This is a genomic window from Paenibacillus taiwanensis DSM 18679 (assembly GCF_000425125.1).
GTDB lineage: Bacteria > Bacillota > Bacilli > Paenibacillales > Paenibacillaceae > Paenibacillus_B > Paenibacillus_B taiwanensis.
Map to the genome: position 1 here is coordinate 734,966 of NZ_KE384307.1, position 115,343 is coordinate 850,308.

The following is a 115,343-nucleotide window of genomic DNA, read 5'->3' on the forward strand; positions in this document are numbered from 1 at the left end:
GTCGCACTCTACACGAGTGCGTGGATAGAAACACGTCGAGATGGGCTGTTGTTTTTATTTTATCTGGGGGTGTCGCACTCTACACGAGTGCGTGGATAGAAACAGTACATTAGCAGGTGACAGACGGGTATACAAAGCCGCACTCTACACGAATGTGGAAAGTAACATATAATTTATTCACTACATATCCAAATTTGAACAACAAGCGGAGGTCCAATGGGCTTCTGCTTGTTGTTTTTGGCATTCCATGCTAATGTGGGGGCGTAAATAGTGCTAAGGGGGAGTCATGTTGTGCGATACTTTCCACTGGGGGATGCTGCAATAGTTGTCGAATTCGATTCTGTGATTGGGCCAGCGTCTAATGAGAAGGTTCAATTGTTGGCTGCATATTTGGATCATCATCCGATTGTGGGGATGATCGAGTATGTCCCTGCTTTTACAACGGTGACGGTATTTTATAATCCATTCCTCATACGGTATGCAGATGCGCAAGCGAGGCTGGAAGTGGCTGTGCAGCAGGCAGAGGGGATACAACTGGAACAGACGACACGTTTAGTCCAAATTCCAGTCTGCTACGGAGGCGATTTCGGTCCTGATTTGGAGGAAGTTGCTAGACATAATCAACTGACAGCGGACGAGGTTATTCGCATCCACAGTAGCGCCGAGTATCAAGTCTATATGATCGGATTTGCGCCAGGATTTCCGTATCTTGGTGGTATGTCGGAGCGTATTGCTGCACCGAGGCGCTCGTCCCCGCGCCTGATCATTCCCGCAGGGTCAGTGGGCATTGCAGGTTTGCAAACGGGAGTTTATCCTATTGGCACACCTGGCGGTTGGCAGTTAATTGGCCGCACACCAGAGCCGTTATTTCGGCCGGATATGAGCCCGCCAACCTTGCTGCAAGCAGGTGATAAGGTTCGTTTCCAACCGATTACGGAAAAGGAATATGAGAGCTGGGAGGGGCTTGAGGCATGACGATCAGGGTACTATCACCCGGTTTGCTTACAACTGTTCAAGACTTGGGACGCGTTGGATACCAGAAGTTTGGCGTACTGGCAAGCGGGGCAATGGACACGATGGCGCTCACAGTAGCTAATTTGCTGGCGGGAAATGAGGAGGATGCGGCAGCCATCGAAATTACGCTGTTAGGACCTCAGTTGATGTTTGAGCAGGACACAGTTGTAGTCATTGCGGGTGGCAACTTGTCACCTGTAGTGGACGGTGTAGCTATTCCGCTTGGAAGGCCTGTCTATATACCAGCGGGCAGCAGACTTACATTTGGCAAGGCTGTATCTGGCTGCCGTACTTATGTTGCAGTGGCTGGCGGAATTCAGGTGCCAGACATTATGGGCAGTCGCAGCACCTATTTGCGGGCCGGTATAGGAGGATTTCATGGTCGAGCTCTACAGGCTGGGGATGTACTGGAAATAGGAGTAGCAACGCGCAGCTGGAACGTGCATTTTAAGAATATAACTAAAGTTGGGGTGCTGCCCTGGGGGGCAAGCCATGAGCTACAGCCAATCTATCGGGACCATGCTGTGCTTCGTGTGGTAAGAGGGCCAGAGTATGACTTTTTTACGGAAAAAAGCAAGCAGATGTTCTGGGAGAAGCCATTTCGTGTCACCCCTCACTCTGACCGCATGGGCTATCGTTTGGCAGATGTACCTTTGTCGTTGACAGATCCGCTTGAAATGGTATCCGCGGCAGTAGCCCTCGGCACGATTCAGGTCCCACCGGAAGGGAACCCGATCGTGCTGCTGGCAGATAGGCAGACTGCGGGTGGTTATCCGCGTATTGCCCATATCATCCGTGCAGATGTACCGTTAATTGCACAGGTCAAGCCAGGTGGTTTGGTACATTTTACAGAGGTGTCTCTTGAGGAAGCTCAGGAGTTATACATACAGCAGGAATACAGCATTCAGCAATTCAAACAGGGAATCGCAGGGAAGCTTGTCAGGAGGGATTAGGATGTACAAGGTGGATATGAACTGTGATATGGGAGAAAGTTTTGGCAGTTACCAGATAGGTGCAGACGTAGAGATATTACCGTATGTTACATCCGTGAATATTGCTTGCGGGTTTCATGCTGGTGATCCGTCCGTCATGAAACGGACAGTTTCGAATGCGCTTGCGCATGGGGCTGCGATCGGTGCACATCCGGGGTTGCCGGATCTTGCCGGATTTGGCCGTCGAAATCTGGATATAACACCGGAGGAAGCATACGACATGGTCGTGTATCAGGTTGGTGCATTGTTCGGGTTTGTGAAGGCGGCAGGAGGGAAGATGCAGCATGTGAAGCCCCACGGCGCGCTGTACAACATGGCTGCTACTAATCGTTCCCTTTCAGATGCGATTGCTCGTGCTGTCTATGACGTGAATCCGGAGCTGATTTTGTTTGGATTATCGGGCAGCGAGTTGGTACACGCCGGGCAGGAAATAGGGCTTCGTGTCGCCCATGAAGTATTTGCAGATCGGACGTATCAAGCGGATGGCTCCTTGACCCCGCGTCGGCAAGCAGATGCACTCATAACGGATACGGAACAGGCGGTACAGCAAGTAGTTCGTATGGTACAGGCTGGAGTGGTTCGCTCAGCGCAGGGACATGACATTACGATTCAGGCGGACACCGTGTGTATTCATGGAGATGGTGTCCATGCGCTTGTATTTGCCCAAACTTTACGGCAGCGACTAGAGGAGACGGGGATTGTCGTTCAATCCATTCTGTAGCGTGTGTATGACAATGAGGCTGACAGACCTCAACATCATTTTGGAGCGGGACTTCTGAGATGGAAGGACAAGTTCTGACCATTTTACTTATCAAAAGAAGTGAGAGAACTAGGGCAGGGCTGTCCTGAAAGTCAGTCTAAACTGACTTGACTACGACGCCCCCATTTTGTTGAGTGTTAAAAATAAGCACAAAACCCCGTCCTTTGTGAAACGGAAGTTACGACACCAACATTTCACATATGCGGATTTATGCTTATGAAGTAAGATCACCTGAAAAACGGTAAATTGAAACCCGGCTATGATGTGCAAATGGTGACCAAAAACCAGTTCATTTTGTTCTACAGCCCGTACCAACGCCCTACCGATACGCGCCGCTTCATTTCCCATATGAAGCGCCTGGCTGGGTCTTCTTTACCGATGCCCAAGGCGGTGATAACCGACGCAGGCTATGGCAGTGAGGGAAATTATTTGTATATGATAGGGAAAGACAAACAATCAACGGATGTGCTCCTGCCTTACGGCAGCTATAATGAAGGAGAAAACACGTCGTTACAAAAGGGACATCCGGCGTGCCTCAAACTGGACGTATGAAGGGCACGATGATCAGTTCGTGTGCCCGAATGGCCGCTACGTTCGCTTTCAGAAATACAAAACGATAAAGGAGAGCATAGAGAGCGATGATATCTTGTTGAATAGGCTGGCTTTGGTGGACAGACGATCCGTTATGTGCGATAAAAAACACTCTTTTGGTGTAGCTATCGGACAGGATATCCGCTATTGCCTCCAAACTACCACCAAGCGGGGATGAAATACGCAAATAGCGTACCTCTTGTCCGCTAAGCGGTCTAATAATCCTTACATACACTCCATAACGGATCTCTTGTCCGGTCACGTATTCCCGCCACTATCGCACCGCCATATCGATGATCCGCGTGCTCTGCACCTAAGTTGTAACGGGGTCTTTTAATGTGTGCATATCTGTTTTTGTTAAAAGGAAGCAAGGGAGGAAAACGATCTGCACATCGACATATTGTATCATTATGAAATATTTTGTTTGGTTTGAAAATGATTAGTGGAAATGTAACCGTATCGCCCTAGCTCGTTACAGATAGGCAGACGATGGATAGCGTGTGCGAGTAGAATGGACGGAAAACATTACGTTTTCCTGCCCAACTTTTTTTATTTTGGGGCTGTTCGGACAGCCCCGTTTTTTGGTTGGATATACCTGCACGAATGGGAGATGAACCGCCCCCGTATGCTAGCATGCCTGTACATAAGCCCTACTTACAGATACAAAGGACGAGGTTGGAATAGCGTCAAGAGGGATATTGCACCAATTTTTGCACATATGGGCAGGATGTTTTGTCTTCACTGTCGAATACATAATATTTATGAGAGATTTTGTAAACTTTTGGAATGTAATCACGAATTATGACATGAAATTAGCCCCAGAGAAGGGGAGATACACGAGGAGGAACTCGTGCACAATCGTTTAACAGTCACTGCTGTTGTTTGCTAGGAAGGAAGGGATGCAACGTGAGATCAATCGCTCATATACGTGCTAGTGATAAGCAGGTGCAGACGGTTGAAGAGCACTTGTTAGGTGTACGCAAGCTGGCGGAGAAATACGGAGCAAAGCTGGGCGTTAAACATGTGACAGGGTTAGCGGGCATGCTGCACGATATGGGGAAATATACAGAAGAGTTTGCAGACTACATTTTGGCAGCCGTAGCAGCCAACAATACCAGCGTCTCCAAGCCTAAGCGGGGCAGTGTTGATCATTCGACCGCAGGTGGCAAGCTGTTATATGACTTGTTTCATGGGGATAAGTCACCTTATCGGGTTCTGCTTGCGGAAATTGTGGGTAATGCCATCATCTCCCATCACTCCTACTTAAAAGACTTTCTAGGCCCTGCACTGGATTCCGACTATTTAAAGCGGGTAGTAGACAAGGAACTGAAGGAATATGAACGAAGTAAGCAGACTTTTTATGAACGAGTACATCTTGAAACAGAATTAATTGCTTATGTAGATCAGGCTGCTGTTGAATTGGAGCAGTATTTGAATAAGGGAGCGGATAACGAGCCGCTTGAGCTGCAATTGATGTTTCTGACGAAGTTTACGTTTAGTGCGCTTATTGATGCAGATCGAACGAACACACGGGGTTTTGAGATGAACTTGTCTGATGAGCCTGAGCTTGATATAACTCCACTTTTCCACACGTATTATGATCGCCTGCTAAAGAAGGTACATACGTTCCAATCCGCTACTGATGAAGCTACGCTTATTAATAAGCAGCGACACGAGATGTCAGAGCGGTGTGATCAAATGGCAGAGCAAATGCCAGGCATACGTACCTTATCTATCCCGACAGGGGGCGGCAAAACATTCGCCAGCCTCAGATATGCTTTGAAACACGCCTTCACTTTCCACAAAAAACGAATTATATATATTGTCCCTTATACGACCATTATCGAACAAAATGCAGCAGAAATTCGCAAAATAGTAGAGGATGACACCCACATTTTGGAGCATCACTCTAACGTCGTTCATGAGAGACGAGATCCAACAGAGCTACCAAGGACTGACAACGAAGATCAAGCGCTTGATGGACTTGCTATAACGGAGGAACAGAAATTAGAGCTGGTGAAGGACAATTGGGATGCGCCGATCATTTTTACGACGATGGTGCAATTTCTAAATGTATTTTTTTCCCGAAGCAGTCGCAACATTAGGCGGCTTCATAACGTGTGTGAGGCTGTTCTTATATTTGACGAGGTCCAAAAGGTGCCTACATCCTGTGTATCGTTATTTAACCTGACGTTAAATTTTTTGCAAAAATATGGCGGCTCCAGCATCGTATTGTGCACAGCAACACAGCCAGCGCTCGATTTTGTCGAGCACAAGCTGGACCTGAAGGTGAATGCAGAAATGATCCCCAACATTGACGATGTTAATAGAAAGTTTAAACGTGTGAATCTGGTCGATAAGGCGACGGGACAAACGTTTACGACAGACAAGCTCGCGCAATTCGTCCATGACACTATCCGTGACGTGAAAAGCGTGCTCATCATCTTAAATACAAAAGCTGTGGTCAAAGCGCTGTATGAGCAATTAGGTGATCACATTGTTGATGAGCAGGGCACAGTGATCCGTGTATATCATCTAAGCACATACATGTGTGCAGCGCATCGCCAAGCCGTTCTCGAACAGGTTAAACAACATTTGGCGAACAAGGAAAAGGTCATCTGTGTCAGTACACCGTTAATTGAGGCGGGTGTGGACATAAGCTTTGCGTGTGTCATCCGTTCTTTGGCTGGATTGGACTCGATTGCGCAGGCAGCTGGCCGTTGTAACCGGCATAGGGAGCAAGACATTCAACAGGTATACATCATTGACCACGCAGAAGAGAATTTAAAGCAATTGCAGGAGATTCGGATAGGGAAAGCAATTGTCAGCGTCATGCTCAAAGACATGATGTGCGATCCGAACGCGCATGGAGGTGACTTATTGTCACATGCAGCTATGAGCCGATACTTTCAAGAGTATTACACGGAGCGTGCCTCTGATCTGGACTATACCGTACCTAAGCTTGGTAAAAGCTTAACCTCACTTCTGTTTGCATACGGAAATGATACGGATGGGTACTATCAGGCTTATGTACAGCAGAAGAAGAAGCCGCAAATGGAGGATGCCATCCGTACGCTATGTTTGAAGAACAGCTACGGCACAGCCGCAGAGCATTTTAAAGTCATTGAGGACCTGACGACTCCTGTGCTCGTTCCTTATGGAAAGGGCGAAGCGATCATTGCCGAGTTAAATGGGGGCGGCACGATTGATGAACTGTCGGATTTGCTGCGCAGCGCGCAGCCCTATACGGTAAATCTGTATGAATATGATGTGCGAAAATTGGATCTAAGCGGGGGCATAAGTCGTTGTCTGGACGGAAAAGTGTTTGTGCTAAAAGAAGGGGCGTACGATGTTACGTTTGGTGTAGACGTCGAAAATGAGAGTGGAATAGAATTTTTGAATCTGTAAAATGCACAAATATAACTCGTTGCAGTAAGGCCAGCACAGGACACGAAACGTTCATAGATGATGGCGTCATCTCTATTGAACCTATATTCACATGTTCATATAATGGAAATAAAAGAAAAATAAGGAATGGAAGTGAGGCGTCATGAGGAACAGCATCGAGTTTGAGATCGTTGGTAACTATGCGCTGTTTACAGATCCATTAACGAAGCTGGGCGGCGAGAAGTTATCCTATCAGATACCGACCTATCAGGCGTTAAAAGGGATTGTGGAAAGTATTTATTGGAAGCCGACGCTGCTGTATATCATTGATGAGCTTCGGGTTATGAAGCCGATTCGAATGGAATCTAAAGGCATTAAGCCGATCGATTATGGCGGGGGCAACACACTAGCTCATTATACGTACTTGCGAGATGTTCACTACAAGTGCCGCGCGCATTTTGTGTTTAACCCTCATCGTCCTGACTTGGCTTATGATCGCAACGAACACAAACACCACAACATCTTAAAGCGCTCACTAAAAGCAGGGGGACGTAGAGACATTTTTCTAGGGACTAGGGAATGTCAAGGTTATGTGGAACCTTCTGTGTTTGATGAGGGAGAGGGCTTTTATGATAACTACGATGGCGAGATTCATTTTGGAACGATGATTCATGGCATTAACTACCCAGATGAAACGGGGAGAAATCAGATGGAGACACGGTTGTGGAATCCAGTCATGAAAAATGGGGTGGTCACGTTTATTCCGCCCGAACAATGTGTACAAGTACGTCAGCTAGCGGGCGAACCCACACCGAAGTTGTTTAATGCATCGAACGTTCAATCCGTAGATGAATTGTATGAACAAATGGCAGAGGGGGGGAATTCATGAGTTGGCTGCTGCATTTGTATGAAACGTACGAAGCTAATTTGGATCGAGTTGGTGTCATCGAGAAAAAAAAGTATAACGAGCAGGAATATACGCTGCTGCCAATCTCACATACGACGCAGACCGCTCATATTGAAGTGCTCGTAACGGAGGAGGGCGAGTTTCATTTTGCCACCGTTGTGGATAAAAGTGATGCAAGCACTTTAATTCCTTGTACAGAGGATTCAGCTAGCCGAGCGGGCTCTAAAGTTGCCCCATACCCTTTGCACGATAAGTTAAGTTATGCAGCAGGCGACTATACGGCTTACGGGGGAGAAGTAAAAAAGGAAGACCCCTTTTCAGCTTACATTCAGCAGTTGGGTGATTGGGCTTCATCCCCATATGCTCATCCCAAGGTTCAAAGTATTTACACTTATGTGCGTAAAGGCTGCTTGATTCAGGATTTAGTTCGATCAAATATACTGGCAGTGGATACGAATAACAAATTAATTGGAAAGTGGGATAAGAAGTATACAGATTTGTACAGGGAGAAGCCAGCTATATTCTCCGTATTGGCAGGGGAACAGGAAAGTGCCTTCGTTCGGTTCACGGTTTATTCGCCACAGCAGCAGTTAGCCAAAGTATGGAAAGATCAAGCCGTGTATGACTCCTTTATTCATTATTACAACGACAAGTTGGGAGATGAGCGGTTATGTTATGTAACCGGAAACCAGCTTCCAGCCACTTCAAAGCATGCCAACAAAATAAGAAATGCAGCAGACAAAGCGAAGCTTATCTCGGCAAATGATACGAGCGGGTTTACGTATCGCGGCCGCTTTAACGACAGTGCTGAAGTCGCCAGTATTAGCTATGACGTATCCCAGAAAGCGCATAATGCACTAAAGTGGCTGATTCAACGCCAAGGTAAAATCATTGACCAGCGTGTATTTCTTGTATGGACAAATGATGCACAGGAAATTCCTGCTCCAGAAGAGGACACACTGGCTGTCCTTCGCCGAAGACCTCTCGTACAGCAGCGTAAGTCCGTCACGAGTGATGTATTGGCGAGCGAGTTGGCCAAGGCACTGGGTGGGTACAAAAATGAACTGGCATCGAGCCGTTCACACGTCAATTTGCTTATTTTGGATTCGGCTACGACAGGCCGTATGGCGGTGCTTTACTATCGTCACATGGAACAGCAGCAATACTTCGAAAAGTTAATCCAATGGCATTCCACTTGTGCTTGGCTCCACCGCTATCGCAAAGATGAGGACGGCAATTATGTGGCTTTTTATGGTGCGCCTGCAACCCAAGATATCGCTTATGCAGCCTATGGCTCTAGGGTGAATGACAAAGTTGTCAAAGGATTAATGGAACGGCTGCTGCCCTGTATCGTGGACGGGCGGGCCATTCCAACAGACATTGTAAATAGTGCATTTCATCGAGCTTCTAACCCTGTATCTATGGACAAATGGGAATGGGAAAAGACGCTTAGCATCACCTGTGCTTTATTGAACAAAAAGGAGGGGTATCCGGTGGCATTAGACAAGGAACAAGATGATCGTAGTTATTTGTTTGGACGTTTATTGGCGGTTGCTGATGTATTAGAGCGGCGTGCATTAGGCTCCGACGAAGCTCGTTCCAGCAACGCGATTCGTTACATGAATTCGTTCTCGCAGCATCCAGAACGGACATGGAAGACGATACAAGCCAGCTTGCAGCCGTATCAAGCACGCTTGGGTTCAAAAGGGTATTATTTATCCGGCTTAATAGATGACATTGCATCCCGCTTTAAATTTGATGATTTTAATAACAAGCCGTTAACCGGCAAGTATTTACTGGGCTTCTATAGTCAAAGACATGATCTGTTCCAGAAGAAGGATAAGCAGGAGCAAGTAGAAGAAGCTGTGGAGTAAGTAACAGGGGGCACAGAGTAGCCGAAGAACTTGGACCTTATTGCTAACAAACCTAATTAAAGGAGATGTACACATGTCCACTTTAGATCACAAAATTGATTTTGCAGTTATTTTTACCGTAACCAAGGCAAACCCCAATGGTGATCCCCTCAATGGAAACAGACCGCGCCAAAATTATGATGGATATGGTGAAATTTCAGATGTTGCCATTAAACGCAAAATTCGAAATCGGTTGCAGGATGCAGGCGAATCGATTTTTGTCCAGTCCAATGATCGAAACACAGATGCATTTAAGAGCTTAAGAGAGCGTGCTGAAGCAAATGCTGCTTTAGCCAAGATCATGAAAGCAAAAGACGGTTCTAGCGAACAATTTGCACAGTTGGCTTGCGAGGAATGGATCGATGTACGCAGCTTTGGACAAGTGTTTGCTTTTAAAGGATCGGATAAAGGGGTTTCTGTCGGGGTACGCGGGCCTGTATCGGTACATACCGCGACAAGTGTTGCACCAATTGACATTACAAGTATGCAAATAACTAAAAGTGTAAACTCTGAGCCAGGCAAAGAGAAAGGTTCAGACACAATGGGGATGAAGCATCGAGTAGACTTTGGCGTATACGTGTTCCAGGGCAGCATCAATACACAACTTGCCGAGAAGACGGGCTTCACCTATGAGGATGCGCAAAAGATCAAGCAAGCGCTCGTTACTTTATTTGAAAATGATGCTTCCTCAGCTAGACCAGATGGAAGTATGGAAGTCGTGAAAGTGTACTGGTGGGAGCATAACTCCAAGCTAGGTCAATACTCGTCTGCGAAAGTACATCGTTCCATGCGGGTTGAAGCGATCACAGACGAGCCTAAACAATTTAAAGATTATCAAATTATGTTGACGGAGCTGGAAGGGTTGAAGGTAGAGATTATGGATGGTCAGTAACGATGAAGATCAATATTTGATGCTGTCGGGGCTCCAACATTTTCGGTTCTGCAAGCGGCAGTGGGCGTTAATCCATATTGAGCAGCAGTGGCAGGAAAATGTTAAAACGATCGAAGGACAGCATCTTCATCGAAATGCGGATAAGCCGTTTACTAGGGAAAAGCGCGGGGAAAAGCTGATAGTCCGCGCGATGTCTGTGAAATCGCACACCCTTCAAATTACGGGTACTTGTGACGTAGTGGAATTTATTCGGGACGAACGTGGTGTAGAGATTTATGGGGCAGAGGGCAAATATTTGGCCTATCCGGTTGAGTACAAGCGCGGCAAGCCTAAGAAGGACGAGTCGGATGTGCTGCAATTAGCCGCTCAAGCCGTCTGTTTGGAAGAAATGCTGTTGTGCGACATTTCAACAGGGTATTTGTATTACAATGAGATTCGGCAGCGAGTTGAAGTTCCACTCACGGCAGAGCTAAAGGAATCAGTTCGACAAATTACAGGCGAGATGCAGGATTACTATAAGCGGAGATATACACCCAAAGTAAAGACAGGGACTTTTTGTAAAAGCTGCTCGCTTCATGCCCTTTGCTTGCCAGCGCTCATGAATAAACGGTCGGTAAAGAGCTACATCGAAGGGAAGATCAAGGAATGAAACGGCTTCTAAATACGTTGTATATTACGCAGCCGGACGTGTATTTAGCGTTGGATGGCGACAATATCGTTGTCATGAAGGAAAAAGAGAAGCTGGGCCGCTATCCGCTTCATAATCTGGAAGCTGTCGTATCGTTTGGATACACAGGAGCAAGTCCAGCACTGATGGGGTATTGTGCGGAGCGGGATATTTTTATTACTTTTTTAACGACAAGCGGGCGGTTCCTGGCACGAGTTATTGGACAAAGCAAAGGGAATGTTGTGCTGCGAAAAAAGCAGTATCTTTGGTCTGAGGATGAAGTTCAATCCGCCAAGATCGCACGCAACTTTATTTTAGGCAAGATTTATAATCACAAATGGATGATAGAGCGAATGACGAGGGAACACCCGCTGCGTATTGATGTGGATCGGTTCAAAGAGGTGTCCCAACATTTATCGACCCTTATAACGGAAGTTAGAGTGTGCGAGGATTTGGAACAACTTAGAGGCTGGGAAGGGCAAGCGGCCGTTCGTTATTATAAAATATTTGGCGAGATGATTTTGCAGCAGACAGACGATTTTTATTTTCATGGTCGTTCACGCAGACCGCCTCTGGACGCTGTAAATGCGATGTTGTCACTTGCTTATACTTTATTAGCTAGAGATACGGCATCCGCGTTGGAGGCGGTAGGGCTGGATGCTTATGTCGGGTTTTTACATCGGGATCGGCCTGGTAGAGCGTCTCTTGCGTTGGATATGATGGAAGAATTGCGCGGAATATATGCAGATAAGTTTGTTCTCAGTTTGATTAATAAGAGACTTGTGAACAAGGACGATTTTTTTAAGAAAGAAAATGGGGCTGTTCTTATGACAGATGACGCCAGAAAAACATTTTTGGCGGCATGGCAGCAGCGAAAGCAAGAAAAGATGGAGCATCCCTATTTAGGCGAGAAAATAGTGTGGGGTTTAGTTCCACATGTGCAGGCGTTGTTATTAGCTCGTTATTTGCGTAATGATTTAGATGAGTACCCTCCTTTTTTATGGAAGTAGGTGGTATAATTGTTAGTGCTCATTACTTATGATGTTAAGACCACCAGCAGTGCGGGACAGCGACGCTTACGTAAGGTCTCTAAAATGTGCCAAAACTACGGTCATCGTGTCCAAAATTCGGTCTTTGAATGTAATGTGGATGCTGCTCAATTGGTTAGTTTGAAGTTACAGCTGCTAGAAATGATTGATCCGAAGGAAGATAGTCTTCGTTTTTATCAATTAGGCAACCATTATAAAAATAAGGTTGAGCATGTTGGGGTGAAGCCATCGATAGATATGGATGCGCCGTTAATTTTGTAGTGCGGATGTGAGGTGCACATGAAATCCCCGGGGGACCCGCACCAATTATTTTCTTTATTATTCCATATTTTATAATTTTTTATTGTTGGTATTTGATAGTTTTGATTGAAAATTACTTTTTATTGAGTTATTTGATCAATATAAGCGCGTGCTTAGCCACTTTTGGTCAAATTTCGCTGTCGCACTCTACACGAGTGCGTGGATAGAAACGCAACATAGAACGCTAAAGGGATTGCTACAGCAAGTCGCACTCTACACGAGTGCGTGGATAGAAACTATCTTCTAGGGGTAAACGAGGTCTTGGTATATGAGTCGCACTCTACACGAGTGCGTGGATAGAAACAGCGCTCTGGTATGCACCTTTTCAGATGCTCCAAGTCGCACTCTACACGAGTGCGTGGATAGAAACATTTGCTACTTTTGACTTAAGGAGTGGAGTGAATGTCGCACTCTACACGAGTGCGTGGATAGAAACGTTCATTGCGACCAATAGATATGGGCATCCACGTAGTCGCACTCTACACGAGTGCGTGGATAGAAACCTCGCAATTATATAATTTATTTATTTCGTGCTCGCAAGTCGCACTCTACACGAGTGCGTGGATAGAAACAACATGTCAGCAAGTTCTTTGTCAGTAGCAATAGTCGCACTCTACACGAGTGCGTGGATAGAAACACTGACGATCCACTACGTGGTCGATATCTACAATCATGTCGCACTCTACACGAGTGCGTGGATAGAAACCTCAAACTGTGTAAGTTCTTCCCAACGTATAACGTCGTCGCACTCTACACGAGTGCGTGGATAGAAACTGATTGGCAGACCTACAAAGGACCCTGAATTACGCTACAGTCGCACTCTACACGAGTGCGTAGATAGAAACAACCAGTCAGGTATAAGTGTTGCATCTTGGATATGTAGTCGTACTCTATACGGCCACAATTTTGCTTGACCAAGTCATTCCTAGTCTTACGTTTGGAGATTACCCGTCGTCAAGGAATTAAAGTGGAGGTGCACGTTTTGAAAGTACTAAAGTGTATCCATGTGATGATTATTTCAACTCTTGTTTTATGCGCAGCTACTGTTGCCTATGCATCGAATGCAGAAACAGTAGTTTTGAAGAAAGCTCCAGTTCACTTACAAATTAATGAATATAATGTTCTCTTCACAGATCCCAAACCACCGTATGTTGACAACAATAACCGTTTGATGATTCCTCTAAGAGCCATAAGTGAACTGCTTGGAGCAAAAGTGTCATATTCAAGCACAGACAAAAAAGCGTCAATTCAGATGGGAGAAAATAAACTATCAATTACCGCTGGAGCAAAAGAAATAAATATTAATGGGCCCACTAAACGAATGGACACTGTTCCTGTTGTCTATAAACAATCTTTATTTGTTCCCCTACGCATATTAATTGACCACTTCCATCTACCAGTAACTCGATTTTCAACGACAGGTATTGTCAACATCGAGAGTAAATCTTTGCTGGAATGGGACATGATGCAAGCAGTGAAAGAATCCGATATAACGCCTGAAATCTCAAATCTGAATGCATTTGCTCCTTTACATTATGATTTGAAGATCAACACAGAAAAAGGTAAGCTGCAAGAAGGTGAAATAAAAATAACATCCAAAAACATAAGTAAACATAATATTACGCAAGGCAAGGAAGACATGCACGTCATTTTCCTGTATAACAATGGCTTTGAAATGGAAATCGATCGAGATACTACAGATCATGTTAGTAACAGAGTTCGTCCTGCTTTTAAAGTCGATGAAGTATTTGAAAGAAAATTAACTTTTGATGCTCCTAACTATACTGAAAAACTAAAATATATTTTGGCGGTGGGTAGAACTTTCAAATAAGTAAAGAAGACCACTACCTTATTGATTCTAACGGGGTAGTAGTCTTTACCTATTCTAACTTTGAAAATTAGCCTTACTCAATAAACGTAAAACCAATACGTAGACATGTAAACGGAGGCAAAATGAAAACGATCTTGAAAAACTATTTACAAGAAGTATCTCAAAGAAGTCGAGCAAGGAACCTTGCAAATAGTGTTGTTAATCTTCTAGTTATAACCTTTTTTCTCACAATCGGAATTACAAAAGGATATTTAGACCATGTACTCGTCTTATCGTTAGTTATATTAGGCTGTTCCATTATTTTTGCGAAAGTGTGGATTGCGCTTTATTATGTGATCAGGAAAGCTGGTTAAACTCCAGCCTAACTGAACTGAGGTCCTTTTCCTCAGCAAAACGGCATCATGATGGAGCTGTTGTCCTCGTGGGAAGCAGACCATATCATCGTTACTCCTTCTATGAACCAACGTCTTGGGAATTTACTTCAGGTCATACAATTCGCTCAAGTTATCTGGAGTAAAATCTAGCTTCTTTCCGCCTTGATTCATAATATAAATGTGGTCAGGTGGACTATCCAGGCTTTTACCCGTAATTACCAGCTGTTTCTCTCCTTCAATTGCGTACTTTCATATATATAATCCTGAACCGATGTCCTCAAAAGAATACGAGCTGAAATCGCCCCAATTCAGTGATGCACCCTTTTCAGACAAGCTTTTTAACTCATCTAACGAGATATATTCACGTGGCCCCTCGTCCCTATTACTTTGGCATGCGGTACACATAATTAAAACGAATAGCAATGTCATTACAAACTTATAGCACTTTGCTATTGTCATTAAAACAGCCCCTCCAAATCCATATTTTTACTACAAATCAGTAGCTATGAATGAAACCTTACAAATGTAAAGCTTAATATAGAAAGTGCCGGTGATCTGGTTTTAATGTTGGTTTCACAAAAATTAATTTTCGATAATTCAAAGAAACCTATGATATATTTTCCGAGCGAGAAACGTAAAGGACTAGAGAAGGTGGGCTGTAAAGTGAAAGAGAAGCTCGAGGAACTGCGATCCCTAATGAACGGATTGTATAGAGAGGGCACGAGCTTGACCGATGCTAAGATGATAAAGCTGAGTCAACGCTTTGATGAAATTGTGACGAGCTATCATCGATCCACACAGAAACAGATGCCTACCGGATAGGTGAACGCCTAGTTGCTTTTATTTGTAATCTAAAAGCCACCCGTTAAGGTGGCTGTATCGGTTTGGAGCTATTTTAACTGTTTATTCGTTTATTATTTTGATGAGCTAAAGTAATCAATGCAACATAGAAAGGCTGCACGTTAAACTTTTTGCCAAACTCAAATCTGTAAGTTGCCGTCTGAATGTTGTTGGCCTTGTAGTATGGCGACGTAATATAATGAATCGTAATCTCGCTATCATCCAAGCCGGTTCCTGCCGACTCCATCGTAACTTCATAGATCGAATTTAAGTGAATGGAGGCAATTCTCGTTTTTTTACCGGTAACGCCTTGGTGGTCAATCAGCAATAATCTGTCATCTGTAATGATAAACGTGTCACGTACTAACCGAAAGCCCATTTCGATCTTTTCTTCCGGCATCAAATAAGGACCATACTGATTGGTCAAATCCTGAATCGAAACCTCTGAATAGTTGCCAAGTAAACCGCCTAAAATTCCCACTGTAATTCCTCCTTGATGTGTTAAATAGGTGCTGTTTTATGATTGTGATATTCATACAAATTCCCTAGATAAACCCAATCTCCTGCTTCATTCTCCAAAAAATGTACAGTGCGTCCAGAAGTGAGGAAGGCAGCTGATTAAAGCATCCTGACTTGTCCAATCCTGTATAGTTTCAGCAGTATATAGTGGGATGTTCACGTAATGTTCACAAAATAGAGACTGACGGTTGTAGAGGCATCTTAATTAAGAATGGTTGAAAACGCACACATTTCCATCCTTTTTGCTGCTGCAAACAAAATATTATATATACGCGATAAAGCATTTCTATCCCGTAGATTAGGCAGAATGCGTTCACATAACTGACAAAATCAATTATGATTTAGAATATAAAATTTAACTCCGATCACCGAAATGAGACATCACGTGGGCGCATACACTTATTAACTCGTACGTATTCCGAATGCAATGTGTAAAGGAGAGAGGACAGATGACAGCAACAAAAGGTTTGGAAGGTATTGTTGCAGCGGCTTCATCGATCAGCTCGATCATCGATGGCGTATTAACATATCGCGGATATAATATTGACGATCTGGCTGAACAGGCTACATTTGAAGAAGTCGTATATTTGTTATGGTATGGCAAGTTGCCGAATCAGGCAGAGCTTGCTGAGCTGCAATCGCAATTAAATGAGCATGCAGCGATTCCATCTGCTGTTATTGATCAACTGAAGCTGTTTCCGTCCGATGCGAACACGATGGCAGTGCTTCGTTCTGCCGTGTCTGCACTAGCCTTGTACGACGAATCGGCCAATGATATGAGCCATGAAGCGAATTTGCTGAAAGCCATTAAGCTACAGGCTCAAGTGCCGACCGTTATTGCCGCACATGCGCGCATTCGCTCTGGCCATGAACCAATCACACCTTTATTAGACCGCTCTATCGCCTACAACTTTTTGTATATGATGAGTGGGCATGAGCCTGATCAAGCTGCTGTAGCAGCTATGGACAAAGCGCTCGTCCTGCACGCGGATCATGAGTTGAACGCTTCTACATTTGCGGCTCGCGTGACGGTTGCGACGCTGTCTGACATTTATTCAGGCGTCACTTCTGCGATTGGTGCTCTTAAAGGGCCGCTGCATGGCGGTGCAAACGAGGCCGTTATGGTCATGCTGGATGAGATTGGATCGTTTGACCGTGTAGATGACTACATTCAAGCGAAGCTGGATAACAGAGAAAAGATTATGGGCTTTGGTCATCGTGTATACAAGAATGGGGATCCGCGGGCGAAACATTTGCAGAAGATGTCCGAGGAGCTTGGCAAAGCACATGGCAATCTGGAACTGTACAATATGAGTGTTCGCATTGAGGAACTGATTACAGGGCAGAAGGGCTTAAAGCCAAATGTTGATTTCTATTCGGCTTCAACCTACACGATGTTAGGCATTCCGCGTGATCTGTTTACACCAATATTTGCGATTAGCCGGATGTCCGGTTGGACTGCTCATATACTGGAGCAATATGAGAATAATCGGATTATTCGCCCGCGTGCAGAATACACGGGACCTTCCGGTCAATCTTATGTTCCAATTACTGAACGTTAATGAACTAAATTGTTATATTTTTTTTGAGAATGGTTGTCACTGTAAATGGCGGGTTGCTACAATGGAAGAGTAGCTCCCGTCACCTGTTTGTATGAATGCTGTCATAGGGGCGGCAATAACCACTAGGAGGAACGTCTATTATGTTGCAATTAGACCAATTTGCACCACCTACAGAAGGCGAGAAAATTACGATTCAAGACGGTAAGCTGCAAGTGCCTAACCATCCGATCATTCCTTTTATTGAAGGTGATGGCACGGGCCGTGACATCTGGCGCGCATCCAAGCGCGTATTGGATGCAGCTGTTGAGAAAGCGTACAATGGCGAGCGCAAGCTTGGTTGGTACGAAGTATTTGCAGGGCAGAAGGCGTTTGACAATTACAGCGAATGGCTGCCTAACGATACTTTGGAAGCAATTCGTGAATATATCGTGGCGATTAAAGGACCTTTGACAACACCAATTGGCGGCGGTATTCGCTCATTAAATGTAGCTCTTCGCCAAGAGTTGGACCTGTACACATGCTTGCGTCCGGTTCGTTATTTTGCAGGCGTACCTTCTCCAGTTAAACGTCCTGAACTTGTTGACATGGTCATTTTCCGTGAGAACACAGAGGACATTTATGCGGGTATTGAATATGCATCCGGTTCGGATGAAGTGAAGAAGCTGCTTCAATTCCTGCAACAGGAGATGGGTGTCAAGAAGATTCGTTTCCCTGAGACTTCCGGTATCGGTATTAAGCCTGTATCTTCAGAAGGATCGAAGCGTCTTGTGCGCGCTGCAATCGAGTATGCGATTGCTCACGGCCGTAAGAGTGTAACACTCGTACACAAAGGTAATATTATGAAATATACAGAAGGCGCGTTTAAGAACTGGGGCTACGAAGTAGCTGAGCAAGAGTATGCAGAGCAAACGTTCACATGGGATCAGTATGATCGTATTAAAGAAGAGCAAGGCGTTGAAGCTGCAAACAAAGCACAAGCTGATGCACTTGCGGCTGGCAAAATCTTGATCAAGGATGCGATTGCAGATATCGCACTTCAACAAGTATTAACACGCCCGACTGACTTTGATGTCATTGCAACACTTAACCTGAACGGCGACTATTTGTCCGATGCATTGGCTGCACAAGTAGGCGGTATCGGCATCGCGCCAGGGGCTAACATTAACTATTTGACTGGACATGCAATCTTTGAAGCGACACATGGAACAGCGCCTAAATATGCGGATTTGGATGTCGTTAATCCAGGTTCGGTTATTTTGTCCGGTGTTATGCTGCTTGAGCATTTGGGGTGGCAGGAAGCGGCTGATCTCATTTATAAAGGCATGGAGTCTTCGATTAACAACAAGACTGTCACTTATGACTTCGCACGTTTGATGGAAGGCGCGACAGAAGTGAAATGCTCAGCATTTGCAGACCAGATTATCAAACATATGAGCTAAGGAGCGATTACAACGATGGCAATTCGTCGCGGCAAAATTACAGTTGTTGGCGCAGGCTTTACAGGAGCGACAACAGCATTGATGATAGCGCAAAAGGAACTTGGAGATGTCGTATTGCTGGACATCCCTCAATTGGAAAACCCTACAAAAGGCAAAGCGCTTGACATGCTTGAGGCTAGTCCTGTGCAAGGCTTTGACAGTAACATTCTTGGCACTTCCAATTATGCGGATACGTTGGATTCTGACATCGTTATCATAACGGCAGGCATTGCACGCAAGCCAGGCATGAGCCGTGATGATCTTGTCAGCACAAATGCTGGCATCGTCCGTTCTGTATGCGAGAACATTAAGACATATTGCCCGAATGCTTATGTAATCATTCTGAGCAATCCAGTTGACGCGATGACATATGCGGCTTTTGAAGCTCTTGGCTTCCCTAAGAACCGTGTAATCGGTCAATCGGGTGTGCTTGATACAGCACGCTACTGTACCTTTATTGCACAGGAACTGAATGTGTCTGTTGAAGATGTACGCGGCGTAGTATTAGGCGGACATGGCGACGATATGGTTCCGCTCGTTCGTTATACGAATGTAGGCGGGGTGCCGATTGAGAAATTGATTCCACAGGATCGGATCGAAGCTATCGTTCAACGCACACGCGTGGGCGGAGGCGAGATTGTAAATCTGTTGGGCAACGGCAGCGCTTATTACGCACCGGCAGCTTCACTTGTGCAGATGACAGAAGCGATTTTGAAGGATAAGAAACGTATTCTTCCGGTTATTGCTTTGCTTGAAGGCGAATATGGCTATAACAATCTGTTTATGGGCATCTTGGCTGTAGTTGGTGGCGACGGTATTGAGAAAATTATCGATATCGAGTTAACAGCGGAGGAGAAAGCGGCATTGGACAAGTCCGCTCAATCGGTTCGTAACGTCATCCAAGTGGTGAATGGGTAAGCGATTGGTTGACATGTCGCTGAAATGAAACGAAAATGTTGCGTATGTGTGACATTTGTTATAGAGAGTCGGCTATTTTATAGTCGACTCTCTTTGTTTAAAGCGGTATATTTTAGTATAATAATGAAGATAGAGAACATATATAACATGAACATGGAGGGAATAAAGATGTGGCAACCGTTTATGCTTGTACATATTATTGGTGCGGTTCTGATGGGGTTCTATGCATTGGCACCATTCGTAGCGGGCAAGCTGAAGACCGTATCGGCAGCAGGACAAGAAGGCGTATTAACAACCATGATTACAGCTAACCGAATCGCGCAATTTATGCTTATTGTGAATTTTATTACTGGCGGTTACTTGATGAGTCAAGGCAAATACAGCTATGTGTGGATGGGAATCGTTACCTTGTTGTTCCTCGCCATAGCTGCTTTTAGCGGAATTATGGGCAAGAAGATGAAGCTTGCTTTGCAATCGGTAAAGAACAATCAATCCAACAAGGAAGCTTTGGGCCAAATTACGACGTTTAGTACGTTGATTTTTGTGATGTTTATCGTAACGGTTGTGTTGATGGTGTACAATTTTTAGCGGATAGTCATCATCATGACAAGTCACGAGGGATGGCTACAACAGCGTAGTCATCCCTTTTATTTAGAGACGGGTGCATAGGTAAGTATTGCATGGACATGGGATTATACGTGCTAGCTGCCATGTTCATTTATTCTAAACCAGACATTTCATCTAATGACATCGTAAAGCTTGGAGCTAACGTAGTCATGAAATAGTCAACCTCCTCCATCTCCAACTGCTTTATTTTCCCCTCGATTTGCTGCTTGGCTACGACAAACTCCCGGTTTCCAGAGGCAACTTCAAATGTACATTTTAAATAAGCGTCCAGTAAATCAGCAGCTTTGACGTACTTCCGCAGTTGGTGCTCTTGTGTAGGGTGAATGAGTGGGGTGTAGATGGACTTGAGTGCAGGCGGTACCATATCGACGAGGCGTTCCGCAGCCAACTGCTCAATCTCACGAAAATTAGCCAAAATGCGTGGATTGTGATGCTTGACAGGTGTCGGAATATCTCCTGTAAACACCTCCGTGGCATCGTGGAACAGGGCTATGGATACGGCTAGATTTGTGTCTACCGCTCGCTTAAATATTTCGTTGGCAATCGTGCACAGCACATGCGTAGTAAGTGCGACGTGAAAGGAATGCTCGGCTACGTTCTCTTTAGTCGTATTACGCATCAGGCTCCACCGTTCAATGTGCTTTAATCGATACATATAAGCATAAAAGTGATGATGCATAGAAGGTTCTTGATTGGCCTGATTGTGAAATTGAGCAGGTTTGCCTGTATCCATACGATATTCCTCCCTTTCTTAGTTAGATATTTAATATCCATCTATTGCTTACGGTAATATTGGGTATTAATTTTTTTTGGTACCGAGATAACGAGTTTTGTTCAGTAGGTGTGACGAACTTAGCTGCATACTCATATGAGAAATGGCGTTCTCATGCTATTATATTACTATTGGAACTTTCTTGAATACTATAAGCTAGATTACGATTCCCGATCCATCCGGTACAGACAGCTTGGAGCTAATCGACGGGAACATTGACGAGGATGAGAGGAGCATGTTCACAATGTTGCAGCACTTTGGAAAGAGCGTATACGAGCTAATTGTGGAAGCGTCTACAAATTTGCCTGGGGATGTGCGCCGTGCCATTCGTCAAGCACAAGAGCGCGAAGATGCAGCGACACGTTCAGGTTTGTCGCTCAGTACGATTGCACGTAATATCCAGATGGCGGAGCGTAACGTATCGCCAATATGCCAGGATACGGGCATGCCGACATTTATTGTGCACACACCTGTTGGGGCCAACCAAATTGTGATGAAGCGCGAGATTCAAGCTGCGGTCAAGCAGGCAACGCTGGACGGCAAGCTGCGTACCAATTCTGTTGATTCGTTAACAGGTTCGAATAGCGGTGATAACTTAGGTCCCGGAACGCCAGTCATTCACTTTGAACAGTGGGAACGAGACGATATTGAAGTAAAGTTGATTTTAAAGGGCGGCGGCTGTGAGAATAAGAACATTCAGTACAGCCTTCCGGCAGAAATAGAAGGTTTGGGCAAGGCAGGACGCAATCTGGACGGCATTCGTAAATGTATTATGCATGCGGTCTATCAAGCACAGGGGCAAGGCTGCAGTGCGGGCTTTATCGGCGTCGGAATTGGCGGTGATCGTACAACAGGATATGAGCTTGCCAAGCACCAGTTGTTCCGCAAGACAGAAGACCGTAATCCGATTCCGGAGCTGGACCAATTGGAACAGTATGTCATGGAGAAGGCGAATGAGCTTGGGATCGGAACGATGGGCTTTGGCGGAGAGGTTACTCTGCTGGGCTGCAAGATTGGTGTTATGAATCGACTGCCAGCAAGTTTCTTTGTCTCGGTTGCTTATAATTGCTGGGCTTATCGGCGTCAAGGGATACTTATGGATGGCTCGACTGGCGAGCTGAAAGAATGGTTGTACGAGCGCGGCTCTCATATTCAAATGGACCCGCATCCAGAGGCTGCTGTCACGACTGATCCTGCGGCAGCATCAGATACAGGCAGCAGACAGGTTGTGCTCACAACACCGATCTCGGAAGAAACGATTCGTTCCCTACGTGTGGGTGATGTGGTTATTATTAACGGGGAGATGCATACGGGACGCGATGCATTGCATGGCTACTTAATCGATCATGATTGTCCGGTGGACATGAATGGAGCCGTCATCTATCATTGCGGGCCGGTCATGTTAAAGGATGAAGCAGGCTGGCATGTTAAGGCTGCTGGTCCTACAACGAGTATTCGGGAAGAGCCGTATCAAGGTGATATTATGAAGAAATTTGGCATTCGTGCTGTCATCGGCAAAGGCGGAATGGGGGCCAAGACGTTAGCTGCACTACAGGAGCATGGAGGCGTGTACCTGAATGCAATCGGCGGTGCGGCTCAATATTATGCGGAATGTATTAAGAACGTAAATGGTGTGGACTTTATGGAATTTGGCATTCCGGAAGCGATGTGGCATCTGGATGTAGAAGGCTTTGCGGCGATTGTGACGATGGATTCACACGGGAACAGCCTCCATGCAGAAGTAGACAAGAGCTCCTTGGAGAAGCTGAGCCAATTTAAAGATACGGTCTTTAAGTGATGAACCGGATCATAGGCTTGCAGATCAATTCATGGTTTGAACGTTATATGTTTATGTTAATTCCCCTCAGTCTCGTACTGGGGGTTCTTTGCGATCAAATCCTGCTTCCATATGTGGCAGGGGTTCCGTGGCTGTTTGGTTTTGTTACCTTTGTGATGGGGCTAGGCTGTGGGATAAAGGATATGACACAGGCTTGGCAGCGGCCTGCGGTCTTCCTGACGGTGCTGGTGTCGTCCCATTTGATTGCGCCTGCCATCGCTTACAGCATCGGCGCCATTTTATTTGGCCCGACTTCTCCGATCAGTATCGGCATGGTGCTGTTTACCCTTATTCCGCTTGGTGTCTCCTCTGTCCTGTGGGTAGATATTGCCCGTGGTGCTGTAGGATTAATGTTGGCGCTTGTAGTGATCGATTCGCTGCTTAGTCCTGTTCTAGTCCCAAGTATGCTGCTGTTATTGTATGGAGAGAGTGTAGCTATCGATACGTGGGGGATGTTAAAAGATTTGCTGCTGATTTTGGTGCTTCCTATTGTCGTTGGTGTGATCATTCATAGCAAAACTAACGGTCGGGCAAAGCCTGTGCTTGCGCCCGTACTGCTGCCGTTGTCAAAATTGGCTTTTGTTGGTGTCGTTAGTTTAAATGCAGCTGCAATCGGGCCTTACGTTCGTCAATTGAATGTTGACTCATTAATCGTTATATTGGTTATTGTCCTATTGGTGGCAGGTTGTTATGTCATTGGCTTTATGTCAGGCAATCTGTTCAAGAAAGATCGTCTTGTAATGTGTACAACGTTAGGCTTTGCAACCGGCATGCGAAACGTCTCGCTCGGCCTTGTATTAGCGATGCAATACTTTGGCCCCGATACAGCAGTGGTGGTCGTGCTGTCGATTCTCATCCAACAGCCTGCCGCAACTTTGTTTTATACCATTTTACAAAAGCTTCATATGATTCACACTAGTCAAACAGAACCGACATCGGTACCATAAACAAGAGTAGACGCAATGTGCAAAAGAGTAAAGCAGCATAGACAACGCCGTGACAAGAAGTGGAGAGATGGAGTATGGCACGTTTTCGATCAAGGTTAACGCTTATATTCGTATTACTAATCGGGGTATCTGTATTAGCGGCGGGTATTTATATGGCTTCCTCCTTTAAGAGCAATCATATTTCGCAGCTAGAGCAAAATATGTCCCGGGAAATTATGCTTATTGAGCAGACGCTGCAATGGCGGAATGAGCCAACATCAGCATCAGCTATGGCATTTTACACGGACTGGTCCAAAAAACTCCAAGATACAACGGGCGCAAGGGTGACGTTCGTTACGTTAGACGGTACAGTAGTTGGGGATTCGATCTCGGAAGTTAGCCAGATGGATAACCATTTGGATCGAGAAGAGATCAAGAGCGCTCGTGAGTCGGGCTTAGGTTCTGTCATCAGGTACAGCGATACGATTAAGCAGAACATGCTGTATGTGGCGGCCCCGATTCATGATAGCAAGTTTGAAGGTTATGTGCGCTTGGCCATGAGCTTGCAGGAGGTAGAACAAAGTGTCAGGGAGCTATGGGCTTATTTGGGTATGGGGTTGTTGGTGCTGTTTCTAGTTGCTACGCTAGTCAGTTATCGAATCGCCTATAATTTGACACGCCCAATTGAGAACATGACACGAGTGGCACATCAGATTGCGCACATGGATTATAAAGCGAGAGCACAAACGACCGGCACGGACGAGATCGGCCAGCTAGGGTACGCCATTAATGCTATGGCTGACAGCTTACAGTTGCAGATGGCACAAATTCGGGAAAATGAAGGCAGACTCCGCACGGTGATGGAGCATATGATTAACGCGATCGTGATGATCGATGATCAAGGGGAGATCGTGCTTATTAACCGGAAAGCCGAGCAAATGCTTGGAATAAAGAACAAGGCAAGCCTCGGGAAGAAGTTTGAAGAAGTGCGTGTACCTTATGAGCTTGCCGAGATGACACAAGAAGTCATCGAACGGAAGCTGCTCGTGCATGATGAGCTGACGATCTATTACCCAGAGGAGCGTTTGCTGGACGTAAATGTGGTGCCTGTCTATTATTCAGAGCAGGAGTGGGCTGGGGTGCTGATCATGCTGCAAGATGTATCCGACATCCGCAGACTGGAGCGTATGCGCAGTGAATTTGTGGCCAATGTGTCTCATGAATTAAAAACACCAATTGCGGCCGTTAAAGGATTTGCAGAGACGTTAATGAATGGGGCGTTAAATGATCCTGAAATTGCGCAGTCGTTTTTGCAAATCATTCATGATGAGAGTGAGCGGCTGAACAGACTTATAGGTGATATTTTGGAACTGTCGAAGATCGAGTCCAAGCGTGTGCCGCTTCAATTTTCACCAGTGCATATGCCAAGCTTTATGCAGCAGGCAGTGGAGATGCTGTCAAAAGAGGCGGACAAAAAGCATATTCAAGTTTCATTGCAAGTTGACGAGGATATGTACATTGAAGCTGATGAGGATCGGCTCCGCCAAATTGTTCTGAATTTATTATCTAATGCCATTAACTATACGTCAGATGGAGGTCAGGCTAAAGTAGTTGCCGCTCCGCTTGATGTAAATGAAGATGGCGATTATGAACGGATACAATTAACGATATCGGATACGGGAATAGGTATACCTAAGAAGGACCTGCCGCGAATATTTGAACGGTTTTACCGTGTGGATAAAGCCAGATCCAGAGGTTCCGGGGGAACAGGGCTTGGTTTGTCTATCGTTAAGCATTTGGTGGACTCTCACCACGGTACGATTAAAGTAGAAAGTGAGATTGGAGTAGGCACAACATTTACGATTGAACTGCCGGTTCTGCAAGATCATCATACTGACATTCGTTAACATTTCTTTAAAAAATCATGGTTGAACTCATCCTGTTATGTTACGATATGGATGCAGATAGATACTGGTTGGATTTCAGATGCTGTAAATCGGACATTCTGGAGGAGAGTATGTCAGAACTTAAAGTGTTAGTTGTTGAGGACGAGCCTACGTTAGCACGCTTGTTATCTTATAATTTAACGTTGGAAGGCTACGAGACGACCGTTGTCGATCATGGCTCGCAAGGGCTTCAGACAGCGCTCCATCGCAAGTTTGACCTCATCATTTTAGATATTATGCTGCCAGGTATGAACGGATTTGAAGTGCTGTCCAAGCTTCGCCAAGCGGGGATTCGAACGCCGGTTATTATTTTGACAGCACGTAATGCGGAAGAAGAAGTGGTGCAGGGATTAAAGTATGGCGCGGATGATTATATTACGAAGCCATTTGGTGTAGCGGAACTGCTGGCACGGGTAGGTGCAGTTCTGCGGCGAACTTCTGCTGATGCAGGAGAGTTGGCCATTGAGGGAGATTCAGATGAGAAAGTGATAGCGGTCGGGGATCTTCGTATTTATCCAGAGAAGTATGAAGTCACGCTGCTGCATGAGCAGATTCCGCTCCGTCCGAAGGAATTCGAGGTGCTGTTGTATTTGGTTCAAAGGCCAGGTACCGTTATTACGCGGGATGACTTGATGAATGCAGTATGGGGCTTCGATTACATCGGAGGGCAGCGCACCGTAGATGTTCACGTTAGCTCTTTACGGAAGAAGCTGGAGATGAATCAGCAGTCTGTACAGATTGATTCCATTCGGGGAGTCGGCTATAAGCTGGTCGTGCAGAAGAAGCAACTCAAATAGAATTAGGCCAATTCCAGCACAGGATAAAGAAGACCTCGCGATTTAGTCGCGAGGTCTTCTGTTATTCTTGAACCCACAGGGGACACGCTATGCGTAAGAACAGTACATTCCATCATGTAAAGTGACACGACAACGAAGCACGTTGTGGTTAAGATTCTGATACGTCAGCTTTGGCGCCCCACACAAACACAGCAGCTATGGACATTACGACAATAAGAAGTGGAGCATAGAAAATTAAAAATTGTTGCATAATCGTTAATCCTCCTTTGGCTTGTTTAAGCTTTTGTGGCACCTGAGTTGCCCTGTCCGCCTTTTCCGCCCTTGTCATTTTTAATGCCCTTAACGTAATTGGCATCAAACAAAAACAGCCGCATGAGCAGGAATAGGGAAGGAATCAGGATGAGCAAACCTAATACAAACACGGTAATCAGGGCAGTAGCCATCGCTGGATTTGTAAAGTTGTCATGAATCGTTAAGTACGGATAAAGCAGGTAAGGAAGATGAGCTTTTCCATAGCCGAACCAGGCAAATCCAAATTGCAGCATAACGGCTACAAAAGCGATACCATAATGCCGACGCCGCCATACCAACCATACGGCAGCCAGAAAGAACAGGAATGACATCACAAACATCCAACCGTTATTTACCATATTGTTAAAATGCTGCTCGTTATGTCCCTTTATAGAATAGAAAACAAACAAGCTGGCCAGTATTGTAGGAAGCGACCAGAACAGCGCATATTTACGTACTACTTGTAGCGCGGGCTCATCTTGCGCTTTCGCAGCATAATACGTCAAGAACATAGCAGAGATGTAAAGTACACTAACGATAGCTAACAGAATAACTGAATACGGATACACATGGGTAAACAATTTACCAAATTCAAAGCTAACTTTCCCGCCTTGCTCCGTAATATAGCCGCCTTCCGAGATCGCGAGTACGGTGGATAAAGCCGCAGGAATAAGCAAGCCGCTTGCACCGTACAAAAATTGATAAATACGGTTATCGCGCGAACCATACGTGCTAAATGCATAGTAGGAGCCGCGAATAGCTAGCAGTATAGTAGCCAGACTTCCCGGAATAAGTAGGGCTGTCCCATAATAATATGCTGCATCGGGGAAGAAGCCGACTAGCCCAACGATAAAGAAAATAAGAAATACGTTAGTCACCTCCCAAACAGGAGATAAATATCTTTCAATGATGCGGTGAATAATGTGACGTTTGCCGCTAATCGTACTGTAGTAGCTAAAAAAGCCGGCTCCAAAGTCGATTGAAGCTACAAGCAAATAACCAAACAAGAAGATCCACAAAATCGTAATGCCTAGTAATTCATAGCTCATCACTTATGTCCTCCCTCAATGCCGCGAGCGATAATCTCGTCCTCAGCAGGGTTATGCTTAAACATCTTGATGAGTACCTTTACGCACGTAAAGGTGAGCAGCGCGTACAATAGGGCAAACATCCACAGCATCGTATCCACGTGAGCAGACGTTGTAGCGCCTTCGGCGACCGTCATGTATCCTCTAATAATCCAAGGCTGACGTCCCACCTCAGCGAACATCCAACCAGATTCAATTGCCATGATAGCAAGTGGAGCTCCTAATACGACTCCCCAGAGCAAAAGTCGGCTGACTGGCTTGCCTGTCTTACGGCTGCGGCGGTGCGCGATGACGTACGCGAGCGAGATGACGGTCAAATAAATACCGATGAACACCATCATATCAAAGAAATAATGGCTTGCTCTAAGGGGTGGTCGCAGGTGCTCAGGCACTTCATTTAACCCTTTAACAACGGTATCCGGGGTTCCTCCGGCCAATATGCTTAAAGCAAACGGGATTTTAATTGCAAATTTAACTTCATTCTCGTCTGTTAATATTCCACCTAATATAAGCTCAGCTTTATCTGAAGTTTCAAAATGCCATTCTGCGGCCGCGAGTTTTTCCGGTTGATATTCATGCAAAAATTTGCCGGACAAATCACCTATTGCTGCTGATGCGAGGGCAAAAACGAGTGCCGCTGTCATCGTCAGCTTGAGTGCTTTCTTATAATAGATGTGTTTGCGGCCGCGAATCATCGCAAAAGCTGCGATCGCTCCAAGGCAGAATGCAGATGTCACATATGCGGTCACGAGCACATGGCTGACCTTTGTTGGCATTGCCGGATTAAACATAGCAAGGAGCGGTTGAATGTTTTCCATTTTACCGTCAACCCAATCAAAGCCTTGCGGTGTGTTCATAAAGGCATTGACGGTCGTAATAAAGAAAGCAGATGCAGAAGAGCCGATTGCCACTGGAATCAAGAGCATAAAATGCACCATTCGGTTTTTGAATCGATCCCACGTGTATAAATAAATACCGAGGAAAATGGCTTCCACAAAGAAAGCGAACGTTTCCAGAAACAGGGGCAGTGCAATGGCTTGTCCGCCTACACGCATAAAGTTAGGCCATAAGAGGCTTAACTGTAAGCCGATCGCGGTGCCGGTCACAACACCGACGGCTACAGTGACTGTAAAGCCGCGTGCCCAGCGCCGTGCCATTAACAAGTAATACGTATCATTACGTTTAATGCCAATCCATTCCGCCAAGGCGATCATCAGGGGAACACCAACGCCGATGGTAGCATAAATGATGTGAACAAAAAGGGTAAGTCCGGTAAGAATTCGGCTAAAAATAACCGGGTCGTAAGTAGCCATCATTATGTATCTACTCCTCCATCCTAATCTCTGTGTCTAAATTGTGAATAACTTCACTTAATCAGTCAAACAAATGGGTGTCGTTAGAAGAAACGACGTATGAATGCCAAGAGCATAATGATTCCGACGATAAAGCTCACCGTAATCAGTATTTTCTCTTGCTTCTGGATACGCTTTGCATGCTGAGCCGGATCCATAATGCACACCTTCCTTCAATCTATTTCTATGCTGTGATCTTTTGGATATGTCTATGATCAACATCACAGCTCTGTATTAGTGTACGTGAAAAGTGTGATGATTTTCACAACAATTGTGAAAAGGGATTGAACAAGCTGTGTCTAAAGTTTGACGCTAGTAAATTGTTATTATATTTTCCATAAATAAATGATGTTTCCATTCAAGACCGAGCCGAGGGAGGGTAACGAGTCTAATTTTATATTTTACAAAGATTTTACAAAAGTAGGCTAACGTATTTACATTAGGGTGCTACATTAGGACTTAAGACACTTGATTATGGAATTGATAGAGATGGAGTGGTGGGTCTTGACAGTATTGTTAAACCGTTCACAACAGGAAGCAAGAAAAGCAATGGATGTTCAAACGACAAGCTCTACGAAGCAGACGAAGTCCCCCATTGTACAGAATGGGACTAACGTAGAACGCAATCGAATCGACTATGAAGGTCTTGTTCAATGGACACCTTCTATATGGAGCAGCGCAAGTGTAATGGAAGCGGAGCATATATTTAATGCGGATACAGGACTACGCTGCTTAGTTGTTATCGATAGGGAAAACAGGCCAGTTGGACTTGTGATGCGCGATCGTTTCTATGAAGTGATGGGTAGAAGATTCTCACCTGCCTTGCTCCATGATAAGCCCATCTCCAGATTAATGGACAAGGACGGATTGTTTGTAGAACATGGTACCGATACCTCCGAGCTCTTGGATTTAGTAGCTGCACGCCCCGAAGAACGGATGTATGACAGCATTGTACTTACGAAGCAGGGACAACTGGCGGGGGTGATCGGTCCCAAGTCAATAACTGCTCTCTCCAAAATGATACGTGAGAAGCATGCGCAGCAAGAGCAATTGACCGTAAAATCGACGGTGACCTCCTTAACGGTCATTCGACAAGAGGCGGAGCATGTACGCGTCTCTGCATCAGATGGCTTACAGCATGCGGCGGAAATGATAGAGGAGACACTGATAGGGAAATCAGTGCTTGATAAGGTGACAAGTTCACTTCAACTTGTTGCTAAGCAAGCAGAGGAGCAAAAGCGGCAGACGGAAGAATTGACGGAGCACGCCGCGGCAGTAGCCGATTCTGTAGGCATTATTAGAGGTTGGTCGGATACGTGCCATATGCTGGCGCTAAATGCTTCTATTGAAGCAGCACGCGCAGGGGAACACGGCCGTGGCTTTGAAGTCGTAGCTACGGAAGTGCGCAAGTTGGCTGTACTTACGAAATCGGCGACAGATCAAATTGAAGCAACACTGTTGCAGATGGGGCGCTCGCTGGCAGCCACCGTACAAGCTAGTGAGGCATCGGCAGCGGAGACAACACATACGGTTGCAGGCTTGAAGACGGCATTGTCACAGTTCGAACGATTGTTCCGTATGATCGCTGACAATCGCGAAAGCCTTGTGCAAGTAGACGACTATGCTGCACGAATGTCGTTGAAAGCGGAGGAAGCACAACAACGTTTATCATCGTTGTCTGAAAATGATTGAATTTTTACATTGCGTTAACATATATGCCAAACAGTCTTAACACTTGGACGATAAACTATGAATTGTAAGCAAGCAACAAGAACAATTACTAGCAATAGTAGAAACAATTCAGAAGGGGTGGATTTACTTGAAGAAGTGGGGAAAACAAATCATGCTGTTGACATTAATTACAGTGATCGCTGTAGTGATGTCCGCATGCGGAAGCAGTGCTAAGAAGGAAGAAGCAGGATCTGGGAACAATGCAGGAGCAGAAAGTACAGCTCAATTGTCCGGAACGATTGACATAGACGGATCAAGCACAGTGTACCCGATGACAGAGGCTGTAGCAGAGGAGTTCGGCAAGGAGCATAAAGACGTTCGAGTGTCCGTAGGTACAGCCGGTACAGGTGGCGGATTTAAACGCTTTGCCAAGGGCGAGACAGCAATTAGCAATGCGTCGCGTCCGATTAAGGACAAGGAAGCTGAAGAGGCTAAGAAAAATGGCATCGAGTTCTTGGAATTAACAGTGGCGTATGACGGTTTGACGGTTGTGGTGAACAAGGAGAACACGTTTGTGGATAAGTTGTCCACGGATGAGCTGAAGAAAATTTACGAACCGAATTCCAAAGTGAAAACATGGGCTGACGTTCGTGCAGGCTGGCCTGCGGAAGAGATCAAATTGTATTCTCCTGGTGCTGATCACGGTACGTTTGATTATTTCACTGAAGAAATTAACGGTGAGTCCAAAGCGATGCGCAACGATGGTCAAATTACGTTTGCTGCTGACACAAATGCAATCGTACAAGGTGTAACGGGTGACAAAAACTCACTTGGATACTTCGGGTTCTCCTTCTATGAAGAGAATAAAGCGAACTTGAAGCTTGTTCCGATTGACAACGGCAAAGCAACAGTAGAGCCTAACATGGAATCGATTAAAGATGGCAGCTATGCTCCATTATCCCGTCCTTTGCTGATCTATGTGAGCAAGAAGCATTTGGAGAAGCCAGAAGTTAAAGCTTTCGTTGAATATTACTTGCAGACAGCAGGCAGTGTAGCAGCAGAAGCGGGTTACGTAGCACTTCCGCAAGAAAAATATGATGAGCAGTTGAAACAGCTGGGCCAATAATAAGCAGAACGAGCGCTTAAATAGGTCCAATCCCATCAGCATCATACAACAGGTATGGAAATGTGATGTCTCCACGATGCAGCCAAATAGGGACATCACATTTTCATTGAGATATTGTTAACGAATTGTAAAAGATGCAAAGTGAGGTTACCCATTATGCAAGTAAACGTTTCGAAGCCAGAAACGAAGATGTCCTTTACGAATAAGCAAATGAATGTAGCTGACAAAGTGGTGCCCATTCTTTTGTTTTTATGTGCGGCTGTTTCCATTTTAACGACGATTGGAATTGTATACACGCTGTTCTCGGAGACGATCTCGTTTTTTAAAAGTGTTCCGATCTTTGATTTCATATTTGGTGGAAAGTGGAGTCCGCTCATCGAACCGAAGTCATTTGGCATTTGGCCCTTGTTAAGCGGAACGTTCTTAATTACGCTGATTGCGATATTAGTTGCCGTTCCCATCGGACTCGCCAGCGCCATTTATTTAAGTGAATACGCGCCGGAGCGTGTCCGCAAAATCGTCAAGCCTGTACTTGAAGTACTTGCTGGTGTACCAACTATCGTATACGGCTACTTTGCGCTTACGTTTGTTACACCGCTGTTAAAATCGATTTTTCCAGATATGAGCGTGTTTAATGCACTTAGTGCAGGCTTGGTTGTCGGTATTATGATTATTCCGATGGTCTCATCACTTAGTGAGGATGCGATGTCCGCAGTGCCTAAAAGCTTGCGTCACGGAGCGTATGCCCTCGGTGCAACGCGCTTTGAAGTCGCCTTAAAGATCGTCGTACCCGCAGCTTTCTCGGGGATCGTCTCGTCTGCTGTATTGGCGTTCTCACGTGCGATTGGCGAAACGATGATCGTCTCAGTTGCAGCGGGTTCGACTCCGAACTTGACACTTAATCCGCTGGAAAGCATCCAGACGATGACAGCTTACATTGTGCAAGTAAGCTTGGGTGATACGCCGCACGGCTCAGTGGAGTATGGAACGATCTTTGCCGTCGGGTTGACGTTGTTTATCATTACATTTTTGTTGAACATCCTGGCGCTGTATGTGGCAAGACGTTTCAGGGAGGAGTACTAATTCATGACGATGTTTCAGGATGCGAACCGCAAGCAAATCAGCAACCGCCGCAAAACCGACCTTGTCCTTCATCTGCTGTTTATTGTTGCGACATCGATCGGTATCGTAGCCTTGATGGCCCTATTAATTAGTATTATGATGGATGGTCTGTCCCGATTGAACTGGGATTTGTTTACAAATTATCCTTCGCGTCTCGCCTCAAAAGCAGGGATGAAGTCAGCGGTGGTGGGATCTATTTATATGGTGCTTATTATGGCACCGATCTCGTTCATACTCGGCGTAGGAGCAGCGATCTATCTGGAAGAGTACGCCAAGAAGAATGCCATCACACGCTTTATCCAATTAAATATAAGCACGTTGGCAGGCGTGCCGTCGATCGTATACGGCATTTTGGGCTTGACGATCTTTGTGCGTGGCATGGCGCTCGAAAGAAGTCTATTGTCCGGCTCTCTCACGATGACGCTGCTCGTGCTGCCGATTATTATCGTATCTGCCCAAGAGGCGATACGAGCCGTACCAAGAGCCCGGCGCGATGCGTCGTTCGCCCTTGGTGCTACCAAATGGCAGACGGTTGCACGTTCTGTGCTTCCGTCCTCGATTTCAGGCATTTTAACTGGCGTTATTCTTGCCTTGTCCCGTGCGATCGGGGAGACAGCTCCGCTTGTGATGATTGGCGCCTTGACGTTTGTAGCTTTCTTGCCAGAAAGTATTATGGATCAGTTTACTGTAATGCCGATCCAGATTTTTAACTGGGTATCGAGACCGCAAGTCGCATTCCACGAGTTGGCAGCGGCAGGAATCATCGTCTTGCTGGCGATGCTTATCCTGATGAATATATCAGCTATTATTCTTCGCAATAAATATCAGAAAAATGTGTAAGGAGACGAGCGCATGAGCACAGCGACAGCATTAAAGACTCTCATTAATATTAAAGATTTGGATCTGTATTATGGTACCTACCACGCGCTGAAGAAAGTATCGATGACGATTCCAGAAAAGGCGGTTACTGCTTTTATCGGACCTTCTGGCTGTGGTAAATCAACGCTTCTCCGTACACTTAACCGTATGAATGACATGATTATTGGCACACGTATCGAAGGCAAAGTGGAAATTGGCGGTACGAATATTTACAGCAACGAGGTTGATGTGGAGACATTGCGGAAAAAGGTCGGCATGGTATTTCAACAGCCGAATCCGTTTCCGAAGTCCATTTATGACAACATTGCATATGGACCGAGATTGCATGGTATTCGCAGCAAAGCAAAGCTTGACGAGATCGTAGAGCAAAGCTTAAAGCAGGCCGTATTGTGGGAAGAAGTGAAAGATTATTTAAAACGTTCCGCATTCAGCCTTTCAGGTGGTCAGCAGCAGCGTCTTTGTATTGCACGTGCATTAGCGGTTAATCCTGACATTTTGCTGATGGATGAAGCAACGTCTGCATTGGACCCGATTTCTACCTTGAAAATTGAGGAACTGGTACAAGAATTAAAGCATCGTTATACGATCGTGATGGTTACGCATAACATGCATCAAGCGGCACGTGTGTCTGACCAGACCGTATTTTTCTTAAACGGTGAAGTGGTGGAGTTTGATCAGACTGAAACGTTGTTCTCGAACCCAAGCGATAAACGGACGGAAGATTACATTACAGGCCGATTTGGTTAAGGGATCGTGAAAGACTTAAATAGACAATATGTATACACGATAGGTAGAGGTAAGAGGCATAGGCAACAGGATACATCAATAAAGATGGAAATAGACTACATTTCGGCTAGCGAGGAGAGTAGGAAGAACCGATGATTAAGCGCAAAGAATTTGACTTAGGACTGGAAGAACTGAGCCAGTTATTAGTGGATATGGGTCGTCATGTTGAGCGAGCGCTATCTGAATCTATAGCGGCGTTAAAAACTCAAGATGTGGAGCGTGCCAAAAAGATTATTGCGGAAGATGTAGATCTGAATGGCATGGAAACTAAGATTTTGGATCTTGGTTCCAGACTTATTTTGACCCAGCAACCGGTAGCCAAGGACCTGCGCCGTATTTTGGTGGCCTTCCGGATCTCAAACGATTTGGAGCGGATGGGCGATTTGTCGATCGATGTAGCCAAAGTTGTCGTTCGAATGAATGGTCAAGCGCTTATTAAGCCGCTGATCGATATTCCACGTATGGCGGAGATCGTACAGCTGATGATTAACGAATCCACGCAAGCTTATGTGGAAGAGAATGTGGACTTGGCTTATAAAATGGCGAAGGAAGATGACAACGTAGATCAGCTGTACAGTCAGATTTTCCGGGAGCTGCTGACTTATGTGGCGGAAAATCCGCAAAATGCTTCGCAAGCGATGTCGTTGCTGTTTGTAGGTCGTTATATTGAACGAATTGCGGATCATGCGACGAATATCGGTGAAAGTATTGTGTATTTGGTCACCAACGAAAGACCCGATTTGAACAACTAAGCCTGCCCTTTAACGAGCCGAATGGATTTGATCCATTCGGCTATTTTTATCTGAATGTTAGACATGGCGATGAATAAAGCGAATAAAGCTTCGAATAAAGCTAAGTTTCTATTTTGTGGGTCGAAGTGACACGATAACATTTATAAATAAAATGTAAATAGGGTATGCCGTAATGTAGAGCAGCACTAATAATCCAGTCCCTGGGAGTGGTGTGTCGTTTTGGTCTGTAATCGGATATACATGAGCAACAATTTTAATGAATAAAATAAAAAATGGAAGCCATAAAATGGACAGTGCGTATTTAATCTTTTTTTCAAAAAACAAACGACGAGTAAAGTGGTAACATATAATTGTAGTAACTATAATAATTACAATATTTATCCAACTAATCGTTTTCCCTACATCACCAAGATTAAAATATTTCTCTATCCGATATTGATTCATTATTAGTTCAACCTGCAAAAAAAGGGACAGAGCATAAATGAAACTTATACCGCTTAATTTTAATAATAACAACTTAAATCCTCCTTCTATACTCGTTTTTCTTTCTAAAATCAAATTTGAGTCTATTATATCGTACACTTTCAGCCCGCAATTTCCATAACAGGGCCGCGCTATGATATCATGAAGTACAAGAGATTGGATTGAGGTGCGATTATGGAAAAATGGATTATTATTGACGGAAACAGTATTGCGAATCGGGCGTTTTATGCAATGCCGCCGCTTACTAATTCGCAAGGATTACATACAAACGCTGTATACGGCTTTACGACGATGCTGCTGAAGCTGCTGGAAGAGGAGCAGCCAACGCATATCGTAGTCGCTTTTGATGCAGGCAAAATTACGTTCCGTCATGGCGATTACAAAGATTATAAAGGCGGCCGTTCCAAGACCCCGTCGGAACTTTCAGAGCAGTTCCCTTTAATGAAGGAATTGATGGAAGCGATGGGCATTGCTCAATTCGAGCTGAGCGGATATGAAGCGGACGATATTATCGGTACGCTCACACGTATGGCAGACGAAGAGCAGAAGCAGATGATGGTCGTAAGCGGAGACAAGGACATGCTTCAGCTGGCTTCAGAATATGTTACGGTTGTGCTTACCCGTAAAGGGGTTACGGAAATCGAGAAGTATGATCCTGCTGCGATCGAAGAGAAGTATCAGCTAAAGCCGTTGCAAATCATCGATTTAAAAGGCTTGATGGGAGATAGCTCCGACAATATTCCAGGTGTTCCAGGTGTGGGCGAGAAAACAGCACTAAAGCTGCTGCATCAATATGGCAGCGTAGAAAGTGTGTTGGAGCATGTTGGGGAATTAAAAGGCAAGATGAAGGAAAATATCGAGAATCACGCGGATGATGCTCGGATGAGCAAACAGTTGGCTACGATTTATCGTGAAGTTCCAATTGAGCTGGAACGTGAGAAAATGGCATTTGAAGGCATTCCTGCGGCAACGGCTTTGCCGATGCTGCGCAAGCTGGAGTTCAAGTCCATTCTTGAACGGGTTGAAAAGCTGGCGGCGAAGCAAAGTGGTGAGGAAGTGAGCGAGGAGCCTGTAATCGAGTTGGCGCTCGAGACGATCCTCGTGACACTGGAAAATATGCCGGAACTAACGTCTGCCTTAAAGCAAGGGGATGTAGATACACTTGTGCTAGAAGCCCACGGCGACAATCCTCATTATGCTAACTTTTTTGGTCTGACTTTTGGCTCGAAAGAACGTTATTGGCACATGTCTAAGGAGATGCTTCTGTCGGAGGATGCCGCGCCAGTACGGGCTTGGCTGGCAGACGCTGATCAGCCTAAGTACGGGTTTGATCTGCACCGTACCGAATTGGTGCTGCATTGGCTTGGTATTGTACTGGCAGGAGCAGCGTTTGACGTGCAGTTGGCCGCTTATGTACTAGATCCAAGCGATGCTGCTGCGACGGTACAGTCTACAGCCATGAAGTATGAGCTGACAGTTGTGCAAGCGGATGAAGAGGTGTACGGCAAAGGTGCCAAGTTCAAAGTGCCTGCGGATGAGTTGGTGGCGCAGCATGCGGCGCGCAAAGTTTATTTGATCCGTGAATTGGTGCCTCTGATGGAGCAGGATTTGCAAAAATATGAGATGAGCAAGCTGTATTATGAGCTTGAGCTTCCGCTGTCGTCCATTCTTGCGCAGATGGAGAAAACGGGCATTAAAGTAAACAAGTCCAGTCTGGAGAAGCTGGGTGAGCAGTTTACTGCTGAGATTGAGAAGACGATGACACGGATTTATGAGCTGGCTGGGATCGAATTTAATATTGGTTCCCCGAAGCAGCTTGGCGAAGTTTTATTTGACAAGCTTGGACTGCCTGTCATTAAGAAGACCAAGACGGGTTATTCCACAGATGCGGAAGTGTTGGAGAAGCTGGAACCTTATCACGCTGTCATTCCGTTAATTTTGCATTATCGCCAGATGACAAAGCTTCAATCCACTTATATTGAAGGGCTGCTAAAAGAAGTGCGCCCAGATACAGGTCGTGTCCATACGTATTACCGCCAGACGATTGCAGCGACAGGGCGTCTAAGCTCCCAGTTTCCCAATTTGCAAAACATTCCGATTCGTCTGGAAGAAGGCCGTCAAATCCGCCAAGCATTTGTCCCTTCAGAAGCAAACTGGAGCATCGTAGCGGCTGACTATTCGCAGATTGAATTGCGTGTACTCGCCCATATTTCTGGTGACGAGAAGCTGAAGGAAGCGTTTATTCAGGATATGGACATTCATACGAAGACGGCTATGGATGTGTTTGGCGTGCAGGCAGAAGACGTAGATGCGAATATGCGTCGCTCCGCTAAAGCGGTCAACTTTGGTATCGTGTATGGAATTAGTGACTATGGATTATCTCAAAATTTGAACATTACACGTAAGGATGCAGCGAAGTTTATTGAACAGTATTTTGCTGTGTTCCAAGGTGTGCGTCAATATATGGAAGATATTGTGAAAATGGCCCGTCAGGATGGATATGTAAAAACGATGCTGGAACGCCGCCGTTATTTGCCAGAGATTAATGCCTCCAACTTTAACTTGCGTTCATTTGCGGAGCGGACGGCGATGAACACTCCTATACAAGGAACGGCTGCTGACATTATTAAGCTAGCTATGGTGAAGATGGACGAGCGCTTGCGCAAGCTTCAGTTAAAGAGCCGCATGCTGCTGCAAGTACATGATGAATTGGTGTTTGAAGTGCCTGCCGACGAGGTAGATGTGATGAAGAAGCTGGTGCCGGAAGTGATGGAGCAAGCAATTGAATTAATAGTGCCGCTTAAGGCGGATGTTAGCGTAGGGACCAACTGGTACGAGTCCAAATAACACTAAATTCAACCAGCGTGCCCTCTACTGTACGCTATACGGTATAATAGACAACATGAGGTGATTGATATGCCAGAATTACCAGAAGTAGAGACGGTTAAACGTACGTTAAATGCATTAGTTGCAAACAAAACTATAAAACAGGTGACGGTAACGCTGCCTCGAATTATACAACGGCCTTTAGAAATAGAAGCGTTCTGTGCTGCGTTATCGGGTCATACGATACAAGAAGTAGGCAGACGCGGCAAGTTTTTGCTCATCCATTTGGATGGGCTAGTGTTGGTGTCTCATCTGCGTATGGAAGGGCGATATGGTGTGTATGCCTCGGATGAGCCTGTTGAGAAGCACACACATGTCATTTTTCACTTCGAAGATGGGACCGAGCTTCGTTATAAGGACGTCAGACAGTTCGGCACGATGCATCTGTTCAAGCCAGGTGACGAGATGAAGCTGCCGCCCTTGCATAAGCTTGGGATCGAGCCGCTAGGTTCTCAATTTAATGCGAACGTGCTTGGTGAAGCATTGCGCAGACGTCGGAGCTTTATTAAGCCGGTGCTGCTGAATCAGCATGTTGTTGTTGGATTGGGAAACATTTATGTAGATGAAGCCCTGTTCCGCGCTAACATTCATCCACTTACAGCAGCAGATTCGCTAACGGATGAGCAAGTTCAGCGGTTGCACGACGCTATTTTGGTCACATTGCGGGATGCGGTAGAAGCGGGTGGCTCCTCCATTAAGTCATATGTAAATGGACAAGGGGAGATGGGCATGTTCCAACATCAGCTTCAAGTATACGGGCGTGAGGGAGAGCCTTGTGTCACTTGTGGCCACATCATTGAAAAGTCGGTCGTTGGCGGTCGGGGCACACATACGTGTTCCCGCTGTCAGCCGCGTCCATAATACGTCCATAGTGAGTCCGTAAGTCGTCAAAATGAGTGGAAAGTAAATTAAGCCGCAATACGATTGCGGAGTATGATTGAATCGTAATCGTTACGGTTATTTGATCAGGCACCACTAATGTTCCGAATACCAGCATGACAGACAGCACGGTATGCACCTATATCCGCTCCAGCCCATATGATAGGGTACAACAATCTACAGCCTGCATGTACTCGAATCAGGCAAGGAGCAGGAGGGAATAAGGTTGCTCGTTCATGCTGCATCTTTAATTGTATTGGCGTTTGCCCTAAGTTTAGATAGCTTTGGGGTAGGGATGACTTACGGGATTAGAAAGCTGCGAATTCCGTGGTTGTCGATCGTAATTATTTCTATATGCTCGGGACTCATTATACTGCTGTCGATGCAGGTCGGTTCCGCTATCATTCACTGGTTCTCTGATACAGTAGCACGATGGATTGGTTCGCTTATTTTGATCGCGATAGGATGTTTCTCTGTTATACAACTTGTCCGCTCTCAGCCTGCTGAAATAGGTTCTGAGGGGTTTCATGACAACGTGGTGACGGTTAAAGAGCGCAGTTCAGATGTGACCTTGTCGAGCACTGGCGAGTTAAATCATTCCAGACCCGTCGTTGAGCTACAGTTACGAAGGTTAGGCATCATTATTCAAATATTGCGAACACCGCAGGCGGCAGATATTGATCGTTCGGGCACCATTAGTGCGGCTGAGGCGGCATGGCTTGGCGTAGCGTTATCTTTGGATGCGTTCGGAGCTGGTATCGGTGCTGCACTGCTCGGCTTTGCTCCGATTTTGACTGCGATAGTGATTGCGTTGTTCAGTGGCAGCTTTTTGTTGTTTGGGATTCGGCTTGGCACAAAGTTTGCCGAGTGGAGTTGGATTCGGAAGCTCTCGTTTCTGCCGGGATGTTTACTGATCATTATGGGAATTATGAAACTGTTTTAGAGATTGCTCTTCAAAGCGGAAATGAGGTGAAAGCATGAACATTGGGCTTACGGGAGGGATCGCTTCCGGAAAAAGCACGGTATCTGCCATGTTGGTAGATAAAGGTGCGCGTCTTGTTGATGCTGACCGAATTGCCAGGGAGATTGTGCTTCCTGGCAGTCCGGTGCTGGCACAGATCGCGGAGCGCTTCGGTCACGAAATGCTGCTGCAAGACGGGGCGTTGGATCGCAAGCGACTTGGGGCGGTTGTGTTCGGAGATGAGGCGGAACGGAAGGCGCTAGAGGGGATCACACATCCAGCTATACGTCAGCGCATGCTGGAACAGATGCGCAGCTACGAACAGGAACAGCCGGACAAGCTGGTAGTGGTAGACGTGCCCCTTATTTATGAATCCAGGATGGAGAGTTTATTTGAAGCGGTGATGGTGGTATACGTTCCCCATCAAGTTCAGTTGGAGCGTTTGATGAAGAGAGACAGCCTTTCACCGGAACAGGCCAAGCTTAGGCTGGCAGCGCAGATGGATATTGAAGAGAAACGATTACGAGCAGATTATGTCATCTATAACGATCAAGGACTTGAGCATACAGCACACCAAATTCATGAATTTCTTAGTCACAAGGGCTTATTATGAATAAACTTATGCGTATACTACGAAAAAAGAGTGTGCTGCTTGTGTTGTTCCTTGGTTTTATGTTTGTGCTTTTTGTTCAATCTCAGTGGCTCGGACGTTGGATGTATCCCATTCATTTTGAGGATTCGATTCGTGAACATGCTGCAAAGCAGGATTTGGACCCGCTGTTGGTTGCCGCCATTATCCGGGTTGAAACAAATTATGAGGTTGGAAGGGAATCGCGTAAAGGTGCGATTGGTATGATGCAACTGATGCCAACTACAGCGGATTGGGCGATGAAACAAATGAAGCTGCGCAAATTGTGGACGATAGATGAATTGCGGCGAGAGGCAGATCCGAACATTCAGATTGGCACTTGGTATTTAAGGTCGCTAATTAAACAGTATGACAACAATACCGTTGCTGCGGTTGCAGCGTACAATGCAGGACCTGGAAATGTGAGTGAATGGCTGCGGTCAAATAAGTGGGACGGAACACTTGAATCCGCTAAGCAGCAAATTCCTTTTAACGAAACAAAGTTGTACGTGCAGCGTGTATTCCATTATTATGAGAAGTATAAACGTGTGTATGGAGCTTGACATTTGACACGATAGCAGCGGATCAAGCGGATCATAAGTGAAGAAGCGTCGGACAAGCAGACGATGCTGCTCGATACGACGCCTCAACGGATCATTATTTGTATTGACCTGCAAGTTGTTGTTCTGCGATTTGGACAAGACGCTTCGTGATGTATCCACCGATGGAACCAGTGTCACGAGTCGCCATGTTACCGTAGTACCCGTCTTGCGGGATCGCAATACCGAGTTCTTGTGCGATTTCGAATTTCATTTGCTCGAGTGCACCAGTTGCTTGTGGCACTACTAAGTTGTTGCTGGAACGGTTGCTTTGGCTCATGTTTGTTCACCTCCTTGCGGTTGGTAATTGTATTGTGCGCAAAGTTGCGAATATCATTACACATAACCATTGGGATTTTTTTGAAAAAGATAAAGAAGAGGGGGGAATGCCGATGAAATGCCCTTATTGTGATCACTTTGGAACTAAGGTGCTGGATTCGAGGCCAGCCAATGACAACAAATCGATCCGTCGCAGGCGTGAGTGTGAATTGTGCAGCCGTCGTTTTACAACCTTTGAGATGGTTGAAGAAACACCGCTGATCGTCATAAAGAAAGATGGAAGCCGTGAGGAGTTTAGTCGCGAGAAGTTGCTGCGGGGACTGATTCGCGCTTGCGAGAAGCGTCCTGTATCGGTGGAGCGATTAGAGACAATCGTATCGGAAGTGGAAAAACAGCTTCGTACAACAGCTCATGCAGAAGTTGAAAGTCGTGATATCGGTGAATTGGTTATGGAACAATTGTACCCAGTGGATGAGGTGGCGTACGTTCGTTTTGCCTCTGTCTACCGTCAATTTAAGGACATTAACATGTTTATGAAAGAGCTTAATACGTTGTTGTCCAAGGATAATCTGAGTGATATTTCGAACAACAGTTAATTATGTGGCTGTCAGGCGACTCGATGGAATATCTAATCTGCCTTTTGATTAAACGTTAGAACATCAGCTACAAACTGATAAACGTAATAGCGGCAAGAGAGGGCTATATAATAGCCATTCTTTGCCGCTTTCTCCTTTTAGGAGGCAAGGCTTGTCACCCCACAATTTTTAATGCAGCAGACGTCGGAGCTTTTGTTCTGACGTTTTTTTGTGTTGTTCACAAAATGTTCACGATTAATGACTCTTGTTAGTCATTTCAATGATAAATATCACATTTACAATAAATATACTCGACAATATTCGCCATATCTAAATATGAAAAATTCTAGGGAGGAAACAAAACATGCGTAAAAAACTACTTTCCATTTTGATTGCTTCTGTCGTTGCAGCTACAATGGCAATTCCGGCAATGGCACATGACGGTTGGTCACAGACTCATGCGCCAATCGTAGGTGCTGGCGAAGTGGCTTATGTGGATCTACAGCTCGGCAATCATTCAAACCATCATGCAAGCTATCGGATTGAAGGAAAATGGAGTACCGATACGACTAAAGTGTTTGCAACGACACCAGCAGGCAAAAAAGTTGATATTACTTCCACTTTGTATTACACAGGTGAAATTACGGATACAGAAAATCCTGGTATGAATAACGGTTACATTGCTTCGTTGAAGAGTGCTACCCCAGGTGCTTATATTATTTCGGCTGAGGGAGACAGTATATTTAAGAACGGCGAAGTGGCTTCCCGTACGTTGCGCAGTGCGAAATCATTTGTAGCGATTAGTGATCTGCCTACTTTACAACGTGTTGCGCAGTTAAAGGGGTTTAATAAGCAAGTAACAACGGATCGCGCGGAGTTTGTTCCGCAATTTAATCCGGCTGCCATTACACCGGATCAGCAAGTTAAAGTACAATTGCTTTTGAAGGGCAAACCGTTGGCGGACACGGACGTATCCTTGATTCGCCGCAGTAATTCGGAAGCACAAGCGCTAAAGACAGATGCAAACGGTATTGTTACCTTTAAAACAGGTCCAGCAGATGCTTATCTGCTTCGTGCGAAGCCTGCTACCCAAGAGAAGGAAGAAGGACAATACAGCAGCGTTAATTATGAAGCTACGATGACATATACGGTTCAAAATGGCACTTTTAAAGTTGCTGCGGAAAAAGTAAATCCAAAGCCTGCCGTATATGTAAACGGTAAAGTGCTTGATGATAAAGCTGTAACGGTTAAAAATGGGACAACGATGGTTGACGCTGCGATTATCCAAGCACAAGTGGGCGCTTATGATGCTAAAGGCGAAGTATCTTTGCGGGCTGCTGTGGACAAGACGGGTGCTGTGCTTGAGTTCTTCCCTGCGGTAGGCGGAACACGTGCAGCAATCCACGTTTATACGAAGTAAGGCAGCTATATGCGAAAATGGCTAAATAAAGGAGTGGCAGCGATCATCATTTGTATGATGATCGTTTGCTTGCTTCCAATCCCAGCGGCACAAGCACATGCTTATGTCGCTAATTCTTATCCGAAGCAGGAAGAGGAGCTTACTACCGCGCCTGATCATCTTCATGTAACCTTTACAGAAGATATCGATACGAAGCTCAGCAGCGTCTCGATTGTGGATGAGAAAGGGAATGTGGTGTCTGCCAAGCAAAGCGCAGCGGGGGATCGCACGCTTATGCTGACAGGTTTTAAGTTGGCGGATGGTGTCTACACGGTCAAATGGCAGTCGTTATCCGTAGATACGCATGTGACGGAAGACTCATTTCGGTTTGCGGTTGGCGTGAAGCTGAAAAAGACAGGGCCATCTGAAACGGTTTCGTTGGATGACGAACCGGCGGCAGGGTCTGGAGCCTCAGGCAACTCAAAGCCAGATAAGCCTAAAGAGCCTATGAAGAAGCCAGAACAAAAGCCTGGCTCAGGAACAAATAAACCAACTACGCCTAATGGGGCTGGCAAGGAGCAAAAGCCATCTAGTTCAAGCTCGGAGGCGACAGGTGGGAAGCCGGTACAGTCTAAACCAGCTGCAACAACTGCGGAGCAGGGAAGCAATAGCACTAAGGCTGCGAACAATATAGATAACAAGAAAGCAGAACCCTCGGACAACACCAAAGAGGGTTTGACTGGCAGCGGCTCGAAGCCCGCAGGTAATGTAGAGGCAGGTTCTGAAACAGGGGATTCAGCGGAGCAATCGAAGTCCACTTCAAGTCAGGACTCGTCTGCTCAGCTTGATTCAAATGAAGCGTCGAAAGAGATGACTGCTAAGCCTGATGGTAATGGTGATCGTTCTCCAGCTTCAGAGGAGAGCTCCGGAACAATATCGACGTCGGATGCTTTAACTTCAAACTCTTCTGCATCCAAAGGTGATGGCAAGGAGGCTGCTGCCAATCAAGCTACTGGTTTAGGCGATCAAGCTACAACAAAGGAACCACTTGAGCATGTGCACGATGAGACCGCCCATCAGCACAATAATGCAACTGGAAGTGGGGCAGGTTTCAAGGGAGGGACCGCATTTCTGCGGATCGTAGACATCCTTGCAATCGTGCTGCTAGGTGCTCTGTTTTTGTTCAGGGATTGGATATTCATTCCTGTTGAAACTCGTGTATATGCAGCGGATCGTTGGTTTAGCTCATGGCTGTATACTTTGGTAGCTGCTGTACTGGCGATTAGCGGAGCGTTAAGATTGTATGACATCGGCAGACAACTAAGCGGGATCGGTACAGCAGAAGCGATGGGACATTTGCTCAGTACGACGATGCTCGGATGGATGACACTAGCACGCATCGGCTTGGCACTGCTCATTGCTATCTCGATGGCATTAAAGTTGGAGCAGGGAGCATGGCGAGCTGTACGCCTTGTGGTTTACATTGCTCTAGCCTTAACGTTCCCACTTACTGGACATGCTTACTCGCCAGAAAGCGGATTATCATTGATGGTGTGGATGCATGTGCTGCACATTATAGTAACCGCTGTGTGGTGTGGAGGTCTTATTGGTTTGCTGCTCGTCAGCATAAAGCCGGCGGACACAGAGCGTGGCGCCTTCTTGCAGCGTTGGAATGGGATGCTGCTGCGTTTCGCGAGATTGGCCCTGCCGATGATGGTGGCTGCGGGCATCTCAGGTGTTGCGTTGGCGCTCAATAAGATTGCCAGCTGGCAAGGGCTGCTGCACAGCACTTATGGTACGATGGTGATCGCCAAAGTGATGCTGTTCACGCTTGTGCTAGTTCTGGCCGCGTATCATCGTTACGCGCTAATGCCGAAGCTTTCCAGTGCAGCTTCAAATCAGGAGCTGGCGGAGAGCAGTTGGAGCGGCCTCGTCAGTGGCATTCGATTAGAGCTGTTTTTGGCGCTCTTGTTATTTCTTGCAGCAGGGCTCTTGTCCAGCAGCCCGCCGCCAATAGGGTGATCAGCTAGAAGCTGAAGACCCGTTGGTGATGTCGCGTGTATTCGACTTAGCATGGGCGATGAAACGCTGTGTTCTTGCTCCGATGTATACACATGTTACAGCAAAATGTGTGTGGTCGCGAATAGTGTTGATCTTTACAAGTTGTAGCCAAAGCCTTCCTTTCCACACCATCGTGGGAGGGAAGGTTTTTGTATTTTATTACAGACATATGATTGTGAAACAGAATTGAAGTATTTACGTATGTTAATATATATATAAAATTAGAAAACAAACTTTAACTTCGGGGTGGTTTCATATGATAGCAGACATAACACTAACCCAGTTCCAGGAGCATTTACGGCCGAATGAATCTCTTATTAAGCTTTTTCCTTGTACGTTAGCGCATACGACTGTTCATCCTGGCATGTTAGCCATAACAAATGATAGACTCCTATACTTGGGGAGAAGCTCGCTCACCAAGAAGACGTATACGGTAATCGATCAGTATCCATTTGAACATATTACTTATGTAACCGTGAATCGGATACCTTTTTATGCGAGGCTTATGTTTACTTGTAGGGATGAGTCGTATATATTTTATCAATTTCTGAATGGGGATATACAAGAGCTCGCTGATCTCATTAAGAGTAAAATCAGGTGACGCAATATGGTGCATGTGTGGCGGTACAGCTAGCTATTAAATTGATGCGGAGCTTTGCGTGGCATCGGGCTTTAGTAGAAAGCGTGTCGTATACTCTGCTCATGAGGATAGAGTTAGTAGGCTCCAGAACATGAAGGAGTCTTCGCAAGTGTGTGCACCTACGGTCTGTATGATAGCTTGGAGTTAAAAGAGTGGATATCGTTTTGTAGGTAAGCAGAATATGAAAACAATTGTTGCAATGCTGTTTTCATATATGCTATACTATTTAAGTCGATTGTAACACAGTTTACAATTACAGCACGGGAAGACCTTGGTACACGTGGATTTAGTAGGATGATTTATCGTCTAACGTAACATAAATTACACGGGGCCTTAGCTCAGCTGGGAGAGCGCATCGCTGGCAGCTCCGAAAGGGAAAACGCATAAATTTTGCTGTTTTCGCTAGTTGTTACGTAGGTTTTGACGTTGGATTTCATCGCAGATATGCACACTACCAACTTACCGATATGTACATAAACCCGACTCGCATCCGTAATACACGGAAGGGAGTTTTTTTTGTGTCTATAAGCGAGAAACGTAAGGGAAAATCGACTAAAAATGTGCGAACGTCGATGCGATTACAGTACTCACTCGACTATCTGTTTGACTATTACTATCAAGCGAAAGTTTCGGTAGGACGAGCGAAGAGTACCTTGAAGACGTACCAAGAAAACTATCAGTATTTTTGCGAATACTTAGAAACGCGAGGACTTGAGCGTGATGTTCGAAACGTAACAACGGAACTAGGTCGCGAGTATATTATATGGCTTCGTAATGAGAAAAAAAGGTTCAGCAATAAGTGTAATGTACCCGAACATGTCAAAACAGTTGGATTACTCCCCAAGTCAATAAATACACGAATTAAGAATATGAAGACGATGTTTAAATTTTTGTTTGAAGAAGGAAAAATTAATTCTGATCCATTAGCTCCAGTAAAATGCGTTGAGGATCTCGGATAGGAAATCAACGTTCTTGAGGTTGATTCCTTGAAACTATTACTAGAATCTCCAAACCAACGGAAATATTGTGATTTTCGTGATTATGTGGTGCTGAATTTACTAATTGATGCTATGTTGCGAATAGACGAAGCGTTGACTCTTCGGAAGGGGGACGTAGACTTTAAGACAGGTGCGGTCACTATCCGAAAAGAAATCGCTAAGAGTCGAAAGCCACGAATTGTGCCGATTACTAAACGAACACAGAAACTGCTACAGGAGTTGCTAAGAGAAACACAAGAGTTTGACAGTGATTACGTATTTCTTAGTAACTATGGCGAGCGACTGACCCCAAACAACTTCAGGCAGAGGCTTAAAAAGTACGCGGAAAAAGCAAATATTGATCCTGCGACTATCTGGCCGCATCTGCTTCGTCACACTGGAGCAACGTTGTTTTTGGAGGAAGGCGGATCTGAACGGCACTTACAAATAATTCTTGGACACGCAGACGGAAGAATGACTGCACATTATACCCACCTGTCCGATAAATCCGTCAAAAAGAATCATGAAGAATTTTCAGCACTTAATACAATAGTCGGATCTAGTAGTAAACCAAGAAAAATACTTCGTTAACTTAAAGACGTCGGTCCTTGTGGATCGGCGTTATTTTTTTAATGTCTCCTAAATTATGAGTTAACGACTTAAATATATATTAAAAGGAGACGAAAGTATTCGATAAACTCGTATAAGTCGAGTCGCAAACGGCGTACTCGTCACATTCGGATTGACCGCAGACATAGGTGTGGAGATGTAGCATGCGTTATGTATGTCTATTTATTGATGGCGTGGCTTTCCCCTTGTGTCCGCGATGTTTAAATTCTCGAATCTCTGATTATGCTGTTAATATCTTAGATTAGGGAGGGGATTATCATTAATGATTATCGCAAGCGAAGAGTATACTACGTTGAGGAGAAGGAAGATTTGAGCAACGTAACAATCTATCAGGCTGTGGATAAATTTCTTAGAAACAAACGAACTAAGAACTTAGATAAAAAAACGGTGGATTATTACAAACAAACACTAGGTGCATTTGTGAAATTCTTAGAAGAAATTGATGTCACTTTGCCAGGTGATATTATTACAGAGGATATTCAGGAATTTATCGAATTAAGAAAGAAAAAGGGAAATAAAGCACCTACCATAAATAAATATTTACGTGCTATTGAAGCGTTTCTTAGGTATTTGCAGCTTAAAGAAGCTATTGGTGATAATCCGGTCACAGAATTTGGAAGATTACAAGAAACTAAAAGGATAATCAGAACACTCGATGAAAAAATGATTATGGAAATATTTGGTGTGATTAATCAAGAATCCTTTGTTGGAGAAAGAAATTTCTTATTTATTTTGCTTTTGCTTGACACGGGGGTTAGATTAAATGAGGCTCTAGAGATAAAACTCACTGATATACTGTGGAATCAACGTAATATTTTTATATCAGGGAAGTACAACAAGGAGAGAGTTGTTCCATTCAGTGATACATTGGCAAGATATTTGGACAATTACTTAGAACGAAGAGGTACTTTAGAGCACGATTATGTTTTTGTCAATATTGAAGGAGATCAATTAAAGAGAAGAACCATTCAGGATTCTGTTTTGGATTACGCAAATGCCGCGAGTATAAAAGGAGTACGCATTTCACCACATACGTTCCGCCATACGTTCGCGAAGATGTACTTAATTCGTGGCGGAAACGTGTTCTCATTGCAAAAGATACTCGGACACTCATCCATCGAGATGGTTCGAGTTTACGTCGAAATGTTCTCGAATGAAATTGCGGAACAACACAATAAATATACACCACTAAACAATTTTCAATTATAAAGCCTACCTATGGATATAAAGACTACGTGGAAGTACGTACAGCTTAGTGAAGAGAATATAATTGATCAACACAAGCGGTTTAGTCCGTTGATTCACGTGGTGAAACGAAAGTTTTAACATGTGGATAACTTGTAGATAGGAGTCATGGTTTATTCGGAAGATGTTGCATAATAAGATTGCGTAATACAATTACGTAATTAGGAGATAGCTAGGGGCGATTGTGTTGGGTGTGTACGAGTCATTTACATTAATGTTTGCGTTTGGGACTTTCATTCTGATGTTTTTGGGGTTTATTGTAACACTGATTTTATGTCATTAGCGTACCAGGACAGTAAAGGCAGCCCAAAATCTTGGCGGATCGTGGGGCTGCCGGCTCAGAAGAATAATTAAATTATCTCCTAGCAAGGGACGTCATTCACAGTGACGTCCTTTTTCTATTTCATAGTTCTCTAAAATGGGAAAGTAAAGAAGTTTTGATTTCTTATCCGCAAGTGTCTTAATTTATCTTTTGTCATTTTCGACAATAAACTTTTTGAATAACTTGGCTTTCTCTTCAGTAATTTTTCCTTCTTCAGTCCACTTTTTTATTGATTTCTCAGTGAAATTGGGCTCAGATATTTGTATCTGTCTAATGCAACTCATGTATGTTTCCTGACAAAATATATCTGCCTGAGTTAAAGATTCAAACACATCAAAATCTCTATTATCATTGTGTCTTTCTTTATATAGCGTGATAGCCTTTTGCAATGTACCACTCGTTGTATTTGATCTTTCATAATTAAACCAGTTTTCCGCACAAATGAATTTTTCGAGTTTCTTTTTCTCATTAAATTGATAAATTGCAAGTAAAAGTCCGAAAAGGCCTACGATTAGTCCTCCCCAACTTAAAAGATTATCAGTCATAAACAATCCCTCCTAAAATATATGCTAGAAGTATAATAAGTACGTATTATCGTCAAATCACCGCATATTAACAGTCCTAGATTAATTTATACCTTCGCGGAGTAAGACGACTAATTTCACGGTAATATCGCTTATAGAGCACCTTTATAAGAGCCCACATGAGGATGATTCTACGATGGGTTTCTTCTAATATTAAAGTTGATCTCTCTTAGACTTAACAAACTCTTTAAAGCGTGCTATCTCTTCTAATTCCTCCATGCTCCAATCCTCGTCGTCACGATTCACATGAACATCTTCGCCAATTAACTGATAAATTTTCACGTTCAATGCATTGGCTATTGCGAGAAGAGTTTCTATAGAGGGGCTATATCGATCTCTTTCGATATCAGCGATATATGATCGTGAAAGATCGGTCACTTCCGCTAGTTCTGACTGTGTTAATCCTCTTTTCTTTCGAATGGTTTTTATGTTTGCACCAAATTTCATTATTAACACCTCGAATTTGTATTGTATATCCGACTATTTCTCATAAGTATACCCACTATGCTAAGCGATAACAATGCTTGAAATGACGTAAATACAAGTAAAAATGAGATAAATGGCGTGAATTCTAGATTTTATCTGGTTAATTCTTGAATTTGCTTTAAAAAGAGCAAATGTGCAACATTGCAATAATGACGTAAATACTGTACATTTAATTTAATAAAAGACGTAAATACACTACATTTTACGGAGGGATTATCGATATGACGACTATCGCATTGAATCAACGCTTCACCCGCTTACTCACGCAAGCCCAACGAGCACGCACGATTCTTACGACTATAGCCAAAATGAATAAAGTTGTTCGTGAAGAGGCGGAATGGCACTTATCTCGCATCAACGCATCTCTCGTACTTCTATGGGAAGAACCGAGCATGACTTCAATCCGTTTCCTGCGCAACGATATCCGACGATCATTTCGGTATGTGACAAGAACGCGAAGACTCGACCGTAAGCATACGCCGACATCTGTTCCAACGTCTACGCGAACGAGGTGCAGCCGGACATTCGAAATCGGTTACTGTCTCAGCCATCGAACAGGAAATTTCGAAGTTACATACGCCAATCTTGCGGTGTCGCCGTATGACCGCCCCAGGTTAACGACAGTAATCATCTTGCCACGCGCATTCCACCGTATTGTTCCAGAAGTGCATGAGCGTTCCATTGCGGGGTGCGTCGAAATCAATTACGCGCAAATGGTCAAACTCGGATTCTTCATAGAGCAGGTGAGCATTGCATGAAACGCGCAATCATTGAACTGGATCTCGGATATCAAATTGTTCATCTAAACGGATTTCTCGTCACTGAGGATTATCTTGTCGCTATAGATGATGATGTCATGTGGATGTACCATGTGTGTGAGAAGGAAGGTACGAACGTTTACGTCAGCACGAAAGCCGGATTATGGCTCGGTGAGCTAAAACGAAAAGAAGCCGATACACAAGCGCTTATATCGCGTGTACTCGACTTCATGAAGAACTTATCATTTTACGATTTCATTCGTTACCATCACGACTGGTCTATCGATTATAACTTCGAGTTCGTCGAAGCAGTGAGTTAGACCCTGTGCAAAATTTTGCACAGGGTTCCCCGATGAACCTTTCGTGCGCGCCAACGCACTACGGGGAGGGGAGTTCGTAATACCTTTTGCCAATGCTGGCAAGAAGTCCGTACTGTAACCGACGCCCTAAGTTCAACTTAGGCAGTGCTTCGCACGCCAATCGGAGACGGATCGCCGTGCGGATAGTTTCGATGCCCTAAGTCTAGGGCTTCGGGGTCGAGTAGCGTCTATTGCTTAATAATGGGTCGATGTAAGAGTCAAAGGTCTCATGCAAGGTGAAGGAGACTCGTACTCAAATCGGAGGACGTCCTCCGTTTTATTGAATGACATGTTGACATGTCAAACGCAAGAAGAACCACGCCGTCGGTTCGCGCCAACGTTCCGGCGGCAATAACTTCGAAAATCACTCGGTCGTGGGCGCGGCAACGCCCGAACGGAATCGACCGATTCACATAGATTCGCAATCATCGGCGGCAAACGTTCGATTGCTCGCGATTGGTAGCGGCAACTGCCGATCGTACTCGGATACTTTGGTCGGAGGGTATAAGCGACCTTCCGACTATTTCCAATTATATGCGAATACACGTTCGGTGTAAAGGCAAAAATAAATTTAGAAAACCTATTGATTCTCTAAAATCGACATGATAGAATGAAATTTGGGAGCTCAATTTTCGGATAGGGTTAACCTATTATATTAACCATCTCACAGTGTTTATTATAAGGGGTTTTAATCATTCCGTCAATAGGCTGTTCAAAATAATTCTTCATGAGAGGGTGTTTTATTATGGCTATTACTAACGTGAAAATGAAGCTTAATTCTAATTATAATCCGATTGTAAGAGCAGACCTATCACCCGGACAACCTCGATACAGGTGACGAGGATATCAAAGAGTATCACAGGGCGATTGCTTCGTGATTAGACGCCCAACTCGGTATTTCTCGTTGGTACTATTAATATAGAGTTCCACCGCGAGCTAAAAGAGCCGTACCTATACGTTAGTCGTCGGAAAGATTACGCGAAAAAGCGGACACTTTCTAATAGGGGAATGTCCGTATTTTGCGGATGGTTACGTATTAACGGCGTATCTCGTAGAGCTGATAAGCTCATCGAGGATACCAGGTCAAAGGCGTAATCGGCTTCGCCGAGCCTTCGCGTCTATCGACGCTCGCCACCAATGTACTATTAATAGATTTCCTCGTGGATGTAATTCCTTCGCGAAGAATGGCATGTGGAATACTCTTGCCCGCGTAGGTAAGCGAAGCGCACCGGCGCGGGACGGAGAAGTGGTCTTCTTCGACGTCACACCCATCGTTCTATCATTCGATGTGGTCGCGTTCAGCTAATAGCTGTTCGTTATCACTGCCGTTGATAGGGCGTAATTTAGCACATCATGCGTGCTAGAATTCGAAAAAAACCGCGTAGTGGTGCGGGTTTTCGGCGTTCGTCCTTAAAAGAAAAGTATGCGGATTCTATCGGTAATAAACGTAGCGTTGTCCAAGCTAACTTCAAACAAACGGAGGTTCTCAGATGGAGAAAATGACGGTCATTGATTCTATTATGGGTTCGGGTAAAACCTCATGGGCGATACAGCATATCAACGATTCCCCCGCGGAGAAGAGATTCATTTTCATTACGCCGTTCCTTGACGAGATAGCCCGCGTAATTGATTCGGTGTCGAGCCGCAAGTTCGTCCAGCCCGATAATGATAACGCAGAGGGACGGAAGATGTATGATTTGAAGCAGCTCGTTCGAAGTGGTGCGGACATATGTGCATCACATAGTTTATTCCGGACTGCTGACGACGAACTTATCGAGTTACTAACCGAAGCTAAGTATACGCTAATTCTGGACGAAACAATGGACGTTATCGAACGCGTGAACATTAAGAAACACGACATCGAGGCGCTTGTTAGTTCCGAGTACATACAAATTGAAGGAAATCGCGTTGTTTGGATATTCGATGAGTATTCAAGCTTACGGTTCAGGGATATCAAGGAACTAGCACAGGCGGGCAATTTATTCGTTTATCGCGATACGTTCATGGTATGGACGTTTCCTCCACGGATTTTCTCAACGTTCGATGAAGTGTACACCATGACATATATGTTCGAAGGGCAGCTACAACGATACTACTTCGATTTATACGGGATTGAGTACGAATACAAATCCGTAACAAAAGATGCGGCAGGAAATTATGAGCTATGCGAATACGATACCGCGAAAGAGAATCGAAGTGACCTCCTTCAATTGATCGAATTACACGAGGGTAAGTTGAATGATGTCGCGAAATCGAGTACCGCGTTAAGTACGAGTTGGCTGGGTAAGGCAAGCGGGGGCGTTATTACTCAACTCAACCGAAACTTATATACGTTCCTACGTAATCACTGTAAAGCCAAAGCCAATGAAATTATCTGGACTACCTTAAAGGATTATCAACACTCGCTACAAGGTCGAGGGTTCGCAAATAGCTTCTTAGCGTGTAATGCACGAGCAACGAACGACTACGCCGATAGATGGGCGTTAGCTTACCTATACAACCGGTACATGAATCCTCAGGAGCGAGCATTCTTCGAAGAAAACGGAGTAACCGTAAATCAAAACGCTCTCGCGGTGTCTGACTTACTTCAATGGGTGTGGCGTTCACGAATTCGTAGGGGCGAGCCTATAAAGCTATACCTACCGTCGAGCCGTATGCGTTCACTACTACTGGCGTGGAGTAAATACGAGATATAGGAGGGCGTCGATGAGAGAACCAGGCGAAGGCGCAGTTGAGTATGTTAAGGAGCAGATTGCCGGATTATCTCAGGAACATGCGCGAAAAGTAATACGAGAATTGCTTAGTTCACAACCAGACGATCCGCAAGTTAAGAAGTGTGCGTACTGCGGGTATTTATTTCGCGATAAAACTAGACCTAAGAACACCAAAGTGTGCGGCCCCTCATGTAAGACACCTGTCAAGACAAGTCAAAGGCGAGTCCAGAGAGCTAAAGTTGAGATTAGGCCAAAAAAGCCACCACAATACTACTACTGGCATGATTATCCTTTCTGGATTTCAGAAAAAGCAATGTTAAGTCGGACAGGTAGTTATGAAAGGGCGTTTGATTCTGACAAGCTTCAACGCATATCCTCAGATAGAGATCGTAAAAATCGATTGGGCGGAAGTAAGAAGGTAATTAGAAAGGTAGAGTACTAGTTAGCTGGCGACAAATTCCTATGTATGAGATAAGAACTCGGGCGCGCGGCGTTCTTATTTCTCGAAGGTGTCTTGTTCATACAAGATGCCTTTTTTTGTTTGTCCATATGTCTAAAAATCAGCACAGGAGGAGGTGTCACCATGCGTATGAGTCCGGAAACTTTCCGAACCATTCGGGTTATGTACGGGCTAACTCAACAGGAATACGCGGACTTACTAGGGTGTTCGGTTTCGTTGGTATCAAAGATAGAAAAAGGCCATCGGAACCTGACGTATGACATCCGGTTCAAAGTTCTCGATTCATTCCCGTTGACGAAAGATGTTCTCGCGCGCATCTCAACGTTACAAATGGAACTTAACGAAGGGGTGTCAATTTTATAAGTCTGCAAAAGCAAATACAGAGACTAGCGCGTGGGCAGTGCGCGAACTTTGCTGGTTTGGATCGTTGCCTAATCGAAATAGACGGTAAATTAACATGTCGATTCTTTCGCGGGGGCAGTATTCCCGAGGACGTTCGATGTCGGTATTTTGAAACGAGCGTACTTCCTACGGAGCCGTTGTTGGAATCGCGTTATTGGGGCGGTGGTCAGTCGGCTCAATCGGATAGTTGTTCGAAGTGCAAACGCCTATTTGTCCGCAAATCCAATCGTCAGAATTATTGTATCGCGTGTAGAAGCGATGTACGGCGGAAACAGATCCGCGAAGCCGTTAGGACAACGAGATTACACAAGAAAATGTAATACGTTAGAACGATAATTAGGCGCGTACAGCTAATTTTAGCGGGGAAATAGGCGACTTACTACTAACAAGGATGAAATACCTTGGTCTACATAAAAACGCGTCCTAATGGATTACATTGCGAATCGAGGGAGGCGGTAGAATGCACGTCGTGTTCAAGGTTCCTGACCGGAACGATCCTGTTAGAAAACATATAATCGCGAAGGTCACGCTCGATAACGGTGAAACACGAGTCTTTACCTTTGGGCGAGACATTGATTTGCGTTATACGCGGCGATATGTCATTCCTTCGCTGTTACGTAAAGGAGGTGATTTATATGCTACGAAACATCAAGCAAGAATTAAGTCCTGCGATCAAACTGTTTCTAAAAGTCGCAGGTTATAACCCTATTAAGCACTTTAAACACAAATGGTGAGGGAGGATTGACATGGAACAAACCAGTACAGAGACGCCAATGGAACAAACAGAACCAGTAACATACACCCAGGAATCTGTTGAAGCCCTGCAAGCTGATTGGACGCGGGAGCGCGGGGAGTTGGAGGCTGCATTAAGTGAAGCAAAGAAAACGATGGGAACTCAAAAAATACATTACGAATTTGTTGCGGCTGCGAAAGAGAGAGGCTTTTCTGAGCCAGCAAAGCTGCTCGATATTATAAACTTGTCAGCTATTACATTAGATGATGATGGACAAGTAAGTGGACTGTCAGAATTGTTTGACGTGCTTATGCTTACCAAAAAAAGCGCTCAACCGCGTACAATCGGAGGTCCTGTTGACCCGCAAAGTAGAACAGACCCAAAAGAGGCGCAACTGAAGGAAGCAGCAGAGCGTGCCCGAAGCGGCAACCCGAGTGACATGGCAGCATACGCAAAACTAAAAAGAGCCTTTGGAGGGAAATAATCTATGACAACAATTTTTTCTAATGACTTGGTAGGTAAAAAGGAAAGCGTGGTTGATGAGATTCTTTTATTGAACCCTTATCAAACACCAATGATTAATCTGCTTGGGTTTTCTAACCCGGTGACTTCAACTACGCATACATGGTATGAGGATGAAATGTTCGCGACTAAATCGAAGGTTTCTGCTGCGGTAGCAGATAAAACATCGACCGCTATTAAAGTGGCGGAAACTGAACCATTCCGCGACGGTTCAATTGTACAAGTAGGCGAGGAGCATCTTCTCGTTACTACCATTGATGAAGCGTCAAAAACACTGACTGTTGTGCGCGGTTATGGCGGAACGACCGCTGCCCCAATTGTGAAGGACGCTGAGATTGAGTTCTTATTCGTACGCGGAGAAGAAGGTGCCGATGCCCGTAACTCACGATACAAGGCTCGTACCAAAGTCCAGAACATGACGCAGATTTTTGATGACAGTGTAAGAGTGACGGATACAGCGGGGGCCATTGCGCAGTATGGAATCCAAAACGAATATGACTACGAGAAGTCAAAAAAACAGCTTGAGCTTGCGCTTCAATTAGAAAAGGCGCTTATCAGCGGGCTTCATTTCGATGATGGGAATCACCGACAGATGCGAGGTATTCGAAACTTCATTCAAACAAACGTTCTGGATGCACAGGGAGCAAGCGTGCATTATGACATGATCAATGGCATATCACAGAAAATTTATAATACAGGTGGGTTCTCTGGTGGCGGTCATTACGCACTTATCGTACCGTCCAAGCAAAAAGTAGTAATGAGTAGTTTTAATAGCGTCAATGTTCGGATCGTCCAATCCGAGACAAAGCGCGGTCATGTAGTAGACCACATCGTAAATGACTTCGGTACATTCCCGATTATCATGAACGATAACTTGAGGTCAGACGAGTTACTATTCATCGATGCGAACCGTGCGTTTATTCGACCGCTGACCGGACGCGAGTTCCATCACAAACACCTCGGCATAAAAGGCGACAAGACGGAAGGTATTCTTGTAGGAGAGTATACGCTTGAATTCCGACAAGAGAAAGCGCACGCTCGAATCAAGGGTTTGGCCTAATCGAATAATACATGCGCTCCGAAAGGGGCGCTTATTTCATTTTGGGGAGTTGGGTAAATGAGTAGTGTTGTTGTGATTCAAACTTATGATCGACTCTGGATCGGTGCCGATAGTGCGATATCAGGTACTGTGGACGGGAATATCTACAGACTGCACGAGTTAGGTCAGAAGCTATTTATTGTTGATGATATGGTCATCTTTTGTTCTGGAACGATGAGACTGGCTTATAAAGTTATGCAGGAATTTATGGAGCTTCCCGTGAGATCATTAGATATTCTTCAAAAGTTGGCTACTGACAGTTTACGGGATTATCTAATTCAACACCCTGATCAAAACAGTGACGACAAGTTTCATCTTGGAATCATGATAGGGAGAATCGAGGATGGACGTACCGTTGTTTATAGCATCGCGGCGGAAGATGGTTACCAATTAAAAGTGCGCGTCCTAAACGATGTGATGGACTTCGCGGTCTGGACTGGTGGTATCCGATGCAATGAAGCGAACCAAAAGGCATTTTCCACCTTTACAAGCACGTTGAATATAGTCGATACATATCAGCAAACTTTCGACCATACTTCCTATGAAGGCATTGGTGGTCATTTAACTGTCTACCAAATGGATAATGAGGGAATCAACGAAATTATGCGCACACCAATTAAAGAGAAGCTAACAATGAAAAGACTACACGTTCCGGTGGATGATATCTTTGTCGGGGGGAAGAAGATTGAGCAGCATCTAGTTATGGCGGAAACAGTGATCGGCCAGCTCGGTAGTTTCGTGACTATGGAGATCGGTAAGGATAATGACATCACAAAGATAAATACAAACGGAATCAGCGCAGGACACGCGGAGTACAACTCGGCACCCTTCCGCGTGGACATGAAAGGAAACGTCATTGCACGAAGCATAAAGTTAACCGGACAGATCGATGATTCCGTTATGAACGCGTCGGAGATTAACGCGGGGACGATTCGAGGTTCACGTATTGAGGGTGCATCTATCATAGGCGGGAGCATTACGTCAGGAACGGACATTAATGTGACGCGGGATGTCCGAGTGGGTAACAACATCATACTCGGTGGAACAAACGAGTTGGTCGCGAAGAGCGTCGACTTTACCGGTGCTGGCGCAGTGTACTCCGATTACTTATTAAAGCGGATGCATATGTATGGTCGAAATGGGATTTTATTGGACGGAGGTTCAAGAAGTGCTTATGTTGGCAGTTTCGATGAACATAATAGAATCGCGACAGCATCTGAAATAAATGCATTACAGCAGCAAATTAGTGATCTAAGAGCCATGCTTGGTAATAAAGCTGATAAAGGCCATACTCATAAGCTTACACTTCAATCCCACAACCACGGTAATCCACAGAATCAGAATGCTGGCGGTGGTACATTCGAAGTAGTTTAGTATTGAATAGGACACGGGATTGCAACTTATTCTATTTATCGCGTCTCCTTTAACTGGTATATTTTATATAAATACTAATAGAGGGAGACGTTGATATGAAGAAATTAGTTGCGATCTCGTTATGTTCGTTAGTTCTTGTCGCTGGATCGGTTGCTTATGCGACGGGCGGCTCGTTGATCGGTAAGAAAGTAGATAAAACAGTATCCGTTGTAGTAAACGGTCAGAAGGCAAAAACCGAAGCGGTTATCATAGACGGGGTTACATATGCACCAGTAAGGACGGTCGGAGAAATGACCGGTTCAACAGTAAAATACGAGGGAGGCGTCGTTAAGGTGGATAGTAAAAAAGAAATGATAATACCTGAAACAACTGGTCAACTTAACTCTCTTAATCAAAGAATTGATCAAGCAAAGCGTGAAATAGATGGAAATAATGCAACAATTGCGACCGCTAATGAAATGCTTGGTAAATACAAAGCTCACTATGAAAAAGAAAAGCTGTTCGAAAGCACGGGAATTAAGTACGAGGACAGCGAGGATTATAAGCGCGGTTTAGCAGAAATAGAAAAATCTAAAGGTGCAATTGAGAGGGTAGGCAAGGAACTCGCGGACTTAGAGCGTCAAAAATCCGAATTGACCGCGAAATAATAACATACGAATCGGAAGCTTGCGAGATCAAATCGTGGGCTTCTTTTCGTTTTTAAGAGACGAAAGGCGGATGCGTTATATGAAAACAAAGCCATTAATCGAGTGTACGCTGGACATGTCGAAGCCAGCCGCAGAGTTGAACGAATTGATTACGGTGGTTTGCAATATGCTGCCGAGTATGAAACACGAGATACTTCGCGAGTTGGATATCGAGGTAGGACGGATGTTGGCGGAGGCAGGAGAATAGAAAGAAATCAACGAGACGCAACCGCTCATTCCCGAGTGGTTGCGTCTTTATTTTTAACAGGGGTGATTGAATGGCATGGATGCACGCAGGAAGTGAACCAACGGAAAGTATATCGGAGAGCTGCGAGCGGTTACGGCAAGAGATTCGCGACTGGCGGGTAAGTGTCGGTAAGTCACCGGAGCCACCCGATAACGAGAAGTTTTTAGGAGTACCACTATCATCTGTGTTGGTATCGCGAATACAGCCGTTTAAAGCTATCGCGGTTAAGTATGCGTCGATCATTGCGCAGGGAGTTGTCGTTCCGATTAACACCGCGGAACTCGATGAGTACCGCAAATACTTCCGTTTACTGTGTCACTCGAAAGGGCTGTTCTGCGGACTGGTTGGTACGGGAGGACTCGGTGTCCTTCGTATAATGGACGACATTAACAACGCGATAGAAGAAGGAGCCGCTGATCGACTGAACCTTACGGATAGCATGCGACAGCTTCATTTCTGCATAGAGCTGCTGAATCACGACTCAGGGTTTGATTATTACGATCACCGTTCAGATGTAAGTGGGCATGAACAGAGGGCAGTAATTACGAAAGAGATAGAGCGATTAGAAGCCGATCCAGCCGCGCAGCAATCGGAGATAGACGCGGCATGGGCATATTATATAGAGATGGGGGAAGCAGATGAGTAGACATCGTAAAGCATTAGAAGCACAACTAACGCCACAACAACGTAGAGCAGCGCAACTAACCGTAGATAACGAGTGGGCGGAACTACTAACCGAGGATGGTAAGAAGCGACCGCAACAAGATATAGCGGATGATCTCGGAATTGCCCGCTCAACTCTTTACGAGTGGAAGGCGATGGAGGCATTCGTTGATTACATTAACTACCTCGCGGATAAGCAACTCGAATCAATGCGGAGTGAGGTTAACGTTGCTATCATGAAGTCCATTCGTGGAGGAGCTAACGGTATACCAAGCGTTAAGGCGCTCGAACTATACATGCGTAGATGGGGACTGTTAACTGATCGTTCAGTTGTCGAAGATAAACGCGAGGCTACCGAGTCAAGACGTAAGACTGACGAAGAGATTCGCAGTGATATCGACGCGCTTAACGACCTAGTAAACGGTGCGAAATCGTAATAATTGGTTGGACAAATTCGGACACAAACGAGCTGTCTAACGGTTAAATAACGTCAATTTATCTGCTGGTAGCTCCTGCCGGACGCGTACGTGAAATCTCGGGGGTCTATTATACGGATAGGCCCTCGATTTTGTGTATAATCGATGAATAAACGATGTATATTCGGATATCGCCGTGTATATCAATACTCGTTCAAGGTTCGTTAATTGCGAAAATCGCGCAGTGATGCGGGTTACGGGCGATAGGTGCCCGATTAGATATCTTCATAAAAGTAGACTTTTGTGTAAGAGTCTACGCGTTAATGCGGTGAAGTTTGAAGTCCCCAAGGCCACTCCTTCGGTCCCACTCAACAGCTCACCACTAAAAACGCGTAGCAAAATTAAACTCGATGGTTAAATTTCAAAATGTGAGTGTCCGACAAGATAAAACATTGCGTACGTGCTTGCGGAGGCATATGTCGATGGCAAACGTAACGGGGATTGATTTATATGTAATAGAAACTAAAGCTGATTAGTAAAATTAGATAAAACTCAGAATTAGAGGTGAGAACGTTGTGCAATGATATTATTGAGTTATTAATTCCAGGTTCCTTACCAAATGTTATTGTTAGAAATAAAATAACGAAGGAACTGGTTGTGCTTTTTTCAGTACATCATAGAGAAGATGTAATTTTATTAGGACCTATTACTAAACGTGATACTAAAGAATGGTTAGAAAAATGTTGGACAGTAAATAAAAAAGCACTGATTAATGAGTACGAAACCTTATGACTAGATATTTCCAATCAGATTGGTTTATGATACGATCTCAATAGACATAGAATTCATGGAGTGTGATTTTATGAAAATTGATTGGTTGAATATTACAAACATAGGTGGAATTCGTAATCTACAGTTGTCTTTTAATCCTGGCTTAAATCTTATTTGTGGAATGAATGGTGTAGGAAAAACCACGGTTTTAGAGTGTATTGTGAATTCTTTTTCACATAACCTTTCAGGAAATGTAAAGAGAAATTCTAAATCTGAGTATGGTGAGTGGGAGATCTCTCTTGATGGAAAAATATTAAAGCCAAATGTTAAGAAGTTCAGCCCACTTGAGAATGAACATTTACCATACAATTTTGTGATGGACTGTAAAAGCGTAATCTATATAAAGGAAAAAAGGGCCATTGATTACAAAAAGATATCAATAACAGGTGATGATATTCTAAATGAACAGTCATATTCTTATCAGCTTATTGGAGGATTAACTCAAGATTCCATAAAAACATGGTTCATGAACAGAATTTCACTAATTCACGAAGGACATTTCTCGGAAGCCGAGATTTTTAATTTAGCTATCGCTAAGGGAATATTTAATTTGTTGGATGAAGACGTAAAGTATTCTCATTTGGCTCACGACTCTCTGGATATTATGTTAGAAACATCGCGGGGGAATGTTTACCTTGAGTATCTTTCCTCTGGATTTAAATCAGCTCTATTTATCTTGTTGGGAATAATTAAACAAATAGAGTTTAATTTTAAGGAACCTAATATTAAAGTAACGGATTTTGAGGGTATCATTGTAATAGATGAAGTAGATGCTCACTTACATCCAAGATGGCAAGGAGTTTTAGTCCAAGTAATAAAAGATACCTTTAAAAGTGCTCAAATAATTGCAACGACACACAGCCCACACATGATACAAGAAGCAGAAGCAGATGAAATAATCGCGCTTACGTTGGACGAGTCTTGTAATGTAACTAAGTTAGATTTGCAAAAATCTGAATATGGGTTTAAAGGATGGACAATAGAGGAAATTTTAGAGGATATTATGGGTATGAAAGAGACAAGATCAAATAAATACCTTGAAACAAAAAAACATTTTGAAGAAGCTTTAGAGAAAGGGAATATTTTACAAGCTAGAGAAACGTATGAGGTGTTATTAAAAATGTTACATCACAGAAGCCCAATGAGGAAAATCTATGAGTTACAACTCGGGACACTTGGTGAATAATATGATAAAAATACAACGAACCCCATGTCCGATTAAACTAACTGAAGAAGTAAAATTGAATCTGACACAAGAGTATGAAACAACCGGAAAGAACGTTTGGAACAAAGAATATATTAAAGTTGCACTATTTAAAATGAGCAATGGAAAGTGCATTTTCTGTGAATGTAAGCTTAATGAAGAAAGTAAGTATATGGAGGTTGAACACTTTTATCCTAAACATGAATATCCATTAGAAGTGGTGGATTGGAATAATCTACTCCCAATTTGTAAGAGATGTAATGTAAATAAAGGTGGCCACGATACAAAAAAAGAACCGATCATTAATCCAACAATAGATGATCCAAAAAAACATTTACACATGAGTAATTATAGATACATTGGAAAAGATAGACTGGGAAAAGATACGATTGATTTATTATGTCTTAATGAATTTGACCAACTAATCGCCCCTAGAGTTCAGATAGGCAATCAGGTTTTAGTGATCATTGAAAAAATACATTCAGACTTGTTGAAGTTAGGGGAACTAGAAGAGGCGTCAGGTATGGAGATACGTAAAATTATTAATAGATTAAGAAATTTACTCAATTCCTGTCTACCAGATAAAGTTTACAGCACAACTTGCTCGTACGCTCTATTAACTGACACTCACTATAATGAGATTAAAAATATTTTGACAAGAGCGAAAAAATGGGATGATTCACTCGATGGGATTGAAATTTCAGTCTTTGAGCACTCACTAATAAATAAATTTGAGGCACATGGTGCGGTTTCTTCATTGTAACAATTTTAAATATCTGGTAAAACGCCCACTTTCGGAGACTATCCGTCGGTGGGCGCTTTTCTTGTTTTGAACATCGTTAATTCGCGGTCATAATACATTGATTCTCCGGATTCATTCCGTATTTTAACGGACCGTGACGAATACTTCTCGACGATCCCCGCATCACAAAAGCAATACACTCCTGCGCTATCCTCTTGCCATACTTCGACGATGACTTGCGCCATTGCAACAATGGGATATCCTTCAAATGATTTAGGACTACGTACTTTATTGGTCGTCGCACTAGTGTACACAGTCGGTGGGATCGACGTAGGGGACGATTGTGAGGGTTGAATAACGATGAGTTGAGGACGGAGCGTTTAACATACGATGCACACTCGTAGTCTCTCAGCGTGACTAGAATATACTAATCGCAGATAACAGAAATGCGCTCTTGCAGATATGCGCAGCCGTGTGGTATAATACTAAAGCGGTCAACGAGACGGTGCTCGTACACATATCGCGGAAGACCTTGGTACACGTGGATTTAGTAGGATGATTTATCGTCTAACGTAACATAAATTACACGGGGCCTTAGCTCAGCTGGGAGAGCGCATCGCTGGCAGCGATGAGGTCAGGGGTTCGATCCCCCTAGGCTCCACCATTACTATTTGATTTTAATATGGGTTCTTAGCTCAGTTGGTAGAGCAGTTGACTCTTAATCATCAGGTCGAGGGTTCGAGCCCCTCAGAACCCACCAGTTACGTAAACTACAACGGCGAATAGGCCGTTTTTTTGTTTTATTTGTACCTCTCTCCTCACGTGAGAATGACGGTTTTTTTATGATTTTTTACAATAAATGTCGGCTGAGCCGCCCATACCTGTCGATATTCCAATACCAAAACAAAGGCGAATGCTCACTCGGCTAGGAATGAGATATTCGCCTCTATTCGATGTTATTCATTGTATTATATAACAGGATATCTTACGTACTTAATGGCTTCTTATTCAAAGGGAAGCCATTTGCTGTTGTTTTGATCCTTGCCTAATAAGGGTGCTCCGTTAACTTAGCTCTGTACGACCGCGCCGGAAGCTGACCTCAGCTTTACCTGTATGCAGCTGCCACATGTGCCAAAATACAAATGGAACCATGAGCACAAAGTTAGCGATACCCCAGTAGGTCATAACATCTGCATTATACCAAGAGGAAGCATCCATTAGTGTTGGGAACAGGTTCACGAAGCAGGCACGTAGAAGCAAATGTGCTGCTAACGTATACACCCGAGCAGTTATGTATAGTTCTGGACGGCGTTTAATAATTGGATATAGCTCGGCCGCGAGCAGGATACACAATGAGCTTGCAAAGAACTTTGGACTTTCGGCATATACAAAGGCCGCATTCCAAGTGGTATACATAAAGTTCCAGCCGATGGTCGTATACACAATAAGATCGCCATGCTTTTGATTAGATATTTTCCAATACTTAGGTGCAAATGGGATCGTTATACATAATAATAGACCCGTCAGTGCGTTAAATGTATTTCCCATCGTAAAGTCTTTAATTGTAGCTTCCATAATATTAAGGAAAAGAACGCCGTATACAAACCATAACACCCAGTCTTTTTGCAGCGCACTCCAAAATCGACCTTCTCGTTTCTCATAGTTCGCAATACGGATAAATCCTACAAAAATAGTTGGAAGAATTACACTTAAAATTTTGGCCCAACGAAACCATCCTTCTACTCCCCCCATGAGCCATAACGGGAATGTAAGTAAAGAAGCAATCCAGAACCAATGAGCAAACTTATAATGTTTGCGCATGACTCCGACAATTACAAGAAGTAATACGATATAACCGATCATACTAATGCTGTACTGCCACACAGGGATATTCATGGTGTACCCTCCTTATGATGTTGGATGCGTGTTTGCTGTGTACCTTGCTGCGTTGCAATTAGGTATGAAATTTGTAACAATAAAAACATAACAACTGTTCGGTTTTATTGTATAAATTCATAACTTGTATTGTCTGTGCTATTTTGCACACACAAAGCCTTAATTACGGGGTACCTTTTTATATAGAGGGCTAAAAGAGCTTCTTTTGATCGGCACGATGTATAAAGGGCCAATAGAACATAGATGAAATGACTAGGTTGGGGGAGGAAACAATGATTGAAAAGAGGAAATTACGTATTTTGAATGCGACCAATCGTGTCATCTCTCAAGTTGGCATTGCAGGTACAACGATGCGAAAAATTGCTGATGAGGCGGGGCTGAGCACCGGGGCATTGTATCATCATTATAAAAGCAAAGAAGAAATTTTGTACGATGCTATGGATCGTAGTCTTTCTGTATCTACTCGTATGGCAGAGGAGACAAAGCAAGGGAAATATAGCCGTACCGAAGCAATTGAGCAAATTGAGAGGGATTTGAAAAAAAGATTTAACAAAACGGATGAAAATCGCATTCAGTTTTATCTTGCACAAGAGGCGATGCTTGGTAACGAAGATATATCGCTTAAGTTTAAGGAGAAATACCAAAGTTGGATCGGACATGTAGAGGATTTACTGCAACGTATATATGAAACAGAGCCAACTCGACATAATAAAGCTTTGGCGTCTTTGCTGATAGGGTCAATCGATGGTATCGTAATGCAGATGCTGCTAGGTGCGAACACGGTTGACATGGATGAAATAGGCGAAGTGTATCACCAGCTTCTGGTTAAAGGAATTCCGGCGTTGCTGGAGCAATGGTCCGAGTAAAATAAAAACGTTCGCACGATAAACGTGAATGTACGGTATACACAACAGAGCGCTGCGGCTTGGGTGAGATATCCGTAAATCCCACCAACGGAAGTTGCTTCGACTGGCGATAAAGATGTCGGCATTCTTATCATTCAACTGCTGCTTGGTTTTTGCGGATGCTAATGGTTGGGGACTTGAATTTCAAGGCAGCTGCAAAACATCGTACATGGCTGATACAAAGTGCATTTGTACGGTAAAAGTTATAACCATTACTTTTATCCCGATTGCATGCAACGTGTATCTTTAATTTTCCACTGTTATCGATTTACATGTCTTATGAAGCTTTTAAGTGTCATTCAGTACTGGATAAGGGCGCAAGAATTAGGACGAGTGTAGACAGTTTTGACTCTCTGTGTGTGCAGAGGGTTTTTATTTTTTCCAGAAAGGGGAGATAATTTAAGGGATAAAGGTCCAGTTGGAGCATGGGCATCTTCCTACTTTGTCAGTAAAAAAATTTAGAAGGGCATTCGGTGGCTGTTTGATGCTTGCTCATCTGCCTTTCATATCGTTCCGCGTGCACGATAACATTCCGTAAGGATAGCGGATGGCGTATAATTAGAACTGATAGGACATGCGAGAAACTTATCTGGTAAATTTCGGTTCTCTTTTTACTGAGCCGCCATTTACGTTCGAATATAAACTTAAATCAAAGAGGTGATCGCAATGATCATTATGATCATCAAATTAACACTTGCTTTGTTGTTTGGTCTGCTTATTGGACTTGATCGGCAAATGAAACAGAAGCAGTTGGGAATGCGCCCGAGTATGGTCATTTGTATTGCCAGTTGTTTGTTAACAATCGTATCCATTGAAGCATTCAGTAAATTTGGCGGTGAAAATCATCCGAATATGGATCCGATGCGTCTTGCTGCTCAAATCGTAAGCGGTGTTGGCTTTATTGGAGCCGGTGTTATTTTAAGAAGAAGCAATGAGGTTATTTCCGGGCTGACATCCGCAGCACTTATCTGGTCGGCTTCGGCATTAGGTATCGCCATTGGGGCCGGATTCTATAAGGAAGCGATCTGTGGAATAGTTCTGTTGATTGCAGCTGTCAATCTGATTCCTGGTCTAATGAAACTACTCGGGTGGGAAAGGTTGAATCGATACGATGTGTCGCTTAAGGTAGTTGTGGAATCGAACTCTCGCATGACCGAGCTAATCAGACATATTCAACGAAATCCCGCACCCGCACCTGCATCTGAGGACAGAAAGTCGACCGAGAAGGCCGAGTTTAAAATTAGACATTTTAAAATTAAGGATCTCGACAGCAACCGGCAGCGTATGGATCTGCTGTTGTCTGTGCCCAATCATTATTATTTGTCGGAGATTTACTATTACATTAAGGAATTTGATCATGTCCTTAGTGTAGAAGCGGAGCAGCTTTAAAGCATTTCACCGAACTATGCGAATTTGCAGGCATTCATTCCTCTTGGTTTCACCCATACATATGAGCTGAGCCACGCCCTTATTGGCGTGGTGCTGCTGTATAGTAGAGAGTTACTAAAGCGAGCCGATAGCTTCCGCGACACGGAATAATTCTGCATGCGACTAATATGCCGTATAGATTGCTTAACGGTATTTAGCAGCTGCATAGTGCAACAACTGCAAAGTGCAACGGTTGCTGTTGTTGCAACGTTTGTCAGAAATAGGCGGACCGACGTTCCGCTATTTCTTGTTATACGCTCCTGCCCGCTTGTAGGCGGACAGGAGATGCGTTATCTTCCATCAAAGCAGCACGCGCTAGCTGCAAATTAGTGAATAGCGGACTCCATGTCCGCTAGTTACGCCACAACGGGCTGTAAAGCGTAAATAACGGACTCTATGTCCGCGAATATTGGCCAAATCATCGCATTGGCAGCCAACCATCTGTTTGCGCACAAACTAAACTAATGCGTACGAGGCAGTATGTACTATTTTTTACACACTACATCAAGTCACGATCTCAGCTGGTAGCTTCGAGCTCGCTGTTGTCCGCTTGCAATGTCTAATATTTGCAATTGAACAAGTCTCCGGAGTATCCGTCTAGTGTGACGGTCGCTTACTCTGAGATGATTAGCCAGCTCCACTGGTGTTATGGGCCGTAACAAACGGCGTGCAAATCGGACTGTTTCAGCTTCGATCCAGGATAAGGAGGACTGTACATCAAACGTAATAAACTTCCCGATAAAGGAGAGTACGAGTTGTTGACACTGTTTGGGCTCATCCATGATAGAAAGATAGGCAATCGGCAAAAATGTCCACCCATCTAGCGCCAACAAACAATGCCGTCGGCATAAATCTTTAAATCGCCGTACATCCAGATCGCGGGCATGTGGCCCATATCCTTGAATTTCAATCCCTCCTTTTGCGCCAGCGGGCATATAGGCTAGATCCAGATAACGATAGCCATTATTGAAATCACGAACCTCCCACTCTGGATACAGATGATTCATATTGCCCACTACAGGGAACCATACCAATCGCAGAAACTCTACTGTCCCATGACCAAGGCCTTTGCTAAGCAACTCTTTTCTTCTAACGTTGTTTTCCTGATCCAGATGTTCCTGTAACCACGCTTTGTAATGCTGTTCAAATCTTGACATTGTATCCAACCACCTTTCTCCTAAAAAAGTTACTCAAATGACTAGTCCAGCCTCAGTCAAACAGCAAAAATAGAGCCGCGCCGAGGTCACTGTCCCGTCGAACAGCAACAGCAGAGCCGCGCCGAGGTCACTGTCCCGTCGAACAGCAACAGCGGAGCCGCGCCGAGGTCACTGCGCCGTCGAACAGCAACAGCGGAGCCGCGCCAAGTCAATTGCCCCGTCAAACAACAAAAGCCACCTCCGTACAGTTGCCCCTGACAACCTAATGTCAGCATGGCTATTGTACAGAAGTGGCGTGTTCTTCACGACCTCTATATGGTCATTATATCGAGTATGCTGTAGCTGAACAATATAAGACTTCCTAATAAGAAAAGGACAGATTGTTCCCGAAAAGGGATGTCCCGAGGAGCGGGTCTCTAAATGAAAATAAGTATAGCTGAATGTTTCAACGTTAGTGCAGTAGTTTCTTCCTAAAAAGGACTGATTGTCTCCCAGTTTGTTAGTTGTACTTTTTGACTACATTTGAGAAGACAAAAGGCTAGCGATTCAGTGGTCAAGTTATGAAAAACAGCTTTATAATTAAAAGTTATGAATGGTTCAAAAAGTCTTATAGGCCAATATCGATAAATAGCATTGAACCTTTGAAGAGACTGCGATAGTATAAGTGAAGATAAAACAAAGTAATATGGTCGGATTTAAAGAGATTGATGTGGGGTGGATATGGTGCATCTTCAAGTGACAAATAGTCCGTTTACAAATGAGCAAGCAGAGCTACTCAATAAGCTGCTTCCAACTTTATCGGAGGCCCAGTTACATTGGCTTGGGGGATATTTAGCTTTTTATCGTGTGAATCAAATGAGCAATACGACTGCGTTGCCGACGACAAATGAAGTACAGGTGCAGCCTGCGGCGGCAGTTGTTCCCCAAGGTCCGCGTGAAGCTACGATTCTGTTTGGCTCCCAAACTGGTAACTCACAGCGTCTAGCAGGAAGACTGGCGAACGTGCTGAAAGAGCAAGGATTCGAGATTACATTGTCTGCTATGAATCAGTACAAAACAAACAATCTGAAAAAAGCAGGTTACCTGTTTGTAATCGTCAGCACACATGGTGAGGGAGATCCGCCAGATAATGCATTAACTTTTTACGAATTTTTGCATAGCAAGCGTGCCCCTAAGCTAGATGACACGAAATTTTCCGTCCTTGCGCTTGGGGATACCTCGTATGAGTTTTTCTGCAAGACAGGACAGGACTTTGACAGCAAGCTTGCGGAGCTTGGTGCATCACGCATCGTAGACCGTGTAGATTGTGACGTAGATTTTGAGGATGCTGCTTCAGGCTGGTTAGGAGCCATAAGTGATGCAGTAACCGTCGCCACTGTATCAGCGATAGGAGGCACGGCAGCTACAGCTAGCGCAGCAACATTAGGAACCACCGTAAGCGCAGGAACCGCAGGAGCCACAGCATTCGCGTCATCGACTGCCCCATCGGGTGTGACGTCACAAGCTGCATTTGCTGCCGGTGATTCCGCATTTTCACGAACGAATCCTTTTAAAGCGGAAGTGCTCGATAATGTGAACTTAAACGGTAGAGGCTCAGACCGCGAAACACGTCATCTGGAGCTGTCGCTAGAAGGTTCAGGTTTAACGTATGCGCCTGGTGATGCGGTTGGTGTATACGCGCAAAATGACCCGATTTTAGTAGATGAAGTCATCTCCATTATGAAATGGAATCCCGAAGAGAAGGTCATTACAGGTAAAAATGGCGAAGTTTCTACATTGTACGATGCACTTCTTTATCATTATGAAATTACCGTGTTAACGAAGCCACTGCTAGAAAAAGCAGCTGCCTACTCTAGCAACGAGAAACTGGCTGAACTCGTGACACCGGCTCATAAAGAGGAACTGAAGGCGTATATGAACGGCCGCGATCTGCTTGATCTGCTGCGGGATTACGCACCGTGGACGCTGGCTCCAACTGATGTTGGGACGTTGCTTCGCAAGCTGCCGCCGCGCTTATACTCTATTGCGAGCAGCCTTGACGCCCATCCAGAGGAAGTTCATCTGACGATTCGCAAAGTGGAGTACGAAGCACATGGGCGCAACCGCAAAGGAGTTTGCTCAGGCCATATTGCCGAGCACCTTAAACCAGGTGATCATCTTCCTATTTTTATTCAGCATAATCCAAACTTCAAGCTGCCGATTCATCTGGATACGCCAATTATTATGGTGGGCCCGGGCACGGGTGTGGCGCCGTTCCGGTCTTTTTTGGAGGAGCGAGAGGAGCTTGGTGCAGCAGGGAAAACGTGGCTTTTCTATGGGGATAGACACTTTGTGACAGACTTCCTGTATCAGACCGAATGGCAGCGTATGCTGAAGGAAGGTATATTAACGAAGCTGGATGTAGCATTCTCACGGGATACGGAAGAAAAGGTATATGTACAGCAGCGGATGCTGGAAAATGGTAAAGAGATGTACGCGTGGCTGCAAGACGGCGCATATGTGTATGTTTGCGGAGATGAAAAGCATATGGCACATGACGTACAGGCCGCTTTGCTTGCCATTATCGAGCAGCATGGAGGCAAATCCAAAGAAGCGGCGCAACAGTATTTGTCCGAGCTGCAAGAACAAGGGCGTTATCAGCGTGACGTATATTAAGAACCCACGACCTGCGAGAACTAACGTACCTGCATATAGGATAAGCATCCCTTTTATAGATATGTACAGATGAACTGACCATGGGGGTAAAGGAGCTAACGGCAATGGCAAACAAATATAAGGTAGAGCCAATCGGCGGACCACCAAGTGACGTAGAGGAACTAAAAAAGGAGAGCAACTATTTACGAGGCTCGTTGACTGAATCACTCTCCAATCGGATCACTGGCGGCTTGCCGGAGTTGGACAATCGACTGCTTAAATTCCACGGCAGTTATATGCAGGATGATCGCGACTACCGCAACGAGCGGCAGAAGCAGAAGCTAGAGCCGTATTTTCAGTTTATGCTTCGTGTAGTTACACCAGGAGGTGTATCTACACCGGCACAATGGCTCGTTATGGATGAATTGGCTGATAAATACGGCACGGGCAGTATCCGTTTGACAACACGGCAAGCATTTCAGCTGCATGGTGTATTAAAATGGAATTTGAAAAAAACGATCCAAGAAATCAATGAAGCGCTGCTCACTACGCTTGCTGCTTGTGGTGACGTCAGCCGTAACGTCATGTGCAATCCGAACCCTTACCAATCGGACATTCACAGCGAGATTTATTACTGGGCGCAGCAGTTAACTTCCCATTTGGCTCCTAAAACACCTGCTTACCATGAAATTTGGCTGGACGAGGAGAAGATTGTAGATAGCCTGGAAACTAACGATGAAGCCGTTGAGGTAGAACCGATTTACGGGCCTGTCTACTTGCCGCGAAAGTTTAAGATCGGTATTGCGGTGCCTCCCTCCAATGACGTCGACATTTATTCACAGGATCTAGGGTTTATCGCCATTGTGGAAGACGGTAAGCTGGTTGGCTTTAACGTTAGTGTTGGCGGTGGCATGGGCATGACACATGGTGATACGGCTACGTATCCGCAGCTTGCCCGCGTTATTGGCTTTGTCACGGCTGATCGCATTTTGGAGCTGGCAGAGAAGGTCGTTACGATCCAACGTGATTATGGTAATCGCTCTGTGCGGAAAAATGCACGCTTCAAATATACGATTGATCGGCACGGTCTGGACTGGTTTGTGAGCGAATTGCATGATCGATTAGGCTGGGAGCTGGCACCTGCCCGCACGTTTAAGTTTGATCATACAGGGGACCGCTACGGCTGGATTAAAGGCAAAGACAATCGATGGAACTTGACGCTGTACATTCAAAGCGGCCGTATCGTAGATACTGAAGGTTACAAGCTTAGAACGGCGTTGCGTGAAATTGCCAAAATACACACCGGCGATTTCCGGCTGACAGCGAATCAGAACTTGGTTATTGCGAACGTAACTAGTCAGAAAAAGACAGCAATTGTGGCTTTATTGAAGGAGTATAGTATTACAGAGGGCGCTCAATATTCAGCGCTGCGTCGAAGCTCGTTATCCTGTGTAGCACTGCCGACTTGCGGTTTGGCAATGGCAGAGGCAGAGCGTTATTTACCATCGCTAATCGATAAGCTAGAGCCGATCCTTGAGCAAGCAGGTTTGCGTGATGAAGAGATTAACATTCGTATGACAGGCTGTCCGAATGGCTGCGCGCGCCCTGCTTTAGGAGAGATTGCCTTTATCGGCAAATCGCCTGGCAAGTATAACATGTATATGGGAGCAGGCTTCTCCGGTGATCGTATGAGCAAGTTATATCGGGAAAATATCGGAGAAGATGAAATCGTTGATACGTTAAAACCGATCATTAATCATTATGCGGCTGAGCGCAGCCAAGGCGAGCACTTTGGCGACTTTGTCATCCGTGCCGGCTATGTAAAACCGGTAACGGACGGCACAAATTTTCACGATGCTTAATTCAGCTTTACCCGAAATGGCGGTGCAGGAGTTGTTCCTGTGCCGCCATTTTGCGGTGTTTGTAGAGTTCACAGCTTCAACACTTAACTTTAATTGCCTGTGAGAATGATTATCAACTATAATGAGGAGACATGTTAAATGACATAAGTAGAGTAGGACTAGGTGATGATTTTGATCGGGGTGAACATAAAGGTATGCAATTAAATGATCACATCGTGCTTTGGAATCATGTGTTTATAAAAGTAATGGATGTACGTCACGAGACTTTGTCTAGAGATAAAGAATTACGAAATTATCGGCTGCCGACCAGTGCATTTTTGTATTCCATACGTGGAAATGCCCAGATTTGGCTGGACCAGCTCGTGCACAACGTATCACGATTTCATGTGCTGCACGGTGGAAAGGGGATGTGCTTAAACATCGTCGTGGAGGATGAGCTCGAATATTATATCGTTCTGTATAAGGCAATTCTTGCTTTGCCCACCACAAGGGACATTCAACAACTGCTGGAGAGTGAAAATCCATTTCAAAGCCAATATGCTTTTGCACCACATCAACCATTATCCTTATATGATAAAGTAGAGCTGTTAGAGCAACAATGGCGTCAGTCAACGGGATTGGGGAACATTCATGTTAAAGCTTTGCTCTATCAGTTTGTGTACGAGTTATTAGCACAGCTTCATTCTCAAGGGATTCAGCCCCTTAAGCCGGACTTAATGGCGCAAGCAGCTGCTTACATGCGCGAGCACTACAGTCAGCCCCTTACATTGGAGTCCATTGCAGAACAATTGGGATGCAGTGCAGGCCACCTGTCCCGAACGTTTAAGAAACATATGCATACGAGCCCGATCCATTTTCTCGGTCAAGTTCGCGCCGAAAGAACGATGCAACTGCTAATGCAAACAGATGCGACATTGCAGGAAATTGCGGAGTGGGTAGGTTATCCGGATGCGCATTCATTAAGCCGCAGTTTCAAAAAGTACATCGGATTATCTCCCGTTCGTTATAAAAAAGAACGTTTGAAACAGCCTTGGAATCAAGATTTGCCCATGACCCTGCTAACATCTGCCGTTCAACAGAAGCCGTCTCGACTTTATAATGATATTGATTATCAATATCATTATAGTACGAGAGGAGATATACACATGCAAGGCAGAATTAGAGTAACGGCAATGACGGTGATGCTCTGCTTATCGTTGCTGCTGACAGCATGTTCAGCACAAGTCAATCCAACAGGAGGCACGCAAGCGGAAGCGAACCAAACGACGGCTCCTGCTGCTAGTGAGAAGTCAAATGGTGATGGACAAGCTGGCGTGCAAGCCAAAACAAGAACGATTTCGACGCTAAAAGGGGATGTGGAAATACCAGCAGAACCAAAGCGGGTAGTTTCGGATCAGTATATGGGTCATTTGTTAAAGCTGGGTGTTATTCCTGTCGGCGTTAGAAGCTTTATGCTTAGTGAGGCATGGATAGAGAAAGCGGGCATTTCCAAAGATATCATTGCAGGAATTGAGGATCTGGGCGGTTTTCCCATGAATTTAGAAAAATTAACGTATTTGGAGCCTGACTTAATTATAGGTTCGATAGAAAAAAATATTGAGGATTACCAGAAGATTGGGAAGACGGTGTTCCTTCCTTATTGGGAAGGTCTTTCTACGGCTGGACCGTTAGAGAAATTCCGCCGAATCAGTGAAATTTTCGGAAAAGAACAACAAGCTGAGCAGTGGATAATGGAATACAAGCAAAATGTAGAAACAGCCAAAAAGAAAATTGCGGGGATTATAAAGGAAGGTGAAACGGTTTCTATCGTACAAGTAGCTAACAAAAATTTGTACGTATTAGCGGCGGAGGGCGGCAACTATGGTAGTTCAACCATCTATGAGATGCTGGGGCTCCCCCCTACGAAAAAAGCGTTAGAAATGAAAGAAGGTTTTGAGAGCATATCACTGGAAGTGCTGCCAGAGTATACAGGCGATCATATATTTGTATATGGTTCCCATGATGAGGGGGCGAACGAGGTGTTAAATAGCGGTATATGGAAGGGGATTCCTGCCGTGAAGAAGGGCAACATCTATATGTACGGTTCATTTGACGATAAAGGCGATGAATTTGTAATGGAAGATCCTTATTCGCTTGAGCTTCAGTTGGATTCGATTGTAAACTTATTGTTAGCTAAAAAGAAATAACGACAAGTCATTCAAAACACGTCCCGTTTGAGGCGTGTTTTTGTCATATAAGTAAACACCTTGTGCAACCGGAGTTTCAGCATGTAGACGTCTTGGTTTATGGGAACCGCAAAGGATAAAATCAAGTGATTTTGGACAAAAGAGTGCAGACGGATGAGCAACCCTACATATTTGTGCACAGGATGTCGGACGATACATCACATCTTTTGATATCCTTATTTTTGAAAGGAGGTCATAACTTGAATTTGTTAGCACAGATGAACGGAGCGCTGCATTATATTGAAGCAAATTTAACTAGTACAATTGACATGAAAGAAGTGGCCAAACATGCCCAGTGCTCGGAATACCATTTTACGCGTATGTTTTCCTACTTGGCCGGAATTACACTATCCGAGTACATTCGACGGAGGCGGCTGACGTTGGCAGCATTAGAATTATACAACAGCAAGATTAGAGTTGTTGATATCGCTATTAAGTATGGTTATGGCTCAGCAGATTCTTTTGCGCGGGCGTTTTATGGCATTCATGGGATAACCCCATCAGAGGCTAGACAAAGCGGCCATTCGCTAAAGGCATATCCGCGGATGACGTTCCAATTATCGATTAGGGGAGGACATGAAATGGATTATCGTATTGAAGAGAAAGAGGCTTTTCGTATTGTTGGCCTCATGAAAAGAGTGCCGTTAATTTACGAGGGGGTGAACCCAGACATTGCAGCTATGTGGGGCAGCTTAAAAGAGCAGCAAATTGAACAATTAAAACAGCTATCTAATCAAATACCGACAGGGCTGATCAGCGCGTCCGTTAACTTTGAGGAAGGTCGGTTGGAGCACGGAGAACTGGATCATTATATCGGCGTTGCAACAACGAAGGAGTGTCCTGCGGGTTATGCTGCGCTAGAGGTTTCTGCGAGTACATGGGCTGTATTTACAGCAGTTGGGCCTTTCCCTCAGCGACTGCAAGAGGTTTGGGGGCGTATTTATTCCGAATGGTTCCCTTCATCTCATTATGAGATAGCAGTTGGCCCAGAGATGTTATGGAACGAGCATAAGGATGTTGCATCACCTGCTTTTAAAAGTGAGATTTGGATTCCAGTTGTGAAAAAGAAAAGTCTGACAAGTCACATGGAGCCATTAACGTAAATTTGGTACGGAATATCCTAAGGTATTCTCATGAAGGCCGCCTATACTAACGAAAGCACCTATGTGCATGTACTTAGTAAGGGCGGCCTGCGTACAATTTTTCACGTCAAACGTTTGTAGGATACGATGAACATATGATTTGACCATTACATTCAAGTAGCCAGATGGGAAGACATTGGACAAGTTCTTATTAAGTTGAAATGAATCATTCTGCAACTTTATGCTATAAACGTAAGCAGTACGAAAATGGTATTTGTCACCCCATGTACGATAATCCCAGGAATGACGGACTGGGTCTTCTCATACGTCCATGCGAAGATGAGGCCTGCTGCAAGGTTGAGGGCAAGTGTGTTGTAGGTCGGAATATGCGCTATCATAAAAATGAATGAACTCAAAAATAAAGCCCATCCTCGTCCAAAACGTGTCCTGCACCAGCGATAGAGGAAGCCACGATATAACAATTCCTCATAGATAGGTGAGAGGATGCCCGCGGACAGTATGCCTAGGAGGAGGGTGTACACCGACAGGTGGCTCTGAATACTTTCTGTCTTGCTATTTTCATAACTTCCCCCGAACAAGGACATGACAAATAAAATCAAAACGCTGACCACAAGGACAATAACGGACCAGAAGGCGATATGCATGCTATATTGAAGTGGGAATGAACGGATACCTATCTCGCACCAGCCTAATCGGTTTGGCAGCAGAGTAATTAGATAGACGCTAAATGTAAATACAACTCCCATTACAAGTCCCGTACTAATTCCTGAATAGAAAGTATTGTTGAATATTTCAGTCAACCAGTTGTGAAGTCGGCTTTCAATAAGCCAAGGAACGAGTCCGAATATAAGGACTAGAATAGTAACTAGCTCTTTATAGGACCAAGGATCTGTGCGTGGCCAGGTGATTTCATTTGTCGTGTGCATCGTTTTTGAAGTGCTAGGTGTTGCATTCATTAGGTTGCCCCCTATAAGATTTAATACAGTTAGCTTATAGGGTGACGTAACGTTACCTGCAAGAAGTTTTTGATTAATCCATCACGATGTACGGATACACGGAAGGAGAAGACAATTGTGAAATACTGGACGACTGGACAAGCCGCTGCCGAACTAGGGTTATCCGTCCGAACAATTCGATATTATGATCAAATTCATTTGGTTACTCCGAGCTTTAAAGAAGCAGGGGGAAGACGATTATATTCAGAAGCAGATATGCTCCGCATGGAAAAGATTTCGCTGTTAAAATCACTTTCCTTGCCGCTTAGTGACATTGAAAGTCTGTTGGATGAATTGTCAATACGTCAAATTCTTGAAGCCCATCAGAAATGGCTGGAGAGTAAAATGAGCGACTTACAACAAAGTATGCATAATACGACATCATTGCTTCACCTCCATGAGTTGGAAGGGGCAATTTGTTGGGACACACTTTTGCCGCTTGTTAAAAGTGACCAGCCTGGGCCTAAGCAGTGGCAAACTTATTTTAATGAGCAGGAGCTTGAAGTACTGAACGCGCGCCTTCCTAAGCTCGAAAGTAACGACGAGGTTACTCGAGGATGGGTCGCTCTAATTACTCGGATAGAGGACTGTATTCGTAGTGGAGCCCTCCCGCAGTCTTCGGAGGGGAAAGCGATTGCGGAAGAGGTTGATCGTCTGTCTGAGCTAACATTTGCAGGTGACACGGCATTAATGAATAAATTTTGGGAAATACGTAAAGAGCCTGCTTCTGCTGCACAAGGGCTCGTTCCTGTTCGTCAAGAAGTTATTCAATTTATAGAGGAGTGTCTAACGCCTTTGGAAGGAGTGAATAACCGTGATGAAGCTTAAAGATATCGGTAAGTTTGATACAGTGCCTGAGCTTGCCCAGCATATTTATGAGGGCAATATAGAAGCATTATGCAGCGCTTTGGCCGCGGGCTGGGACATAGAGCAGGGCATCGAACTAAGCCGGCATGTCACGTGCAGCCCGTTGGACATTGCTATTGTTGCTGAACAGTTGGGAGTAGTGAAGCTGCTCTGTGAGCATGGGGCGAATCTAAATGCAGCTGGCAGACCGGCTTTTTTAACAGCTGTACGCTATTGTGGGGCCGATATCGTTCGATACGTTGCAGCAAATGGCGCCAGGCTGGATGCGGTTAACAACGTCAAGTCGGGTGCTTACGAGCAGGCCTATTATGGGAACAAAACGAATATTCCGCTTATTATGGAGTTGGGCCTGGATATAACGAAACATGGCGGAAAAACGTTACGAAATGCGGTGGATAAGCATGATTTAAAAACGGTCGCATACTTGCTGGAGCATGGTGTAGACATCAATTTTAACGAGCCTGATATGGTGTATCCTTATAGAGCTACTCCATTAACAGTCGCTGCTAGAAGTGGCAATCTTAAAATGGTAAAGTATCTTGTGGAACGCGGCGCTGATGTCACTTTGGCGGAAAAGGATGGCGAACGGGCGTATACGATTGCAGTAAGTAGTAAATATACGGAAATGGCTAATTATTTGAAAGCGATCGAGCCGCCTGAATTTCATCAGTTGGAAAACAAGCTGTATGCATTAAAAAGCTATAAACTGCCGAAAGATATAATGGCTTTCCTCTGTGGCGACCAACTGCGTCTCGAATTAACGGCCAACGAGTATGGTATGAACTATGTTGAGTTTTTCTCGCTGACGGATGTAATTGAGATGAAGGTAGGCCGGCAAAAGCTGCTGCGGCTGTCTTCTGTAGTGGATAATTACGGGGACATTTTAATCGTCTGGAATCCCAAGCAAAAATGTATCGGGTATTATGATGTTGAGCATCAGGTATATGCAGATGTATGCAGTTTCGCGGAGTTTCTGCTACAGCCTGAAGTTCATTTAGCCCAAATTATAGAAGCTGAATTAAATGGATAACAGCGAATGATCACTATACATAAAATGAGCAGAGCAGGTACCTTATACGAAAGGTTCACTGCTCTGCTCATTTTGATTTCACGTGATGTTATTGATGTTTCCTGATTGTTCGTTGGGCACGGGTGACAATACGCTGCGTTTCTTTTGTGGAGGATTGTTCCAGCCAAACGCCACACGTCTTAAGCACCCAATCGGGGTTCGTTTTGCTGGCATCATTTAACCAATTACTTACTGAGTCCTGTACATATTTAGCGTTATCGGACTTCACTTGAACAAGAAGGGGCAGTGCAAGGGCAGGATTGTCTTTTAATTGCTGAATGTGTTTGGCCCATACGCCTTGAGGTCGGATGCACTCTATCGCAAATCTTCTAATGTTAACGTCAACGTCACACACCCAGCTCTCAAATAGGTGCAGCGCTTGTGTTAATTCCTTTGTAACGGATTCTCTAACAGCCATCCACGCAATTTCTCGCACACCAAAGTGGAGATCAGCTGCAAATGGGCGTATGGCGGTTAATTTTTGAGAAAGAGATAATTGGTCATCAAGACCAACGATATAAGCGGCCCAGCATCTGACACTGTCCGAATGATGATGGGCTAAGGTATCGAACAGTTGGCTGCGCTCCTGATGAGGGAGCAGAAGCAGCAGTTGAAGCCATCCCTTTGCTATGGCGGGAATGATTTGCATCATCTTCTTGTTCTGTAGCAGGTGCAGTTCTGACATAACTACGTCAATATGCTGCATTAGATCGAGTTCAGCGATGATATGTTGAAGCAGCAAAGTATGATCAATTGCCAGCCATTCGGTCAAATTAACAGTCTGTAGTTGTCCTGTTTGCAGCAGTTGCTGGACTTCACTGGGGATGTCCTTCACTTTTTGGGCACCTTTTCTGTGCAGCAGATGATCAGGAATAGGCATGTACTTCTCTCCTCTTGGATGACGTCATGAAAGTTCGGCAGGTGGAATCCTGTTGTAGCGAACCGTGTATAGAATACGCTAAGTTCACTCCGGAAAGATGTAATCCAGCTTACAACTGTACAAATAAGAGGCGAAAGTACTAGTTTGGCAGCGCACAATCTGAACACTAGGTAATCAATTTGACGCTCGCTCCATCCTTTTTACCGATGAATAGAGATGCTTTTGAATCCTGTCTTAATCATTTCTTGTTCGGAAAGCTCCCGTAAGGTGGCTGATACCGCTTCTCTTGATGCTCCTACCAAGTGAGCTATTTCCTGATGGGTAATAGGCACATTAATGAGATCATAATCTCCGTCACGCACTACACCGAATTGATTAGATAGCTTGGCTAGCACATGCAGGATCTTATCTTGCAGGTTGCCGAGCGCTAATTGTTGTGCTAGATGGCTCATGTGGATGAGCCGCTCGCTTAATACTTGCATCAGATTCATCATGAATTGAGGATGATGCAGTAGAAAGCTCTCAAATCTATCTTTATCCATCAAACAAATGTGGCACTCCTCAACGGTTTCGATGTACATGTCACGTGTACCTAAGGAGATGCCCGCCATTTCACCAAATACATTGCCCTCGTTAAGGATGTCCAAAGTAAATTGCTTGCCCTCACTATTCAGCTTGTACAAGCGTACTTGTCCTTTTTTGATAAAGTAAAGACCTTCAGCAAATGTAGCTGGTGTTTGAATAAACGTGTTTTTTGGAATGACAGTTATGGAAGTTAACTGTTCCATCTCAATGAGATCTGGAATGGAAAGGGAACGAAGAAGATTAAATTGAGACAAATACTGAATGTTATCCATAATTCCTCCTGATCAAAGCCGTTGGCATAGGGAACATCTATTAATGACTACTATATCAGAGTTATTTTATGACGCACAAAAAATTGTGCGGATCGTGATATTAAGGGGAAATGGCAATTTTATTTGTTGACAAAATAATTTTAGTGCCATATAATTGCAAATAATTTAACATCCAAATGTTAGGATTAGAAATAGTAGGAATAGGTTGACTTTCCAGAGAGCCGTTGGTTGGTGTGAAACGGTAACGTCTTTTATTCCGAACTCGTCTATGAACAGCTGCCTGAATATGTAGGGTATGCCGGAGTTCCACCGTTACAGGGATAGATGGTGTTGGCCATCGAAGGAGATCATTTCTTTAGGAAATGAATTAGAGTGGTACCGCGGGTTCAACCCCGTCTCTATACGTAGAGACGGGGTTTTTTTGTTGGTCGAATTCCGGGTTTGACCAGCCCCGCTTCACATATATATTTAAAATAAGGCTTAGGAGGAGATGCAGATGAACCGCAAAATTATCGTATTAGACACTACTTTGCGTGACGGAGAGCAAGTTCCAGGCGCTAAATTAAATGTACATCAAAAAATAGAGATGGCTCAGCAGCTAAAGCGGCTGCATGTAGATATTATTGAAGCGGGCTTTCCTGCTTCTTCAGCAGGAGATTTTCAGGCGGTGCAGCAAATTGTGCGCAGTGTCGGCGACAGCGTATCGATCACCGCCTTGGCACGCGCAGTTAAAAGTGATATCGACGCTGTTTATGAGAGTATTAAGCTGGCGCAAGATCCACTCATTCATATTGTGCTGGGCACCTCAAACATCCATGTGGAGAAGAAATTTAATCGCTCCAAGGAAGCGGTTATGCAATTAGGCGTTGACGCGGTCAAGTACGCGAAAACTTTATTGCCTCATGTGCAATACTCGACGGAAGATGCGTCGCGATCAGACTTCGAATATTTGTGGAGCACCATTGAAGCGGTCGTCAAAGCGGGAGCTACCATGATCAACGTGCCTGATACGGTAGGATATGCAGTACCAGAGGAGTTTGGTGAGCTGATTCGCCGAATTAACGAACGTCTCAAAAATATGGATGAAAGTGTCATCCTTAGTGTGCATTGTCACAACGACTTGGGAATGGCAACCTCCAATACGTTAAGCGCCATTAAAAATGGCGCCGACAAAATCGAATGTACGATTAACGGCCTCGGGGAACGAGCAGGAAATGCCTCGCTAGAAGAGGTTGTAATGGGACTTAAAGTGCGGGAGAACTTTTACCATTGTTATACCAACATCCAGACGCAGGAACTTCTCCGAACTTCGAAGCTTGTTACGTATTTGACAGGATTGGATGTACAGGTAAATAAGGCGATAACAGGGGAGAATGCATTTGCCCATTCCTCCGGTATCCATCAGGATGGATTATTAAAGGATAAACAAGTGTACGAGATTATGTCCCCTGAAGACGTGGGGGCAGATAGTATGGAGCTAATTTTGACAGCTCGCTCGGGCCGACACGCTTTCAAAAATGCTGTTGAAAAGATGGGGTTTGATGTCAGTGATGAAACTGATTTTGAAGCGTTGTTTACTAAATTTTTAACATTGGCGGATGCCAAAAAAGAAGTGTACGATCACGATGTGTTCTACCTGGTTACTAACCATCGCACAGCAGATGAAGGCAGCAAGCAACTGTATGAGTTGGCTTCATTTCAGGTGGTCAGTAACGACTTATATCCGACTGCAACGGTCAAGCTGAAGAAGGGGGCCGACACAGTTAAAGGCAGCGCGGTAGGAGATGGTCCTATTGATGCCCTTTACAGTGTAATGAAGACGCTGGTTGGCTTGGATGTACAGCTGAAGGATTACAAAATTAACAGCTTGTCGCGCGGAAAAGAGGCGATCGGCCGTGTGAACATACGCATTCAATATCAGGATAAGACCTATTCGGGACGTGCGATGGATATGGATATTTTAAAAGCAAGCGCCAATGCGTTTTTGAACGCGATTAACGCCATTTTGTTGGATGCGGATGTAGTTCAAGAGGAGTAGTCAATAACAACGTAGAGATGGGATGCTGAGCTGTCAGATTCCATCTCTATGACTTTTTAATAAACCCAATATAGTAAATGCATCACTTGATATATTATTCCAATATTTTGGTTACATAGCAGCAGTTTCTACGTTATAATAAAAGTAAATAATTCCATTTTTACTAGAATGTCGGTTGCGATATCTAGTTGGAATGGTCTATTTAGTTGCCAAACAAGGAGATATGCTGATGAAGTTGTTAAAAGGCCAGAAGATAGATATTACAAAGGGCAGAAACATACGTAATCTTAGTTTACGCTTCGGCTGGGCCATAAAAGATACGGCTATGAGTGTTGATGCTGCTGCTTTTATCTTGAATGCTCAGGGACGTTGTGTTCAGGATGAACATTTCATTTTTTATGGTCATGTGGAATCTCCTAATGGAGAAGTAAGACACTCTACGGCTGATGGGCCAGAGAAGGAAGTTGTACATATTGCATTTAGCAAGCTGTCAGAAAGTGCTGCGCGTATTGCTTTTACATTGACGATTTATGAAGGAGAACAGCAGGGACATGATATGAGTGCTGTTTCCGATATGTACGTTCAGCTTACAGATGCGGACAGCGGCGAGGTATTATGTCAGTATACATATGGGATGGATTTGACACGCGAAACTGCGATTGTGGTAGGTGAACTCTACAGATATAATGATGAATGGAAGTTCAATGCTATAGGCAGCGGCTTCTACGGGGGCTTGGCTGCTTTGTGTACTCACTTTGGGCTTGAGATCGAAGAGAGAATTAGTGAGGTAGCGGCCGCAGTGGAGGAGAAGGTAATCGCGCCCATTGATTTGCGAAAGCAAAAGGTAAACTATACGCTGGAGAAGAAGAAACTTCAAGGTGTGGTGGCCAGAGTAGGCATCGTACTTGATATTTCTGGATCGATGCGGAAGCTATATATGAACGGCACTGTGCAAGAAGTAGTGGAACGTATTTTAGCAGTAGCCTGCTTATTTGATGACAATGCCACATTAGATGTGTGGGTATACGACTCGTTGTATAGTCGATTACCTTCTGTAACTGAACAGGATATTGCAGGTTATGTGGATCGACATATACTACACAACAGCAAGATCAATAAATTTGGCGCGAACAATGAGCCGCCAGTCATGCGCGATGTCATTCATAAGTATACAGAAGAAGAGGAGTCCGCAACGCCTGTATTTATTATATTTATCAATGATGGCGGTGTGGTAAAGTCAATCAAGAAAGTAATTACAACAGCTTCGGTTCAGCCTATATTCTGGCAATTTGTAGGGATTGGACATTCAGACTTTGAGGTACTGAAGAAGCTAGATACGATGGAAGGTAGAGTTGTGGATAATGCCAACTTTATTCATGTTCATGATATTGGAGCGATTTCCGATGAATCGTTGTATGATCAATTGTTGAATGAATTTCCAGTGTGGCTAAAGGCAGCCAAAGAGAAGCGAATCATAAGGGAATCTTATTAATGAAATGGATCTTGTTATACCACTCGAACCACCTACGGTGAAATATACCGTCAGCGTGGTTCTTTTGTTATCCCGTTAGTTGTGCCATGATCAAGAAGGGGAGGCGAAGTGATGTTTCAGCAATTCAAGCCAAAGGCAGGTCACTCTATGGCGGTACAATTAAAGGAATACATTCAACAATTTATTATAAAAGGAGTCCTCCAAGCGGGGCAGAAGCTTCCCTCGACCCGTGAACTTAGCATATTGCTGGGCTTGAGCCGGAATACGGTTATTTTGGCTTATCAAGGCTTGGAAGAGGACGGTTTCGTTTATGTTAGGCGAGGAAATGGAAGCTATGTTTCGGCCTACTCGAGGCCGGCAGCGAATTGCCCAAAGCGTACAGATTGGAAAAGACGTGTAAATGACCATGCACGTATGGCAGACTCCTTGGACATTATGAAGCAAGGGATGCAGATGGCTGAACCAGGTATGATTCGGTTTACGAGCATTGCTCCTGATGAGAAGTTATTTGACGTGGACCATGTGAAGCGTGCATTTCTCGATCGAATGGCCATCGAGGGCAGCACACTGTTGAACTATGGATATGCCAAAGGATATAAACCTTTAATTGACTATCTATTTCACTATATGGGAAATAAAGGTGTTAATCTCGAAGGCAAAGATATGTTGATTACGAACGGCTTTACAGAAGGGTTGGATATCGTATTGTCGGCGCTAAAGCAGGATAATAGCGCGGTGTTGTGTGAGAATCCGACACATCATACCGCCATTAAACAGTTCAAGCTGCAGCGATATGATATTACTGGCATATCAATGGAGCGCGACGGCATTCATCTTCAGGAGTTGGAGCGTGCTGTGCAGGAGCAGGCATACGACTGTGCTTATGTAGTACCTTCATATCATAACCCGACTGGCATTGTGATGTCTCCCGATAAACGATTAAAGCTGCTGCAGATAATGGCGCATTATAATATTCCGATTATTGAAGATGGTTTTAATGAGGAACTGCGTTATTCCGGTGCCCATGTATCTCCCTTAATGGCAACTGCGGGCCGAGGCAATAATGTTATTTACTTGGGTAGCTTCTCTAAAGTTCTTTTTCCAGGACTGCGTGTAGGGTGGGTGCTTGGCGATAAAGAGTTAATCTATTATTTGGAGAGCATTAAGCGGGCGCGGAGTATCCATACTTCGACCTTGGATCAGTCCCTTTTATATCAATACTTGCATAATGGGAACATGGAGAAATATGTGAAGCGGGCGCGAGCTGTATACAGACGAAAATATGAATGGACGAAGCAATGCTGCGAAACCTATATCCCTTATGCAAAGTTATCCGGAGACGGTGGACTTCATCTTTTTGTACAATTCGACTCTGCTTTTGATACGAGGGTATTACTTGAGGCTTGCGCTCGTCAAGGCGTGTTGTTTACGCCAGGCGATTTATTTTATACGAACGGCTTGGGTCAACATGCAATGAGGATTGGCTTCTCCAGATTGACAGTAGAAGAGATTAGTCAGGGAATTCGAATTATCGGCGACACAGCTAAACATATTATGGGATTGTAAGGTGGTGCAAGGATGAAAGTGGGCGTCATTATGGGCGGAGATTCGTCGGAGCGAGAGGTATCCATCCGGACAGGACAGGAAATGCTTTCTCACTTAGATCGAAATAAATATGAAGTTGTTCCAATTGAAATATCGAATCAGCATGAGCTTATAGATCGGGTAAAAGGGATTGATATGGCATTACTTGCTCTGCATGGTCCGTATGGAGAGGACGGAACAGTACAGGGCGCATTGGAGTCGATGGGCATTCCATATACGGGCAGCGGGGTGCTGTCCAGCAGTATATGTATGGATAAAGACGTCGCAAAGAGACTACTGCAAAGCGAAGGGATTAGGACAACGGAATGGCGATGTTGGAGCAGTATAGAAGAATATGACCCAGAAGTGCTAGAGATATTAGGACTTCCGCTAATCGTAAAGCCCAATTGCGGCGGTTCAAGTGTTGGCGCAGAACTGGTTCGCAGTCGTGAACAATTGTATGGGGCTGTGCAAAACGCTTTTCAATGGGACAGCACGGTTATGCTTGAAGAGTATATTAGTGGTCAAGAGATAACGTGTTCTTTGTTAAACGGCGAGATGCTTCCGATCATCGGCATTAGATCGTTACAATCGGATTGGTTTGATTATCGCTGCAAGTATGACGATGGTGGGGCGGAAGAGCAAGTTATACAGCTGCCTGCTGAGGTTAAACGAAACGTTACGCAAGCAGCGATTGCCTGTTACCGTATCATGAAATGCAGTGTGTATGCACGTGTTGACATGATACTAAGGGACGGTGTGCCTTATGTTTTGGAGGTGAATACACTGCCAGGCATGACAACGAACAGCCTGCTGCCCAAAAGCGCTTTTGCTGCCGGCCTAACGTTTAGTCAGTTGCTGGATCGGATCATTGAACAGTCTTGGTCAGCACGGGCACATATTAGATCAAGTAATAAGACTGTTTAATGATGCATTGGCTGTGCCGGAGAAGAATCGTAAAGCGATCTGCGCCCGGGAACAGCACATGATCAATATACAAGCACCTCCGCAACCACGCGATTTTTTGTGGGAGCAGAGGTGCTTGATTTGTTGTACGGGTATTTACGGTGATACGATTTTTTTTAGCTGTGGCTTGCCATTATTTTAGCGTCCACAGCGCAGGTACGTTTGGTGGCTCCCAGCCAACGAGAGAGAGGTGCGGCTGACGAGCCTCATAGGTTTTGCCGTTGTAAGACACGAGGTCACCCAGTGCGTACGACGTATTTGCGGCCCACGGGGTGACACTTGGTCCGCTGCTAGTAGTTACACTGACTGCATTACTGTCAGGAGACAGGTTGCCAGCGGCATCCATTGCGCGTGCTGTAAAGGTATAAGCTGTACTAGCCGTCAAGCCAGTAACGGTATATGTGAGAGTTGTTCCGTTAGTGGTCGCGACCAATGTGGAGCCGTTGTAGAGCTTGTAACCAGTTACGCCAACGTTATCGGTGGCCGCACCCCAACTTAGCTTGACAGTTGCGGCAGTAACATTTGTTGCTACTAAATTCAACGGAGATGTAGGTGGCACATTGTCAGGCGGTAATGCAAGTGTTGTAAAGGTAACTGTTGGGCTTGCCGTAGAGCTGTTACCAGCAGCGTCAATTGCGCGGACAGATAAGGTGTAAGGTGTGTTTGGTGTTAATCCGGTGAGGTTGTAAGTTAGATCCGTTCCGTTCGTTGTTGTTGCTAACAAGGTTGAGCCGCTATAAATTTTGTATCCGGTGACGCCTACGTTATCGGTCGAAGCCCCCCAAGATACGGTTGCGCTAGTAGCAGCAACGTTTGTAACCGCCAAGTTTGTCGGAACGGTTGGCACAGTAGTATCTACAGGCGATCCACCGCCAAAGTCAACGTCAATCACGTTATAGAAAGCATTAGCTGTGTCCGCAATTTCCCATACAGCCAATATTACTTGATATCCTGTACGACTAGGCACGTTACAAGTATCGGAGTAGGAATGCGGAGGCTGCTTGCCCTTATAGTTCACGTTGCAGAACGGCGTAAGATCGAATGCAGCTCGGCTTAACGGAGCGTTTGCATTCCAATCCTGCTTGGTGATGTAGTACTTCCAGCTCGTCGTGGCGTGATTGGCCTCGATAGTCCAGTGGAACGTCGTCGTTCCAGGCGTAATGTTAACCTTGCTCCAGCGGGTAGCGGACTGCTGATCAAGCTCGGGGAATGCGCCTGATGCGCTGGCAATCTTACCGTCTGCTGGTCCCGCAGCAGGAAAGCCTTTATAAGCTTCAAGGCTTTGCGGTTCGTAAATAATAAAGCCGCAGTTTTTGTTAATGCCACGAGCGCATAGGTCTGCACGGCTGCTAGGTGAATCTATGTAGCCATGAGCAAAAGCTTTCCCTGCAAACAAAGCCATTACGACAGTAAGGATGAAGGCTATGCCAACTGCGAACACCAGCTTTACAAGTAATGCATGATAAGTACGTTGAGATACGAGCATCATATTCCTCCTTTAATGGTTAAAGCGGATATCGATTCGACGCAGACAAGTAAGTGCAGACAACCTGCTTAACGGTGCGCCTCCCTTCATTTCAGCTTCCCAAATCAATCGTTATAACCTCCCTGCATAAAAAAGTATGTATATAAACTCAGGCTGAGCTTATATCGGCTTAAAGTGAACGCTCAGAACGTCAAACTACTCCAAAGAGAAGAGGCGAGCCTTTTTTCATTTTTAAATTTATTTTGAGTTTAAAATATATAGACTAAAAATATTTTGTGCAGGAGCAGATGAAATCCATATAGGGAGAGCAGTAGTGGGGAGGTATTAACAAAAAAGAGAAATGCAGGTAAAAACTGCATTTCTCTTCGAAGGGGATCGAACATTCATTTCATTTTACTTTACGCTTGCTTTGTATTTATCCAAATACTCTTTTGCTTTAGCAGGATCTGCTTTTAGCTCATTGCCTGTAGTAACGAGCGGGCTTACGGTAGAGACAGCTTTAAACTTATTATTGTTATAGAATTGCAAGAATTCGTCTTGATTAATAGAATATAGAACAGCTTTTCTTAAATCCTCGTTTTTTGCAATGTCGCGTTTACCCGTATTAAACAACAAGTAAGACACGGCATTACTTGGCAACGTTTGAAGAGCTAGCTTGGAGTCGCCTTTTACAAGATCAAACTTCGTTTCAGGTACGCCGTAATAAACATGAATTTCGCCACTGCGCAGCGCGGACAACGCACTGTCGGTATCCTTTATGAAGCGAAGCTTGATGTTTGTAATTTTCGGTTCGTGAGCTGTCCCTTTCATGTAGCCAGGATTTTTAATGAATACAGCTTCATAATCATTTTTGTACGATAAAATGTAAGGTCCGCTTGCATACAAAGTGTTATTGTATTTGTTTCCTTCGGTTACTGTATTTTGATCGCCATAAGGGATATCTTTGTTGACATCAAATTTAGCTACGTCATACGTATTGATGCTCTCGACTTGCTTTTTGGATACGATGCCTCCCGATTGGTGAGCAAGATAATTCAGCACTTGCGGGAATGGCGCAGTTGTCGTCAACTTAATGACTTGATATTTACCGTCTTTGCTGCTAGCTTTGGTCTTGTCTGCGACAAGCTCTTTAATAGGGGTTTCAAGTCCTTTTTCCAATCCGGCTTTGATCGTTTCAGTGCTTCCAGACTGCTTAATTGCTTCTAGTGATTTGAGGTCTGTGATAGCCTCAACGTTTTTAATATGTTCGTGCAAGCTGTACGTACGGTGGTCAGGCACTGAATTTTTGTCTTTAGCACGATTAAGTGAGAAGATCACATCATCTGCTCCGACACGCTCTTTCGTATCTACTGCAGCTTTGTTTGTCACTTTTGCAAAATGAATATCATCTCTTAATACAAAGTAGTATTCGGAGTTGCCTTCTGCAATGGAATGATTGTAAGACAGGGAGCCGTCGGTCGTAATCTTGTCATCGTCAGTCAAGTTTAACAGGCGAACGTACATATTTGTATTTATCATGTTGATGGAACCGTCATTGCCTTTGATTGGATCAAGTGAAGTCAACACGGGATTTGCTTGTGTCAACAGCAACGGATCGGTCGTACGTTTGGACTTGTCTTTGAAGTCAATATTTTCCCACACCAGGGAACGTGATTTCGACAGGCGCACAGAATCTTTGTCCAGCACTTCTTGATTAAGGCCTTGTGATTTTAATGAACTGTATAAAGGTGCGATATACGCTTTATCAAATACGAGCTTTTGTTCTAATTGCTTGTACGTGTCTACAAATTGCTCTGGTGTTTGTGTGGATGCTTGATCAATCAACGTGTCGAGCTCGGGATCAGCTATGATGCTGTAGTCTCCGCCCGTCTTAAACAATGATCTTACAGCATAATCCGGATTTCCAGTTACGGTAGTCCAGCTAGTGAGGGACACGTCATAGTTGCCTGCCTCTTCTTGTGCTTTGTAGCTGCCGTAATCAGGCTGAATGTTTAACTTGACGTTAAACCCGTTTTTGGTTAACTGATCTCGAATGATGTTAAGGTCAGATTCGCCAGTGCTCATGCCAAGCAGTTCAATCGTAACGGCACTTTTGTTGTTTGCATCCTGTGAAGGAGGGTTTTCGACGACATCTTTCTTGGTGTTAACCTGGCATCCGCTCATGACGACCGCAAAGGCGATTAATAATAGGAACCATGGACTTTTTTTCATAGTGTTGAACCTCCTGTGTTATAAATAATTTAACATATTTGGATATGGATAGCTGTGTTGCACGGCCGCCACAATGTTAATCCAGTTTAGGGTCAAGTGCGTCCCGCAAGCCGTCCCCAAGGAAGTTAAAGGACAAGACTAGCATAATGATGGCTAGACCCGGATAGATGGCCAGGTAGGAGTGAGACTCCAAATAAGCACTGCCAATCTTCAAAATGTTGCCCCATTCCGGTATTTGCGGTTCAACGCCTAGTCCTAGGAAGCTCAAGCTGCTAGTTGAAATAACAGCTGCACCGATTGTTAAGGTAGACTTGACAATCATAGGAGCTAGCGAGTTAGGCACGATATGTTTAAAAATGATTGACCAGTTGCTAGAGCCAAATGCACGCGCTGCCTCGACAAACTCATACGTAGACACAAGCATAACGTTAGCACGCATCGTTCGTGCATAAGAGGGGATCGCCCCAATACTAAGTGCCAGAATCAAATTTACGGTATTGGCACCAAAGGCTGCGATGATAGCAATCGCAAGCAAAATGCCAGGAATGGCGTATAAAATGTCCAGTAGACGCATAATGATGTTGTCTGTTCGACGTCCGTAATAACCTGCCAATGCGCCGAGTACACCACCTATAACGACTGGAATGGCGGTGGATAGTAGACCAACAACCAAGGAGATGCGAGCACCGAAAATAATACGCGAAAACAAGCATCTGCCAAAATTGTCTGTGCCAAAAGGATAAGCCAAGCTAGGCTGCTGTAATATAGCACCATAGTTGTTATCAATGGCAAGTGCATAATCAAATGTTAAATAACTGCATATAGAGATGGAGAACAAAAACACGATAAAAAATAAGCCAATCATCGAGGTTGTACTCCGTGTTAATCGTTCGAGCACCGTTTCCCACTTGCTAGTAGATAGATAGTTTGCTTTCCGAAGCTTGGCGAGCAGCGTCAGGGCTAGCAGCAGCGCAAACAAGTTGCCTGTAATCGATGTTAGTATAAGTATATAGGCGATAACACGCATACGTGGATGAGCACGCTCGCTGCTTACATACTTGGCGACGATCATAAGGGTGATCAAGTAAAAAACGGCCAAAATGACTAGTACAAACATCGCAGGCAAAAATGTATCCGTCACATAAGGCTTAAATAAATTGAGGCCTGATGCAGCGATAATGAATAGCTGCGTGAGCAGCATGTACACGGCTAACGTGTACTCAGCGCTTTTATGGCGCTTGATAAGCCCGAAAGCTGCGGTCGCGATAAACACGTTGCCAGTTGCGATGCTGAACAACTGAATATAGCCAAGTGCTCGGGTTTTTCCCCGAATGTGGCCAAATCGTATAAGGTCACGCCGAATCAAGAGGACAACCATAAACTGAATGACCGTAAACAAGGCGTATACGACAAAACCGATAAATACGTAAGGCTTACTGATTTGCTCGGTAAGGCTATAGCTGTTCAACAGCAATAAGATGGACAGCACCAGGGATACAATCCAAGCCAGGTTGGCCTGGCTATATTCAGGTGATGTCTTTAATCGATAGCTCAACTCTTGGGTGTGAATTTGCTTCTTTGTCATATCGACACCTGCTTTAGTATTGTTTCATCTTGGACCGGATACGAGGGTCGAAGAAGGCATAAAGAATGTCTATCACAACATTAATGAGTGATATCGTAATCGCAGTATAAATGACGCCGCCCATAATACTCGGAATATCGGGAATAAACTGCTTGTCCACAATATAACTACCGATACCGCTAATGTTAAACACCTTCTCTGTCACAGCAGATCCTCCCAGCATGCCTCCAAACTGAAGGCCAATAACTGTAATGATCGGAATAAGCGCATTACCAACGGCGTGTTTACGCAAAATTTGGCGTTTGCTAAGCCCTTTTGCTTTAGCCGTGATGATGTAATCTTCATTAATGACTTCGAGTGTTGAAGATCGTGTCATTCTAGCAACGGCGGCTGTTAAGCCTGTACCAAGAACAATCGTTGGCATAATCATCGACAGCCAGTTTTGCGGATTGTAAGTGGCAGGCAGCCAGTGCAGCTTGATAGAAAAATTAAGAATAAAAACAAGCCCTTGCCAAAAGCTGGGTATCGATAACCCGAGAAGTGCGATAAACATAAAGGTATAATCATAAATCGAATTAGGCTTGACCGCCGATATAATGCCGATAGGCAAGGCGATGATGATTGCCATTAATAGCGAGATCAAGGTTAGCGTAAGTGTGACAGGAAATTTACCAGCAATGGCTGTAGTTACTTCTTCATTGCCGGCAAATGATTTGCCGAGATCAAACGTTGCAATTCCTTTCAGAGTATTCCCTAGCTGAACGAGGTAGGGCTGATCTAAACCGTATAACCGGTTAAAAGATTCAATTTGTTCTGTCGTTGCCGTTTCTCCTAAAATGTTAGCTGCCGGATTCATCGGAGAAATATAGAGAATCGAGAACACAAGGAATGCGACACCAAATATAACAAATACACTCATCAACAGCCGCTCTACTATATATTTGAGATAAGGGCTGCTAAATATTAGAATCAAGGCGTACATGAAGGCTCCAGGTACAAACGATATCGCAACAAAAAGCGGACTCTCGAGCAGGTGTTGAAACGCTGCTCCATAAGTGAGTCTTTGTTGGCTGCGCTGCCGCAACTGTGTCATCGTCTGCTCATGTGCTTCGGCTTGGAGCTGCGCTGCTGCAATAGCTGCAACTTGCCGTTCAAGCACCTGCGGCTCCATTTGCTCCTGAAAAAACCGATGCTTCCGTATTTGCTGGTCCCGAATATCTTCTATAAGTCTGTCGTAATACCCTGAGGCAAGCAACGCTTGCTTAGTTTGATCTAAAGCAAGAGCATAGGGATCGTTTTTGCGTTCACGCCAGTAATATAAATATACGAATATGTGAACAGGTGCTCCTAGCAGTAGGACAAGCACTCTGTATGTCGGATTCAGCATCATTTTGCCGTATGCAGCGGCAAGCTTTTGGAGTAAGCCCCACCGGGGCGTTGATGCGGATACTTCCATGATCGTTCCCCCTCTCTCTATTTTTTAATTTGCATAATCCCGATCGATATAGTAGATTTTATTTTAGAGTTCGTAAAAAGTCAATGCTTATTCATACGATGGTTTATTAATATATGCAGGTGGGTGATCTTCAGTGGAAAAGACAGAAACGGTGGAGACGATATTAGAGGTTAACAATTTGAGCGTCTCTTTTCAGACTCGTGATCGGGAAGTCCAAGCCGTAAAAGGGGTTAGCTTTCAATTAAAAAGAGGAGAGACGTTAGGTATCGTAGGCGAATCTGGAAGTGGTAAAAGTGTAACTGCGCGTACAATTATGAGGTTGCTGCCATCGCCGCCTTCTTATGTGAAGTCGGGTGAAATTACATTTCTTGGACAGAACCTAGCCTATTTGACAGATAAACAAATGGAAGCAATTCGGGGTCGGGACATCGGAATGATCTTTCAGGATCCAATGACTTCCTTAAACCCGACGATGAAGATCGGCCGCCAGATTGCAGAAAGTTTGATCAAGCATCAGAAGTTATCTAAAAAAGAAGCGCGTCAACAAGCAGTAGAGATGTTGAAATTGGTAGGCATTCCGAACAGTGAGGCGCGATATGATCAATATCCGCATGAGTTCTCAGGCGGGATGAGACAGCGGGTAATGATAGCGATCGCACTTGCCTGCCGCCCAGCACTGCTTATTGCTGATGAGCCGACTACAGCGCTAGATGTGACGATCCAAGCACAGATTTTGAATCAAATGAAGCTGATTCAGCAGCAAATCGGTACTTCTATTATTTTAATTACGCACGATCTGGGTGTTGTGGCAGGTATGTGTGATCGTGTAGCGGTTATGAAAGACGGTGTAATCGTAGAAACAGGGACAACGGAGGACATTTTTTCGAATCCACAGCATCCATATACGTTAAAGCTGTTAAATGCGCTGCCACGTCTACATGAGCAGAAGAAACCGAAGCCTGCGCCGCTTATTTCCCCGGCAGCTGCTGACGATCGACCGTTGCTGGAAGTCAGATCACTGAAGCGGCACTTTGATATGGGAAAAGGAAACGTGCTGAAAGCGGTCAACAATATTAGTTTCCATATTCATGCTGGCGAGACATTAGGTATTGTTGGGGAATCCGGGAGTGGGAAGTCAACGACAGGCCGCACTATTTTGCGTCTGCATGAGCCAACAGGAGGAGACGTGCTTTACAAAGGAATCTCGATTAACCGCTTGACGTTATCAGAGATGAAGGTGATGCGTCGGAATATGCAGATGATTTTCCAAGATCCGTATGCATCGCTTAATCCTCGCTTCAGAGTGCTCGATATAATCGGTGAAGCGCTTGATGTCCATAAGCTGGTCGCAACTCCTCAGCAGCGTCAGAAGCGTGTGGAGGAACTGCTTGACATGGTCGGATTAGATTCAGCTATGGCCATGCGTTATCCGCACGAATTTTCAGGAGGACAGCGGCAGCGGATCGGGATAGCACGCGCACTGGCGGTGGAGCCGGAATTTATCGTGTGTGACGAGCCGCTATCAGCGCTTGACGTATCTATACAGTCACAGATCGTGAAACTGTTGGAAGAGCTGCAGCACCGTCTGGGGCTAACTTATATGTTTATTGCACACGACTTATCGATGGTGAAGCATATTAGTGATCGCGTTGCGGTTATGTATCGTGGCAAAATTGTGGAGCTTGCGGAATGTGAGGAATTGTACAGCAATCCACAGCACGATTACACCAAGTCGCTGCTTGCGGCAATTCCGATTCCAGATCCTAAAATTGAAGCCCAAAAAAAGCTCAAGGTGACGGAAGAATTGGCGGGGGAAGACAAGTATAACGTAGACAACTCTGAACTTGTGGAAGTTTCACAGGGGCATTGGGTTGCGATATCGTCTTAATCGCAGTAAAAATGAAAATGCCGGATCAAGCAGCTGGATATATCCAACCTGATGATCCGGCATTTCAATTGTTCTCTCAAAGGGTTATTGATGACCCTCTGCAATCGCTTTGTAAGCGGCTAAATCGGTGTATACTTCTACTTTCAGCGGGTTCCGTTTATGTTTCGTAATTTTGTAAATGTGGTAAACAAAAACGGCAATGTTAGCGATCAGGGAGATCGAGCTTACGACCCATAGAGCCGTTTCACTGTGCGAAGATTGCACGGCGAACATCGAATCTCCGACAAACATAGGGAACGACATCGTAAACATCATCCAAATGGCCAACGTATGCGCCCGATGCTGTAACCACGCACCTTTTTTCATAAAGAAAGCAGGAATCGTACAGGAAATTAGCAAGGCAGCACCTGCATAGAAGGAGTGGTCCGACACACAGTTATACACATAGGCAAAGTTCCACAAATCATACGCAATAATCCAGAACCAGAGTTGATCAGGCCACAGCATATCTTTATGTTTGTCTTTACTAATCACAATGCCCATCCAGCCCGAGATCGTAATGATATTCAAAATCCCTGCAATACCATTCATAATGTTCCAAGGACCGCCAATCATCATAACACCATCGATCATGCCGTTTAAGCCCGATACTTGGAAGTCACGAATGACAGCTTCCATAATGTTGATCGCCAGAATAACAGGCGGGAACATTAACAAGTATTTATTGTCGCTCCAGCCTTTTACATAACGAAGTGCCATAAAGCCAAGACATCCCGCTAACGCGGAGTACACTTTCACCCAATGGAACCATGTCCCTGTACTGGAACCTTCACCAGCAGTTGTTGGCCAAACAGCGACAGTAAGCACTATTGGCAGGAACAAGAACAAGGTTAAGGCAATCCACTTGTTTAAGCGAGCTAACTCATTTACAAAAATTAAGCCACCCAACACGACAAGCCACATTAGTGCGGAATACCACGGTATGGATTCAAATAAAAACATATGTAACCCTCCCCTAGAATGTTAGTATGTATCGTTCTATACCTTGAATATATACAAGCGTTTTAGTTGCGGCAAATCCGGAATGAGCTTGATACATCAACGTTTTAAGAGATTTATTTGAAGATTGGTTTACACTGTTGTTTGTGTTCTGATCAGAAGGAGACAGCTTAGGGCACGAGGCATTTGTTAAACATTATTGACGTTATCGATAACCTAGTGTCTGAAGTAAGCTGCTGCAGCTAGTGAGCGTATGACCTGCGGAGAAACGAAGGCGGAAATAGTGTAAACTTAACTTGAAAGTAAAAAAAGATGCAATATAGGTGGGTAACCTTGCTATAAAGCGCATTTTGCATCATTTATGTTGTTTAATTTGTCATTAAAATTAAAAAACCCGAGTCCAATAAAGACTCAGGTTAATGCACCACGTTTACCTATAAAGTTAGAAAAAACGATTAACGAGATATTTTGCGTAGATGATACAATTTTCTAGTGTAGGAAAATTCATAATTTCCCCTGCAAAGTATATATGCTGCTTGCCTTGCAACTGATCCAGTTGATCATAAAAGCCTGCACGTAAAGCGGCTGAATCGACATGTGGAAAATGCTCCCATTGTTTGATCATATAGAGGCGTATTTGAGTTCCGCCTAGCTTGCGCAGTTCTTCCTCAACGGTTTCACGCATTTGCTGATCGGTCATTTCTTCATTTTCCATCACATATACCGTAATGAGATCCGTATTTTCTTCATCTGTCCAGCGGTAGTACCAAGCCATCATATGCCCTTTGCGATCAGACGACATATTGTCTGGTATATAACCAGATAGCTCTGGAATGCCCTCAACTCTATAGGCATATACGCGAAAGCGTTCATATGTAACCTTCTCCATCAGCTGCTGCTCTGCGGGCGACAAAGACAGCAAATGACGAGCATGATACAAAGATGAGGTATAAATAACGTGATCAAAGTAAAACGTTCCTTGATTCGTGTCCACGCGAACCCGTCCATCAGAGCCTAATTCCATGTACTGTACCGAACAGGTGAGACGCAAGTCGTCAATTCGGTCTGCCATTCGTTTAATGAGTGCATTTGCACCTTGCGGCCATGTGATCATATGTGTAATTTCAATAAACGATAATAAATTTTCAAAGCTTAAAAATTTGAGCACATAAGCAGCAGGCACTTCATCAACGCTGCCAAAACCAAATGTACTAAAGTAGTGCATATAAACTTGTTGTATGACAGTCAGATCGTGTGCTGCACACCAGTCAGCAAACGGCTGGCATAATTCCTCTGGCAGCCGCAGAAACCCAGGCTCTTTTAAGCATTCGTATTGACGAAGCACATCTGGCAGCCGCTTGAATTGTTCTGTAAAAGCTTCGATTTGGTGCAACGGAATTTGTGACGTTTTACAGCCATGCTGGTTAAAAAAGCCTCGTTCCAACAGCGGCCCTTTGTCGGTCAGTCCATACTCCGCCATCAGCTCTTGGGTATGTTTGTAAGAAGGTAGGCCGATAAGTGTTCCCATTTCATATGTTTTTGATTTATACTCAATAGAGTGACATTTACCGCCTACACGATCTTCTTGTTCTAAGATGGTTATACGGGCATAGCCTTTTTTGGCTAATTCATGGGCAATAGTCATACCAGATATGCCTGCTCCGATAATTGCAATTTCTTGGTTGTAGGTTGCACTTGCCATTACTTGTTATCTCCTTGTAAACAGCCATAGAGGAAACAGATCTTGCTGATTGTTATACTCCAGAACTACATCCGATGGTATTTTCCCCTGATTGGGCCCATCTGTAATCGGTCTGCTGAAGTTGTACTTATTCATATACTCCGCTAACCGCTTCTCCAGTACTTCGAAGGAATCAATTTTATGATCAGTCCACGTATGCGCATAGAATTCTTGTGTCAGAACGGTCAGAAATTGATCTAATGGCAGGAACACTTCCTTATTGCCAGCTGTTACTGCGATTTGCTGAATGTTATACTTATGGAGTAGCTCCGTGTACTTATGGGTACCCATCTCCCAGTTCGTTGTAAATTCCAGACTTTTATTCGTCACTAAGTGTTCAATTCTAAAATGAAAGGTTTTGATCAACGGAATTACTTTAAATTGCATAAAATCGATAATATGAATGGTGTCCTTACGATTGTACAGCTTGACTAGTGCCAATCGAGAGTAGACATCATAGATCACATATTGGTATACTCTTCCTATCTTAGGGAATTCGCCCATGTACGTGATACTTTGAAGACACATATATCCTGGATGTGCATGGGATGATTGTGTCATCTTAAAGTCCAATGTCTGCGGCTTATACTGACGACGCTTAGGAGCTGATGCTCCCTTACTTCGTTTTTTTTGTCTAACTTCTTCGGCATAAGCTTCTCGATCTTTCCTCTTGCTTAACCTGTTGCGTCGCAGCACATTGTATATACCTGATTCTCCAACATTAATTCCCTCATCCTGCAATTCATAACTTATCCGTTTAGGTCCATCCTCAGGGAACTTCGCAGCATGCTGCAAAATACGCTTCTCCGTACGCTTATCCACCTGATTGGGCATAATCGGGCTTCGCCTTGTCTTCTCAACAAGTCCCTCCATCCCGTGAGCTTTATAAGCGTTATACCATTGATAATAAATGGTGCGGGAAATACCAAACTCCTTACAGGTTTTGGCTACGTTTTTATTTGTAATGCCGTGCATAATAATTTGATATTTGTGCTTTTCATTCATCTCTATTAACCCCTTATTAGGATCAGCAGCATGTAATGCAATCGTCTCTATCTAATGATACTGTGTTCGGCGGTTAATTGGACAGGATATTATTGGCGCTCATGGAGAGGAATTGATCTTCCCTCTACTTGATCGTTCTTTCCTGTGTGACTTCTTGCATGTATTTGTACATTGTCATGTTGGTCATCAAGAAGTATAAAGGAAGTAGAGCATTCGTTTTGGTCCGGGGCATGTTTAAATATTTAATTTATGAGAAGGAGCCTTACGATGGATAAACCACAAGCGATACTACGTGACGATATTCAGTTTCCTAGCAGTTCTTTCCCACTGCTTACGACGTCTACAGAAGGGGTAAGTCCAGGATTTCAGCGCTTGCATTGGCATCATGCATTAGAACTTAATTATATTCGCGAGGGGACCGGATTTTATGTTATCAATGGCCTGAAAATTCAATTTCAGGCAGGGGACCTGATCTTGATTAATTCCGATGATTTGCACCGTGCCTTTGAGATGGACAATCTCATTATGGATATTATTATGTTTGATCCTTCTATACTAGCGGTTGATCTTCGGTATGATCCGGAGTTGATGCGTCCTTTTCGCGAAATGGGTACGTCTTTTGCCAATCTCATAGGTAGAGATCATCCAGCTGCTGAAGATTTGCAGATGTTATTTATTAGGATGATGGAAGAGGGGCGAAGAGAGGACATCTCTTATGTCACTATGATCAGAAGCGACCTCACCCGGTTTCTAGCACTTGTAAACCGGCGCTTACAGCTCAAGGATCATAAATATTCACCTATGAAACACCGTGGCATGCATGTGCTGAAAGAAGTGATTCATATGATGGAAATGAATCTCACCTACAATTGGACGCTGCAACAATTGGCTGAGCAGGCACATCTCAGCCCGTCGCGATTTAGTGCGCTGTTTCAACAGGTGGTCGGGACATCACCACTAAATTATTTGATTCAATTGCGACTAACACGTGCCGTCCATCTATTAGAGTCATCAGATGAGAAGATTATCGATATCGCAGAACAGTGTGGATTTCGTAATTTATCAAACTTTAATAGGCTGTTCAAACATCATATCGGTACGTCGCCAAGTGATGTTCGGAGTCAAATAACTATTTAATTGAACGAAAGTCAGTAATATTGTATTAGTCCTTACTCGTTTAGTAGTAGTGATAAGGTGGAAATGAGTGTATCTTTAAAGGTGTAAGCGTTAACCGATATTCATGCCATGCAACGGGAACGCCCAACTTTGAGTTATAGGAGAGGTATGGATGAGCATCTACTTAGGTGTAGACGCCGGAGGAAGCAAGACCCACGCCGTCCTCGCAGATAGGTACGGCAACGTGCTCGGCAAAGGCCTTGCGGGTAACGGCAATCATCAAGTAAACCGTAATGTGGCGGCTAACAATATTCGAGCAGCATGTGACGCAGCTCTTCAGGAAGCTGGTATAACCAAGGAACAAGTGTCTTATGCCTATTTTGGTCTGGCAGGAGCAGACCGAGAGCCAGATTATGAAATATTGCGGCCGATGATCGCAGATTTGGAATTTGCGAATTATCAGATTACGTGTGACACGATGATTGGCATGCGTGCTGGTACGAACAAGTCCTACGGAGCGGCAATTATATGCGGCACAGGCTTTAATGCCGCAGCGCGTAATCGGAACGGTGAAGAATTGCAGTATGGTGGCTTCGGTTTTATGTATGGAGACAGCTACGGAGCGGGCTCGAGCCTTGCTATGCTGGCGTTTCGTGCTGTCATTAGAGCTTGGGATGGCAGAGGACCTGCCACGATACTTACAGAACTTGTGCTGGAGCATATGGGATACAGCACCGTTGATGAATTATATGAGGCTGTCCTCTATGGCAGACGCTCCATTCCGCTTGATCTGGTGAAGACGATGTTTATAGCGGCTCAGCAAGGAGACCCACTGGCGATCGAAATTTTGGATCGTGAGGGCGCAGAACTCGGCAATGCGGTTTGTACGTTTATCCGACGTTTAAACATGACAGAAGATACGTTTGATATCGTCTACATCGGCAGTGTGTTAAACAAGGGAGCCAGTTCACACTTGTCGGATGCCATTGAGCGCGTCGTTGCGGAGCAAGCACCACACGCTCGCTGTGTACGATTAACGACGGACCCGGTAGTCGGTTCCTTAATGAGTGCGATGGAAATGGACGGTATGACCATTACCCCGGAGACAGAAGCAAAGCTAAAGGCTTTTACATTCTAATAACGTACATTACGTGGAGGCGATAAGCATGACGCAACAATCCGGACTTAAAATTGCAGTGATCGGCGGCGGTTCCTCTTACACGCCAGAAATCGTTGAAGGTTTCATTCGCAACTATGACAAGATGCCTGTGCGTGAATTGTGGCTAGTCGATATTGAGCAAGGAAAGCACAAGCTGGATATCGTGGGCAACTTGGCCAAACGTATGGTTCAGCAGTCAGGACTGCCAATTGAAGTTCATCTGACGCTGGATCGCAGAGCGGCAATTAAAGATGCGGACTTTGTATCGACACAAATTCGTGTCGGACTGCTTGAAGCACGCAAGCGTGATGAGCACATTCCGATTACCCACGGCGTGATCGGTCAAGAGACGACTGGCCCGGGCGGCATGATGAAAGCGCTGCGCACCATTCCTGTCATACTTGATATTTGTCGGGATATCGAGGAGTTGGCTCCTAACGCCTGGATGCTTAACTTTACGAATCCGGCGGGTATCGTCACTGAAGCTGTAACGAAGCACAGCAAAGTGAAGTCAATCGGCCTTTGTAACTCTCCAGTTAACGTGCAGAAATTTCTGGCGGAGCAATACGGTGTGAGTGAGCAAGAGGTGCTGCCTGAATTTGTTGGCATCAATCATTTGCACTGGGTCACTTCGGCAGTCGTAAAGGGCGAGGAGAAGCTGCCTGAATTGCTGGAAGGCGGCGTTACGTATACCGCTAAAAATGTACCTACAACAGGCTGGGATCAAAGATTTTTGCAGTCGTTAGGTGCGATTCCAACGTACTATTTAAAATATTTCTATATGACAGATATGATGTTTGACGAAATGAAGGAAGCGATGGACAAAAACGGCACACGTGCCGATGTCGTTAGCCGCGTTGAGACTGAGTTGTTTGAGCTATATAAGGATGAAAATCTAAAGGAAAAGCCGAAGCAGTTGGAACAGCGTGGTGGCGCTTACTACTCGGAAGCAGCCGTTAACTTGATGACGTCGATTTACAGCGATCGTCGCGACATACAGACACTTAACGTTGCAAACGGCAACATTTACGATTTCCTTCCGCAAGATGCTAGTATCGAAGTGAACTGCGTCGTTACTGCGCAAGGGCCGACAGCGCTCCCGCCGAAGCGGGTTCCAGATCATATTAAAGGTTTGCTGCATGCGGTCAAAGTATATGAACAGCTTACGATTGAAGCGGCTGTAACCGGTGATCGTGGCATTGCACTGCAAGCTATGGTGCATCATCCATTGGTGCCATCCGTAGCAGTTGCAGAGAAATTGTTAGACGAGATGTTGGAAGCCAATAAAGCTTACTTGCCTAACTTTTTTAAATAAGAGACGTCTATAACAGACTTTATACTCTATAGATGTGTGACTAGCTGTATCCACATTTATCACTTAGTGCACGCTTAAAGCCTCTATTTCAGATTCGCTGGCGAAACCCGCTGACGAAGAAGAAAATAGAGGCTTTTTGTGTCGTTCGTGTTGCAGGTGCCGTGCCATATTGGACAAGATCGCATACGATACCATATCTCGCTAAAAAGGAGGACCGAGATATGAAACAGACGATATTAAATAGTGTATGTGGAGCCTTCGGTGTTGTCATCACCTTTATGTTCGGGGAGTGGAGCCAATTGTTGACTTTATTTTTGATCACGATATCGATCGACTACATTTCCGGCATTGTCGCTTCATTAAAGTCAGGTAGAGGGCTAAACAGCCTCATTGGTTACTGGGGACTAGCGAAGAAGGGGCTAATGCTGCTTATTATCACATTAGCACATCACATGGATGTAGTATTTGCTACAACTTGGGTGATGAATGGTGCGATCTCCTTTTACATGGCGAACGAATTGATTAGCATTACAGAAAACTATGGACGCATCGGACTTCCGCTCCCAGATGCGGTCAAGCGAGTCATCGCTACGCTTAAGCAGGATTCAACGGACAAAAGCGACAAGTAAGCCGAGCGCTGAAAGCGGACAAATGGCCAACTTGTCAATTGAAAAAAGGTGATTACGTATATTCGTTTCCGGCTTTAAGTCCAGTTTGCATGGACAAGTTTGACGTTTGCCACCTGGCTCACATTGAACGGCGTTAAACTTCAAGGGGATAAACCTTGCCATAACCGGGACTTCATATAGATGCGGAATGACAAGCATAGGTACTGCCGTCTTGTCATTTCTTTTTGAATGGAAGTAAATAAGGGAGGAGCCCTGCTTTACATAGGATTGTAAACGTAATTTGGTTGAAATGACATCGACATCTGAGAAGTGCTTGTTTACATAGACAACAGTTTCGAGTATTTAAGTTGTCCCGTTTGTCTAAAATTGAATAACAGCAGTCAGTTTTACTATGCGCGAGTTCCCCCTCTGCCCTCTCGGATTTTACAGCTACGATGATTAACCAAACATGTAAAAAAATAATACTGCACATCGATTATCCCTTCTTGATCTGATGTTGGATTATTGCGGGGAAGAACAAATTACACCAATAGACGACGCACTGCTGTAGCACGTTCATTAATCTGTCACAAAAGAAAATTTTGGAGCTGTTTTTTATAAGTTTAGGTTGTAGGAATTAGGAAACATTTTGTAATATTATAGGTGATAAATGTAATTGACAAAGGGGCGTATGACAGTTATGCAGAAATGGGCAATGTTTGTGTTATTCAGCATTGCGTGCCTGTTGGCCGCTGGATTGATGCTGTTTAATATGCCGAAGCCGCCTGTTGAGGAAGCGGCACCGGAAGGCATGACTCTTGTTAAACTGCAAGCCACCAGCGACTTTAAGTTCGATAAGCCAGAGTACGAAGTTAAGGTCGGTGAGAAAGTCCGCCTGAAGCTTGTGAACAAGTCCGGGGTACATGGCGCGGCAATTGATGAGCTTAAGATTGACTTAAAAGATGGCGCAATGGAGAAAGACGTTACATTTGACAAGCCAGGCAAATATAAGATTCATTGTTCAATTATGTGCGGGGCGGGTCATGATACAATGGTATCTTACTTAGTAGTGAAATAAGTTCATCTGATAGCAGGAAGAGGGCTTTCATACGGAAGGCCCTTTTTTAGTTGCCCTATAGGAAACGGTCCAAGTATGCTTCATAATAGAAGCATACATCTTGTGAAGGAGGTTCAGTCAATGTATTATGTCGACCGAGAACAGATTGAGAATCGATTGAATCAAATTGGTGTCCTGATGGACGCTGCTCAATATTTGAAACAGCACTGGGACGGCTCTGTTGTAAATCATCTCGCTCAAGAGCGTGCACTTCATCTCGCCATTGAAATCGTGACGGATGTAGGAAGTCTGCTTATCGATGGCTTTATTATGCGCGATGCGAGCAGCTACGAGGATATTATCGACATTATCGCGCAAGAGGGTGTGCTGAATGAAGAGGTACATATGGGTATGCGCGAGCTTGTCCAATTACGGAAGCCGCTAGTTCAATCGTATACGGATTGGGAACGTACAGGGCTGCACCCAACTGTTCAGCAACTTACGGGACTAATGCCGCAATTTGCAGCCTTGGTAAGGGCATATTTGGAGCGCGAGCTTGTGTAACACAGGGTTGGCGGTAGCAGTGCCGCGATTTACAAGCGGTTGAAGATACGTTACAATGACGGTACTATTTTGTATATAAAAAGGTGAATGCAATTGAAACGAGCAGAACGTAAACCGTCAACACGCGGATTGCTGCTCACTTTGCTGAAGACTAACGGACCCATGTCAGCTGCACAGCTTGCAGAACGCCTTGGCTTAACTGAGATGGGGGTTCGACGGCATTTATATCAATTGGTTGATGACCAAGTGCTAGAAACAAAACAGGTTCGTCAGCCGATGGGCAGGCCGTTGCAGCTGTACCGACTGTCAGCAGAAGGGGATGAGCGTTTCCCGAAGCAGTATCACCAGCTCGTTCTTGATCTGTTGAATGAGATGGAGTCTTGGGGAACTGGAGCAGATGGTGGAGTCGGCAAGCTATTTACAGGCAGACAGCGTACGTTGCTTCGCAAATACGAGCCGAGAATGGAAGCTAAGAGCTTGGACGAGCGTGTATTGGAGCTCGGTTCTATTCAGGACTCGAATGGATACATGGTGGAGACTGAACAATTAGAAGACGGCAGCTGGCTGCTGCATGAATACAATTGTCCGATTGCGCAAGTAGCGGATCGATATGAAGAGCCTTGCGCCTGTGAGTTAGCTTTGTTCCGTGAGCTGCTGCAAACTGATGTGGAACGGATCGAGTGTTTGGCTAAGCAAGGTAAGCGTTGTACGTACCGTATTCAGAAGCATGCAGAAGAGTAGCAATTCCATAGCGTGAGCATTAAAAGACCGGGAGATCCGGTCTTTTTTTGCATTTTGCGGAAAAGGTATTGAAATAAAATTTTATATTAAATATAATAAAACCGTAATTAAATTTCATTTATGCTGCATATACATGATTCAAATTTAAAAAACGAGAGTAGACTTCATTTGATTAGGGGGAGATGATCGTGAACGTTATTCCATTGGAAGCCACATGGATCTCTCAGATAGGTGAACTATGGAATCAGGAGCTTGGGGATCGGTTTCCGCTGCGTGAGGCGCTGCTGCGGCAGAACAGCTTTCAAGATAAGAACGTGTATAATCCTGCATCTTGGCTTGCGCACGATGATGACGGTACGTTAATCGGCTTTGTCATTGCGAAAAAGTGGCAGGAATTAGAGCGGGAGATGCAGCTAGGCGAAGGCGCGGGATGGATTCAAGCTATTGTCGTGCGATCAGAGGCGAGAGGGCAAGGAATCGGCAGCCGGTTGTTGTCCTTGGCGGAAGAAGCATTACGAAAGTCGGGGGTACGGTTAGTCTATATGGGACGCGACCCGTGGCATTATTTTCCGGGAGTTCCGAAAGCGCTGTCATCCAGTCGGGAGTGGTGTGAACATAAAGGCTATGAGCAGTTGTATGAAGTGTTTGATTTACTTGCCACGCGAGAAGCGGATAACACGATGGACTCACCTCGTTTTGAAGGCGCTTACGTCAGGCTGCTGGAACAGGAAGACCAAGCTGAAATGCTTCGTTTTTTTCGTAGATGCTTCCCAGGCAGGTGGTATTATGAGGCGTTACATTACTGGGAGCGTGGCGGAACGGGCAGAGAATTTATGGCGTTATTTGCAGATCAGGAGATGATCGGCTTCTGTCGGGTCAACGATGAGCATGCCCCCCTAATTGCCCAGAATACGTATTGGGCGCCCCTTTTTGCAGAGCCACTTGGCGGCATTGGGCCTTTGGGAGTAGATGACCGTTATCGGGGGAGAGGGTATGGACTTGGGTTAGTTCAAGCCGGCATGAAGGAGCTTGAGGCTCGCGGAATGAAGCATCTCATTATTGATTGGACGGAGTTGGTAGATTTCTATGCGAAGTTAGGATTTCGGAAGTGGAAAGGCTACGATTTAATGAAAAAGGAGCTGTTGTAATTAGGCAGTTCGCGGCCTAAGTGAAATACACAGAGAGACGTTAAGTTTCGCTGCTGTAACGCTGCGTTATAAGTATAAACTGAAATTTTGTATCCATATATTAAGTAAATTAGTGAAATTAAATATCATTTTTATGGGGGTATTCACATGACACAATTACGAAAAATGTTGCTTCTGACCGTCACGTTAATATTAGCCTGCTCCGTCATATTGGCAGGGTGCGGTTCAAGTTCGGAAACAAGTACAGGTAAGGATAGCGGCAAGGTGGAAATATCTTGGCTTGTCACCTCTAATCCGGCTAAACAACCTTGGTATGAACAAACCGTGAAAGACTTTGAAGCGACGCATCCAAACATTAAAGTCAAATTGATGACATTTCCATATGCACAAATCGATCAGAAGATCCAGACGATGATCTCCGGCAAAAACATGGCGGATGTGTGGTCTGCCAACTGGAGCGAGGCAGGGTTTGCCACATTTAATCAACTGGGCGTATTGCTGGATATGACACCTTACATGGAGAAAGAGCCTGATGTGGTCAAAGGGATTAACCCACGCTTGTTAGATATTTATAAGGTGGATGGAAAAACATATGGGATGCCGATGTTAAACTATGGAACGTTTTTGTTCTACAACAAAGATTTGTTAGATCAGGCAGGTGTAGCCTATCCGACAACAGATTGGGAGGACACTTCTTGGAACTGGGATCGGATGGTCGAGTACGGGCTGAAGCTGACGGATAAGGGCAAGCAGCAGTACGGTTTGCTTTATGATGAAACGGCGAACAAACGAGCATGGTTGTTTGGTGGAGACTTCTTTAGTGAAGACGCTTACAAGACGGGTAAAATGGGGGAGCCACAGCTTCTGAACAATCCGAAAAATGCGGAAGCGATCCAAAAAAATGCCGAGCTTGTTTTAAAGCATAAAATTTCGCCTAACCCGTCTCAGACAGAGGCGATGACCCAACTGGGCAATCCGTTTATGACCGGAAAAGTTGCCATGATGATTAGCGGCGGTTGGGGTTTCCAGAACTTTAAAAAAGCAGAATTCCGCTGGGGTGCGGCAGCACTGCCTAATATAGAAGGTCGCCAGATCCCGCTGTATGTAGATCCGTGGAACATATATAAGCATACGAAACATCCAGAGGAAGCTTGGACGTTTGTAAAATACTTGATGGACCCGAAAGGCGCTGCCAAGGCATATGCCGAGAATACAGGTGCAACACCTGTTTTTGACGAACTGTTGACCAATTGGTATGCAGATACGGCTAAAGCGATGGACATGAAGCCAGAACAAGTAAAGCAATTAAACGAAGGTGTCGTGAAGTATGGGCGTGAGTCCGATAACCATCTGATCGCCAAGTTTGACAGCATTTTGAAGACAACCAATCAGACGATGAGTGCGGTGTACAACGGCACAAAAAGTGTTGAAGATGGTCTTAAAGATATAGACAAAAACTTGCGTTCATTAAATTTGGAGTGAGGGCTGCCCGCCGCTTCTTTGATCTTTGCACATATTGTAAGACGAATCGGGCTAATTGGCAGGCTACGGATGAGTCCGCTGTCTTATCTAAGATGAGGTGAATTCTATTGCATACCCAACAACAAGCGGCGTCTGAAAATAGCTCGATGATGACTGGCCGCAAGACAAAGATGAAAGTTCACCCTGAGCGTAAAAAGGAAGAACGAGCCTTCTGGATATTCGCTTCACCGTGGATTATCGGTTTTATTTTATTTACGGGAGGACCGATGGTCGCTTCCTTATGGCTCAGCTTTACAAATTATGATGTAGTTAGCTCGCCAAGATTTACAGGCTTGGATAACTTTATTTCCTTGTTCCAGGACACTTTGTTCTTTAAGTCGCTAAGTGTAACGACTTATTACGTGGTGCTGGCTGTGCCGTTTACGATCGTCTTATCGCTGCTGCTGGCCGTGCTTCTGAATCAGAAAATTAAAGGGCTGTTTATATTTAGGACGTTGTTTTATGCGCCTTCAATCGTATCAGGGGTATCGATTGCGTTTTTGTGGTCGTGGCTGCTGAATCCGGACTTTGGTTTTGTCAACAATGTATTACACGAATGGTTCGGATTAGCTGGCCTAGGTTGGTTTACCGATGCGAAGCTGGTTGTGCCTTCGATGGTGCTGATGCAGCTAACGAGTTTAGGGGGCACGATGGTTATTTTTCTAGCTAGTTTGCAATCGCTGCCCAAAGATTTGTACGAAGCGGCAGATATAGATGGCGCGGGCAGCTTTCGCAAATTTTTTAACATTACGATGCCTCTAATTTCGCCTGTTATTTTATTTAATACGATTATGGCTATTATTTCATCGTTCCAAATTTTCACACAAGCTTACGTCATTACGAAAGGTGGACCGGAGTGGAATTCCTATTTTTACGTCTACTACTTATTTGACACGGCATTCTCGCAATTCCGCATGGGATACGCATCTGCACAGGCATGGATTTTATTTTTACTTATTTTTGCATTGACGATGCTGTCGCTAACGCTGTCCAAACGATATGTCCACTACGAATATACGAGCCGAAAATAAGGAGGGCAGCTAATGAAGCCGAAACGATATGTTCATGGGGAGCTGTCCCTGACGCAAAAAGCGGTAATATACGGCGTGTTGTTTTTGTTTATAGGATTATTTTTATTCCCGATTTTTTGGATGGCCTCCACTTCTTTAAAGACACTGGGACAAGTGTTTCAATTGCCGATGGTCTGGGTTCCTAGTGCACCGCAATGGAGCAATTACGTCGAAGTGTTCCGAGTTTCGCCGTTTGGGACTTATATGTGGAATACGATTTGGTATACAGGTATTACTGTATTTGCAACGGTGCTAACGTCTGCTTTTGTTGCTTTTGCCTTTGCACGCTTGCGAGCTCGCGGCAGCAAGCTGATGTTCGGACTTGTGCTTAGCACGATGATGCTGCCGCCACAAGTCGTGATGATTCCACAATACTTATTGTTTAACAAGTTAGGGTGGGTGGATTCTTATTTGCCGCTTGTCGTCCCTGCGTTTACCGCGAGCGCATTTCTCATCTTCCTGCTGCGCCAGTTTTATATGGGCATATCGCATGAGTTGGATGAAGCGGTGAAGATTGACGGCGGCAGCTACTTTACGATGTTTTTCCGTGTTATTTTGCCATTGTCATTACCAGCACTTGCTACAGGTGCCATTTTGGAGTTTATGTACCGTTGGAATGATTTAATGGGGCCGCTGATTTATTTGAATAGTACGGAGCATTATCCATTGTCGCTTGGACTGGCGAATTTTACAGCCTCCTATGGCTCGACCCCTTGGCAATTGCTTATGGCAGCTTCCATTATTGCGGTGACACCGCCGCTCTTGTTGTTCTTTTTTGCGCAGAAGCACTTTATACGGGGGATTGTCATTTCAGGTTCCAAAGGCTAAGGAAAGTGTAAGGTTCCTGCTGCTGATGTTTTCAGAGGAGGTAAACGGAGAAATGGGTCTAAAATTAGGCGTGGAGGTATTTTTACAACAGTATGCTGAATTGTATCGAGGAAAGCGTATCGGACTAGTTACGAATTTGACTGGGGTTAACTATAGGCTGATCCCTACGATTGATCTGTTTCATAAACATGAGCACCTTCACCTAACAGCTCTATACGGACCTGAACACGGGATCAGGGGGGATGCCAAGGAAGGAGAAGCGGTCAGTTCCTCCATTGATAATGTGACGGGCTTGCCTGTGTATAGTTTGTATGGAGAAACACGCAAGCCAACTCCAGAAATGCTGCGTGATATTGAGGTGATCTTTTTTGATCTGCAAGATATCGGTTCTCGTTATTATACTTATATTTACACGATGGCATATGTAATGGAAGCCTGTGGGGAGTTAGGCATTCCGTTTGTGGTGCTGGATCGTCCCAATCCGATTAACGGGACTATAAGGGAAGGGAATCTCGTTGCGGAGGCGTGCAGATCGTTTGTAGGCCTATATCCGATTCCGGTCCGGCATGGTTTGACGATTGGTGAATTGGCCCAACTGTTTGTGCATCAATTTGGTGTACGGTGCGAACTAACCGTAATCCCGATGCAGGGGTGGTACCGACATATGCATTTTGACGAGACAGGGTTGTTGTGGGTTCCGCCCTCCCCGAATGCAAGCGGGCTTGATATGGCCCTGCTTTATCCAGGCACGTGTCTGATGGAGGGAACAAACCTGTCTGAAGGACGTGGCACGGCTAAACCGTTTGAGATGGTGGGTGCACCTTTTATAGACGGCTACAACTTGGCGAGAGTGCTGAATGAACGGCGGATGCCAGGTGTCATTGCCCGCCCAGTCTCGTTTGTGCCTACCTATCAAAAATATAACGGAGAGCGATGTGAAGGTGTTCAGCTCCATGTGACGGATCGCAAAGTGCTGCGTGCATTTGTAGTCGGATTGCAGCTTCTGGAAACTGTGGCGGCGATGTATCCACAATCGTTTTGCTACAAGGAAATGGAACATTTTCATCAATTGGCGGGTGATCGCGAGCTGAAGAAGCAGATTCAACAGGGAACGGCTGTTACTTATGCAGAACGTTACGAATCCGATTTAGACGCATTCAGTAAGGATTCCAACGCCTATTTATTATATAGCTAGCGCTTGGGGAAGTTGTTAGTTCCGTTGATACGTTAAAGTTGAAGCGCCAAATAAGAGAGGGGATTGTGTCATGGCCATTTTAGCGATTGATGGAGGTGGGACCAAGACACTTGGTGTGCTCGTGCGGCGAGATGGCACTGTGTTGTCTGCTGTGCAATGTGGGCCATCGAATATAAATGGCGACTGTGTTCGTGCATTTCAGGTTTTGACAGACGTTGTATCTAGTCTTTGTGATGTGGCAAAGCAATGTGGTGAACGGGTAGAGGTGTTGTTTGCAGGCTTGGCAGGTATCGAGCAAGGAAATAACCGAGAGCAAGTGACAATTCATCTCCAGCAGTTCTGTCAACAGGGCCTGTTGCCGAGGGAAGCCAATATCGTAGTCGATAATGATGCGGTGACTGCTCTGTATTCCGGCACGTTAGGAGGACCGGGGATCGTACAAATTGCAGGCACTGGCTCGATTACTTATGGTGTACATGCGAATGGAAGGAGAGAAAGAGTGGGGGGCTGGGGATACATTATCGGTGATGCAGGCAGTGGTTATGCGATTGGTAGGGCGGGGTTAGCTGCTGTCTTTCGAGCTTGGGATGGGCTAGCTGCACCAACGGTGCTCATGCCTATGCTGCAACAATGTTACGGGCTGCATACCATAACGGACTTGATCCCGATGATCTATACCGAGAGTGCTCGCCAACAAGTAGCTGCGGTGGCTCCACTTGTGCTGGAAGCGGCTGATGTGGGTGATAAAGCTGCGCTCGAGATCGTTAAGGAGGCTGCCCAGGATATGGGGCAGGCGATTACAGCGTTGTATAAAAAAGGAGATGGCGGCCCCTCACCTTTGTTAAGCGAGTCGGGTGAGCTGAACGTGCCGAACAAGCCGAACGATACCATACAAGTTGTACTGACGGGTGGTGTGTTCCAGCGAGCGGCCTTGCTGCTGCCTACCATCAAGGACATATGCAGCGCTGCGGGCATGCCTGCGCAATTTCATGTCCCTGATTGCCCACCAGTAGCAGGAGCTGTATTTGCTGGCTTGCGCTGCTTGAACATTCCTCTTCCTGCTCAACTATGTTCGTGGATAAGTGAGCAATTGGCAGCAATGACCGTACAGCGAGTGTAAGTACAACAAAGTGGACGCGAATGCAGCAAGCCATACAGGTTGGACAGTAGCAAATTTATGTAAAACAGCGTCAGCAGAACAATAATTTAATGGGCGTGTAACAACGGATTATCGACAGTGTGATGATTGTGCAGTAATAAGTAACAGGTTCAGAAATATACAGCGGATAGGTTGTGAGGATATGGATACGAACATTTCGGCTTTATTAACGGAACAGCGCAATCCACGTACGATGACTATCGACCAAATGAGTACACATGATATCGTCAGCGTGATTCATCAAGAAGATCGTTCAGTTATGGAGGCGGTCTATCGTGTGCTACCTCGTGTGGAAGAAGCAGTAGACTCTGTGTACGCATCTCTTAAAAAGGGGGGCCGCTTGTTTTACGTTGGTGCTGGCACAAGCGGTCGCTTAGGTTTTGTAGATGCCGCAGAATGCCCCCCGACATACAGTACACCGCCAGAACTGATTCAGGCGGTGATCGCAGGCGGCAGCGGGGCGGTATTTGCCGCGGTGGAAGGGGCAGAGGATAACGAGGCCCAAGGGGCAGCTGACCTACAGGAGCGCGGCTTAAACGCAGCGGATGTGGTCATTGGCATCGCAGCTAGCGGCCGAACCCCCTACGTAGTTGGAGCTATGCAATACGCGCAAGATCGAGGTGCTGCCACCGTATCGCTGACGTGTAATGACAGCTCAGCGATCAGCCGCTTTGCTGACGTTAAAATTGAAGTGCTGGTAGGGCCTGAAGTCGTAACAGGTTC

General features: G+C 44.8%; 107 protein-coding genes, 2 tRNA genes, 1 pseudogene, 1 CRISPR repeat array and 1 other annotated feature (1 of these 112 cut by a window edge). Of the genes and pseudogenes, 87 read left to right on the top strand and 23 right to left on the bottom strand.

Features of this window, described 5'->3' with window-relative positions; all coding sequences use genetic code 11:
- The first annotated feature begins 291 nt into the window (after window positions 1-291).
- The 4 genes from pxpB to H509_RS0117310 all read left to right on the top strand — a co-directional run bounded on the left by pxpB (window position 292) and on the right by H509_RS0117310 (window position 3,318).
- Window positions 292-975 carry a 5-oxoprolinase subunit PxpB gene (gene pxpB, locus H509_RS0117295; protein WP_028546192.1) on the top strand — a complete coding sequence of 228 codons (684 nt, stop codon included), beginning with the start codon at window positions 292-294 and terminating at the stop codon, window positions 973-975.
- On the top strand, window positions 972-1,967 hold the full coding sequence (locus tag H509_RS0117300) for a 5-oxoprolinase subunit C family protein (RefSeq protein ID WP_028546193.1): 996 nt from the start codon (window positions 972-974) through the stop codon (window positions 1,965-1,967). The genes pxpB and H509_RS0117300 overlap by 4 nt, the downstream gene beginning before the upstream one ends.
- A gap of 1 nt (window position 1,968) precedes the next feature.
- Window positions 1,969-2,727 carry a LamB/YcsF family protein gene (locus H509_RS0117305; protein ID WP_028546194.1) on the top strand — a complete coding sequence of 253 codons (759 nt, stop codon included), beginning with the start codon at window positions 1,969-1,971 and terminating at the stop codon, window positions 2,725-2,727.
- Between the two features lie 285 nt (window positions 2,728-3,012).
- Window positions 3,013-3,318 carry a hypothetical protein gene (locus H509_RS0117310; protein ID WP_169450935.1) on the top strand — a complete coding sequence of 102 codons (306 nt, stop codon included), beginning with the start codon at window positions 3,013-3,015 and terminating at the stop codon, window positions 3,316-3,318.
- Here the strand turns inward: H509_RS0117310 and H509_RS0117315 are convergent.
- Window positions 3,302-3,619: a hypothetical protein gene (locus tag H509_RS0117315; RefSeq protein WP_157277779.1), complete on the bottom strand. Its 318-nt coding sequence runs from the start codon at window positions 3,617-3,619 to the stop codon at window positions 3,302-3,304. The genes H509_RS0117310 and H509_RS0117315 overlap by 17 nt on opposite strands.
- Window positions 3,620-4,263: 644 nt before the next feature.
- On the opposite strand from H509_RS0117315, the gene H509_RS0117320 reads away from it, so the two are divergent.
- From H509_RS0117320 to H509_RS25750, 9 genes are all read left to right on the top strand, one after another.
- Window positions 4,264-6,765, top strand: coding sequence for a CRISPR-associated helicase/endonuclease Cas3 (locus H509_RS0117320; protein WP_028546197.1), 2,502 nt, complete (start codon window positions 4,264-4,266; stop codon window positions 6,763-6,765).
- Between the two features lie 142 nt (window positions 6,766-6,907).
- On the top strand, window positions 6,908-7,633 hold the full coding sequence (cas5c, locus tag H509_RS0117325) for a type I-C CRISPR-associated protein Cas5c (RefSeq protein ID WP_028546198.1): 726 nt from the start codon (window positions 6,908-6,910) through the stop codon (window positions 7,631-7,633).
- A complete protein-coding gene (gene cas8c / locus H509_RS0117330; protein WP_028546199.1) occupies window positions 7,630-9,525 on the top strand; it encodes a type I-C CRISPR-associated protein Cas8c/Csd1 in 1,896 nt (631 codons plus the stop codon). Before cas5c ends, cas8c begins: the two co-directional genes overlap by 4 nt.
- Window positions 9,526-9,598: 73 nt before the next feature.
- Entirely contained in the window at window positions 9,599-10,456 is an 858-nt protein-coding gene (gene cas7c, locus H509_RS0117335) for a type I-C CRISPR-associated protein Cas7/Csd2 (protein ID WP_028546200.1), read from the top strand.
- On the top strand, window positions 10,446-11,105 hold the full coding sequence (gene cas4, locus H509_RS0117340; RefSeq protein ID WP_028546201.1) for a CRISPR-associated protein Cas4: 660 nt from the start codon (window positions 10,446-10,448) through the stop codon (window positions 11,103-11,105). The genes cas7c and cas4 overlap by 11 nt, the downstream gene beginning before the upstream one ends.
- Window positions 11,102-12,133, top strand: a complete 1,032-nt coding sequence (cas1c, locus tag H509_RS0117345; RefSeq protein ID WP_028546202.1) for a type I-C CRISPR-associated endonuclease Cas1c — start codon at window positions 11,102-11,104, stop codon at window positions 12,131-12,133. The genes cas4 and cas1c overlap by 4 nt, the downstream gene beginning before the upstream one ends.
- Window positions 12,134-12,142: 9 nt before the next feature.
- The gene (cas2, locus tag H509_RS0117350; protein ID WP_028546203.1) at window positions 12,143-12,433 is read left to right on the top strand and encodes a CRISPR-associated endonuclease Cas2; all 291 of its coding nucleotides are present in this window, start codon (window positions 12,143-12,145) and stop codon (window positions 12,431-12,433) included.
- A gap of 178 nt (window positions 12,434-12,611) precedes the next feature.
- A CRISPR array of direct repeats spans window positions 12,612-13,317; the repeat unit is 32 nt; unit sequence GTCGCACTCTACACGAGTGCGTGGATAGAAAC.
- Window positions 13,318-13,454: 137 nt separating this feature from the next.
- Entirely contained in the window at window positions 13,455-14,303 is an 849-nt protein-coding gene (locus tag H509_RS25745) for a stalk domain-containing protein (RefSeq protein ID WP_051287303.1), read from the top strand.
- Between the two features lie 1,037 nt (window positions 14,304-15,340).
- Window positions 15,341-15,499: an aspartyl-phosphate phosphatase Spo0E family protein gene (locus H509_RS25750; RefSeq protein ID WP_211234345.1), complete on the top strand. Its 159-nt coding sequence runs from the start codon at window positions 15,341-15,343 to the stop codon at window positions 15,497-15,499.
- Window positions 15,500-15,572: 73 nt separating this feature from the next.
- Here H509_RS25750 and H509_RS0117375 read toward each other — a convergent pair whose 3' ends face one another.
- Window positions 15,573-15,998, bottom strand: a complete 426-nt coding sequence (locus tag H509_RS0117375) for a PH domain-containing protein (RefSeq protein WP_028546206.1) — start codon at window positions 15,996-15,998, stop codon at window positions 15,573-15,575.
- Window positions 15,999-16,485: 487 nt separating this feature from the next.
- Here H509_RS0117375 and citZ point away from each other — a divergent pair, with 487 nt between their 5' ends.
- The 4 genes from citZ to H509_RS0117395 all read left to right on the top strand — a co-directional run bounded on the left by citZ (window position 16,486) and on the right by H509_RS0117395 (window position 20,582).
- Window positions 16,486-17,598, top strand: a complete 1,113-nt coding sequence (gene citZ, locus H509_RS0117380; RefSeq protein WP_028546207.1) for a citrate synthase — start codon at window positions 16,486-16,488, stop codon at window positions 17,596-17,598.
- Window positions 17,599-17,738: 140 nt separating this feature from the next.
- Window positions 17,739-19,037 carry an NADP-dependent isocitrate dehydrogenase gene (gene icd, locus H509_RS0117385; protein WP_028546208.1) on the top strand — a complete coding sequence of 433 codons (1,299 nt, stop codon included), beginning with the start codon at window positions 17,739-17,741 and terminating at the stop codon, window positions 19,035-19,037.
- A 15-nt stretch (window positions 19,038-19,052) separates the two neighbouring features.
- Window positions 19,053-19,994, top strand: a complete 942-nt coding sequence (gene mdh / locus H509_RS0117390; protein ID WP_028546209.1) for a malate dehydrogenase — start codon at window positions 19,053-19,055, stop codon at window positions 19,992-19,994.
- A 168-nt stretch (window positions 19,995-20,162) separates the two neighbouring features.
- Entirely contained in the window at window positions 20,163-20,582 is a 420-nt protein-coding gene (locus H509_RS0117395) for a hypothetical protein (RefSeq protein WP_028546210.1), read from the top strand.
- 130 nt (window positions 20,583-20,712) lie between these two features.
- Here the strand turns inward: H509_RS0117395 and yfbR are convergent, their stop codons facing one another.
- On the bottom strand, window positions 20,713-21,300 hold the full coding sequence (yfbR, locus tag H509_RS0117400; RefSeq protein WP_028546211.1) for a 5'-deoxynucleotidase: 588 nt from the start codon (window positions 21,298-21,300) through the stop codon (window positions 20,713-20,715).
- A gap of 337 nt (window positions 21,301-21,637) precedes the next feature.
- Here yfbR and H509_RS0117405 point away from each other — a divergent pair, with 337 nt between their 5' ends.
- The 4 genes from H509_RS0117405 to H509_RS0117420 all read left to right on the top strand — a co-directional run bounded on the left by H509_RS0117405 (window position 21,638) and on the right by H509_RS0117420 (window position 26,899).
- The gene (locus H509_RS0117405) at window positions 21,638-23,191 is read left to right on the top strand and encodes a fumarate hydratase (RefSeq protein ID WP_281169756.1); all 1,554 of its coding nucleotides are present in this window, start codon (window positions 21,638-21,640) and stop codon (window positions 23,189-23,191) included.
- Window positions 23,191-24,177: a bile acid:sodium symporter family protein gene (locus tag H509_RS25755; protein WP_051287305.1), complete on the top strand. Its 987-nt coding sequence runs from the start codon at window positions 23,191-23,193 to the stop codon at window positions 24,175-24,177. Before H509_RS0117405 ends, H509_RS25755 begins: the two co-directional genes overlap by 1 nt.
- A gap of 74 nt (window positions 24,178-24,251) precedes the next feature.
- Window positions 24,252-26,063, top strand: coding sequence for a two-component system histidine kinase PnpS (gene pnpS / locus H509_RS0117415; protein ID WP_028546213.1), 1,812 nt, complete (start codon window positions 24,252-24,254; stop codon window positions 26,061-26,063).
- A gap of 110 nt (window positions 26,064-26,173) precedes the next feature.
- Entirely contained in the window at window positions 26,174-26,899 is a 726-nt protein-coding gene (locus H509_RS0117420) for a response regulator transcription factor (protein WP_028546214.1), read from the top strand.
- A 148-nt stretch (window positions 26,900-27,047) separates the two neighbouring features.
- On the opposite strand, the gene cydS is transcribed toward H509_RS0117420, so the two are convergent.
- From cydS to H509_RS0117435, 3 genes are read right to left on the bottom strand one after another with little or no spacing between them, the layout of a single operon-like run.
- On the bottom strand, window positions 27,048-27,149 hold the full coding sequence (gene cydS / locus H509_RS28800; RefSeq protein WP_425414241.1) for a cytochrome bd oxidase small subunit CydS family protein: 102 nt from the start codon (window positions 27,147-27,149) through the stop codon (window positions 27,048-27,050).
- Between the two features lie 25 nt (window positions 27,150-27,174).
- Window positions 27,175-28,239: a cytochrome d ubiquinol oxidase subunit II gene (locus H509_RS0117430; protein ID WP_028546215.1), complete on the bottom strand. Its 1,065-nt coding sequence runs from the start codon at window positions 28,237-28,239 to the stop codon at window positions 27,175-27,177.
- On the bottom strand, window positions 28,239-29,591 hold the full coding sequence (locus H509_RS0117435; protein WP_028546216.1) for a cytochrome ubiquinol oxidase subunit I: 1,353 nt from the start codon (window positions 29,589-29,591) through the stop codon (window positions 28,239-28,241). The genes H509_RS0117430 and H509_RS0117435 overlap by 1 nt, the downstream gene beginning before the upstream one ends.
- 513 nt (window positions 29,592-30,104) lie before the next feature.
- Between H509_RS0117435 and H509_RS0117445 the strand changes: the two genes are divergently transcribed.
- The 6 genes from H509_RS0117445 (at window position 30,105) to phoU (ending at window position 35,966) form a co-directional block, all read left to right on the top strand.
- The gene (locus tag H509_RS0117445; protein ID WP_245596126.1) at window positions 30,105-31,322 is read left to right on the top strand and encodes a methyl-accepting chemotaxis protein; all 1,218 of its coding nucleotides are present in this window, start codon (window positions 30,105-30,107) and stop codon (window positions 31,320-31,322) included.
- Window positions 31,323-31,449: 127 nt separating this feature from the next.
- Entirely contained in the window at window positions 31,450-32,427 is a 978-nt protein-coding gene (locus H509_RS0117450; protein ID WP_211234346.1) for a PstS family phosphate ABC transporter substrate-binding protein, read from the top strand.
- Window positions 32,428-32,616: 189 nt separating this feature from the next.
- Window positions 32,617-33,510, top strand: a complete 894-nt coding sequence (gene pstC / locus H509_RS0117455; RefSeq protein WP_425414247.1) for a phosphate ABC transporter permease subunit PstC — start codon at window positions 32,617-32,619, stop codon at window positions 33,508-33,510.
- A gap of 3 nt (window positions 33,511-33,513) precedes the next feature.
- Window positions 33,514-34,389, top strand: a complete 876-nt coding sequence (gene pstA / locus H509_RS0117460; RefSeq protein WP_028546220.1) for a phosphate ABC transporter permease PstA — start codon at window positions 33,514-33,516, stop codon at window positions 34,387-34,389.
- 12 nt (window positions 34,390-34,401) lie between these two features.
- Window positions 34,402-35,175: a phosphate ABC transporter ATP-binding protein PstB gene (gene pstB, locus H509_RS0117465; RefSeq protein ID WP_028546221.1), complete on the top strand. Its 774-nt coding sequence runs from the start codon at window positions 34,402-34,404 to the stop codon at window positions 35,173-35,175.
- 131 nt (window positions 35,176-35,306) lie between these two features.
- On the top strand, window positions 35,307-35,966 hold the full coding sequence (gene phoU / locus H509_RS0117470) for a phosphate signaling complex protein PhoU (RefSeq protein WP_028546222.1): 660 nt from the start codon (window positions 35,307-35,309) through the stop codon (window positions 35,964-35,966).
- 108 nt (window positions 35,967-36,074) lie between these two features.
- Here the strand turns inward: phoU and H509_RS0117475 are convergent, their stop codons facing one another.
- The gene (locus H509_RS0117475) at window positions 36,075-36,482 is read right to left on the bottom strand and encodes a hypothetical protein (RefSeq protein ID WP_036697689.1); all 408 of its coding nucleotides are present in this window, start codon (window positions 36,480-36,482) and stop codon (window positions 36,075-36,077) included.
- Window positions 36,483-36,623: 141 nt separating this feature from the next.
- On the opposite strand from H509_RS0117475, the gene polA reads away from it, so the two are divergent.
- The 5 genes from polA to H509_RS0117500 all read left to right on the top strand — a co-directional run bounded on the left by polA (window position 36,624) and on the right by H509_RS0117500 (window position 42,366).
- On the top strand, window positions 36,624-39,296 hold the full coding sequence (gene polA, locus H509_RS0117480; protein WP_028546224.1) for a DNA polymerase I: 2,673 nt from the start codon (window positions 36,624-36,626) through the stop codon (window positions 39,294-39,296).
- Between the two features lie 69 nt (window positions 39,297-39,365).
- Window positions 39,366-40,196 carry a DNA-formamidopyrimidine glycosylase gene (gene mutM, locus H509_RS0117485; RefSeq protein ID WP_028546225.1) on the top strand — a complete coding sequence of 277 codons (831 nt, stop codon included), beginning with the start codon at window positions 39,366-39,368 and terminating at the stop codon, window positions 40,194-40,196.
- A gap of 244 nt (window positions 40,197-40,440) precedes the next feature.
- Window positions 40,441-41,157 carry a sporulation membrane protein YtaF gene (gene ytaF / locus H509_RS0117490; protein ID WP_028546226.1) on the top strand — a complete coding sequence of 239 codons (717 nt, stop codon included), beginning with the start codon at window positions 40,441-40,443 and terminating at the stop codon, window positions 41,155-41,157.
- A 34-nt stretch (window positions 41,158-41,191) separates the two neighbouring features.
- Complete coding sequence (gene coaE / locus H509_RS0117495) at window positions 41,192-41,788, top strand: dephospho-CoA kinase (RefSeq protein ID WP_028546227.1); 597 nt, start codon at window positions 41,192-41,194, stop codon at window positions 41,786-41,788.
- Between the two features lie 8 nt (window positions 41,789-41,796).
- Window positions 41,797-42,366 (top strand): lytic transglycosylase domain-containing protein, encoded by a 570-nt coding sequence (locus H509_RS0117500; protein WP_245596128.1) that lies wholly within the window; start codon window positions 41,797-41,799, stop codon window positions 42,364-42,366.
- A gap of 94 nt (window positions 42,367-42,460) precedes the next feature.
- Here the strand turns inward: H509_RS0117500 and H509_RS0117505 are convergent, their stop codons facing one another.
- Window positions 42,461-42,682, bottom strand: coding sequence for an alpha/beta-type small acid-soluble spore protein (locus tag H509_RS0117505; protein WP_028546229.1), 222 nt, complete (start codon window positions 42,680-42,682; stop codon window positions 42,461-42,463).
- Window positions 42,683-42,794: 112 nt separating this feature from the next.
- Here H509_RS0117505 and nrdR point away from each other — a divergent pair, with 112 nt between their 5' ends.
- The 8 genes from nrdR (at window position 42,795) to H509_RS28805 (ending at window position 50,491) form a co-directional block, all read left to right on the top strand.
- Window positions 42,795-43,277, top strand: a complete 483-nt coding sequence (gene nrdR / locus H509_RS0117510) for a transcriptional regulator NrdR (protein WP_028546230.1) — start codon at window positions 42,795-42,797, stop codon at window positions 43,275-43,277.
- Between the two features lie 343 nt (window positions 43,278-43,620).
- The gene (locus H509_RS0117515; RefSeq protein WP_028546231.1) at window positions 43,621-44,676 is read left to right on the top strand and encodes a DUF4198 domain-containing protein; all 1,056 of its coding nucleotides are present in this window, start codon (window positions 43,621-43,623) and stop codon (window positions 44,674-44,676) included.
- A gap of 9 nt (window positions 44,677-44,685) precedes the next feature.
- Window positions 44,686-46,677 carry a copper resistance protein CopC gene (locus H509_RS0117520; RefSeq protein WP_084159249.1) on the top strand — a complete coding sequence of 664 codons (1,992 nt, stop codon included), beginning with the start codon at window positions 44,686-44,688 and terminating at the stop codon, window positions 46,675-46,677.
- 295 nt (window positions 46,678-46,972) lie between these two features.
- Window positions 46,973-47,317 (top strand): PH domain-containing protein, encoded by a 345-nt coding sequence (locus H509_RS0117525; protein ID WP_028546233.1) that lies wholly within the window; start codon window positions 46,973-46,975, stop codon window positions 47,315-47,317.
- Window positions 47,318-47,874: 557 nt separating this feature from the next.
- Window positions 47,875-48,315: a phage integrase SAM-like domain-containing protein gene (locus H509_RS28445; RefSeq protein ID WP_245596129.1), complete on the top strand. Its 441-nt coding sequence runs from the start codon at window positions 47,875-47,877 to the stop codon at window positions 48,313-48,315.
- A 3-nt stretch (window positions 48,316-48,318) separates the two neighbouring features.
- Window positions 48,319-48,924, top strand: coding sequence for a tyrosine-type recombinase/integrase (locus H509_RS28450; RefSeq protein ID WP_281169757.1), 606 nt, complete (start codon window positions 48,319-48,321; stop codon window positions 48,922-48,924).
- Window positions 48,925-49,272: 348 nt separating this feature from the next.
- Window positions 49,273-50,172, top strand: coding sequence for a tyrosine-type recombinase/integrase (locus H509_RS0117535; protein WP_028546234.1), 900 nt, complete (start codon window positions 49,273-49,275; stop codon window positions 50,170-50,172).
- A gap of 229 nt (window positions 50,173-50,401) precedes the next feature.
- Window positions 50,402-50,491: a putative holin-like toxin gene (locus tag H509_RS28805; protein WP_425414248.1), complete on the top strand. Its 90-nt coding sequence runs from the start codon at window positions 50,402-50,404 to the stop codon at window positions 50,489-50,491.
- A 182-nt stretch (window positions 50,492-50,673) separates the two neighbouring features.
- On the opposite strand, the gene H509_RS0117540 is transcribed toward H509_RS28805, so the two are convergent.
- Together H509_RS0117540 and H509_RS25765 are read right to left on the bottom strand one after the other, a co-directional pair.
- Window positions 50,674-51,075 carry a hypothetical protein gene (locus H509_RS0117540; protein ID WP_028546235.1) on the bottom strand — a complete coding sequence of 134 codons (402 nt, stop codon included), beginning with the start codon at window positions 51,073-51,075 and terminating at the stop codon, window positions 50,674-50,676.
- Window positions 51,076-51,267: 192 nt separating this feature from the next.
- Window positions 51,268-51,561 (bottom strand): helix-turn-helix domain-containing protein, encoded by a 294-nt coding sequence (locus tag H509_RS25765; protein WP_036698025.1) that lies wholly within the window; start codon window positions 51,559-51,561, stop codon window positions 51,268-51,270.
- 260 nt (window positions 51,562-51,821) lie between these two features.
- Between H509_RS25765 and H509_RS0117550 the strand changes: the two genes are divergently transcribed.
- From H509_RS0117550 to H509_RS0117625, 17 genes are all read left to right on the top strand, one after another.
- Window positions 51,822-52,358 carry a hypothetical protein gene (locus H509_RS0117550; RefSeq protein WP_028546236.1) on the top strand — a complete coding sequence of 179 codons (537 nt, stop codon included), beginning with the start codon at window positions 51,822-51,824 and terminating at the stop codon, window positions 52,356-52,358.
- On the top strand, window positions 52,355-52,678 hold the full coding sequence (locus H509_RS0117555) for a hypothetical protein (RefSeq protein WP_028546237.1): 324 nt from the start codon (window positions 52,355-52,357) through the stop codon (window positions 52,676-52,678). Before H509_RS0117550 ends, H509_RS0117555 begins: the two co-directional genes overlap by 4 nt.
- A 413-nt stretch (window positions 52,679-53,091) precedes the next feature.
- Window positions 53,092-53,274, top strand: a complete 183-nt coding sequence (locus H509_RS28025; protein WP_169450939.1) for a hypothetical protein — start codon at window positions 53,092-53,094, stop codon at window positions 53,272-53,274.
- A gap of 933 nt (window positions 53,275-54,207) precedes the next feature.
- The gene (locus tag H509_RS0117560; protein ID WP_028546238.1) at window positions 54,208-55,413 is read left to right on the top strand and encodes a hypothetical protein; all 1,206 of its coding nucleotides are present in this window, start codon (window positions 54,208-54,210) and stop codon (window positions 55,411-55,413) included.
- A 10-nt stretch (window positions 55,414-55,423) separates the two neighbouring features.
- Window positions 55,424-55,873, top strand: a complete 450-nt coding sequence (locus H509_RS0117565) for a hypothetical protein (RefSeq protein ID WP_028546239.1) — start codon at window positions 55,424-55,426, stop codon at window positions 55,871-55,873.
- Between the two features lie 141 nt (window positions 55,874-56,014).
- On the top strand, window positions 56,015-56,254 hold the full coding sequence (locus tag H509_RS0117570) for a helix-turn-helix domain-containing protein (protein WP_051287307.1): 240 nt from the start codon (window positions 56,015-56,017) through the stop codon (window positions 56,252-56,254).
- Window positions 56,255-56,401: 147 nt separating this feature from the next.
- Window positions 56,402-56,629, top strand: coding sequence for a hypothetical protein (locus H509_RS28455; RefSeq protein WP_245596132.1), 228 nt, complete (start codon window positions 56,402-56,404; stop codon window positions 56,627-56,629).
- Between the two features lie 410 nt (window positions 56,630-57,039).
- Window positions 57,040-57,510, top strand: coding sequence for a hypothetical protein (locus H509_RS0117580; RefSeq protein ID WP_028546241.1), 471 nt, complete (start codon window positions 57,040-57,042; stop codon window positions 57,508-57,510).
- A gap of 3 nt (window positions 57,511-57,513) precedes the next feature.
- Entirely contained in the window at window positions 57,514-58,608 is a 1,095-nt protein-coding gene (locus tag H509_RS0117585) for an SU10 major capsid protein (RefSeq protein ID WP_028546242.1), read from the top strand.
- 57 nt (window positions 58,609-58,665) lie between these two features.
- A complete protein-coding gene (locus H509_RS0117590; protein ID WP_028546243.1) occupies window positions 58,666-60,021 on the top strand; it encodes a hypothetical protein in 1,356 nt (451 codons plus the stop codon).
- A gap of 95 nt (window positions 60,022-60,116) precedes the next feature.
- Window positions 60,117-60,668, top strand: coding sequence for a stalk domain-containing protein (locus H509_RS0117595; RefSeq protein WP_028546244.1), 552 nt, complete (start codon window positions 60,117-60,119; stop codon window positions 60,666-60,668).
- A gap of 79 nt (window positions 60,669-60,747) precedes the next feature.
- Window positions 60,748-60,915, top strand: a complete 168-nt coding sequence (locus H509_RS27760; protein ID WP_169450941.1) for a hypothetical protein — start codon at window positions 60,748-60,750, stop codon at window positions 60,913-60,915.
- 70 nt (window positions 60,916-60,985) lie between these two features.
- Window positions 60,986-61,600, top strand: coding sequence for a hypothetical protein (locus H509_RS0117605; RefSeq protein ID WP_028546245.1), 615 nt, complete (start codon window positions 60,986-60,988; stop codon window positions 61,598-61,600).
- The gene (locus H509_RS0117610) at window positions 61,593-62,054 is read left to right on the top strand and encodes a phBC6A51 family helix-turn-helix protein (RefSeq protein ID WP_028546246.1); all 462 of its coding nucleotides are present in this window, start codon (window positions 61,593-61,595) and stop codon (window positions 62,052-62,054) included. Before H509_RS0117605 ends, H509_RS0117610 begins: the two co-directional genes overlap by 8 nt.
- Before the next feature lie 552 nt (window positions 62,055-62,606).
- Window positions 62,607-62,825 (top strand): hypothetical protein, encoded by a 219-nt coding sequence (locus H509_RS0117615; protein ID WP_028546247.1) that lies wholly within the window; start codon window positions 62,607-62,609, stop codon window positions 62,823-62,825.
- A gap of 70 nt (window positions 62,826-62,895) precedes the next feature.
- On the top strand, window positions 62,896-64,050 hold the full coding sequence (locus H509_RS0117620) for an AAA family ATPase (protein ID WP_028546248.1): 1,155 nt from the start codon (window positions 62,896-62,898) through the stop codon (window positions 64,048-64,050).
- The gene (locus tag H509_RS0117625) at window positions 64,019-64,831 is read left to right on the top strand and encodes an HNH endonuclease family protein (RefSeq protein WP_157277785.1); all 813 of its coding nucleotides are present in this window, start codon (window positions 64,019-64,021) and stop codon (window positions 64,829-64,831) included. Before H509_RS0117620 ends, H509_RS0117625 begins: the two co-directional genes overlap by 32 nt.
- A 38-nt stretch (window positions 64,832-64,869) precedes the next feature.
- On the opposite strand, the gene H509_RS28030 is transcribed toward H509_RS0117625, so the two are convergent.
- Complete coding sequence (locus tag H509_RS28030) at window positions 64,870-65,124, bottom strand: hypothetical protein (protein ID WP_245596134.1); 255 nt, start codon at window positions 65,122-65,124, stop codon at window positions 64,870-64,872.
- Window positions 65,125-65,398: 274 nt separating this feature from the next.
- Between H509_RS28030 and H509_RS0117630 the strand changes: the two genes are divergently transcribed.
- Both H509_RS0117630 and H509_RS0117635 read left to right on the top strand, forming a co-directional pair.
- Window positions 65,399-65,474: transfer RNA gene (locus H509_RS0117630), tRNA-Ala, on the top strand.
- Window positions 65,475-65,494: 20 nt separating this feature from the next.
- A tRNA-Lys gene (locus H509_RS0117635) sits at window positions 65,495-65,570 on the top strand.
- A 302-nt stretch (window positions 65,571-65,872) separates the two neighbouring features.
- On the opposite strand, the gene H509_RS0117640 is transcribed toward H509_RS0117635, so the two are convergent.
- Entirely contained in the window at window positions 65,873-66,706 is an 834-nt protein-coding gene (locus H509_RS0117640; RefSeq protein ID WP_036697695.1) for a hypothetical protein, read from the bottom strand.
- 272 nt (window positions 66,707-66,978) lie between these two features.
- Here H509_RS0117640 and H509_RS0117645 point away from each other — a divergent pair, with 272 nt between their 5' ends.
- Window positions 66,979-67,572 carry a TetR/AcrR family transcriptional regulator gene (locus H509_RS0117645; protein ID WP_028546251.1) on the top strand — a complete coding sequence of 198 codons (594 nt, stop codon included), beginning with the start codon at window positions 66,979-66,981 and terminating at the stop codon, window positions 67,570-67,572.
- Window positions 67,573-68,277: 705 nt separating this feature from the next.
- Window positions 68,278-69,000 carry an MgtC/SapB family protein gene (locus tag H509_RS0117650; RefSeq protein ID WP_028546252.1) on the top strand — a complete coding sequence of 241 codons (723 nt, stop codon included), beginning with the start codon at window positions 68,278-68,280 and terminating at the stop codon, window positions 68,998-69,000.
- Window positions 69,001-69,548: 548 nt separating this feature from the next.
- Here H509_RS0117650 and H509_RS0117655 read toward each other — a convergent pair.
- The gene (locus tag H509_RS0117655; RefSeq protein ID WP_028546253.1) at window positions 69,549-70,196 is read right to left on the bottom strand and encodes a hypothetical protein; all 648 of its coding nucleotides are present in this window, start codon (window positions 70,194-70,196) and stop codon (window positions 69,549-69,551) included.
- 723 nt (window positions 70,197-70,919) lie between these two features.
- On the opposite strand from H509_RS0117655, the gene H509_RS0117660 reads away from it, so the two are divergent.
- From H509_RS0117660 to H509_RS0117675, 4 genes are all read left to right on the top strand, one after another.
- Entirely contained in the window at window positions 70,920-72,851 is a 1,932-nt protein-coding gene (locus H509_RS0117660; protein ID WP_028546254.1) for an assimilatory sulfite reductase (NADPH) flavoprotein subunit, read from the top strand.
- 104 nt (window positions 72,852-72,955) lie between these two features.
- A complete protein-coding gene (gene cysI / locus H509_RS0117665) occupies window positions 72,956-74,692 on the top strand; it encodes an assimilatory sulfite reductase (NADPH) hemoprotein subunit (protein WP_028546255.1) in 1,737 nt (578 codons plus the stop codon).
- Window positions 74,693-74,823: 131 nt separating this feature from the next.
- Window positions 74,824-76,878, top strand: coding sequence for an ABC transporter substrate-binding protein (locus tag H509_RS0117670; protein ID WP_342663661.1), 2,055 nt, complete (start codon window positions 74,824-74,826; stop codon window positions 76,876-76,878).
- 239 nt (window positions 76,879-77,117) lie between these two features.
- On the top strand, window positions 77,118-78,020 hold the full coding sequence (locus H509_RS0117675; RefSeq protein ID WP_028546257.1) for an AraC family transcriptional regulator: 903 nt from the start codon (window positions 77,118-77,120) through the stop codon (window positions 78,018-78,020).
- A gap of 218 nt (window positions 78,021-78,238) precedes the next feature.
- Here H509_RS0117675 and H509_RS0117680 read toward each other — a convergent pair whose 3' ends face one another.
- Window positions 78,239-78,976, bottom strand: a complete 738-nt coding sequence (locus H509_RS0117680) for a CPBP family intramembrane glutamic endopeptidase (protein WP_245596135.1) — start codon at window positions 78,974-78,976, stop codon at window positions 78,239-78,241.
- Between the two features lie 117 nt (window positions 78,977-79,093).
- Between H509_RS0117680 and H509_RS0117685 the strand changes: the two genes are divergently transcribed.
- Both H509_RS0117685 and H509_RS0117690 read left to right on the top strand, forming a co-directional pair.
- Complete coding sequence (locus H509_RS0117685) at window positions 79,094-79,843, top strand: MerR family transcriptional regulator (protein WP_028546259.1); 750 nt, start codon at window positions 79,094-79,096, stop codon at window positions 79,841-79,843.
- On the top strand, window positions 79,830-80,912 hold the full coding sequence (locus tag H509_RS0117690; protein WP_028546260.1) for an ankyrin repeat domain-containing protein: 1,083 nt from the start codon (window positions 79,830-79,832) through the stop codon (window positions 80,910-80,912). Before H509_RS0117685 ends, H509_RS0117690 begins: the two co-directional genes overlap by 14 nt.
- 88 nt (window positions 80,913-81,000) lie before the next feature.
- On the opposite strand, the gene H509_RS0117695 is transcribed toward H509_RS0117690, so the two are convergent.
- Window positions 81,001-81,831, bottom strand: coding sequence for a DNA alkylation repair protein (locus tag H509_RS0117695; protein ID WP_245596137.1), 831 nt, complete (start codon window positions 81,829-81,831; stop codon window positions 81,001-81,003).
- Window positions 81,832-82,031: 200 nt separating this feature from the next.
- The gene (locus tag H509_RS0117700; protein WP_028546262.1) at window positions 82,032-82,688 is read right to left on the bottom strand and encodes a Crp/Fnr family transcriptional regulator; all 657 of its coding nucleotides are present in this window, start codon (window positions 82,686-82,688) and stop codon (window positions 82,032-82,034) included.
- Window positions 82,689-82,860: 172 nt separating this feature from the next.
- Window positions 82,861-83,091: a binding site (T-box leader), on the top strand.
- Window positions 83,092-83,184: 93 nt separating this feature from the next.
- Between H509_RS0117700 and H509_RS0117705 the strand changes: the two genes are divergently transcribed.
- From H509_RS0117705 to H509_RS0117720, 5 genes and pseudogenes are all read left to right on the top strand, one after another.
- Complete coding sequence (locus tag H509_RS0117705; protein ID WP_028546263.1) at window positions 83,185-84,726, top strand: 2-isopropylmalate synthase; 1,542 nt, start codon at window positions 83,185-83,187, stop codon at window positions 84,724-84,726.
- 229 nt (window positions 84,727-84,955) lie between these two features.
- Window positions 84,956-85,423: pseudogene (locus H509_RS28460) on the top strand (TerD family protein); the annotation flags it as partial.
- 117 nt (window positions 85,424-85,540) lie between these two features.
- A complete protein-coding gene (locus H509_RS28465; RefSeq protein WP_028546264.1) occupies window positions 85,541-86,218 on the top strand; it encodes a vWA domain-containing protein in 678 nt (225 codons plus the stop codon).
- Between the two features lie 111 nt (window positions 86,219-86,329).
- Window positions 86,330-87,784 (top strand): MocR-like pyridoxine biosynthesis transcription factor PdxR, encoded by a 1,455-nt coding sequence (gene pdxR, locus H509_RS0117715; protein ID WP_028546265.1) that lies wholly within the window; start codon window positions 86,330-86,332, stop codon window positions 87,782-87,784.
- A gap of 12 nt (window positions 87,785-87,796) precedes the next feature.
- A complete protein-coding gene (locus H509_RS0117720; protein ID WP_028546266.1) occupies window positions 87,797-88,729 on the top strand; it encodes a D-alanine--D-alanine ligase in 933 nt (310 codons plus the stop codon).
- A gap of 172 nt (window positions 88,730-88,901) precedes the next feature.
- Here H509_RS0117720 and H509_RS0117725 read toward each other — a convergent pair whose 3' ends face one another.
- From H509_RS0117725 to H509_RS0117740, 4 genes are all read right to left on the bottom strand, one after another.
- A complete protein-coding gene (locus H509_RS0117725; RefSeq protein ID WP_028546267.1) occupies window positions 88,902-90,254 on the bottom strand; it encodes a lytic polysaccharide monooxygenase in 1,353 nt (450 codons plus the stop codon).
- A gap of 393 nt (window positions 90,255-90,647) precedes the next feature.
- Window positions 90,648-92,465 carry an ABC transporter substrate-binding protein gene (locus tag H509_RS0117730; protein ID WP_028546268.1) on the bottom strand — a complete coding sequence of 606 codons (1,818 nt, stop codon included), beginning with the start codon at window positions 92,463-92,465 and terminating at the stop codon, window positions 90,648-90,650.
- 76 nt (window positions 92,466-92,541) lie between these two features.
- The gene (locus tag H509_RS0117735) at window positions 92,542-94,050 is read right to left on the bottom strand and encodes an ABC transporter permease (protein WP_028546269.1); all 1,509 of its coding nucleotides are present in this window, start codon (window positions 94,048-94,050) and stop codon (window positions 92,542-92,544) included.
- A gap of 13 nt (window positions 94,051-94,063) precedes the next feature.
- Complete coding sequence (locus tag H509_RS0117740; protein WP_028546270.1) at window positions 94,064-95,506, bottom strand: ABC transporter permease; 1,443 nt, start codon at window positions 95,504-95,506, stop codon at window positions 94,064-94,066.
- 151 nt (window positions 95,507-95,657) lie between these two features.
- On the opposite strand from H509_RS0117740, the gene H509_RS0117745 reads away from it, so the two are divergent.
- Complete coding sequence (locus H509_RS0117745; RefSeq protein ID WP_028546271.1) at window positions 95,658-97,394, top strand: ABC transporter ATP-binding protein; 1,737 nt, start codon at window positions 95,658-95,660, stop codon at window positions 97,392-97,394.
- A gap of 84 nt (window positions 97,395-97,478) precedes the next feature.
- Here H509_RS0117745 and H509_RS0117750 read toward each other — a convergent pair whose 3' ends face one another.
- From H509_RS0117750 to H509_RS0117760, 3 genes are all read right to left on the bottom strand, one after another.
- Entirely contained in the window at window positions 97,479-98,396 is a 918-nt protein-coding gene (locus tag H509_RS0117750; protein WP_028546272.1) for a DUF5692 family protein, read from the bottom strand.
- Window positions 98,397-98,835: 439 nt separating this feature from the next.
- A complete protein-coding gene (locus H509_RS0117755) occupies window positions 98,836-100,095 on the bottom strand; it encodes a protoporphyrinogen/coproporphyrinogen oxidase (RefSeq protein WP_028546273.1) in 1,260 nt (419 codons plus the stop codon).
- A gap of 6 nt (window positions 100,096-100,101) precedes the next feature.
- The gene (locus H509_RS0117760; RefSeq protein ID WP_028546274.1) at window positions 100,102-101,139 is read right to left on the bottom strand and encodes a helix-turn-helix domain-containing protein; all 1,038 of its coding nucleotides are present in this window, start codon (window positions 101,137-101,139) and stop codon (window positions 100,102-100,104) included.
- Between the two features lie 267 nt (window positions 101,140-101,406).
- Here H509_RS0117760 and H509_RS0117765 point away from each other — a divergent pair, with 267 nt between their 5' ends.
- The 14 genes from H509_RS0117765 to murQ all read left to right on the top strand — a co-directional run.
- Window positions 101,407-102,276 (top strand): AraC family transcriptional regulator, encoded by an 870-nt coding sequence (locus tag H509_RS0117765; RefSeq protein ID WP_036697703.1) that lies wholly within the window; start codon window positions 101,407-101,409, stop codon window positions 102,274-102,276.
- A gap of 151 nt (window positions 102,277-102,427) precedes the next feature.
- Window positions 102,428-103,393: an N-acetylglucosamine kinase gene (locus tag H509_RS0117770; protein ID WP_028546276.1), complete on the top strand. Its 966-nt coding sequence runs from the start codon at window positions 102,428-102,430 to the stop codon at window positions 103,391-103,393.
- 28 nt (window positions 103,394-103,421) lie between these two features.
- Window positions 103,422-104,729, top strand: a complete 1,308-nt coding sequence (locus tag H509_RS0117775; protein ID WP_028546277.1) for a 6-phospho-beta-glucosidase — start codon at window positions 103,422-103,424, stop codon at window positions 104,727-104,729.
- A gap of 221 nt (window positions 104,730-104,950) precedes the next feature.
- A complete protein-coding gene (locus H509_RS0117780) occupies window positions 104,951-105,358 on the top strand; it encodes a phage holin family protein (RefSeq protein ID WP_028546278.1) in 408 nt (135 codons plus the stop codon).
- A 679-nt stretch (window positions 105,359-106,037) separates the two neighbouring features.
- The gene (locus H509_RS0117785) at window positions 106,038-106,415 is read left to right on the top strand and encodes a cupredoxin domain-containing protein (RefSeq protein WP_028546279.1); all 378 of its coding nucleotides are present in this window, start codon (window positions 106,038-106,040) and stop codon (window positions 106,413-106,415) included.
- 120 nt (window positions 106,416-106,535) lie between these two features.
- Window positions 106,536-106,958 carry a DUF86 domain-containing protein gene (locus H509_RS0117790; protein WP_028546280.1) on the top strand — a complete coding sequence of 141 codons (423 nt, stop codon included), beginning with the start codon at window positions 106,536-106,538 and terminating at the stop codon, window positions 106,956-106,958.
- Window positions 106,959-107,045: 87 nt separating this feature from the next.
- Complete coding sequence (locus H509_RS0117795; RefSeq protein WP_036697706.1) at window positions 107,046-107,699, top strand: helix-turn-helix transcriptional regulator; 654 nt, start codon at window positions 107,046-107,048, stop codon at window positions 107,697-107,699.
- Window positions 107,700-107,881: 182 nt separating this feature from the next.
- Window positions 107,882-108,847 (top strand): GNAT family N-acetyltransferase, encoded by a 966-nt coding sequence (locus H509_RS0117800; RefSeq protein WP_028546282.1) that lies wholly within the window; start codon window positions 107,882-107,884, stop codon window positions 108,845-108,847.
- Between the two features lie 147 nt (window positions 108,848-108,994).
- The gene (locus H509_RS0117805; protein WP_028546283.1) at window positions 108,995-110,329 is read left to right on the top strand and encodes an ABC transporter substrate-binding protein; all 1,335 of its coding nucleotides are present in this window, start codon (window positions 108,995-108,997) and stop codon (window positions 110,327-110,329) included.
- Between the two features lie 107 nt (window positions 110,330-110,436).
- On the top strand, window positions 110,437-111,399 hold the full coding sequence (locus H509_RS0117810; protein WP_342663662.1) for a carbohydrate ABC transporter permease: 963 nt from the start codon (window positions 110,437-110,439) through the stop codon (window positions 111,397-111,399).
- A gap of 12 nt (window positions 111,400-111,411) precedes the next feature.
- Window positions 111,412-112,266 (top strand): carbohydrate ABC transporter permease, encoded by an 855-nt coding sequence (locus H509_RS0117815; protein WP_028546285.1) that lies wholly within the window; start codon window positions 111,412-111,414, stop codon window positions 112,264-112,266.
- Between the two features lie 52 nt (window positions 112,267-112,318).
- Window positions 112,319-113,461, top strand: coding sequence for an exo-beta-N-acetylmuramidase NamZ family protein (locus H509_RS0117820; RefSeq protein WP_036697709.1), 1,143 nt, complete (start codon window positions 112,319-112,321; stop codon window positions 113,459-113,461).
- A gap of 70 nt (window positions 113,462-113,531) precedes the next feature.
- On the top strand, window positions 113,532-114,581 hold the full coding sequence (locus H509_RS0117825) for an N-acetylglucosamine kinase (RefSeq protein WP_028546287.1): 1,050 nt from the start codon (window positions 113,532-113,534) through the stop codon (window positions 114,579-114,581).
- A 181-nt stretch (window positions 114,582-114,762) separates the two neighbouring features.
- Window positions 114,763-115,343, top strand: partial view of an N-acetylmuramic acid 6-phosphate etherase gene (gene murQ, locus H509_RS0117830; protein ID WP_028546288.1) — the 5' portion only. Its footprint extends 322 nt past the window's final position; only the first 581 of its 903 coding nucleotides appear in the window; its start codon is at window positions 114,763-114,765; its stop codon lies off the right edge, out of view.

Bases quoted from the DNA above. Each gene is read 5' to 3' on its own strand.
- H509_RS0117300 (WP_028546193.1), top strand. From the start codon at position 972: ATGACGATCAGGGTACTATCACCCGGTTTGCTTACAACTGTTCAAGAC.
- H509_RS0117305 (WP_028546194.1), top strand. From the start codon at position 1,969: ATGTACAAGGTGGATATGAACTGTGATATGGGAGAAAGTTTTGGCAGT.
- cas5c (WP_028546198.1), top strand. From the start codon at position 6,908: ATGAGGAACAGCATCGAGTTTGAGATCGTTGGTAACTATGCGCTGTTT.
- cas8c (WP_028546199.1), top strand. From the start codon at position 7,630: ATGAGTTGGCTGCTGCATTTGTATGAAACGTACGAAGCTAATTTGGAT.
- cas7c (WP_028546200.1), top strand. From the start codon at position 9,599: ATGTCCACTTTAGATCACAAAATTGATTTTGCAGTTATTTTTACCGTA.
- cas4 (WP_028546201.1), top strand. From the start codon at position 10,446: ATGGTCAGTAACGATGAAGATCAATATTTGATGCTGTCGGGGCTCCAA.
- cas1c (WP_028546202.1), top strand. From the start codon at position 11,102: ATGAAACGGCTTCTAAATACGTTGTATATTACGCAGCCGGACGTGTAT.
- citZ (WP_028546207.1), top strand. From the start codon at position 16,486: ATGACAGCAACAAAAGGTTTGGAAGGTATTGTTGCAGCGGCTTCATCG.
- icd (WP_028546208.1), top strand. From the start codon at position 17,739: ATGTTGCAATTAGACCAATTTGCACCACCTACAGAAGGCGAGAAAATT.
- mdh (WP_028546209.1), top strand. From the start codon at position 19,053: ATGGCAATTCGTCGCGGCAAAATTACAGTTGTTGGCGCAGGCTTTACA.
- H509_RS0117395 (WP_028546210.1), top strand. From the start codon at position 20,163: ATGTGGCAACCGTTTATGCTTGTACATATTATTGGTGCGGTTCTGATG.
- yfbR (WP_028546211.1), bottom strand. From the start codon at position 21,300: ATGCATCATCACTTTTATGCTTATATGTATCGATTAAAGCACATTGAA.
- H509_RS0117405 (WP_281169756.1), top strand. From the start codon at position 21,638: ATGTTGCAGCACTTTGGAAAGAGCGTATACGAGCTAATTGTGGAAGCG.
- H509_RS25755 (WP_051287305.1), top strand. From the start codon at position 23,191: ATGAACCGGATCATAGGCTTGCAGATCAATTCATGGTTTGAACGTTAT.
- pnpS (WP_028546213.1), top strand. From the start codon at position 24,252: ATGGCACGTTTTCGATCAAGGTTAACGCTTATATTCGTATTACTAATC.
- H509_RS0117420 (WP_028546214.1), top strand. From the start codon at position 26,174: ATGTCAGAACTTAAAGTGTTAGTTGTTGAGGACGAGCCTACGTTAGCA.
- cydS (WP_425414241.1), bottom strand. From the start codon at position 27,149: ATGCAACAATTTTTAATTTTCTATGCTCCACTTCTTATTGTCGTAATG.
- H509_RS0117430 (WP_028546215.1), bottom strand. From the start codon at position 28,239: ATGAGCTATGAATTACTAGGCATTACGATTTTGTGGATCTTCTTGTTT.
- H509_RS0117435 (WP_028546216.1), bottom strand. From the start codon at position 29,591: ATGGCTACTTACGACCCGGTTATTTTTAGCCGAATTCTTACCGGACTT.
- H509_RS0117445 (WP_245596126.1), top strand. From the start codon at position 30,105: ATGGAATTGATAGAGATGGAGTGGTGGGTCTTGACAGTATTGTTAAAC.
- pstC (WP_425414247.1), top strand. From the start codon at position 32,617: ATGTCCTTTACGAATAAGCAAATGAATGTAGCTGACAAAGTGGTGCCC.
- pstA (WP_028546220.1), top strand. From the start codon at position 33,514: ATGACGATGTTTCAGGATGCGAACCGCAAGCAAATCAGCAACCGCCGC.
- pstB (WP_028546221.1), top strand. From the start codon at position 34,402: ATGAGCACAGCGACAGCATTAAAGACTCTCATTAATATTAAAGATTTG.
- phoU (WP_028546222.1), top strand. From the start codon at position 35,307: ATGATTAAGCGCAAAGAATTTGACTTAGGACTGGAAGAACTGAGCCAG.
- polA (WP_028546224.1), top strand. From the start codon at position 36,624: ATGGAAAAATGGATTATTATTGACGGAAACAGTATTGCGAATCGGGCG.
- mutM (WP_028546225.1), top strand. From the start codon at position 39,366: ATGCCAGAATTACCAGAAGTAGAGACGGTTAAACGTACGTTAAATGCA.
- coaE (WP_028546227.1), top strand. From the start codon at position 41,192: ATGAACATTGGGCTTACGGGAGGGATCGCTTCCGGAAAAAGCACGGTA.
- H509_RS0117500 (WP_245596128.1), top strand. From the start codon at position 41,797: ATGCGTATACTACGAAAAAAGAGTGTGCTGCTTGTGTTGTTCCTTGGT.
- H509_RS0117505 (WP_028546229.1), bottom strand. From the start codon at position 42,682: ATGAGCCAAAGCAACCGTTCCAGCAACAACTTAGTAGTGCCACAAGCA.
- nrdR (WP_028546230.1), top strand. From the start codon at position 42,795: ATGAAATGCCCTTATTGTGATCACTTTGGAACTAAGGTGCTGGATTCG.
- H509_RS0117515 (WP_028546231.1), top strand. From the start codon at position 43,621: ATGCGTAAAAAACTACTTTCCATTTTGATTGCTTCTGTCGTTGCAGCT.
- H509_RS0117520 (WP_084159249.1), top strand. From the start codon at position 44,686: ATGCGAAAATGGCTAAATAAAGGAGTGGCAGCGATCATCATTTGTATG.
- H509_RS0117525 (WP_028546233.1), top strand. From the start codon at position 46,973: ATGATAGCAGACATAACACTAACCCAGTTCCAGGAGCATTTACGGCCG.
- H509_RS0117540 (WP_028546235.1), bottom strand. From the start codon at position 51,075: ATGACTGATAATCTTTTAAGTTGGGGAGGACTAATCGTAGGCCTTTTC.
- H509_RS25765 (WP_036698025.1), bottom strand. From the start codon at position 51,561: ATGAAATTTGGTGCAAACATAAAAACCATTCGAAAGAAAAGAGGATTA.
- H509_RS0117550 (WP_028546236.1), top strand. From the start codon at position 51,822: ATGACGACTATCGCATTGAATCAACGCTTCACCCGCTTACTCACGCAA.
- H509_RS0117555 (WP_028546237.1), top strand. From the start codon at position 52,355: ATGAAACGCGCAATCATTGAACTGGATCTCGGATATCAAATTGTTCAT.
- H509_RS0117560 (WP_028546238.1), top strand. From the start codon at position 54,208: ATGGAGAAAATGACGGTCATTGATTCTATTATGGGTTCGGGTAAAACC.
- H509_RS0117565 (WP_028546239.1), top strand. From the start codon at position 55,424: ATGAGAGAACCAGGCGAAGGCGCAGTTGAGTATGTTAAGGAGCAGATT.
- H509_RS0117570 (WP_051287307.1), top strand. From the start codon at position 56,015: ATGCGTATGAGTCCGGAAACTTTCCGAACCATTCGGGTTATGTACGGG.
- H509_RS0117580 (WP_028546241.1), top strand. From the start codon at position 57,040: ATGGAACAAACCAGTACAGAGACGCCAATGGAACAAACAGAACCAGTA.
- H509_RS0117585 (WP_028546242.1), top strand. From the start codon at position 57,514: ATGACAACAATTTTTTCTAATGACTTGGTAGGTAAAAAGGAAAGCGTG.
- H509_RS0117590 (WP_028546243.1), top strand. From the start codon at position 58,666: ATGAGTAGTGTTGTTGTGATTCAAACTTATGATCGACTCTGGATCGGT.
- H509_RS0117595 (WP_028546244.1), top strand. From the start codon at position 60,117: ATGAAGAAATTAGTTGCGATCTCGTTATGTTCGTTAGTTCTTGTCGCT.
- H509_RS27760 (WP_169450941.1), top strand. From the start codon at position 60,748: ATGAAAACAAAGCCATTAATCGAGTGTACGCTGGACATGTCGAAGCCA.
- H509_RS0117605 (WP_028546245.1), top strand. From the start codon at position 60,986: ATGGCATGGATGCACGCAGGAAGTGAACCAACGGAAAGTATATCGGAG.
- H509_RS0117610 (WP_028546246.1), top strand. From the start codon at position 61,593: ATGAGTAGACATCGTAAAGCATTAGAAGCACAACTAACGCCACAACAA.
- H509_RS0117620 (WP_028546248.1), top strand. From the start codon at position 62,896: ATGAAAATTGATTGGTTGAATATTACAAACATAGGTGGAATTCGTAAT.
- H509_RS0117625 (WP_157277785.1), top strand. From the start codon at position 64,019: ATGAGTTACAACTCGGGACACTTGGTGAATAATATGATAAAAATACAA.
- H509_RS0117640 (WP_036697695.1), bottom strand. From the start codon at position 66,706: ATGAATATCCCTGTGTGGCAGTACAGCATTAGTATGATCGGTTATATC.
- H509_RS0117645 (WP_028546251.1), top strand. From the start codon at position 66,979: ATGATTGAAAAGAGGAAATTACGTATTTTGAATGCGACCAATCGTGTC.
- H509_RS0117650 (WP_028546252.1), top strand. From the start codon at position 68,278: ATGATCATTATGATCATCAAATTAACACTTGCTTTGTTGTTTGGTCTG.
- H509_RS0117655 (WP_028546253.1), bottom strand. From the start codon at position 70,196: ATGTCAAGATTTGAACAGCATTACAAAGCGTGGTTACAGGAACATCTG.
- cysI (WP_028546255.1), top strand. From the start codon at position 72,956: ATGGCAAACAAATATAAGGTAGAGCCAATCGGCGGACCACCAAGTGAC.
- H509_RS0117670 (WP_342663661.1), top strand. From the start codon at position 74,824: ATGTTAAATGACATAAGTAGAGTAGGACTAGGTGATGATTTTGATCGG.
- H509_RS0117680 (WP_245596135.1), bottom strand. From the start codon at position 78,976: ATGAATGCAACACCTAGCACTTCAAAAACGATGCACACGACAAATGAA.
- H509_RS0117695 (WP_245596137.1), bottom strand. From the start codon at position 81,831: ATGCCTATTCCTGATCATCTGCTGCACAGAAAAGGTGCCCAAAAAGTG.
- H509_RS0117700 (WP_028546262.1), bottom strand. From the start codon at position 82,688: ATGGATAACATTCAGTATTTGTCTCAATTTAATCTTCTTCGTTCCCTT.
- H509_RS0117705 (WP_028546263.1), top strand. From the start codon at position 83,185: ATGAACCGCAAAATTATCGTATTAGACACTACTTTGCGTGACGGAGAG.
- pdxR (WP_028546265.1), top strand. From the start codon at position 86,330: ATGTTTCAGCAATTCAAGCCAAAGGCAGGTCACTCTATGGCGGTACAA.
- H509_RS0117720 (WP_028546266.1), top strand. From the start codon at position 87,797: ATGAAAGTGGGCGTCATTATGGGCGGAGATTCGTCGGAGCGAGAGGTA.
- H509_RS0117725 (WP_028546267.1), bottom strand. From the start codon at position 90,254: ATGCTCGTATCTCAACGTACTTATCATGCATTACTTGTAAAGCTGGTG.
- H509_RS0117730 (WP_028546268.1), bottom strand. From the start codon at position 92,465: ATGAAAAAAAGTCCATGGTTCCTATTATTAATCGCCTTTGCGGTCGTC.
- H509_RS0117735 (WP_028546269.1), bottom strand. From the start codon at position 94,050: ATGACAAAGAAGCAAATTCACACCCAAGAGTTGAGCTATCGATTAAAG.
- H509_RS0117740 (WP_028546270.1), bottom strand. From the start codon at position 95,506: ATGGAAGTATCCGCATCAACGCCCCGGTGGGGCTTACTCCAAAAGCTT.
- H509_RS0117750 (WP_028546272.1), bottom strand. From the start codon at position 98,396: ATGTTTTTATTTGAATCCATACCGTGGTATTCCGCACTAATGTGGCTT.
- H509_RS0117755 (WP_028546273.1), bottom strand. From the start codon at position 100,095: ATGGCAAGTGCAACCTACAACCAAGAAATTGCAATTATCGGAGCAGGC.
- H509_RS0117760 (WP_028546274.1), bottom strand. From the start codon at position 101,139: ATGAATGAAAAGCACAAATATCAAATTATTATGCACGGCATTACAAAT.
- H509_RS0117765 (WP_036697703.1), top strand. From the start codon at position 101,407: ATGGATAAACCACAAGCGATACTACGTGACGATATTCAGTTTCCTAGC.
- H509_RS0117770 (WP_028546276.1), top strand. From the start codon at position 102,428: ATGAGCATCTACTTAGGTGTAGACGCCGGAGGAAGCAAGACCCACGCC.
- H509_RS0117775 (WP_028546277.1), top strand. From the start codon at position 103,422: ATGACGCAACAATCCGGACTTAAAATTGCAGTGATCGGCGGCGGTTCC.
- H509_RS0117780 (WP_028546278.1), top strand. From the start codon at position 104,951: ATGAAACAGACGATATTAAATAGTGTATGTGGAGCCTTCGGTGTTGTC.
- H509_RS0117785 (WP_028546279.1), top strand. From the start codon at position 106,038: ATGCAGAAATGGGCAATGTTTGTGTTATTCAGCATTGCGTGCCTGTTG.
- H509_RS0117790 (WP_028546280.1), top strand. From the start codon at position 106,536: ATGTATTATGTCGACCGAGAACAGATTGAGAATCGATTGAATCAAATT.
- H509_RS0117795 (WP_036697706.1), top strand. From the start codon at position 107,046: ATGCAATTGAAACGAGCAGAACGTAAACCGTCAACACGCGGATTGCTG.
- H509_RS0117800 (WP_028546282.1), top strand. From the start codon at position 107,882: ATGATCGTGAACGTTATTCCATTGGAAGCCACATGGATCTCTCAGATA.
- H509_RS0117805 (WP_028546283.1), top strand. From the start codon at position 108,995: ATGACACAATTACGAAAAATGTTGCTTCTGACCGTCACGTTAATATTA.
- H509_RS0117815 (WP_028546285.1), top strand. From the start codon at position 111,412: ATGAAGCCGAAACGATATGTTCATGGGGAGCTGTCCCTGACGCAAAAA.
- H509_RS0117820 (WP_036697709.1), top strand. From the start codon at position 112,319: ATGGGTCTAAAATTAGGCGTGGAGGTATTTTTACAACAGTATGCTGAA.
- H509_RS0117825 (WP_028546287.1), top strand. From the start codon at position 113,532: ATGGCCATTTTAGCGATTGATGGAGGTGGGACCAAGACACTTGGTGTG.